Source organism: Citrobacter sp. B72, assembly GCF_016894305.1.
Classification (GTDB): Bacteria; Pseudomonadota; Gammaproteobacteria; order Enterobacterales; family Enterobacteriaceae; genus Citrobacter; species Citrobacter portucalensis.
The window spans coordinates 3,334,511-3,449,853 of sequence record NZ_CP069801.1; the positions used below are offsets into that span (position 1 = coordinate 3,334,511).

Consider the following 115,343-nt stretch of genomic DNA (forward strand, 5'->3'; position numbering starts at 1 on the left):
CAGTTCATCGTCGTGGGATACCGAGCGCGGCATGTCGACACCGAGTGAAGGGAAAGCCTCGGTCAAAGAAGCGGTACTCACCGTCTCCCGGCGTCGGGTGCTGGTCTGCGACAGCAGTAAGTTTGGCAAATACGGCATGTTCCACATCTGTGGGCTGGAGCAGTTAACCGACATTATTTCTGATAACCGGTTACCGGAAAATGCGCAGCAGACTATTGCCAGCCAGGACGTTAAGCTGCATCTGGTTGATGGCCGGGAGGGTGCACGCCATGCTGAAGTTAGCGGCTAACCTCGACTGGTTATTTACTGATTTACCGATAGAGGGTCGATTTCAGGCGGCAAAAGCAGCCGGTTTTCGCGGCGTAGAAGGGCTGTTTCTCTGGCAGCACCCGCTGGAGCATTTGCGGGCCGCTCAGCGGGAAACTTCTCTGCCGGTGGTGCTAATGAACGCCCCGGCTGGCAACTGGGCACAGGGTGAACGGGGACTCACTGCATTGCCCGGTCGAGACCAGGAATTTCATCACAGCCTGAACGTGGCGCGAGATTACGCCACGGCGCTGGGCTGTCGCCGGGTTCACGTTATGTCCGGCTTGCGCTGCAATGACCTGACGCTGCACGCCCAGCGCGACCTCCTGACGAATCGACTGCGCATCGCCTGCGATGTGATGGCAGACGCGGAAATCGATGTACTGATTGAACCATTAAATTCGCAGGATATGCCCGGTTATTTTATTGACAGTTTCCCGCTGGCTGAATCTATCATTCACGAGGTTGGTAAGAAGAATATCGGCTTACAGTTTGATATTTACCACTGTCAGAAAACTCATGGCAACGTGGCGAAAAATATCGAACGCTATTTTACCCTTATTAAACATTTTCAAATCGCTTCTGTTCCTTATCGCCATGAACCGGGAACCGGGGAGTTAAATGAAGCATGGCTATTTAATTTTATAAGAAAAATGAATTACCAGGACTGGATTGGCTGTGAATATCAACCGTCAACATCAGGGCCGGAATCATTACGCTGGATAACGCCTTACCTATAATTTTAATATCTCTATCTCTGTACCGGAGGAAAAAATGTCGGATACTGTTATTATTTCGCTGGCACCCGTTGCCGCGGATTGCCCCAGAGTTATACCCGAAGAACTGGCGCAGGAAATACTCGCCAGCGTAGAACATGGCGCGTCCATCGTCCATTTACACGTTCGCGATAAACAGGGACGCCTGACGCCAGATACTACCGACTTTCAGGCAACAATTGACCGCGTTATGCGCCATTCAAACCTGATTATTCAGGCTTCTACCGGCGGCGTCTCTTCGATGTCCATCGCCGAGCGCTGCGCGCCACTAGCCTGCCCCGGCGTGGAGATGGCCTCGCTGAACGTCGGTTCCGTTAACCTCGGTGATGCGGTGTATTTTAATCCCGGTCCGGACGTGGAATATTGTTCACGGCAAATAACTGAACGCAATATTATTCCAGAGTTTGAAGTTTTTGAAATCGGCATGATTAATAACATCCTGAACCTTGAAGATAAAATAAAATTTCAAAAACCTATGCTCTTTAATATTGTTCTCGGTCACCGTGGCAGTACGCCTGCAACCGTTGATGCATTAATTGCTCTGCGTAGCATGATCCCACGCGACGCCTTATGGGGAATTACTCATTTTGGCAGAAGGAATTTCGATATTATCGCTGCCGCGGTCGCTATGGGTGCCAGTGAAGTGCGAATCGGCTATGAAGATAGTTATTATTTAAGCGCCGAAGAAAAAGCGCAGCATAATTATCAGCAGGTAGCCAAACTCGCTACGCTCATTCGCAGTATGGATAAAAAAGTTGCTACGCCGGAAATTGCGCGGCGCATGTTATCTATTCCACCCCGGCAGCAATAACAACAGCAAGGACATTTCAACATGACTATGACCACTGTTATTCACAAAACCGGACTCGGCGTCAGCGTTGCGGGCGTGGTGCTGGCGATTATCGGCGCGCTCATCCAGTCCACGGCGCTGTGGCAGCCGGGGCTGGTGATGTTCACCGTCGGATTCGCCGCCGGTGCAGGCTACTGGCCTGGTTTACGCAGCTATCAGTTTACGCTGTGGATCATCGCTGGTTTTGTTGCCGCCATGACCTGGTCTACGGATCTGATCGTCTGGGGCGGTTTCAATATCACCCATAAATGGATCGTGTTCCTTGTGATTCAGGCCACCATGTTCAGCATGGGCACCAAGCTAACGATCCAGGATTTTATTGATGTCGCCAAAATGCCGTGGGCAGTTTTTATCGGTACCTTCTGCCATTTCGTGATCATGCCCCTGCTCGGCCTGAGCATTACCCTGATCTTTGATTTTCCGCCTGAAGTGGCGGTGGGTATTTTGTTGATTGGCGCTTGCCCCAGCGGTCTCTCGTCGACGGTGATGGTTTACATCGCCAACGCCAACCTCGCGCTGGCAGTGTCAATCGCCGCAGTCTCAACGCTGGCGGCAACGGTAATGACGCCACTGTGGGTTAATCTGCTGGCGGGTTCGATGATCGATATCCAGCTCACCGCGATGGTGATGGACGTGGTGAAAATCGTATTAATTCCCATCGGCGCAGCAATTCTGCATGACTATCTGAAAACCTATGCAGGCGTGCGCGGACGCCGTGTTGTCCAGATGCTGGCCGGGATCGGCGCAATTTGGCTGCTGTATATGATTGCCGGCGGCTGGGACGCGCTGTTTGGTCATGCCAGCGCCGAAGCGCAGATGTACGCGGTGGTCCTCAACTTCGTAGCAGGCGGCCTCGTTTGGGCATTGTTCTACAACTGGCTGTATGGCCGCGTGGCGGGCGTGAAGAAGGTCATGCCAACCATCTCAATGATGGGGATCATTTTCTTTACCACCACCGCCGCCGCCGCCGGGCGCGACAACCTGGTGCAGGTCGGTTTCCTGCTCTGCTTCGCCATGTTGATGCATAACCTCGGTGGCTTCCTGATTGGTTATCTGATGAGCCGCTGGATCTTCCGCATGGACGTGCAGTCTGCCCGTACCGTGGCCTTTGAAGTCGGCCTGCAAAACGGCGGTATGGCGTCAGGGCTTGCCGCCGCGATGGGCAAACTGGCAACGGTTGGACTCGCATCAGCGGTGATGACACCGCTGGGTAACGTTAGCGGCTCGCTGCTCGCTAACTACTGGCGCAAAAAAGACGCCAGACAGGCGCAGGTAGCAGCAGCCAAAGATCCCGTTCAACCTGCTTGCGAAAATCTGTCGAAAGGATAATCACGATGACAACTCTCACTCTGGGACACGCCCTGCGCGCCGTAACCTGTGCGCTCGAACTCGCCGAAACACGTTATGCAAATCGCCCGTTAAGCGTGGCCGTATGCGATGCCAATGGAGAACTGCTCAGCTTTGCGCGGATGGATAACGCCAAACTGTTAACCATCGAGTTAACCCAGCGCAAAGCGCGCACCAGCAGCCGCCTGGGCTGCACCACGCAGGCATTTTTACAGCGTCTGCAAAAAGAGCAGCTGGATATTAGCTATTTTGCCGATCCGCGTTTTACGGCGCTGCCGGGCGGGATCCCAATTCTGCACCAGGGGAAATGCCTTGGAGCCGTCGCGGTGGGCGGTTTATCCGCGCAGGAAGATCATGATGCGGCGCTGTCCGTCGCAGAAATATTACTTAAGGAGATTGCCCAATGAAAAAGGTCGCCATGCTGCATACCAGTGCAGCCACCCTTGCAATGATGCAACAGCTGATCGCCGACATTATGCCGGAAGTGGAAGTGATGCATCTGGTCGAGGAGTCGATGATTAAACAGGTGATGAAAGCCGGAGGCGTATCACCAAATATTGCCGCCCGCATCGCCGACTATGTGCATATTGCTGAAAAGGCGGAATGCGATATCTTTATTACCGCCTGCTCTTCAATTGGTACTGCGGTGGAGCAATGCCAGTTTATGACTCCACTCCAGCTCGCGCGCATTGACTGCGCGATGGTGGAAGAGGCGATTGGAAAAGGCGAGCGGATCGCCGTGTTGGCAACGGTGGCAACCACGCTGAAGCCAACGCTGGATTACGTCCAGCGTAAAGTTCAGCAAAGCGGTAAATCACGAACCATTACGCCTGTATTAATGGAGGATGCATTCCACGCGCTGCTGGCGGGAGATATGGATACCCATGACCGTATCGTCAGTGAAGGGTTACAGAGCGCCTTTACCCACGCGGATGTCGTGATGCTGGCGCAGGCTTCGATGGCGCGCGTTTTACAACAGCTCCCTTCCCCGCCGGTGCCGGTAATGACCTCACCGGAAAGCGGAATTCGCTGGTTGAAAACGCTGGCTGAACGCTAAATTCCCGGCAAAAAAAAGGCCATCATCAGATGGCCAACCATGTCGAAATGGGACCAGCCCTTGACTATGCAGAGAGTCAGGGCTGTTTTTTTATTTCTTACTTAATAACGGTTTTCAGCGCTTCGCCGATATCGGCCAGGCTACGAACAGTTTTCACGCCTGCAGCTTCCAGCGCAGCGAATTTCTCATCCGCTGTACCTTTACCACCTGCGATGATCGCACCCGCGTGACCCATACGCTTACCTTTCGGCGCAGTCACGCCCGCGATGTAACCCACAACCGGCTTGGTTACATGATCTTTGATGTAAGCAGCCGCTTCTTCTTCCGCGCTACCGCCGATCTCACCGATCATGACGATCGCTTCAGTCTGCGGATCTTCCTGGAACAGCTTCAGGATGTCGATGAAGTTAGAGCCTGGGATCGGGTCGCCACCGATGCCCACACAGGTAGACTGGCCGAAACCATAGTCGGTGGTCTGCTTAACCGCTTCATAGGTCAGGGTACCTGAACGGGAAACGATACCCACTTTACCCGGTTTGTGAATGTGGCCCGGCATGATACCGATTTTACATTCACCCGGAGTGATAACGCCTGGGCAGTTCGGGCCGATCATGCGTACGCCTGCTTCATCCAGCTTCACTTTCACGGTCAGCATATCCAGCGTTGGGATACCTTCGGTGATGGTGATGATAAGCTTGATGCCTGCATCGATTGCTTCCAGAATGGAATCTTTGCAGAACGGGGCCGGAACATAGATAACGGTGGCGGTTGCGCCGGTCGCTTCTACCGCTTCACGTACGGTGTTGAACACTGGCAGACCCAGATGCGTGGTGCCGCCTTTGCCCGGCGTAACGCCACCGACCATTTGCGTACCGTAAGCGATCGCTTGTTCGGAGTGGAATGTCCCCTGGCTACCGGTGAAGCCCTGGCAGATAACCTTGGTATCTTTATTAATTAAAACTGACATTATTTCCCCTCCACTGCGGCAACAACCTGCTGAGCTGCATCCGTCAGACTTTTCGCTGCAATAATATTCAGGCCGCTATCAGCCAGTTTTTTCGCGCCGAGTTCAGCGTTGTTACCTTCCAGACGTACCACGACCGGAACGTTTACACCTACTTCTGCTACCGCGCCGATGATACCGTCAGCGATCAGATCGCAACGTACGATACCGCCGAAGATGTTAACCAGTACGGCTTTAACATTGTCATCAGAGAGGATAATTTTGAACGCTTCGGTTACACGCTCTTTGGTCGCACCGCCGCCAACGTCGAGGAAGTTAGCCGGTTCGCCGCCGTGCAGCTTAACGATGTCCATGGTGCCCATTGCCAGGCCCGCACCGTTAACCATACAACCGATGTTACCGTCCAGTGCGACGTAGTTCAGTTCCCACTGTGCAGCCTGCGCTTCACGCGGATCTTCCTGAGACTGGTCGCGCATTTCGCGCAGGTCAGCCTGGCGGAACAGTGCGTTGCCGTCAGCGCCCAGTTTGCCGTCGAGGCAGATCAGGTCACCCTGCTTGGTCACCACCAGCGGGTTGATTTCGATCAGCGCCAGATCGCGCTCCAGGAAGATAGTCGCCAGACCCATGAAGATCTTGGTGAACTGCTGAACCTGTTTACCTTCCAGACCCAGTTTGAACGCCAGCTCACGGCCCTGGTAAGGCATCGGACCTGCCAGCGGATCGAGCGCCACTTTGTGGATCAGGTGCGGGGTTTCTTCCGCTACTTTTTCGATTTCCACGCCGCCTTCGGTAGAGGCCATGAAGACCACGCGACGGGAGCTACGGTCAACAACTGCGCCGAGGTAAAGTTCTTTACCAATGTCGGTCGCGGCTTCAACCAGAATCTGATTTACCGGTTGGCCATGAGCATCTGTCTGGTAAGTGACCAGACGTTTACCCAGCCAGTGTTCAGCAAAAGCGCGAATGTCTTCTTTGCTGTTTACCACCTTCACACCGCCCGCTTTACCACGGCCACCAGCGTGAACCTGACATTTCACTACCCACGGGCCAGCGCCGATTTTAGATGCAGCTTCTTCGGCTTCACGCGGAGTAGTACAGGCATAACCCACCGGTGCCGGTAAGCCATAGCGGGCAAAAAGTTGTTTTGCCTGATATTCATGTAAGTTCATGTGTTCTGTCCATCCTTCAGGTAATCGTTATCTTTTACCCGTAGGTCTGATAAGCGTCCAGACCTACGGGGCAGGTGATACTCTTATTAACTACACGTCCAGCAGCAGACGCGTTGGATCTTCCAGCAACTCTTTAATAGTTACCAGGAAGCCTACTGACTCACGACCATCGATCAGACGGTGGTCATAAGACAGCGCCAGATACATCATCGGCAGGATTTCAACCTTGCCGTCTACCGCCATCGGACGATCTTTGATGGCATGCATACCCAGGATGGCGCTCTGCGGTGGGTTGATGATCGGCGTGGACATCAGGGAACCGAACACACCACCGTTAGTGATAGTGAAGTTACCACCCGTCAGATCTTCAACCGTCAACTTGCCGTCGCGACCTTTAACTGCCAGTTCTTTAATATTCTTCTCAATGTCAGCCATACCCAGCAGATCCACATCACGCAGGACCGGCGTGACCAGGCCACGCGGCGTGGAGACCGCCATGCTGACATCAAAGTAGTTGTGGTAAACCACGTCATCGCCGTCGATGGACGCGTTCACTTCCGGATAGCGTTTCAGCGCTTCAACAACCGCTTTCACGTAGAAAGACATAAAGCCCAGACGGATACCGTGGCGTTTCTCGAACGCATCACCGTATTGCTTACGCAGGTCCATGATTGGCTTCATGTTGACTTCGTTGAACGTGGTCAGCATGGCGGTGGAATTTTTCGCTTCCAGCAGACGCTCGGCTACGCGTTTGCGCAGACGGGTCATCGGAACACGTTTTTCGCCACGCGCGCCCAGTTGAGCCTGCGGTGCAGGTGCTGCAGCCGGCGCTTTTGCTTCGGCTTTCGCAGCCGGAGCTTTCGCCAGATGTTTTTCAACATCTTCACGGGTGATACGACCGCCGACACCGGTGCCGTTGATAGCGCTGGCTTCGAGGTTATGCTCACCCAGCAGACGACGGATCGCCGGGCTCAGGGCATCGTTGTTCTGCTCAGCAAGAGACGCCTGCTGGCGCTGTGCCGGAGTAGAATCTTTCTCTTCAGACTTAGCACTGGTTTCTTTACCGGTGCTGTTGCCTTCACGCAGGCGACCGAGGATCTGGCGAGAAGTGACGGTTGTCCCTTCATCTTCCAGAACCGCATCAAGAATACCGTCCGCTGATGCCGGTACTTCCAGTACCACTTTGTCAGTTTCGATTTCTACCAGTACTTCATCACGACGTACTGCATCGCCCGGTTTTTTGTGCCAGGTTGCAACCGTTGCATCCGCTACGGATTCAGGCAGGTCGGGAACAAGAATATCTACGCTACTCATTATTTATCCTTTATTTAATCGACGTTCAGCGCGTCATTTACCAGATCTTGTTGCTGCTTCTGGTGAACGGACATATACCCTACTGCCGGAGAGGCAGAGGCCGGGCGACCTGCATAACGCAGAGCTGACCCAAATGGAATTACTTCACGGAAATGATGCTGGCTGCAGTACCATGCGCCCTGGTTGAGCGGCTCTTCCTGGCACCAGACAAAATCATGTACGTGAGCAAATGGTTTCAGCGCTTCCTGCACCGCTTTATGCGGGAACGGATAGAGCTGTTCGATGCGCACAATGGCGACATCTTTTTGGTCGTTCTTGCGGCGTTGCTCCAGCAGGTCGTAATAAACCTTACCAGAACACATCACGACACGCTTCACGCCTTTAGGATCAAGTTCATCTACTTCGCCAATGGCTGGCAGGAAAGTACCATTTGCCAGTTCGTCCAGCGTAGACACCGCCAGCGGATGACGCAGCAGCGACTTCGGTGACATCACCACCAGCGGACGACGCATACCGCGCAGCGCCTGACGACGCAGCATGTGGTAAACCTGCGCCGGGGTAGACGGGACGCAAACCTGCATGTTTTGCTCAGCGCAAAGTTGCAGATAACGTTCCAGACGCGCGGAGGAGTGCTCTGGACCCTGACCTTCATAGCCGTGCGGCAGCAGCATAACCAGACCGCACATACGGCCCCATTTCTGCTCGCCGGAAGAGATGAACTGGTCGATAACGACCTGTGCACCGTTAGCGAAGTCACCGAACTGTGCTTCCCAGATGGTTAGCGTGCGCGGTTCTGCTGTGGCATAACCGTACTCGAACGCCAGCACGGCTTCTTCAGACAGCACGGAGTCCCATACGCGGAAGGTGCCCTGTCCGTTATGCACATGCTGCAGCGGCGTGTAGGTTGAACCGTTCGCCTGGTTATGAATCACCGCGTGACGGTGGAAGAAGGTTCCGCGACCGGAGTCTTCACCCGACAGACGGACCGGAATGCCTTCGTCAACCAGCGTGGCGTAAGCCAGATTCTCTGCACCACCCCAGTCAAACAGCTTCTCGCCTGCGGCCATGGCCTGACGGTCGCCGTAAATCTTGGCAACACGCGACTGCATTTCAACCGCTTCAGGTACAGTGCTGATGCGTTTTGCCAGCTCCTGCAGACGCTTCATCTCAACTTTGTTCGGGTAGTTTTCATCCCACTCGTGGTTGAGGTACGGCGACCAGGTGAAGGAGTGCATGTTCATTGGACGCCACTCTTTCACTACGCATTCGCCAGCATCCAGCGCGTCACGGTACAGATTGACCATCTCGGTCGCATCTTCCAGCGTGGCGACCTTGTCCGCTTCCAGCTTATCAGCGTAGATTTTGCGCGGGGTCGGATGCTTTTTGATTTTCTGATACATCAGCGGCTGGGTTGCGCTCGGCTCGTCGGCTTCGTTGTGGCCGTGACGGCGGTAGCACACCAGATCGATGAAGACATCGCGTTTAAAGGTATTACGGAAATCCAGCGCCAGACGCGTCACGAAAGCGACCGCTTCCGGGTCATCCGCGTTCACGTGGAAAATCGGCGCCTGAACCATCTTACCGATGTCGGTACAGTACGGTGTAGAACGCGCATCCAGCGGGTTAGACGTAGTGAAGCCCACCTGGTTGTTGATAACGATGCGAACGGTACCGCCCACTTCGTAACCACGCGCTTTCGACATGTTCAGGGTTTCCTGAACCACGCCCTGCCCGGTAACTGCCGCATCACCGTGAATGGTGATTGGCAGGACTTTATTGCTGCTCGGTTCGTCCAGACGATCCAAACGTGCACGTACGGAACCGATAACCACCGGGCTAACGATTTCCAGGTGCGACGGGTTAAACGCCAGCGCCAGGTGTACCAGACCGCCTTCGGTTTCGATATCTGATGAGAAGCCCATGTGGTACTTCACGTCACCGGTGCCGAGGTGTTCTTTATGTTTGCCCGCAAATTCGTCGAACAGTTCCTGCGGGCGTTTGCCCAATACGTTAACCAGAACGTTCAGACGACCACGGTGCGCCATGCCCAGTACCACTTCACGGGTACCGCTGTTACCGGCGTGGCGGATCATCTCTTTGAGCATTGGGATTAACGCATCGCCGCCTTCAAGCGAGAAGCGTTTCGCGCCCGGGAACTTAGCGCCCAGGTAGCGTTCCAGACCTTCTGCTGCGGTCAGTTCACTGAGGAAGCGTTTTTTCTCTTCGCTACTGAATGCGGCACGGCCAGACTCGATACGCTGCTGAAGCCAACGTTTTTCTTCGGTGCTGGTGATGTGCATATACTCGGCGCCAATTGGGCCGCAGTAGGTTTGTTTCAGCGCAACAACCAGGTCACTCAGCTTCATCGTGTCTTTGCCGCCGGCAAAAGAACCTACGTTAAAGCTTTCCTGGAAATCCGCATCGGTCAGATCGTGGAAAGATGGGTCCAGATCGGCCACATTTTCTTGCTGCCACAGTCCCAGCGGATCAAGATTCGCATGCTGATGACCGCGGAAACGGTAGGCGTTAATGAGCTGCAGGACTTTAACCTGCTTCACATTGGCATCAGGGTCGGAAATAGAAGAAGAGTAACGTGGGGTAATCAACGCCTGTCGACGGAAATAATCACGTGTTTTTGAGTGAAGTTGATCCGGTTTGACTCCGGTACCAGGTAACTGCTGGAACGTCGAACGCCAGTTAGCATCTACCGAGTCAGGGTCGGTTAAGAAGTCTTCATAGAGCTGTTCTATCCAGCTCTGGTTAGAACCAGAGAGGTAAGAAGAGTCCAACCAGGCTTTCAAAGCGCTGTTCTGCATCGTGATCCCTTAAGCATTTGTATGCTTACTTCGCCGTGGATACTACCACGCACACCGATGTGCGTGCCGGGGTTCACTTGTTGCGGACTGTCGTGTCATCTGCGTCCGCTAAGGAACCTTTAAAAACTGTCTAATAATGTGGCAGTTTTTAGAGGTTTCCTGCACTTATATTGCCTGATGGCGCTTCGCTAATCAGGCCTACAAGGTACGTAACCCGTAGGCCGGATAAGACGCTACGTCGCATCCGGCAACCATTGCCTGATGGCGCTTCGCCTATCAGACCTACAAGGTACATAACCCGTAGGCCGGATAAGACGCTACGTCGCCATCCGGCAACCACTACAACAACTTACGCACTACGTTTGAGCAGCATCGACTTAATATGGCCGATGGCGCGCGTCGGGTTCAGTCCTTTCGGACATACGCTGACGCAGTTCATGATGCTATGGCAGCGGAATACGCTGAAAGCGTCACTTAAACCTTCCAGGCGGCTGTCGGTCTCGGTATCGCGGCTATCAATTAAGAAGCGATACGCTGCCAGCAGGCCTGCCGGGCCAATAAACTTGTCCGGGTTCCACCAGAATGATGGGCAGGACGTTGAGCAGCATGCACACAAAATACATTCATACAGCCCATCGAGCTTCTCACGCTGCTCTGGCATTTGTAAATGCTCACGAGCTGGCGGATTTTTCCCATTATTCAACAAGTAAGGCTTAATCTTCTCATACTGTGCGTAGAATTGCCCCATGTCTACCACCAAATCGCGCACAACCGGTAAACCCGGCAGCGGGCGAATGACAATTTTTTTGCCCGGCTGATTCAGCGCAGAAATAGGAGTGATACAGGCCAGTCCATTTTTGCCGTTCATGTTCAGACCGTCGGAGCCACAAACCCCTTCACGGCAGGAGCGACGAAACGACAGCGACGGATCTTTTTCTTTCAGCTGCATCAAGGCATCCAGCAGCATCATGTCGCGCCCTTCTTCCGCCTCCAGGGTGTAATCCTGCATGCGCGGAGCGTCGTCAACATCCGGGTTATAGCGATAAACTGAAAACTCGAGTTTCATTGTCCTGTCTCCGCATTAATAAGTACGAATCTTCGGCGGGAATGCCGGGCGCAGCTTCGGTTCCATATTGACTTGACGTCGCGTCATGGATTCCGACTCTGGCAGGTACAGGGAATGGCACAGCCAGTTTTCATCATCACGTTCCGGGAAGTCGAAGCGGCTATGCGCACCACGGCTTTCGGTACGGAAGTTTGCAGATACTGCAGTGGCGTACGCGGTCTCCATCAGGTTATCCAACTCCAGACACTCAACGCGCTGGGTGTTGAACTCGCTGGAGGTATCGTCCAGACGGGCATTTTTCAGGCGTTCGCGGATCGCTTTCAGCTCTTCCAGACCTTTCGCCATCGCATCGCCTTCGCGGAATACCGAGAAGTTATGCTGCATACATTCTTGCAGCGCTTTGCGAATCGCCACCGGGTCTTCACCGTTACGGTTACCGTTCCAGCGGTTCAGACGCGCCAGAGAAGCGTCGATTTCATCTTCGGTCGCATCCAGCAGGTCACCCTGCTCGGCGATTGATTCCTGCAGATGCAGACCAACCGCACGACCAAATACGACCAGGTCCAGCAGCGAGTTGCCGCCCAGACGGTTGGCGCCGTGAACCGATACGCAGGCGATTTCGCCGACGGCAAACAGCCCAGGGATCACCACATCTTCGCCCTGCTCATTCACGGTCAGCGCCTGACCGGTTACTTTGGTCGGAATACCGCCCATCATATAGTGGCAGGTTGGGATAACCGGAATCGGCTCTTTGACCGGGTCAACGTGAGCAAAGGTACGGGACAGTTCGAGAATACCCGGCAGACGGGATTCCAGCACTTCTTTACCCAGGTGGTCGAGTTTCAGTTTGGCGTGCGGACCCCACGGGCCGTCACAGCCGCGACCTTCGCGGATTTCGATCATGATGGAACGCGCCACCACGTCACGACCCGCCAGGTCTTTCGCATTCGGGGCATAACGCTCCATGAAGCGCTCGCCGTGTTTGTTCAGCAGGTAGCCACCTTCACCACGGCAGCCTTCTGTTACCAGAACGCCTGCACCGGCGATACCGGTTGGGTGGAACTGCCACATCTCCATATCCTGCACCGGCACGCCAGCGCGGATAGCCATACCAACACCGTCACCGGTATTGATGTGGGCATTAGTTGTGGACTGATAAATACGGCCAGCACCACCGGTCGCCAGCACGGTCGCACGGGCTTTGAAGTAAACCACTTCACCGGTTTCGATACACAGCGCGGTGCAACCGACAACTGCGCCATCGGCGTTTTTCACCAGGTCCAGCGCATACCACTCGGAGAAGATGGTGGTATGGTTTTTCAGGTTCTGCTGATACAGCGTGTGCAATAGTGCATGACCGGTACGGTCGGCCGCTGCCGCAGTACGTGCCGCCTGCTCGCCGCCGAAGTTCTTCGACTGGCCGCCAAACGGACGTTGATAAATTGTGCCATTGTCGAGGCGAGAGAACGGCAGCCCCATGTGGTCCAGCTCCAGAATCGCTTCCGGACCGGTTTTACACATATATTCAATAGCGTCCTGGTCACCAATGTAGTCCGACCCTTTAACGGTGTCGTACATGTGCCATTCCCAGTTATCTTCATGGGTATTACCGAGCGCAACGGTGATGCCACCCTGCGCGGATACGGTATGGGAACGGGTTGGGAACACTTTGGAGAGCAGCGCACAGGTCTGACCGCTCTGGGAAATTTGCAGCGCCGCGCGCATACCTGCGCCGCCGGCACCAATCACAACAGCATCAAATTCTCTGACTGGCAGTTTCATTACACACCCCACACCACAACAAATCCATAAATGACGTAAACCACCAGCGCAACAACGATAGCCAGTTGCAGAATCAGGCGCACAGCCAGAGGTTTAACGTAGTCGGTCAACACCTGCCACATGCCGATCCAGGCATGAATCAAGATGGAGAAAAGTGCCAGCAGGGTGAAGACTTTGGTGAATGCCGATGAGAAGAAACCGGTCCAGACTTCATACGTCAGCTCGCCGCTGGTGGCGAAGAAACCGACCATATAGATGATGTATAACGTCAGAACGATAGCGGTAGCACGGACCAGAATGAAGTCATGTACGCCGTTGCGTCCTAATGCGGAGGCGTTGCTTACCATACGAGGACTCCTGCGAGAAGTGAAAGCACGACAATGATAACGAAACAAATTTTGGCGGAGCGTGTCCCTGCTTCGAGGGTTTCTTCGATATAGCCAAAATCCATCAACAGATGGCGAATGCCCATTACGGCGTGATATGCCAGCGCAATCAGGATCCCCCACAGAATTAACTCCACAAAGAAGTTATTCATAATGGATGACGCGGTGAGGAAACCTTCAGGGGAGGAAAGGCTGGTACCCAATAACCACAACAGAATCCCGACCGCCACAAAGGTGATCACTCCGGATACGCGATGGAGAATGGACGCTATCGCCGTGATTGGGAACCGGATCGTTTGCAGATCCAGATTGACAGGTCTTTGTTTTTTCACATTTCTTATCATGAATAACGCCCACATGCTGTTCTTATTATTCCCTTTAGACTTCGGGTACAGAAGATGAAGACACCTGTAGCCTGAAAGACGACGGGATTTCCTTCCTCCGGTCTGCGTGCGGGTCAGACAGCGTCCTTACTATAACTACGCGTCATATAAAACACTGCTTCCAGATGCTAAAACGACACGTTACAACGCTGGTTGGCTCGGGATTGCAGGGTATTCCGGAGACCTGGCGGCAGTATAGGACGTTCACAAAATCATTACAATTAACCTACATATAGTTTGTCGGGTTTTATCCCGAACAGTGACATAGGTCACGATAACAACATTATTTTAATTTTTAATCATCTGATTTGACAATCATTAAACAAAGTTGTTACAAACGACACCAGAAAAAGCATATAATGCGTAAAAGTTATGGGGTCACTCTTTCACCGGAGATTTAGTTATGTAACAGTGTGGAAGTATTGACCAATACCTTCAGGACAGTTATTAGTGATAGACAGGTTAAATAATTCGGATTGCTAAGTTCTTGATTTGCAGTTTATTCGCCATGAAAAGACCGTTTTACCTGCAAGCGCCCATAGCTCTGTACCCAGGTCATCCCCTCTTTCGCAGAGCGGCGAGCCAAATAACAAACTGGTAACGGTTTATTGATGCACGAAGGCAAATTTAAGTTCCGGCAGTCTTAAGCAATAAGGCGCTAAGGAGACCGTAAATGGCTGATACTAAAGCAAAACTCACTCTAAATGGTGACGCTGCTATTGAACTGGATGTGCTGAAAGGTACGCTCGGTCAAGATGTTATTGATATTCGTAGCCTTGGCTCAAAAGGGATGTTTACTTTTGACCCAGGTTTCACCTCTACCGCATCCTGCGAATCCAAAATTACTTTCATCGACGGTGACGAAGGTGTTTTGCTGCATCGCGGCTTCCCGATTGACCAACTGGCGACCGAGTCCAACTATCTGGAAGTGTGTTATATCCTGCTGTACGGCGAAAAACCGACGCAGGAAGAGTACGACGAGTTCAAAACCACAGTCACTCGCCATACCATGATCCACGAGCAGATCACCCGTCTGTTCCACGGTTTCCGCCGCGACTCTCACCCGATGGCCGTTATGTGCGGTGTTACCGGAGCGCTGGCAGCGTTCTATCATGACTCGCTGGATGTAAACAACGCACGTCACCGTGAAATCGCCGCCTTCCGCCTGCTGTCCAAAATGCCAACCATGGCAGCGATGTGCTACAAATATTCCATCGGGCAGCCGTTCGTGTACCCACGTAACGATCTCTCCTACGCCGGTAACTTCCTGAACATGATGTTCTCTACGCCGTGCGAAAAATACGAAGTGAATCCGATTCTGGAACGCGCAATGGACCGTATCTTAATCCTGCACGCTGACCACGAACAGAACGCCTCAACCTCTACCGTACGTACCGCGGGCTCTTCTGGCGCTAACCCGTTTGCCTGCATCGCGGCTGGTATCGCTTCCCTGTGGGGACCGGCACACGGCGGCGCAAACGAAGCTGCGCTGAAAATGCTGGAAGAAATCAGCTCTGTTAAACACATTCCGGAATTTGTTCGCCGCGCGAAAGATAAGAATGATTCCTTCCGCCTGATGGGCTTTGGTCACCGTGTTTATAAAAACTATGACCCGCGCGCTACCGTCATGCGTGAAACCTGCCACGAAGTGCTGAAAGAACTGGGTACCAAAGATGATCTGTTGGAAGTGGCGATGGAACTTGAGCACATTGCGCTCAACGACCCGTACTTCATCGAGAAGAAACTTTACCCGAACGTAGACTTCTACTCCGGCATCATCCTGAAAGCGATGGGCATTCCGTCCTCCATGTTCACCGTTATCTTCGCCATGGCACGTACCGTTGGCTGGATTGCACACTGGAACGAAATGCACACCGACGGCATGAAAATCGCCCGTCCTCGTCAGCTGTACACCGGCTACGACAAGCGCGATTTTAAGTCTGATATTAAGCGTTAATTGTCTGCCGGATGGCGCTAGCGCTTGTCCGGCTTAAAGTTATAAACGCTCCCAGGCCGGATAAAGCAGTGATGCCTATGTCCGGCCTGTTTTTATTTGATCCACATTATTTTATTCTTATCGTGCTTTCTCTATGATTTACTGAGATTTCTCACATTTTACTCAGGAGCATGGGATGCCTGTTTTGCAGTGGAGCCTGTTGTTTGTGCTATCGCTCCTTCTTTCCCTGCTCTTTCTGTTTATCCATCTTCCAGGCCCCTTGCTGCTCGGTTCGATGATCGTCGGCATCATCTTCAGTATGCGCGGCATCTCGCTGCATCCTCCTCGCTGCACATTTCTTGGCGCACAGGCGATTCTCGGCTGTATGATTGCCCAAAATCTGACTGGTTCAATCTTTACAACCCTTGCAGCCCACTGGCCGATGGTGATTGTTATCCTGCTGGCAACCCTTATCAGCAGCGCGATAATCGGCTGGCTGCTGGTTCGCTATAGTAATCTACCGGGGAATACCGGTGCGTGGGGCTCGTCACCAGGCGGTGCAGCTGCAATGGTCGCAATGGCCCAGGATTATGGCGCCGACATCCGGCTGGTGGCGTTTATGCAGTATCTGCGCGTACTGTTGGTGGTCGGCGCGGCAGCGCTGGTCACCCGGCTGGTGATGGGCGACCAGGCCCAAACAATCAGTGAACAAATCATCTGGTTTCCGCCGCTAAGCGGCAATCTTTTCAGCACTCTGATGCTGGCCGCCGTTGCCGGCACGGCTGGACGCCTACTGCGTATTCCCTCTGGCGTTATGCTATTGCCAATGCTGGTGGGTGCCATGCTGAATGCAAGCGGAGTAATGGTGATTGAACTACCGGAATGGCTACTGGCTATAGCCTACATGTCAATTGGCTGGCAAATCGGTCTTGGCTTTGACAAGCAGATCTTTTTGATGGCATTACGACCACTGCCACAGATCCTGTTGTCCATTTTTTCACTGATGGCGATCTGCGCAGCCATGGCCTGGGGACTGGCGCATTACATGCAGATCGACTTTCTCACTGCCTATCTGGCAACCAGTCCTGGAGGCGTGGATTCTGTTGCGGTGATCGCCGCAGGAAGCCACGCTGATATGGCGCTCATCATGGCGATGCAAACCCTGCGACTGTTCAGCATTTTGTTAACTGGCCCCGCAGTCGCGCGGTTTATTTCGGTGCACGCACCAAAACAACCCGCTTAGTGCTGACAACCCGGGCACCAGTAAAAGGGGCGCGAAGAGAGCATCGTTTTCTCGATTATTCCACCACAACGCTCACAGGTTTCGCCATCCCGATGAAAGACCTTAAAGCGAAACAACGCACCGTGATGTTTATTCTCATCGACCAGGCCGCGGGTAGTATAAGACAGCCGCGGAATATCAAGCAGCGCATGTGCCAGTTTATCCAGTTGCTCATCACTAAGCTGCGACGCTTTATGCTGCCCGGTCAACCCAACCTGCCAAAGGATCTCTACCCGCAGGTAGTTACCTAATCCAGCCAGAAACGCCTGGTCCAGTAGCAGACCAGAAAACTGGCGATTGCGAAAACGCGGAGATAACAGACGCGCTTTAACCTCATCGGGCGTTAAACGTAAATCCAGTACATCTGGCCCTACCCGTTGCAGGAACGGATGGGTGGAGAGCTGTTCTGGCGTCAGCATTTCGATATCAGACGCGCTATAGAGCAGGATAGTTTTGTCGTGTGTCTGCAGCCTGACACGCAGTACCCGCGAAGTTTGCGGAATTTTGCCGGTATCCACCACTCGCCACACGCCATAGAGCTGATTGTGACTGTACAGCGTCAGGCCATTAGAAAAATGGGTCAGTAATGCTTTCCCCCGCGTTTCAAGCTGGGTAACACGTTGCCCAATCAGTTGAGATTGATACGGTTTTAACTGCTCAAAGGCAAACCAGACATCCGTCAGGGGTTTGCCTTTGACTGCCGCCTCCAGGTTATCCGCCGCGCGGCGGATCTCCGGGCCTTCAGGCATAATACTGTCCTTTGTTAATGTGTTGCGCCGCCCGTCACTGCGATATCGCTTTCCACCTGCAAGGCGGTGGCAATCGCAATCTCCAGCGCACGGCGCACCGTTTCTGTCGCCATACTTGGCGCCCCGGGATGCTGCGCAGCCTGTTGCGGCAAATAAGGGATATGAATAAAACCGCCCTTCACCGCCGGTACGTCGCGTAGTTTATGCAGCAGGCCATACATCACATGGTTACACACGAAAGTACCCGCAGTCTGGGAAACCGAGGCCGGAATTCCCGCGTTGCGCATGGCGACAACCATCGCTTTAATCGGCAACGTACTAAACCATGCCGCCGGGCCATCGACCACAATCGGCACATCGACCGGCTGTTGCCCCTGATTATCCGCAATACGCGCATCGTCAACGTTAATCGCCACGCGTTCCACGGTGATATCCGTGCGACCACCCGCCTGCCCCACCGCCAGCACCAGTGATGGCGACAACGCGTCAATCGCGGCATTGAGTACAGCGAGAGACTCGCCAAAGACACACGGTAGTTGGCGGGCTATTACGCGGCATCCACCGATAATAGCATTGTCGAGGCTCGAGACCACTTCCCAGGAAGGGTTAACTGACTCGCCGCCAAAGGGTTCAAATCCCGTGATGAGTACTGTTTTCATCCTTCCTCCTTACAGGAACATCAGGAAATACATCAGGAACACGTTGACCAGTAGCAGCAGTACGCCGGTTGGCACCTGCGCTTTAATCACCGCATTTTTGTCCGGTAGTTCCAGCAACGCTGCAGGAACAATATTAAAGTTCGCCGCCATCGGCGTCATCAGCGTCCCACAATAGCCGGAGAACATACCTATCGCCGCCATTACCGCTGGGTTGCCGCCGTGTTGCAGTACGAGGATCGGAATGCCAATCCCAGCGGTCACGATCGGGAAAGCAGCAAACGCATTACCCATAACCATGGTCAACAATGCCATGCCGATGGTGTACACCGCCACCGCGATAAAGCGACTATCCACCGCCAGATATTCCTGCGTCAGGTATGAAATGCCGCTACCGACACCCGCCGCTGTAAACAGCAGCCCAAGCGTAGCCAGAATCTGCGGCAAAATGAACGCCCAGCCAATGGAGTCCAGCAGACGGCGTGCCTCCTGAATCGGTTGATGCACCCGCTCATGGGTCATTTTTATCGCCATCGCCAGACCAATCAACGAACCCGCTGTCATTGAAAAGAGCGTCACCAGCGTGGCGTGATTACCCGGCCCGAACAGCGCATCCTGTAAGCCCGGAATATGGTTGAACATCAGTACGCCAATGACCGTTACCACCGGGATCGCCAACGCTGGGAAAAACAGGCGGTTGCCCAGGCGGCTGGCGCTTTCTTCGCGCTGTTGCTGCGTGCGTTGATGGTAGCTTCCCAGCTTCACACCGCCAAAACCCGCGATCAGGGCCAGCACGACCACCGCAACGCCGACGGCAATATGCACTGCGCGTTTATCGCCAAACAGCGAGTATGTCCAGTCACCAAGCAGAAACAGTATGCCATATATGCCCCAAAACAGGCCTGTGGTGAAACGGCGCGGGTTTGCTTTGTCCTGCCAGGACATCAGCGCCACAATCAGTAATACCGCACCTGCCAGCCAGTAGAGATAGCTTTGTTGAAAATTCATTTCGCTTCCCCTTTCGCTGCGGCATTTGCTTTCGCCACCTCACGTTGCAAATAGCTATCCAGACGCCACAAACGCGTGCCGTGGATCAGGAAAGCACAAATTGCCGTTGGGATCCCCCACAAGGCGATATGCAGAGGTTCGGTCTGGATCCCTCCAGACTCCAGCATAAAGTTGTGCATGAATATGATCGCGCCGAAGGCAACAAAGATATCTTCACCGAAAAACAGCCCGACGTTATCGGTCGCCGCTGACATTGCGCGCAGGCGATAGCGAACCGCGCCGGGTATCTCTCCGTGATTTTTCTCGGCGGCCCCTTCCGCCATTGGCGCCAGCAGCGGGCGCACCATCTGCGGATGCCCCCCCAGACTGGTCAACCCTAACGCAGCGGTCGCTTCGCGAATGAACAGATAGACAATAAGCAGACGGCCACTGGTGGCACTGCGGATTTTCGCAATCCACGCCTGAGCACGCTCTTTGAGTCCGTGACGTTCCAGCAGGCCAATAACCGCCAGCGGGATCAGCAGGATAAACGGCAGGTTGCGGGTGTTAAGAAAACCTTCACCCAGCTTCTCGAGGATGGTGGCGATCGGCATATGCGCCGCCAGTCCCGTGACGATCCCGGCAATAATAACCACCAATACCGGATTAAAACGTAAAAGAAATCCGACCACGATGACGGCGATCCCCGTCAATGGCCAGAGAGAAATTACCTCTCCCATAATTCATTCCCGTATATGTTGTTGTGTAATATATTGTTGTTTTGTATGGTAAATCTTATGCACCAATTTCAATATTGCATGCATTAAAGGCGCTACGCAAGCGACGGGCAAAAGCGAGTGCGTGCTCGCCATCCCCATGAATGCATACCGTCTGGGCGGTCACGCTTGCCCATGTTCCACTTTGGCTTTTTACTCTGCCGGATTGCACCATTTCTAACGTTTGCGCCAGCGCCTGCTCTTCATCCTCAATCAGTGCGCCCGGCTGGTTACGTGGCACCAGACTGCCATCGGCCTGATAACCCCGATCGGCAAAAACCTCTTGACGCGTTATCAAGCCATAGTGTTCTCCAGCGCGAATCAGTTCGCTTCCCGCCAGCCCGACCAGAACCAGCGACGGATCACAGGCATGAACCGCTTTCGCAATCGCATCAGCCAATTGAGGATCTTTCGCCGCCTGGTTATAGAGCATGCCATGCGGTTTGACATGGCGCATCACACCGCCTTCTGCCCGCGTGATGGCAGCCAGCGCGCCAATTTGATACAGCGTCTGCGCATACACCGTTTGTGCAGGCAGGGTCATGGCGCTACGACCAAAATTTTCCCGATCCGGAAAGCTGGGGTGTGCGCCTACCGCCACACCATTTTTTAACGCATCACGCACGCTTGAGAGCATAGTTTGCGCATCGCCGGCGTGAAACCCACAGGCGATGTTGGCCGATGACACCAATTGCAGCAACGCTGCATCGTTCGCACATCCCTCACCGAGGTCTGCATTGAGATCAATTTTCATTGTTAAGTCGCCATGCTAACTGTTCCAGATAACGCTGCTGGTCGTACCGCGCCTTCAGCGCTTCCTCCAGCGAACACTGCACAAAATGAATCGGCTGACCGAGCGGGATCTGCGCCAGATGATACATATCTGCCTCGATAATACAGGCGATACGCGGATAGCCACCCGTCGTCTGAGCATCGTTCATCAGCACGATTGGCTGGCCATTATGCGGAACCTGCACCACGCCGGGGAGCAAACCATGCGACAGCAGCTCGCGATCGGTCGTGCGCGTCAGCGGCTGCCCCTGAAGACGATACCCCATACGGTTACTTTGTGGGCTAAGCTGCCACGGCGAGCGCCAGAAAGAGGCCTGAGATACCTCATCAAACTCCTGATATTCAGGGCCGGGCAGTGCACGAATGAGATTACCCCACATCAGTTGTTTTACACCTTGTGGCCCGCTGAATTGCCGGGTCGATACGCCAATCGCCAGTCGATCGCCATCACGCAGCAGACGCCCTTCAAACCCACCAATGCCCACTTTCAGATCGGTACTACGCGAACCCATCACTTCGGGAACATCAATACCGCCCGCTACAGCCAGATAACTGCGCATACCATGAAGAGGTCGTTTTAGCGTCAGGCGCTGCCCGGCTTTTACTGGTAACCGCCATCCGCTCCATACGGGAGTTCGATCCAGATGCGCTTCGCATCCGGCACCGGTCAGGGCAAACCAGCCATCGGCTTCAAACTCCACCACCAGTTGCCCCAGCGTGATTTCCAGCGCTGCGGCATTCGCATCATTACCCACCAGCAGGTTAGCCACGTTCAGCGCCGGTTTATCCAGCGCGCCACAGTGACTAATTCCGGATTGACGAAAACTATGGCGTCCCCCGTCCTGTACTGAGGTGTACATGCCAGCGCGGATGATGTTTAACATATCCCCTCCTTCTGCGGGACAAAACGCACGGTATCGCCAGCCCGTAACAGAATCGGCTCCTCCCGTTTTGGATCAAATAACGAAACGGAGGTACGCCCAATCAATTGCCATCCACCGGGTGTGGCAAGCGGGTAGATCCCCGTTTGAGATCCACCGATACCGACAGAACCTGCCGGAACAAGCAAACGCGGTTCCGCACGTCTGGGGGTATGCAGCTGTTCAGGTAAGCTCCCGAGATAGGGAAATCCCGGCTGAAAACCGATAAACCACACCACATAGTCAACTGACGCATGAAGTTCGACGACCTGCTTGTCGCTTAATCCACTGTGTCGGGCGACCTCTGCCAGATCAGGGCCAAACTCACCACCATAGGTCACAGGTATTTCAATAAAACGTGAATCCGGCTCCAGTGCTTCGCTCTCTTCCCACCAGCGCTGCAGGCGTTCAATCGCATCCAGCGCCAGTGTTTGCGGGTCGCGTAGAGTAACCGTGATATTGTTCATTCCCGGAATAGCTTCAAGCACATTCGGGGCGTCAACTAAACGCTGAGCCAGACGCCAGATGCGTTTCTGAGTCGCCAGCGTGATGGGGGGCTCCAGTTCGAGAACCACCGCCGTTTCACCTAACAGATAACAACGCGCTCGCTGCACTTTCATCCCTCATTATTACGCTGGATTAGGTATATCGATAAAGGTTACGTCCAGATCGGTATTTTCATTCAGCCATTCGCTTAATGCGCGAATGCCGCCGCGTTCGGTCGCATGGTGACCGGCAGCATAAAAATGCAGCCCCTGCTCGCGGGCTGAGTGAATGGTTTGCTCAGAGACTTCACCGGTAATAAAGGCGTCGACACCAAATTGGGCTGCGCTATCAATAAAACTTTGACCGCCCCCGGTACACCAGGCAACGCGCTGAACTTTCTCCGGTCCGGTATCACCGCACCATAACGGTTTACGACCTAAACGCGCTTCAATCCACGATGCCAACTCCAGCCCCGGAACCGGCATGGAGAGTTCTCCCCATGGCACCAGCGGTTCAATTTCCCCCATAACGGTGATTCCCAACAGCGCGGCCAACTGCGCGTTATTCCCCAATTCCGGGTGTGCATCCAGCGGCAAGTGCCAGCCATACAGGTTGATATCATTTTCTAACAGCGTTTTCAGACGATTGCGCTTCATGCCGCGAATAACCGGAGATTCGCCTTTCCAGAAATAGCCGTGGTGAACAATAACCGCATCCGCTTGCTGGCGTACCGCCTCGTCCAGCAATGCCTGGCTTGCAGTCACACCGGTCACGATTTTATGCACCGTCTCTTTGCCCTCAACCTGCAAACCATTCGGCGCATAATCGCTAATGGCGGCGCTGTTTAGTTTGTCGTTGATCAGTTGTTCCAGTTCGGTGTTTTTCATCATCGTCCTCGTAGTCATCATTTCTGCCTGCCCAATCAGCAACACAGCTTAGGTTAAAATAGCGTTCCCGCCTGCGTTCGTCGATAGCCATTTCACTGACACATAAAGAAACAATCACACCCGCTTTGAACGTGATTTGCTTACCACTACGCGATCTAATTCATGTATATTTATGCAATCAGACAGCATATTGCAAAAATAATCAGATCTGTATCAAAGTTACAACTTTAAGGAAACACACTCGCGCAGCACGTTCAGCCAGTCGCGAGGCATTTACTTCGAGAAAATAATGAATAAACAAGCATCTCAACCACGGGCGATATACTACGTTGTCGCGCTACAAATCTGGGAATACTTCAGTTTTTACGGCATGCGTGCGCTGCTGATCCTGTATCTCACTAACCAGCTTAAGTACGACGATAATCACGCATATGAACTGTTCAGCGCCTACTGCTCGCTGGTCTATGTCACCCCTATTCTCGGGGGATACCTGGCCGATAAAGTGCTCGGCAATCGAATGGCGGTGATGATCGGCGCATTTTTAATGGCGGTAGGACATCTGGTATTGGGTGCCAGCGAAATGGCCCCGGCGTTCCTCTATTTGTCGCTGGCGATAATTGTCTGCGGCTACGGTCTGTTTAAATCAAATATCAGTTGCCTGTTGGGCGAGTTGTATCAACCTGAAGACCCGCGTCGCGACGGTGGATTCTCTCTGCTTTACGCTGCTGGTAACATAGGTTCGATTATTGCCCCTATTGCCTGTGGCTACGTGCAGGAAGAATACAGCTGGGCGATGGGCTTTGCGCTGGCTGCCATCGGCATGCTGGCAGGGCTGGTGATATTCTTATGTGGTAATCGCCATTTCGCCCACACCACCGGCGTCAACAAGGCCGTTCTCTGTGCTAAAACCTTTATTCTGCCAAACTGGGCCTGGCTGTTAGTTTTGTTGGTTGCCGCACCGCTGCTGATTACCGTGCTGTTCTGGAAAGAGTGGTCCGTTTACGCACTGATAGTTGCCACCATTATTGGTCTGGCAGTTCTGGCGAAGATTTATCGCCAGGCACAGACGCAGAAACAACGCAAAGAGCTGGGGCTTATCGTCACGCTGACCTTCTTCAGCCTGTTGTTTTGGGCCTTTGCTCAACAGGGCGGCAGTTCGATCAGCCTGTATATCGACCGCTTCGTTAACCGCGATATTCTGGGGTATTCCGTCCCTACCGCGATGTTCCAGTCGGTTAACGCTTTTGCCGTTATGCTGTGCGGTATCGTACTGGCGTGGGTAGTCAAAGAAAGCGTGAGTGGCAATCGTACCGTACGTATCTGGGGTAAATTTGCCCTTGGCCTCGGCTTAATGAGCGCTGGGTTCTGTATTCTAACCTTGAGCGCTCGCTGGTCCGCTGCTTACGGCCACTCTTCCATGCCGCTGATGGTACTTGGGTTGGCGGTCATGGGCTTTGCCGAACTGTTTATCGATCCGGTAGCAATGTCACAAATTACGCGTATTGAGATCCCTGGTGTTACCGGCGTATTAACCGGCATTTATATGCTGCTTTCCGGTGCCATCGCCAATTACCTGGCAGGCGTTATCGCCGATCAGACCTCACAAGGCTCGTTTGATGCTGCCGGCGCTATCAACTACTCCATCAATGCCTATATTGATGTCTTTAGTGAAATTACCTGGGGTGCGCTGGCCTGTGTGGTGCTGGTGCTGATGATTTGGCTGTACCAGTCGCTTAAGTTCAGAAACCGTTCACTGGCGGTAGAATCCTGAGTGTAGGGGCCCGATGATGTAATCTGATTCGGGCTTTTTTTCAGGAATTACGCATGGCTGGCAGTCAACTCCTCTTCAGAAAGACCTGTAACCAGAAGCACCATGTTGCGATCTATTCCCTGCTCCAACATAGTTTGCGCTATACGTAATGCGGCTTCTCGTTTGCCTCGCTGCAACCCTTCCTGTAATCCATCTAAGCGTAACCGCTCGGCAATCGTCATCAGCTTCTCCTTATGTTGGGGGATCCGTTGCACCATCTCTTGTATAAATTCATTAAAGCGAGATTCATCGCCGGATTGCAGGATGTAATTAAACATCGCCTGTAGTTGCGTGTCATTAGCGCACCCTGTAAGTAACAGCGTGGCCAGTTGATCTACCAGCCCCATCAAATCCCGCTGACGGATATGTTTTTGCATTAGTTCCAGCAGTGCCATTCGCCTGTGAGCCATGATTTCGTCATCGGGCACCACTGTGATATCCACCAATGGAAATGCGCTGGCATAAAGTTGCCGTGCCGTTACAGGATCGGTAAACGCATCAAGCCAGCACAGTGAGTACGGATACGGACTTCGACAGCCATGATAAAACAGCATGGGTATCACAATCGGCAGTTCTTTGTGCCCGGCATCCAAATGACGCTGCATCGCCGCTATTGCGTAACGCAGCAGACGAAAAGCCATATGCGGATCGGCTGAACTCTGGTGTTCTATAACCACGTATACATAACCTTCACCATCGTGCGTATGCACAGACCAGAGCACGTCGGAGTAGCGGGTACGTAAATCCGCTTCAATAAAGCTTTCTGACTCCAGCTTCAGCGTATTTAAATCGCAAAGCGTTTGCAGATCTGCGGGTAGATGAATTTCGAGGAAGTCCCGAGCTGTTTCTGGATGATGTAAAAACGTTTTAAATACCGCATCGTGCGGTGTAGATGTCGTTGGTGTTGTCATCAAATTCCGTCACCTGAATGAAGATGACGGCACTTTACTGCTGGCGGAAAACATCTTCATCAAGGCATTAGCAGCCTTGCGTACACGCTTCAGCGCTAAATGCCCCCCCACTGCAACATATTCATTCTGCTGGAAGGTATTACGCAGAAATCCGCTGCGTGCTTATCCCTTACGTGCCGCCTCATATGCCGCCAGCGTCGCCAGCCTTGCCTGTTTATGATCCACAATCGGGCGAGGATAACTCAGTGTTACCTGCGCTTTTTCAGCCCACGACCACGGTTCATGAATAGCTTTACCCGGCACGTCGCGCAGTTCCGGCAGCCACTGGCGGATAAACTCACCGTCACGATCAAATTTTTCGCCCTGAGTCGTGGGGTTAAAGATTCGGAAATACGGTGCGGCGTCGGTTCCGGTTGAGGCAGCCCACTGCCAGCCGCCGTTATTGGCCGCCAGGTCGCCATCGATCAGTTGCGACATGAAATATTGTTCGCCTTTACGCCAGTCGATCAGCAGGTCTTTCACTAAAAAACTGGCGGTAATCATGCGTAAACGATTATGCATCCAGCCCGTGGCGTTGAGCTGACGCATGGCCGCATCCACAATGGGGTAGCCCGTATTCCCTGTTTTCCAGGCCTGCAAATGCGTCGGATTATTCTGCCATTGCACGCGATCGGTCCAGCGAATAAAAGGTTGATACCGACACAGTGCCGGATGGTAAGTCATCAGATGACGATAAAATTCGCGCCAGATAAGCTCATTCAACCAAACGCTGCCTGCCCCATCCTCAAGCGCCTGCGGCTGCTCCACGAGCAGTCGATTCAGGCACTGGCGCGGTGATAGTCCACCTGTCGCCAGGCTCGCGGATAATCGACTGGTTCCATCAATCGCCGGAAAGTCACGCAGTTGTTCATATTCTCCGGCGGCCTGCTGGCAAAAATGGCGTAACTGCGCGATGGCCAATTTTTCTTCTGCCGGAAATTGCTGCGAATCAAAATCCTGCTGCGGGTAGCTCAGCGTGATGGATGTTAATGGAGAGTCAAGAGCACCGCTTTCTCTCACCTTCGGCGCACTGACACATTCTGGGATCCCGTCTTTTATCCGCTTCAGCCAGGCATTTTTAAACGGCGTAAAGACTTTATACATCTCGTGATTACCGGTCATGACCGCCCCCGGAGGCAGGATCACGCTGTCGTCAAACCCTTCGCACACCACTTGAGGTAATGACTTTTCGACGGCAGCATCACGCTGGCGTTCGTTTATTTCATATTGATAGTTATAAAATATTCGACTGACGCCATGCTGTACGCAGACGTTTTTGACGGTTTCCACACTGGTCGCAAAATCAGCAACTTCATGAAACAGAAGCGGGATGCCCTTTTCTGCCAGCGCCGTTTGCAACGCGTTCAGCTGCGCATTAACCAATGCCGCCTGACATGGGGCCATATCATGCGCCTTCCACTGTTCAGGCGTGGAGATATAGAGCGCGAGTACATGTGCAGAACGATCCCGACAAGCCGCCGCCAGCGCGAGATTGTCATGCAGACGTAAATCACGCCGAAACCAGACCAGATGCGTGGTCATAAAACTCCCTGATAAAAATTAATCATTGCCCTGTAAACGCCAAATCGCAGGCCAGAGTTCAAAATAACGTTGCCCGGACAACCAGGTGTTCGGGTGCTCAGCCATATAGTGTTTGAGGAGCATTAAGGGTGCAAGTAGCGGCTGCGCCTCGCGTCGATAGTTATCGATTATCGAGGTCAATTCCTGACGTTGACGCAGATCGAGCTGATTACGGAAATAGCCCTGTACGTGCATCAATACATTGGTATGGTTACGCCGGGTAGCAGGATTTAATAACAGATGGATCAATCGTAGGCGATACTCGGTAAAAAAAGCATCGAGATCTTGCCATTCATGGATTGCGGCAACGAAGGGGCCAAGCTCCCGATACTCTGGCTGGGAATGCGCCAGTAGTACCAGTTTGTAGCGGGTATGATAGTCAATTAATGCGCCCCGCGTTAATTTTCGCTGACGCAGGCGGTGCAATTCATGCAAAGCGTAAACACGTATTAATGTATTTTCGTCGAACTGAGGTGCCTCACTCGCTTCTGTGGTCAGACAGGTGCGGATACCAACAGGAATTCTCGTGCTCATCGCCACTCCTTATCCGTTACTCAGATAAGTGTAGACGTCGGCGTATAAAAAAACCGCCACATTGCTGTTGGCGGTTTTCTTGAACAATAACCACAACTTAATAGAAGTCGCAGGTGGCTTTTTCAGCCTGCTCCATCCACACCGGTTTATCACTGGTTTTGGACCAGACGCGGTGCAGATAGCTGTAAAAACGGGCGCGGTCTTTCCAGAACAACATGACCGGCAGCGCCAGCACGCCCGCCACAACGGCAAAGGTACGGCGCAAGAAAACAATGTGTGCTGGATATTCTTTATAAAAGTCCATAATCCTCTCCCATATATCTGTTCGGTGAATCGCACCGGAAAAATAAACTTGGTTAACTGATGAAAATAATACCGCCTTGTGTGTAATTTTGCTACTCATCCGACCACTTATTTTTATCTATTGATGCTCCGTTTAGCTAAAAACCGTAATTAAGTTACATAAAAGTTAAATTAATACTAATCATTAGTTAAATAATGGTCTTTGCCATTTTTATACTTTTTTTACACCCCTCCCACTGATTTTTGCGAAATCTTTGCAAGCAAAAATCTACGCTCTGGTTATCACATTTATGCCACTGGAGGTGCACCGTGAGTGCAGGCGTGATAACCGGCATTGTGCTGGTCTTTTTATTATTAGGTTATCTGGTGTATGCCCTGATTAATGCGGAGGCGTTCTGATGGCGGCCCAAGGATTTTTACTCATTGCCAGTTTCTTGCTGGTACTGTTTATCATCGCCAGACCGCTGGGTTTTGGCTTGGCTCGGCTGATCAATAATACGTCCCTGCCGGGTCTGGCTGGCGTGGAACATCTGCTCTGGCGCGGTCTGGGCATCTCGCAGCAGGAGATGAACTGGCGGCAGTATCTGTTGGCGATCCTCGTGCTCAATGTGCTGGGTTTGCTGGTCCTGTTTTCAATGCTGATGGCGCAAAACCTGCTGCCGCTAAATCCGCAACAGCTACCTGGGCTTTCGTGGGATTTGGCGCTCAACACAGCGGTGAGTTTTGTCACTAATACCAACTGGCAATCCTATGCTGGCGAAACCACCTTAAGCTACTTCAGCCAAATGGTCGGGCTGACCGTGCAGAACTTCCTGTCAGCGGCAACCGGGATTGCGGTGATTTTTGCCCTGGCCCGTGCCTTTACTCGCCAGAGCATGAACACGCTGGGCGATGCCTGGGTCGATCTGGTTCGCATTACATTGTGGATCCTGCTCCCCATTGCATTGCTCATTGCGTTGTTCTTCATTCAGCAAGGTGTGCTGCAAAACGTGTTGCCCTATCAGCCCATTACTACCCTTGAAGGGGTGAAACAGCTGCTGCCGATGGGGCCCGTCGCCTCACAGGAAGCGATTAAGATGCTTGGCACTAACGGGGGCGGTTTCTTTAACGCTAACTCATCACATCCGTTTGAAAACCCTACCGCGTTGACCAATCTGGTACAGATGCTGGCCATTTTCTTAATTCCTACCGCGCTGTGTTTTGCCTTTGGTGATGTGGTTGGCGATCGTCGCCAGGGGCGGACCCCGCTGTGGGCCATGTCGCTGATATTTGTAGTCTGCGTAGCCGTGGTGATGTGGGCCGAAGTTCAAGGCAACCCGCACCTGATGGCATTCGGTGCAGACAGTAATATCAACATGGAAGGCAAAGAAAGCCGCTTTGGCGTGCTGGCTACGAGTCTTTTTTCCGTCGTGACGACAGCGGCATCTTGCGGCGCTGTCGATGCGATGCATGACTCCTTCACCGCGCTGGGCGGGATGGTGCCGATGTGGCTAATGCAGATTGGCGAAGTGGTCTTCGGTGGTGTCGGTTCGGGCCTGTACGGCATGCTGCTGTTCGTGTTGTTGGCGGTGTTTATCGCGGGCCTGATGATTGGTCGCACGCCGGAATATCTGGGTAAGAAAATAGACGTGCGTGAAATGAAAATGACCGCGCTGGCGATTCTGGTCACCCCTGCGCTGGTCCTGCTCGGTACGGCGATAGCGATGATGAGCGACGCCGGACGCAGCGCCATGCTCAATCCTGGTCCACATGGCTTTAGTGAGGTGTTGTACGCCGTATCGTCTGCCGCGAACAACAACGGCAGCGCCTTCGCCGGATTAAGCGCCAACAGCCCGTTCTGGAACTGTCTGCTGGCCCTGTGCATGTTCTTCGGCCGTTTCGGCGTGATCATCCCCGTGATGGCAATTGCCGGATCGCTGGTCAGTAAAAAGATCCAGCCAGCAAGTCCAGGCACGCTGCCTACCCACGGTGCACTGTTTGTCGGGTTGTTAATCGGTACGGTGTTACTGGTTGGTGCCCTCACCTTTGTTCCTGCCCTGGCGCTTGGCCCGGTCGCAGAATACCTGTCATTACACTGAGTGATGCGGAGCACATGACTATGAGTCGTAAGCAACTGGCGCTGTTCGAACCCTCTCTGGTCGCACAGGCGCTGATGGACGCCGTGAAAAAATTAAGCCCACATACCCAGTGGCGCAATCCGGTGATGTTTATCGTCTGGCTGGGCAGTCTGCTGACAACCCTGTTAACGCTGGCAATGGCCACAGGCCATATGCAAGGCAATCCGTGGTTTACCGGCGCGATAAGTCTGTGGCTGTGGGTCACCGTACTGTTCGCCAACTTTGCCGAAGCGCTGGCGGAAGGACGCAGTAAGGCTCAGGCTAACAGTCTGAAAGGAGTGAAAAAAACCGCTTTTGCTCGCAAACTCCGCGAGCCGAAATACGGTGCCGCCATGGATCACGTTCCGGCGGAGGATTTGCGCAAAGGAGATATCGTGTTAGTAGAAGCGGGCGATATTATCCCGTGTGACGGCGAGGTCATCGAAGGTGGCGCATCGGTAGATGAAAGCGCCATTACCGGTGAATCCGCGCCGGTCATTCGTGAATCCGGTGGTGATTTCGCCTCCGTCACCGGCGGGACCCGCATCCTCTCCGACTGGCTGGTGATCGAATGTAGCGTGAACCCTGGTGAAACGTTCCTCGACCGGATGATCGCCATGGTTGAAGGCGCGCAGCGGCGTAAAACGCCGAATGAAATCGCCCTGACGATCCTGTTGATAGCCCTGACCATCGTTTTTCTGCTGGCGACCGCCACGCTGTGGCCATTTTCCGCCTGGGGTGGTAGTGCGGTTAGCGTCACGGTACTGGTTGCCCTGCTGGTGTGTCTGATCCCCACCACCATCGGTGGGTTGCTCTCTGCAATTGGCGTCGCCGGGATGAGCCGCATGCTGGGCGCGAACGTCATCGCCACCAGCGGACGTGCAGTAGAAGCTGCGGGTGACGTGGACGTACTGCTGCTGGACAAAACCGGCACCATTACGCTGGGTAACCGCCAGGCTTCAGATTTCCTGCCCGCCCAGGGCGTAGACGAAAAAACGCTGGCCGACGCCGCGCAGCTTTCATCTCTGGCCGATGAAACCCCTGAAGGCCGCAGTATCGTGATTCTGGCAAAACAGCGCTTTAATCTGCGTATTCGCGACGTGCAATCGCTACACGCCACCTTTGTACCGTTTACCGCCCAAAGTCGGATGAGCGGGATCAACATCGACAACCGCATGATCCGCAAAGGGTCGGTCGATGCTATTCGTCGTCACGTCGAAGCCAACGGCGGCCACTTCCCTGCCGACGTGGAGCAGAAGGTCGAAAACGTCGCACGCCTAGGCGCTACACCGCTGGTGGTTGCCGAAGGCTCCCACGTACTGGGCGTGATTGCCCTGAAAGATATCGTAAAAGGCGGAATCAAAGAACGTTTTGCCCAACTACGCAAAATGGGCATCAAAACGGTGATGATCACCGGCGATAACCGTTTAACCGCCGCCGCGATTGCGGCAGAAGCCGGGGTAGATGACTTCTTAGCTGAAGCCACGCCGGAAGCCAAGCTGGCGCTGATTCGTCAGTATCAGGCGGAAGGTCGTCTGGTGGCGATGACCGGCGACGGAACCAATGACGCCCCGGCGCTGGCGCAAGCCGACGTGGCGGTCGCCATGAACTCCGGGACCCAGGCAGCGAAGGAAGCGGGCAACATGGTGGATCTCGACTCTAACCCCACCAAGCTGATTGAAGTGGTGCACATTGGTAAACAGATGCTGATGACGCGTGGTTCGCTGACCACCTTCAGTATCGCCAACGATGTGGCGAAGTATTTCGCCATTATCCCGGCCGCGTTTGCCGCCACCTACCCGCAGCTCAATGCGCTTAACGTGATGGGGCTGCATTCGCCGGACTCGGCGATCCTCAGCGCGGTTATCTTTAATGCGCTGGTTATCGTCTTTCTGATCCCGCTGGCGCTTAAAGGCGTGAGCTACAAACCGTTATCCGCATCCGCAATGCTGCGCCGTAATTTGTGGATCTATGGTCTGGGTGGTCTGGTTGTGCCGTTTATCGGTATCAAAGCAATTGATTTACTGCTGACCCTGCTGGGTCTGGTGTGAGGTTTCAGATGAGTGGATTACGTCCTGCATTATCAACATTGATTTTCCTGATGCTTATCACCGGCGGGGCTTACCCGTTGTTGACCACCGCGTTGGGGCAGTGGTGGTTTCCCCACCAGGCTAACGGCTCGCTTCTGCGTGAAGGTCAGGTCGTTCGCGGCTCTGCGCTCATTGGGCAACATTTTACCGCGGCCGGTTATTTTCAGGGACGCCCGTCTGCTACAGCAGAAATGCCCTATAATCCAATGGCTTCAGGCGGCAGCAATCTGGCAGCCAGCAACCCGGAACTGGATAAACAGCTGCATAGCCGGATAGCCGCGCTGCGTGCCGCCAACCCGCAGGCAAATCCTGCCGTTCCGGTAGAGCTGGTAACGGCTTCTGCCAGCGGACTGGACAACAACCTGACACCCGCCGCGGTGGCCTGGCAAATCCCCCGCGTGGCGCAGGCTCGCAACCTCAGCGTTGAAGAAGTCACGCGCCTGGTTGCACAATACACGCAAAAGCCGTTGGTCAGTTTTATCGGCCAGCCGGTGGTGAACCTGGTAGAACTTAATTTAGCGCTGGATAAGCACTGAGAAAAAGGACATGCATAACGAACCCTTACGCCCCGACCCCGATCGCCTGCTGGAGCAGACCGCTGCCCCGCACCGCGGAAAACTGAAAATTTTCTTCGGCGCGTGTGCAGGCGTCGGTAAAACCTGGGCCATGCTGGCAGAGGCCCAGCGGCTGCGGGCGCAGGGGTTAGATGTGCTGATTGGCGTGGTGGAAACCCACGGACGCAAAGAGACCGCCGCGCTGCTGGACGGTCTCAGCATCCTGCCGCTAAAGCGACAGGCGCGCCATGGTCGTCATATCAGCGAGTTCGATCTCGACGCGGCGCTGGCCCGCCGTCCGGCGCTCATTTTGATGGATGAACTGGCGCACAGTAATGCGCCTGGCTCACGCCACCCTAAGCGTTGGCAAGATATTGAAGAACTGCTCGAAGCCGGTATTGACGTTTTTACTACCGTCAACGTGCAGCATCTGGAAAGCCTCAATGATGTGGTCAGCGGCGTCACAGGCATTCAGGTTCGCGAAACCGTCCCCGATCCTTTTTTCGATGCCGCCGACGATGTGGTGCTGGTCGATCTTCCCCCCGACGATTTGCGCCAACGCCTGAACGAAGGCAAGGTCTATATCGCCGGTCAGGCGGAAAGAGCCATCGAGCATTTCTTTCGCAAAGGGAACTTGATCGCGCTACGTGAGCTGGCCCTGCGCCGCACGGCCGATCGGGTTGACGATCAGATGCGTGCCTGGCGAGGGCGTCCGGGGGAAGAAAAAGTCTGGCATACCCGTGACGCCATTTTACTGTGCATTGGACACAATACCGGCAGCGAAAAGCTGGTGCGTGCTGCCGCGCGTCTGGCAGCGCGCCTCGGCAGCGTCTGGCATGCAGTGTATGTCGAAACGCCAGCGCTGCACCGACTGCCCGAAAAACAGCGCCGGGCAATCCTAAGCGCTCTGCGGTTAGCCCAGGAGCTGGGTGCAGAAACCGCCACCCTTTCCGATCCCGCTGAAGACAAGGCTGTAATCCGCTACGCCCGTGAGCATAATCTGGGAAAAATTGTCCTAGGACGTCCGACTACGCGACGCTGGTGGCGCAGTGATTCTTTTGCTGACAAACTGGCCCATCGCGCACCGGATCTCGACCTGATGATTGTTGCGCTCGATGAGCCACCTTCGCGCCCTGTGCTACCAACTGCAGATAACCGCACCTTTAAGGATAAATGGCGGGTACAAATTCAGGGTTGTGTGGTTGCCGTCGCGCTGTGCGCCATCATTACGTTGATTGCCATGCAGTGGTTGATGGCCTTTGACGCCGCCAACCTGGTGATGATCTATTTATTGGGCGTGGTGGTTATCGCCCTCTTTTATGGACGCTGGCCGTCGGTGCTGGCAACTTTTATTAACGTCGCCAGCTTCGATCTCTTCTTTATTGCTCCGCGTGGCACGCTGGCCGTTTCCGATGTCCAGTACCTGCTCACCTTCACCGTGATGCTAACGGTAGGACTGGTAATCGGTAATCTTACCGCCGGAGTGCGTTATCAGGCGCGGGTAGCCCGTTATCGTGAACAACGTACGCGCCATTTGTATGAGATGTCGAAAGCGCTGGCCGTCGGACGGAGTCAGAAAGATATCGCCGCCACCAGCGAACAGTTTATTGCCTCAACGTTCCAGGCCCGCAGCCAGGTTTTACTGCCCGGTGAGAACGGTAAGCTGGCCCCTCTCACCCATCAACAGGGCATGACGCCGTGGGATGATGCCATTGCCCAATGGAGCTTTGATAAAGGGCAACCGGCTGGCGCAGGTACTGACACGTTGCCAGGTGTGCCGTATCAAATATTACCGTTAAAAAGTGCCGACAAAACGCATGGGCTGCTGGTTGTGGAACCGGGAAATTTACGCCAGCTGATGATCCCCGAACAGCAACGCCTGCTGGAAACTTTCACTTTACTGGTCGCCAGTGCGCTGGAGCGTCTGACGCTAACCGCCAGCGAAGAGCAGGCCCGGTTTGCCAGCGAGCGTGAAAGCATTCGCAACGCGCTGCTCGCCGCCCTTTCCCACGATTTACGTACACCGCTAACGGTGCTGTTCGGTCAGGCAGAGATTTTAACGCTGGATCTGGCCAGCGAAGGATCGCCGCATGCGCGCCAGGCCAGCGAGATTCGCCAGCACGTCCTGAATACGACCCGACTGGTTAATAACCTGCTGGATATGGCGCGAATTCAGTCTGGCGGCTTTAATCTTAAGAAGGAGTGGTTAACACTGGAAGAGGTGGTCGGCAGCGCCCTGCAGATGCTGGAGCCAGGACTCTCTGCTCCTATTAATTTGTCGCTACCAGCACCGTTAACGCTGATCCACGTCGATGGCCCACTCTTTGAACGGGTGCTGATTAATCTGCTGGAAAACGCCGTTAAATACGCAGGTCCAGCGGCGCAAATCGGTATTGATGCCAGCGTCGATGGCGAACACCTGCAACTAGACGTCTGGGATAATGGCCCCGGCATTCCATCGGGTATGGAGCAGCGAGTTTTTGACAAGTTTTCCCGGGGAAACAAAGAGTCATCGGTACCAGGCGTTGGGCTGGGGCTGGCAATCTGTCAGGCCATTGTGGACGTGCACGGCGGTACGATTTCCGTCCACAATCGCGCACAGGGAGGAGCATGTTTCCGTGTTACACTGCCCCAGGAAATCCCCCCTGAACTTGAAGATTTTCATGAGGATATGTGACGAACGTACTGATTGTTGAAGATGAACAGGCTATCCGTCGCTTTCTGCGCACCGCGCTGGAAGCCGATGGTCTGCGTGTATATGAAGCGGAAACGCTGCAACGTGGTCTGCTGGAAGCCGCCACGCGAAAACCCGATCTCATCATTCTCGATCTCGGTCTGCCGGACGGTGACGGCATTGATTTTATTCGTGACCTGCGACAATGGAGCGCGATACCGGTAATTGTGCTCTCAGCCCGCAGCGAAGAAAGCGATAAAATCGCTGCCCTGGATGCCGGTGCCGATGACTATCTCAGTAAACCCTTTGGTATTGGCGAGCTACAGGCGCGATTACGCGTGGCATTGCGCCGCCACGCCAGCGGCGCGTCTCCCGAGCCGGTGGTGCATTTTTCCAACGTAAAAGTAGATATCGCCGCCCGGCTCGTACATCGTGGTGATGAAGAGATTCATCTGACGCCGATTGAATTTCGCCTGTTAGCGGTACTGCTGAATAATGCCGGAAAGGTACTAACGCAACGCCAGCTGTTAAATCAGGTTTGGGGACCGAATGCCGTCGAACACAGTCACTATCTGCGAATTTACATGGGACACCTGCGCCAGAAGCTGGAACAGGACCCGGCGCGTCCGCGTCATTTTCTGACCGAAACCGGGATTGGTTATCGGTTTATGCCGTGAATCTAAGCCGAATAAAAAAAGCCGGATCAGCGCAAAGCTATCCGGCTTATTAATTCATGCCAGATAGCGACGCTAGCGTCTTATCCGGCCTACGGTTTACGCGTTCTTCAGCACTTCGCTGACGATCTCAACCGCTTCTTTTTCGATCTGCTTGCGGTGTTCTTCACCGAGGAAGCTCTCGCAGTAGATTTTATAAGCGTCTTCGGTGCCGGACGGACGAGCGGCAAACCAGCCGTTGTCAGTCATCACTTTCAGACCGCCGATAGAAGCACCGTTGCCCGGTGCCGCCGTCAGACGAGCGGTGATCGGGTCGCCCGCCAGCGTGCTGGCACTCACCATTTCCGGAGACAGCTTAGACAGCGCCGCTTTCTGTGCGGAGGTCGCACTTGCCTGCAGGCGGTTGTAGCTCGGCGCACCAAAGCGGGCAGCCAGTTCGTTGTAGTGCTCCTGCGGATTCTTACCGGTCACTGCGGTAATTTCTGCCGCCAACAGGCACATGATGATGCCGTCTTTGTCGGTCGACCACGGTGTACCGTCGAAACGCAGGAAAGATGCCCCCGCACTCTCTTCACCACCAAAGCCAAAGCTGCCGTCGAACAGACCGTCAACAAACCATTTAAAGCCAACCGGCACTTCGACCAGTTTACGCCCTAAATCATTCACCACGCGGTCAATCATTGCCGAGGACACCAGCGTCTTACCAACGGCAACATCTTTGCCCCACTGCGGACGATGCTGGAACAGGTAGTTGATCGCCACCGCCAGATAGTGGTTCGGATTCATCAGCCCTGCCGGGGTGACGATACCGTGACGGTCGTAGTCTGGGTCGTTGGCAAAGGCCAGATCGAACTTGTCGCGCAGCGCCAGCAGGCCCGCCATCGCGCACTCGGAGGAGCAGTCCATGCGGATTGCGCCATCTTTGTCGAGATGCATGAAACGGAAAGTCTGATCAACGTGATCGTTAACGATAGTCAGGTTCAGGTTGTAGTGCTTAGCAATACGCTTCCAGTATTCGATACCGGAACCGCCCAGCGGATCGACACCCAGTGTCAGACCCGCTTTTTGGATCGCTGCCATGTCGACGATGTCAGCCAGTCCTTCAACAAACGGCTGAACCAGATCCTGCTCTGTTACATGACCAGATGCCAGCGCAGCATCCAGCGACATGCGCTTCACGCCTTGCAGACCGTCAGCCAGCAGCGCGTTGGCTCTGTCTTCCACCACTTTGGTGACGTTGGTATCTGCCGGACCACCGTTTGGCGGGTTATATTTAATGCCGCCATCTTCCGGCGGGTTGTGGGACGGCGTGATCACAATGCCGTCAGCCAGCGGGCCGCCTTTTTTGTTGTGGACCAGGATAGCATTCGACACAGCAGGGGTTGGCGTAAAGCCGTTATTTTCCTGCACGATGACGTCAACGCCGTTCGCCGCCAGCACTTCCAGTACAGAGATAAAAGCCGGTTCAGACAGCGCGTGGGTATCCTTGCCCACATAGCACGGGCCAGTAATCCCGTTTTTCGCACGTTCTTCAGCAATCGCCTGAGCGATAGCCAGAATATGCGGCTCGTTAAAACTATGACGACCTGCACTGCCACGATGTCCGGACGTACCGAACTTAACGGCGTGCTCAGCGTTCCCTGCTGTTGGTTTCAGTACATAGTACTGTGCCGTCAGTTGGGCGACGTTAATCAAATCACTCTGTTGCGCAGGTTGACCTGCACGGTTGTGGATTGCCATTGCCTGGTCCTTCTAATGCAAGGATTAAATTGTTCCGCAAACCTTTTCAATCAATTCCGCAGGGAATTGCATTGACTGCATGATGTGTTCAACCATGCTGCATTTACGGCCGGTATTGGTGTTGGTGATCACCCAGTACGGCGTGCCTGGCACGTGTTTCGGTTTGGTTTGATTACCATTTTTCAGCAGCGTCTGTTCATCCGCTGCAAAATAAACGCGCGTACGGCCATGCAACGATTCCGTTGCTTCGGCGAACGCGTTTTGATCCAGTGAATAGAGTGTAGACAGCACCAGCATAAAGCGATTTACTGCTTTCTTCTGTTCCGCGTATTCGTCGGACAGCAGCAGTTCACGCATCGCGCGCACTTTATCTTTTACGGGGTTAACCGGCTTAGCTTCCACGACAGGTTGCACAGCGCGGACTTCTTTGACTACCGGAGTGACAGGCTGTGATGCGGCGGAAAATTTCAACATACGCCGTAAAATGTCGGATGCGCTCTCGCCAATATGCTTGGTGTGGCTGGCAATATAGCTATAGAGTTCATCATCAACTTCAATCGTTTTCATCTTAATCCAGTGCAGTGTTTAGCTGAATACAAGTTGTCGGGGTAAACACACGTAGTGTAAAGGCAAATCCCAACAGCGGATAGCGTCAAGCCTGGTGGCCAGCAAAACTCAGAGTAACCGTAGTTGTTGCAGCCATGTGGCAGAATGGTCAACATGATACCCTAACCCGTGAGTGTGAAAAAAAGAACTTTGCCATGAAATTGAATATCCGAGCGCAATCTGCGCAAAACCTGCACAATAATTCTCCCATCGTCCTGGTTCACGGCCTGTTTGGCAGTCTTGATAACCTGGGGATCCTGGCGCGCGATCTGGTGGTCGATCACGATATCATCCAGGTTGATATGCGAAATCATGGCCTCTCCCCTCGCTCCCCTGAGATGAATTATCCGGCCATGGCGCAAGATTTGCTGGATACGCTGGACGCTCAGCAAATAGAAAAGGCGACCTTTATTGGTCACTCGATGGGGGGGAAAGCCGTCATGGCGTTAACCGCACTGGCTCCTGATCGTATCGATCGACTGGTGGCCATTGATATTGCTCCGGTCGACTATCATGTTCGCCGTCACGATGCGATCTTTACCGCTATTAATGCCGTAACCGATGCCCAGGCCACTTCGCGTCAGCAGGCGGCCAGCGTCATGCGTCAACATCTGCATGAGGAAGGCGTAATCCAGTTTCTGCTGAAATCGTTCGTCGACGGCGAATGGCGTTTTAACGTTCCCGTGCTGTGGGATCAGTATCCTCATATCGTCGGTTGGGAAACCATTCCTGCGTGGGAGCACCCGGCGCTGTTTATCCCTGGCGGCAACTCACCGTATGTTACCGAAGCGTATCGCGAACAACTGCTGGCGCAATTCCCACAGGCTCGGGCGCATGTTATTGCAGGAGCCGGTCATTGGGTGCATGCGGAAAAACCGGAGGCGGTGCTGCGCGCCATCCGTCGTTATCTGAACGAACAGGCTAACTGATTAAAAACTCAGCGTCTGCGCGCGATTACGCGCGTGGGCGTTGGCGTGTCACCCCTGCTGATGTATTATGGCGCGCTATCCATCCGGGCAGACGCCTGGCTGATTGTTTCCCCGAAGTCACCAAGATCATGGCCAAAGAACAAACGGACCGTACGACATTAGATCTGTTCGCGCAGGAGCGTCGCCCGGGACGACCCAAAACTAATCCGCTCTCGCGTGATGAACAGTTACGTATTAATAAACGTAATCAGCTTAAGCGTGACAAAGTTCGCGGGCTTAAGCGTGTCGAACTGAAACTGAACGCTGATGCCGTTGACGCTCTGAACGAGCTGGCCGAGGCGCGCAACATGAGTCGCAGTGAACTCATCGAAGAGATGCTGATGACCCAACTCAGCACATTGCGCGGTCAGGCATAGTCTGAATTTCTGCTCTAAATCATAAATCGTGTAGCACAGAGTGCAGTCCTGCGTGTTTGCTGTTTCCGCATGCCTGACTGTTCTGCTATGATTGCCCTTATCCGTGGGCAATGCGCCACCACCATTTCAATAAGTTTCAAGAGGTTATTTAACTCATGGCAATCACTGGCATCTTTTTCGGCAGCGACACCGGTAATACCGAAAACATCGCAAAAATGATTCAAAAACAGCTTGGTAAAGACGTTGCCGATGTTCATGACATTGCAAAAAGCAGCAAAGAAGACCTCGAAGGTTATGACATTCTGCTGCTAGGCATCCCAACCTGGTACTACGGTGAAGCGCAGTGTGACTGGGACGACTTCTTCCCTACCCTCGAAGACATTGATTTTAATGGCAAACTGGTTGCATTGTTCGGCTGCGGCGACCAGGAAGATTACGCAGAATATTTCTGCGATGCGTTAGGGACCATTCGCGACATCATCGAACCGCGCGGCGCAACCATCGTTGGTCACTGGCCGACGGCGGGTTATCACTTTGAAGCGTCTAAAGGCCTGGCTGACGACGACCACTTTGTCGGTCTGGCTATCGATGAAGATCGCCAGCCAGAACTGACAGCAGAACGCGTAGAAAAATGGGTTAAGCAGATCTCTGAAGAGCTGCACCTCGACGAAATCATTAATGCCTGATTTCGTGCGGCGTAGATTTCCATCTGCGCCGCATCAATAGATAAAACCAATCAAAATAATTGCTACAAATTTGTAACTTTTTCGTCTGACCCTGTACAATGGCTGGATGCCAATCGGGTGTTGCACAGTGTGTTTGTCGGCGATACCACGTTTTGATTAACAATATATGCCAGAGACTTGCAGTTTTCATTTAGCCATGGCAGTTCTATAATGATACGCATTATCTCAAGTGCAATTTCTGTCACTTCTGTTAATGAAGTGAATCGTTTAGCTACAGGACAGATTCCGCATGACTGACAACAATACCGCATTAAAGAAGGCTGGCCTGAAAGTAACGCTTCCTCGTTTAAAAATTCTGGAAGTTCTTCAGGAACCGGATAACCATCACGTCAGTGCGGAAGATTTATACAAACGCCTGATCGATATGGGTGAAGAAATTGGTCTGGCGACCGTGTATCGTGTGCTGAACCAGTTTGATGATGCCGGTATCGTGACCCGCCATAATTTTGAAGGTGGTAAATCCGTCTTCGAGCTGACTCAACAGCATCATCACGATCACCTCATCTGTCTCGACTGCGGTAAAGTAGTCGAGTTCAGCGATGATTCCATCGAAGCGCGCCAGCGTGAGATCGCGGCTAAACATGGTATTCGTTTAACCAACCATAGTCTCTATCTCTACGGCCACTGCGCTGAAGGCGATTGCCGCGAAGATGAGCATGCCCACGACGGCAAATAATGTAATGCTTTTTGAAAAGCCAACCTTCCGGTTGGCTTTTTTTATGGGCATTACCTGCCCTTTTCCCCTTCCCTCCGCTCCTGTGTTGCTTTAATGTAAAAATCAATTGCCCCTTCCGGAGAGTCGAAATGGAACTTCGCCAGCTACGCTATTTTGTGCGCATTGTAGAAACCGGCAGCATGGGTAGCGCGGCACTCGATCTCAATATCGGGGTTTCGGCACTCAGCCAGCAAATGTCGCGTCTGGAAAGCGAACTCGCTATTCGCCTGCTGCAGCGCACCTCGCGCGGTGTGACGCCCACCAGCGCCGGGCTGGCTTTTTACTCCCAGGCGCAGCTGGCGCTTCGTCACGCAGACGACGCGATCCTCGCCGCACGCGAGTCCCGGCTTTCCGGGCACGTCAGCGTCGGCATGGCTCCCAGTACCGCTTCCGTTCTCGGAATGCCGTTTATCAACGCCATGCGGGAAAGCTACAGTGATGTCCGTCTGCATGTGGTGGAAAGCCTCTCTGGCAATCTGGAGCGGATGATTAATACCCGCCAGATTGATCTGGCTGTCGTGTTTCAGAAAGAAAAGATCCTGCGCTGGAGCGCCATACCGATTCTCGAAGAGCGGCTGTTTTTGATTGGGACTCATGCCTTACTGGCTGATATTGCCGATGACAATATTGCTCCAGCCCAGCTGGCAAGTATCCCATTGATAATGCCAAGCCCGGGCCACGGTCTGCGCGGCAGGCTGGAAGCGATTTGTCAGGAACACGCTCTGAACATTGAGATCGCCACGGAAATTGATGGTCTGGCGCTACTCATGCGCGCCGTGCGCAGTGGCATTGGTGCCACTCTCCAGCCCGGCGCGGCAATTTCCCATCTCGATAAAGAGACGCTAAGAGTGATCGGCGTCCACAATCCAATACTTAGCCGCCCCAACTTTCTGGTGAGTCTCTCAGACGATGAACTCACCCCGGCAGGCCTCGCGGCCCGCGTGGTGCTGACGAAAGTGATGCATCAACTGGTGGAAGCAGGAAGCTGGCCTGGCGCCATCCTTTACAATAACTAAAGTACCGTTTAGCACCACGTCATAGCGCCCGCACAAGCCGTGCGTATACATTTCAATTACAAATTTAACAAATGGTTAAATGGTAATGGAGTATACGATGGTTGATGTTCTGGTGATTGGTGGTGGCAATGCCGCGTTATGCGCTGCCTTGTCTGCCCGCGAGCAAGGAGCTTCGGTACTCCTGCTCGAAGCGGCTCCCCGTGAATGGCGCGGAGGAAACTCCCAACACACACGTAATTTACGTTGTATGCATGACGCGCCGCAGGATGTGCTGGTGGAAAGCTATCCGGAAGAGGAGTTCTGGCAGGATCTGTGGCGCGTCACGGAAGGGAATACCAACGAAGCGCTGGCGCGTCTGGTGATCCGTACCTCTTCACAATGCCGTGACTGGATGCGTCAGCACGGCGTTAACTTTCAACCTCCTCTCTCCGGCGCTTTGCACGTGGCGCGAACCAACGCCTTTTTTATGGGCGGTGGAAAGGCCCTGGTGAATGCCTATTATCGCAGCGCAGAAAAGCTGGGCGTTCAAATTCGCTATAACACCCCCGTTCAGGCGCTTGAACTGCGTAATGGCGAGTTCGTGGCGGCGTTGGCAGGCGAAGAGCGCATCACCGCTAAGTCCTGCGTGCTTGCCGCTGGCGGATTCGAATCTAACCGGGAGTGGTTGCGCGAAGCCTGGGGGGAAAATGCCCGCGGCGAGTGGCCTGCGGATAACTTTCTGATTCGCGGCACGCGTTTTAATCAGGGCGTACTGCTCAAATTTATGATGGATGCTGGCGCAGACATTATCGGCGATCCCTCCCAGTCACACTGTGTGGCTATTGATGCCAGAGCACCATTATATGATGGCGGAATTTGCACCCGCGTGGACTGCGTCTCGCTGGGCATAATGGTAAACCGTGACGCAGATCGTTTTTATGATGAAGGCGAAGATTTCTGGCCCAAACGCTACGCCATCTGGGGACGTCTGGTCGCTCAACAGCCAGGACAGATTGGCTACTCCATCATCGACAGTAAAGCTATCGGACACTTCATGCCTCCGGTCTTTCCTGGCGCGCAGGCCAATACGTTGGCAGAACTGGCCTTTCAGTTAGGACTGGATGCCGAACGCTTTACCCACACCGTGACAGAGTACAACAACGCCTGCCAGCCAGGTCAGTTCGACCATACCGTTCTGGATAACTGCGCCACTAAAGATTTGCTACCCGCGAAAACGCATTGGGCGCGACCGCTGGATCAACCGCCTTACTACGGCTATGCCCTGCGGCCAGGGATCACCTTCACTTATCTTGGGTTAAAAGTGAACGAACGCGCCGCTGTGCAATTTGCCGGGCTTCCAAGCCGCAACCTGTTCGTCGCCGGAGAGATGATGGCGGGCAACGTGCTGGGCAAGGGTTACACCGCAGGCGTGGGGATGTCGATCGGCACCACCTTTGGCCGCATTGCCGGAAAAGAAGCCGCGCTGGCCGCACGTAAGGAGACACGTCATGAAGCAGCTTGAGAAACTGATCATCGAAGCACAAATTATCACCGAACCGGAAGCGGAAGTTGAACGTGTAATGCAGGTGTGCAATGCCTGTCGCTATTGTGAAGGCTTTTGCGCCGTGTTCCCGGCCATGACGCAGCGTCTGGAATTCGGTAAAGCGGATATCAATTATCTGGCAAACTTGTGCCATAACTGCGGCGCTTGCCTGCACGCGTGTCAGTATGCCCCGCCTCATGAATTTGCCATCAACGTGCCGAAAGCGATGGCGGAAGTCCGGCTCGAAACCTATCAGCATTACGCGCAACCCGCCGCCTTTGGCACGCTTTATCGTCGCGCAGGCGTAACCGTGACGCTGGCGCTGGTTTTCGGTCTGATCCTGTTTTTACTCCTCGCTATAGGTTTGAAAGGTTCATTATTCCATCCTCCACTGGCCGGGGATTTCTATCAAATTTTCCCGCATAACCTGCTGGCCTGGATGTTTGGTTCGGTGTTTATTCTGGCGATCGGTTTGCTGATGGCGGGCGTGATCCGCTTCTGGCGCGAGATCTCTCCGGGTATGCCGCGTTCCGCCGAGATTGCTGAAGCCTCACACGATGCGCTGACGCTGAAATATCTCGATGGTGGCCACGGCAAAGGTTGTAACGAAGCGGATGATGCCTTCACCCTGATGCGCCGCCGTTTCCACCACTTTACCTTCTACGGTTTTATGCTCTGCTTTGCCGCCACCGTGGTGGCAACAGGCTATCACTACTTTGCAGGCATAGAAGCGCCCTACCCGTTCTTCAGCGTTCCGGTCATGCTGGGTACATTGGGCGGCATTGGTCTGGTTATCGGCCCGGCTGGCCTGCTATGGCTGAATCTTAAGCGCTCACCGCTACATGGCGACGCACGGCAAAAACCGATGGATCGCGGTTTTATTTTGCTGCTGCTGCTGACCAGTCTGACTGGTCTGGCGCTGCTGGCGGGAAGGGACACTTCATGGATGGCTATTTTACTGGCCATTCATCTCGGTGTGGTCATGGCGCTTTTTCTGACCATTCCTTACGGAAAATTTGCCCACGGATTTTACCGCTGCGCAGCCTTACTCAAGTGGGCGATTGAGAAACGGCGCGGCAAACAGGCGGGAGTCTCAGGCGACTAACCCGCAAACTCTTACCTCTATAAATATTATGATAAGACAGTGGAGCAAACCCAATGACACAACAACCATCGCGCACCGGAACTTTCGGCGCAATACTGCGGGTAACCAGCGGTAATTTTCTCGAACAGTTCGACTTTTTTCTGTTCGGGTTTTACGCCACCTATATTGCAAAGACGTTCTTCCCCGCTGAGAGTGAGTTTGCCGGGCTCATGTTGACCTTTGCGGTTTTCGGTTCGGGTTTTTTAATGCGGCCCGTTGGCGCAATCGTGCTGGGTGCTTATATCGACAGAATTGGTCGCCGCAAAGGACTGATGGTGACGCTGGCGATCATGGGCTGCGGGACCCTGCTGATTGCCCTGGTTCCCGGTTATCAAAGTATTGGCCTGCTGGCTCCTGTGCTGGTATTAGTCGGTCGATTATTGCAGGGATTCTCTGCGGGCGTGGAACTGGGAGGCGTTTCGGTTTATCTTTCTGAAATCGCCACGCCTGGCAATAAAGGTTTCTACACCAGCTGGCAGTCCGCCAGCCAACAGGTTGCCATTGTGGTGGCAGCGCTGATTGGCTACGGCCTGAATGCCACGCTGGGGCACGATGAAATCTCTGAATGGGGCTGGCGCATTCCGTTCTTTATTGGTTGTATGATTATTCCGTTGATCTTCGTCCTGCGCCGCTCGCTTCAGGAAACGGACGCATTTTTACAACGTACGCACCGTCCCGACACCAGGGAGATTTTCACCACTATCCTCAAAAACTGGCGTCTTATCTCAGCAGGTACGCTGCTGGTAGCGATGACCACAACGACGTTTTACTTCATAACCGTCTATACCCCGACCTACGGCAGGGCTGTACTCCACCTGAGCGCGCGCGATAGCCTGATAGTCACCATGCTGGTCGGTATTTCTAACTTTATCTGGCTGCCGATTGGCGGGGCGATTTCTGACCGAATTGGTCGTCGTCCGGTATTGATGGGGATTACCGTACTCGCACTACTCACCACCTGGCCGGTAATGCACTGGCTCACCGCCGCACCAGATTTTACGCGTATGACGCTGGTCCTGCTTTGGTTCTCGTTCTTTTTTGGCATGTACAACGGGGCAATGGTCGCCGCACTCACCGAGGTGATGCCTGTCTATGTCCGTACGGTGGGTTTTTCACTGGCCTTCAGTCTGGCTACGGCGATTTTTGGCGGTCTGACACCCGTCATATCCACGGCGCTGGTCCAGCTAACCGGAGATAAAAGCTCGCCGGGATGGTGGCTGATGTGCGCGGCACTTTGCGGACTCGCCGCCACGGCAATGCTGTTTGTCCGCCTGAGTCGTCATTATCAACCGGCCGAACAGAAACTCTGACATGCAAACGGGCGGAGAATTCTCCGCCCGTTGTATTTTCATTTTTCGATTTACTGTGCAGTATTCTTACTGCGTATTTCCTGCCAGACCTTGTCACAATCAGCATTAACGGACTGACCGTTACCCGTGTGCGTGGCCTGGATACACTGCTGATAATCCAGCACGCGTACGCTTTCTTCATTGGCAAACTGTTGGTGCTGTTTTTCTTTCTTCAGCACATTCAACACGCTTTGGCAGGCTTCAATTTTCTCCGGCGATCCCTGCGCGGTATTAATACACGCGCTGTAGGCTTCTTTCAGACGGCTGTCCTCTTTCGGCGCAGGAGATTGCGCACACGCCACCAGCCCTGATGCCATAACGGCGATGAGTATCAGTTTTTTCATAGCACTTTCCTCAACGATGCGGCAGGCACCCGGCCTGCCGCTGTTGGCATTAGAAGATGGTGAACGGAGCAATAACGATGAACTTCACGTCGCGCTCATCCTGGAACATGTTGCCGTAGCCACCGCCCCAGCTCGGAATGTCTGAATGGTTGTCGTATTGAGTGAAGTGCAGCTTAAACATGGTGCCCTTCGCACGACCTTCCTGCAGGGTGTAGACCGCATCCAGGCTGTAAGAAGATTCTTCGATAGTCCGGTTTTTGTCGTAGTACGCATCCGGGTTGAGCTGCCAGGTTGATGGCTTAGCATCCCATGCGTAAACGTAGGACGCGCCTACCGCCCAGCCCGGCAGATTCCAGTTCTTCAGGTCATACATTGCGCCGAAGAAGACTGCCTTTTCACCGTTGGCGTTGAAGTCAGAACGGTTATCCCACCAGACATCCAGACGACCGTTTGAAGAGGCGTAGGTTGGGGTCATACGCTGCAGGAAGTAACCCTGCTGGCCGTCCGCTTTAACCCAGGTCCCTTCCAGACGAAGGTCAACGACTTCTGCCACTTTGTAGCCAAAGGTCAACGCCTGCAACCAGGCAGTGCCATCATAAATATCGTTCACGGTACGATCATCAACCTTGTCGCGTGCACCGTAGAACTGGTAGCTGGTGGTAAATGGGTTACCGCCTAAATCGAATTTGTAGCTGGCTTTTGCGAAGTACTGATCGACATAACCTTCAGACTGACCAAATGCCGCTTCCAGCAACAGGTTATTTTTGAAGTCATATTTCGCGCCAATTGAGTGCAGGTAATCAACGCTGGTCTTTTTATCAGCCTGATAGAATTTATCGACTTCGGTGTGCCACGGTGCTTTATATTCGTTAGCCCACATATAGGAGACACTCAGTGCGCCAGCATCACCGTAATCGAAGTTGGCACCGGCTTCAGCACCCTGATAGGTACCTGGCATAAAACTCCAGTGCGGTGCCAGCAGAGTCTGCCCGGTTGGTTGAATGTAACCGGCGCGCGCCCAGGTTGGGCCGTATTTAAATTTGGCTGCTGCTTTATAAAGGCTAATCCCGCTCTTATCGCCGGAGTAATCCTCGTCATAGCCTTTATTTTTGGAAGAAAATGCGATTTCGTTTGGATGGCCGCTTTCGCTACTTTCATTCATTTCAATAGCGGTAAATGCTGCGATATCAATACCAAACATATCGGCCGCATAACCGGACTGGAAGTCGAGGTTAGCGTTCCAGGTGGAGTGAGAAAGGTTGGTTTTATATTTGTCATGATCGGTCACATCTTTACGGTCACGCTCACGCTGCCAGTAATAGATGCCACCTGTTAAGGTTGAGTCATCAATAAATCCTTCGGCGTGTACCTGCGGAGCGACAACAAAACCCGACATTGCTGTGATACCGGCGATAGCCAGCGCCAGCGTACTACGTTTGCCACTAAACGTACGCATATGTTAATCCTCTTTGACATATAAAATGCTGCCGACAAAAGCGGACAGCGAAAAAACAAAAAATAAAAAAGTAGCGCTAAGAAAACCTCAGTGACTACAATGAATAGACTATTTTTCGCGACGCGAATTATCAATCTCTTTCTGTAACGAGTATGTAATAGTATGAGCAACCGCACATATTTGATTGCTTTCTGTTACATTTTCATCGGAAGATAAAAAAGCGTTGAAAAAATTAAAAAATCGCTTGTTTTCCATGGAGATGAAATCGGTTTCAGCCCATTTCATATTGAGGTAAGTTATTTAAACGTAAAAACATTCGCCCAGCCCATTATTACGGACATGTAATTAATTCGCTCCGCAAACGGAGCCTGGAACACGTTTTTTTTGCGAAAAAAAACGCCGCATGAAGCGGCGTTTAGAGAGGATGTGTTGCGGCTTATTCGCCCGCTTTAGCCCACGTGTCACGTAGACCAACGGTACGGTTAAACACCAGCTTGTCAGCCGTTGCATAACGACTGTCCAGGCAGAAGTAACCTTCACGCTCAAACTGGAACGCTTTACCTGCAACCGCTGCCTTCAGCGACGGCTCACCGTAACCCTGCTTAATGACCAGCGATTCCGGGTTAATAACGGACAGGAAGTCTTCCGCCGCGCCTGGATTTGGCACGCTAAACAGACGATCGTACAAGCGGATTTCAATCGGCAGCGCATGGGACGCGCTCACCCAGTGAATAACGCCTTTGACTTTACGACCATCGGCCGGGTCTTTGCTCAGGGTGTCGGCATCGTAGGTGCAGAAAATGGTGGTGATATTCCCTTCCGCATCTTTCTCAACACGTTCGGCCTTGATCACATAAGCATTACGCAGACGTACTTCTTTGCCCATCACCAGACGCTTGTACTGCTTGTTCGCTTCTTCACGGAAGTCTGCGCGATCGATCCAAATTTCACCGCTAAATGGCACTTCGCGGCTGCCCATTTCCGGTTTGTTCGGATGGTTAGGCATGGTGACCAATTCGCTTTCGCCCTGCGGATAGTTTTCGATAACCAGTTTAACCGGATCGATAACCGCCATCGCGCGAGGGGCGTTTTCGTTCAGATCTTCGCGGATACAGGATTCCAGAGAAGCGATCTCAATGGTGTTGTCTTGCTTGGTCACGCCAATGCGTTTACAGAACTCACGGATCGCGGCAGCAGTGTAACCGCGACGACGCAGGCCAGAAATCGTCGGCATACGCGGATCGTCCCAGCCTTCAACGTGCTTGTCGGTCACCAGCAGATTCAGCTTACGCTTGGACATCACGGTATATTCCAGATTCAGGCGCGAGAATTCGTACTGACGCGGATGAACCGGAATGGTGATGTTGTCCAGCACCCAGTCGTACAGACGACGGTTATCCTGGAACTCCAGCGTACACAGGGAATGCGTAATGCCTTCCAGCGCATCGCTGATGCAGTGGGTAAAGTCGTACATCGGGTAGATGCACCACTTGTTGCCGGTCTGGTGGTGTTCGGCGAACTTAATACGGTACAGCACCGGATCGCGCATCACGATAAACGGCGACGCCATGTCGATTTTCGCACGCAGGCAGGCTTTACCTTCTTCAAAACCACCGGCACGCATTTTTTCGAACAGCGCCAGGTTCTCTTCGACGCTACGATCGCGGTACGGGCTATTTTTGCCAGGCTGAGTCAGCGTGCCGCGGTATTCACGGATTTCATCCGCTGACAGTTCGTCAACGTACGCCAGGCCTTTATTAATAAGCTCTACCGCATAGGCGTGAAGCTGATCGAAGTAATCCGAAGAGTAGCGAATGTCGCCAGTCCAGTGGAAACCTAACCATTCAACGTCGTTTTTAATCGACTCAACGTACTCGATATCTTCTTTAACCGGGTTCGTATCATCAAAACGCAGGTTGCACTGGCCCTGGTAATCTTGCGCAATGCCAAAGTTCAGACAAATGGATTTCGCGTGGCCAATGTGCAGATAGCCATTTGGCTCCGGCGGAAAACGGGTATGGATAGTGGTGTGCTTACCACTGGCCAGATCTTCATCGATGATCTGACGAATAAAGTTACTCGGGCGGGCTTCAGCCTCACTCATCGTGGATTCCTCAAAGCGTAAACAACGTATAACGGAGTATGATCTTATAAGCGACGTCAGGAGACAACTATTAGTTGCACAAAAAAGGTGTTTCAACAGGATATATGAGGGCATTTGCTGCAAAAAAAAGCGGCGGAGGAATATCCCCCGCCGCTTAAGGCACTTAACTCACTTTACTCAGGAGCAGTTATTTACCTTTAATTTCATACAGTGGTGTTTGACCGGCAACCACATGACCTTCGGCTTTAATAACCAGAGCGCCGAAATCATCGCTGTTGCTGCACACAACCGGGCTTATCATGGAACGTGCGTTAGCGTTCAGGAACTCCAGATCCATTTCCAGAATCGGTTGGCCTGCAGTAACTTCCGCACCTTCTTCAACCAGACGCTTAAAGCCTTTGCCTTCCAGCGCTACGGTATCGATGCCCATATGGACCACGATTTCCGCGCCTTTAACAGTTTCCAGGCAGAACGCATGGTTAGTGTTGAAGATTTTCACGATGGTGCCCGCAGCCGGAGCAACCACGATTTTATCCGTTGGTTTCACTGCCACGCCGTCGCCTACTGCTTTGCTGGCGAAGGCTTCATCAGGAACCTGCTCCAGAGCAACTACGTCACCAGTAATCGGAGAAACCAGCGCTTCAACGGTGACTGCATTCGCTACAGCCTGCGGTTTTGCTACTGGGGCCGCTGCTGCTGGCGCACTTTCACCAGATGCTGCTGCCACCGGGCCACGCGCGACAACTTTCTTCATTTCGTCGCCGATGGATTCGGCTTTCGCCCCCACGATGACCTGGATAGTTTGCTTGTTCAGCTTAACTACCCCAGATGCGCCTAAACGCTTACACATCGCATCGTTAACGCGACCGGAGTCGGCAACGGTCAGACGCAGACGAGTGATACAGGCATCAATCGCTTTCAGGTTATCAGTACCACCAACCGCTGCAATGTAGTTGGTTGCAAGTTGAGCCAAACCTTCTTCAGTGTTGCTGTTGGCTTCTTCAGTAACGATATCGTCTTCTTTATCTTCGCGGCCCGGCGTTTTCAGGTTAAACATACGAATAACCGCGCTGAACAGCACAAAGTAGATAACGAAGAACACCAGCCCCATCACTACCAGCATCCAGACGTTCTGGCTTGCTGCCGGCAGGTTGTACATCAACACGTAGTCGATAGCACCTGCGGAGAAGGAGAAGCCTGCGTGGATCCCCAGCAGTGTTGCAACGAACAGGCTGATACCCGTTAACAGTGCGTGCAGGAGATACAGCAGTGGAGCCAGGAACATGAACAGGAATTCCAGCGGCTCGGTAACACCGGTCAGGAACGCGGTGATCGCAACGGACAGCAGCATACCGCCAACCATCGGACGACGTGCTTTCGGAGCCGCGAAGTACATTGCCAGCGCCGCACCCGGCAGACCAAACATCATGATTGGGAAGAAGCCAGACATGAACATACCCGCAGTGCCGTCACCCGCGTAGAAGCGGTTGATGTCACCGTGGAATACGGTACCTGCAGCGTTAGTAAATTCGCCAATCTGGAACCAGGCGATGGTGTTCAGCACCTGATGCAGACCGGTTGGGATCAGCAGACGGTTGATGAAACCAAAGATACCGGAACCCAGCGCACCAGCGCCCACGATCCACTCACCACCCGCATGGATGGCGTTCTGTACCGGCGGCCATACGTAACCGAAGATAGCAGCCAGCACCAGACAGAAGAAGCCAGTGGCGATCGGCACAAAGCGTTTGCCGCCAAAGAAGCTCAGGAAGTCAGGCAGTTTGATACCAGACCAGCGGTTATACACGGCACCGCCGACCAGACCGGTGATGATACCCGCCAGCACGCCCATATTGATTGCAGGGTTAATGGTAACCATTGCTTTGGTCAATATGAAATAACCGACCGCACCTGCCAGCGCTGCTGCACCTGCGCTGTCTTTTGACCAGCTGGAAGCAACACCGATCGCAAAAATTAACGCGAGGTTATCAAAGATGGCCCCACCCGCTTGCGCGATGAAGGGTACGTTAAGTAAATCTGGTTGGCCGAATCGCAGCAGCAGTGCCGCGACTGGCAGCACAGCGATGGGGAGCTGTAACGCCCTACCCAGCCGCTGGAAAAAACCTAAAATATTCATTTTATTCCCCCTACGAGACCCCGATTAGGCTTCTTTGAAGCCATATTTTTATTGTGCGACCATTCCTGACAGCAAGATTCTGGAACAACGATATTAACCATTCATCTACATTCAGAGTGTGTGAAAAATTAATTCGTATCGCAAATTAAACGCGTGTTTTTTGTGATTCCAGTCACCAAATATCGTTATTAACCCTCCCTTTCACTGGCTAACTACGAAAACTTATTTTATCATTCAAAAAATCGAAACGGATTGATCCTTACCGATGCAAAACCAGGTTACGCTTAATACTGCACAGAGACTCAATCCGCCAACTGCTTACTTTTACTTTTGAGGTGAAGAATGAGACTGATCCCCCTGAATACCGCTGAACAAGTCGGCAAATGGGCTGCTCGCCATATCGTTAACCGTATTAACGCGTTCAAACCAACGGCAGATCGTCCGTTCGTTCTGGGCCTGCCGACTGGCGGTACTCCGCTGACAGCTTATAAAGCATTGGTTGAAATGCACAAAGCGGGCCAGGTGAGCTTCAAGCATGTTGTTACGTTCAACATGGACGAATATGTTGGCCTGCCGAAAGAGCATCCGGAAAGCTACCACAGCTTTATGCACCGCAATTTCTTTGATCACGTTGATATTCCAGCAGAAAACATCAACCTCCTCAATGGTAACGCGCCGGATATTGATGCAGAATGCCGTCAGTATGAAGAAAAAATCCGTTCTTACGGTAAAATCCACCTGTTTATGGGCGGTGTAGGCAACGATGGTCACATCGCGTTCAACGAGCCAGCTTCCTCTTTGGCTTCCCGTACCCGCATCAAAACGCTGACTCACGACACACGTGTTGCTAACTCACGCTTCTTTGACGGCGACGTAAGCCAGGTACCTAAATATGCGCTGACCGTTGGCGTGGGCACCCTGCTGGATGCTGAAGAAGTGATGATCCTGGTTCTGGGCCACCAGAAAGCACAGGCGCTGCAAGCTGCCGTTGAAGGCAACGTTAACCACATGTGGACCATCAGCTGCCTGCAGTTGCATCCAAAAGCCGTTGTGGTCTGCGATGAGCCTTCCACCATGGAACTGAAAGTGAAGACGCTGAAATACTTCAACGAGTTAGAAGCGGAAAATATTAAAGGTCTGTAATTGATGTCTCCGCCCTGTCGATAAGTTGCAGGGCGGCATTTTTTGAAATCGGGGGTCGGAATGTATGCTTTAACCCAGGGCCGGATCTTTACCGGTCACGAAATTCTTGATGACCATGCGATTGTTGTCGCCAATGGCCTGATCGACAGCGTTTGCCCACTGGCTGAATTACCGTCAGGGATTGAACAGCGCTCACTGAATGGGGCCATTGTTTCCCCCGGTTTTATTGATGTACAGCTGAACGGCTGCGGCGGTGTGCAGTTTAACGATACGGCAGAAGCCGTAACCGTTGAAACGCTGGAAATCATGCAGAAAGCCAATGAAAAATCTGGCTGCACCAACTATTTGCCAACGCTTATCACCACCAGCGATGACCTGATGAAACAAGGTGTTCGCGTGATGCGTGAATACCTGGCGAAACACCCCAATCAGGCATTAGGACTTCATCTTGAAGGCCCGTGGCTGAACCTGGTGAAAAAAGGTACACATAATCCGGGATTTGTCCGTCAGCCGGACGCTGCGTTGGTTGATTTCCTGTGCGATAATGCGGATGTGATCACCAAAGTCACACTGGCACCAGAAATGGTCCCGGTAGAGGTCATCACCAAACTGGTGAATGCGGGTATCGTGGTTTCTGCGGGTCACTCCAATGCAACGGTAAAAGAAGCAAAAATCGGATTCCGTGCAGGTATTACCTTTGCAACGCATCTGTTCAACGCGATGCCGTACATTACCGGCCGCGAACCCGGTCTGGCGGGCGCTATTTTGGATGAAGCCGATATCTACTGCGGTATCATCGCCGATGGCCTGCACGTTGACTACGTTAACATTCGTAATGCTAAGCGCCTGAAAGGCGACAAGCTGTGCCTGGTCACTGACGCGACAGCGCCAGCAGGTGCAAACATTGAACAGTTCATTTTCGCTGGTAAAACAATATACTACCGCAATGGACTGTGTGTTGATGAGAACGGCACGTTGAGCGGTTCATCATTAACCATGATTGAAGGCGTACGCAATCTGGTCGAGCATGCAAATATCGCCCTCGACGAAGTCTTACGCATGGCAACGCTCTACCCTGCTCGCGCCATCGGCGTCGACAAACAACTCGGCAGCATCGCGCCAGGCAAAGTAGCCAACCTGACTGCGTTCACGCACGACTTTAAAATTATCAAGACCATCGTTAATGGCAACGAGGTCGTTACTGAGTAAGAGAAAGAATGACACCAGGCGGACAAGCTCAAATAGGTAATGTTGATCTCGTAAAACAGCTTAACAGCGCGGCGGTTTATCGCCTGATTGACCAGCATGGGCCAATCTCGCGAATTCAAATTGCCGAGCAAAGCCAGCTTGCCCCCGCCAGCGTAACCAAAATTACGCGTCAGTTGATCGAACGCGGGCTGATCAAAGAAGTCGATCAGCAGGCCTCCACCGGGGGCCGCCGCGCTATCTCTATCGTCACAGAAACTCGCAATTTCCACGCCATTGGCGTACGACTGGGTCGCCACGACACAACGCTCACGCTCTATGATATGAGCAGTAAAGTTGTCGCCGAAGAGCATTACCCCCTCCCGGAGCGCACCCAGGAAACGCTGGAATATGCGCTGCTCAACACCATTGCCATCTTTATTGAGAGCTGCCAGCGGAAAATCCGTGAGCTGATCGCAATTTCTGTCATCCTGCCAGGCCTTGTCGATCCTGAAAGCGGCGTCATCCGCTATATGCCACACATTCAGGTCGAAAACTGGGGACTGGTCGAAGCGCTCGAAAAACGCTTCAAAGTCACCTGCTTTGTTGGTCATGATATTCGCAGCCTGGCGCTGGCTGAGCACTATTTCGGGGCAAGCCAGGATTGCGAAGACTCCATTTTGGTGCGAGTGCACCGTGGAACCGGCGCGGGTATCATCTCCAATGGCCGAATTTTCATCGGTCGCAATGGCAACGTCGGCGAGATTGGTCATATTCAGGTAGAGCCGCTGGGTGAGCGCTGTCACTGCGGTAATTTCGGCTGCCTGGAAACCATTGCCGCCAATGCTTCTATTGAACATCGCGTGCAGAACTTACTGAAGCAGGGTTATCCAAGTCGACTCACGCTGGATGATTGCAGCATCAAAGCCATCTGTAAGGCCGCGAATAAAGGCGATAATCTGGCAGCAGAAGTTATTGAGCACGTTGGTCGCCATCTGGGTAAAACTATCGCCATTGCCATCAACCTGTTTAACCCGCAAAAAATCGTCATTGCGGGCGAAATTACCGAGGCGGATAAGGTGCTGCTGCCTGCAATAGAAAGCTGTATCAACACGCAGGCGTTGAAAGCGTTTCGCCATAATTTACCGGTGGTTCGGTCCACGCTGGATCACCGCTCCGCCATTGGCGCCTTTGCGCTGGTGAAGCGCGCAATGCTCAACGGGACATTGCTGCAACGTTTGCTGGAAAGCTAATGCTCTCATATAGTAGTCGATTACTATCAGACTCATAACGAATTCCCTGGGTAGTCCATGGCCATTAAGAATGTAATTTGTGATATCGACGGCGTGCTGATGCACGACAATGTTGCTGTACCGGGTGCGGCAGAATTTTTGACTGGGATCCTGGAAAAAGGTTTGCCGTTAGTCCTGCTGACTAACTACCCTTCGCAAACCGGGCAAGATCTGGCAAACCGCTTCGCCACCGCGGGTGTGAATGTCCCTGATAGCGTCTTTTATACTTCCGCGATGGCTACCGCTGATTTTCTTCGTCGCCAGGAAGGGAAAAAGGCCTACGTGGTGGGTGAAGGCGCGTTAATTCACGAACTGTATAAAGCTGGATTTACCATTACCGACGTGAACCCCGATTTTGTGATTGTTGGCGAGACACGTTCCTATAACTGGGACATGATGCATAAAGCAGCCTATTTTGTCGCCAACGGCGCGCGTTTTATCGCCACTAACCCGGATACCCACGGTCGCGGCTTTTATCCCGCCTGTGGAGCACTCTGTGCCGGTATTGAGAAGATCTCAGGTCGTAAACCGTTTTATGTCGGCAAACCCAGCCCGTGGATTATTCGCGCGGCTCTCAACAAAATGCAGGCGCACTCGGAAGAAACCGTTATCGTTGGTGACAACCTGCGTACCGATATTCTGGCAGGTTTTCAGGCGGGTCTGGAAACTATCCTGGTACTGTCTGGCGTATCCAAGCTTGATGATATTGACAACATGCCGTTCAGACCAAGCTGGATTTACCCGTCCGTTGCTGAAATAGACGTCATTTAATCTCTTTAGCCGGATAACAACATCTGCAAGTTATCCGGCCTGAAAAATACATCCATTCAATAAAATCACCACTTCACTGTTGATTCATCAATAATAGCGTTCATTACATAATCTTTTTTCATCAATCAGCAATGACCATTGCGTTTTTTATTTTCTGACCCGTAATTCGCTTGCGCCCTCTCCAGCTTTGCGGCATTTTCTTTATCAAGCAAACATAAAAAGCATCACGCAACAGGTTAACGGAGAAGGTTATGTGTTCTATTTTTGGCGTATTCGATATTAAAACTGACGCAGTTGAACTGCGTAAAAAAGCCCTGGAACTGTCTCGTCTGATGCGCCACCGCGGCCCGGACTGGTCAGGTATTTACGCCTGTGATAACGCCATTCTGGCGCACGAACGTCTGTCCATCGTCGACGTCAATGCCGGTGCTCAGCCGCTGTACAACGTGAAGAAGACACATATCCTGGCGGTTAACGGTGAAATTTATAACCACCAGACACTGCGTGCTGAATACGGCGATCGCTACCAGTTCCAGACCGGTTCCGACTGCGAAGTTATCCTCGCCCTGTATCAGGAAAAAGGACCCGCGTTCCTCGATGACCTGCAAGGGATGTTCGCTTTTGCCCTGTACGACAGCGAGCAGGACGCCTACCTGATCGGTCGTGATCATATCGGGATCATCCCGCTGTATATGGGTTACGACGAGCACGGTAACTTCTACGTTGCGTCTGAAATGAAAGCGCTGGTTCCCGTCTGCCGCACAATCAAAGAATTCCCGGCCGGTAGCTATTTGTGGAGTAAAGACGGTGAAATTCGTCAGTACTACCAGCGCGACTGGTTTGAATACGATGCAGTCAAAGACAACGTTACTGATAAAAACGAGCTGCGCCAGGCGCTGGAAGATGCGGTGAAAAGCCACCTGATGTCAGATGTTCCTTATGGCGTACTGCTGTCCGGCGGTCTGGATTCTTCCGTAATTTCCGCGATAACTAAAAAATACGCGGCACGCCGTGTTGAAGATCAGGAACGTAGCGAAGCCTGGTGGCCACAGCTACACTCCTTCGCCGTCGGCCTGGAAGGCGCTCCGGATCTGAAAGCTGCGCAAGAGGTGGCGAACCATCTGGGGACCGTGCACCATGAGATCCACTTCACCGTGCAGGAAGGTCTGGATGCGATCCGTGACGTGATTTACCACATCGAAACTTACGATGTCACGACGATTCGCGCCTCGACGCCAATGTACTTAATGTCGCGTAAAATTAAAGCGATGGGCATTAAAATGGTGTTGTCGGGTGAAGGTTCGGACGAAGTGTTTGGCGGCTATCTCTATTTCCACAAAGCGCCAGATGCAAAAGAACTGCACGAAGAAACCGTGCGCAAGCTGCAAGCGCTGCATATGTTCGACTGCGCCCGTGCCAACAAAGCCATGTCGGCCTGGGGTGTAGAAGCCCGCGTGCCCTTCCTGGATAAGAAATTCCTTGATGTGGCGATGCGCATCAACCCACAGGACAAAATGTGCGGCAACGGCAAAATGGAAAAACACGTTCTGCGCGAATGTTTTGAGTCCTACCTGCCGGCAAGCGTCGCATGGCGTCAGAAAGAGCAGTTCTCTGACGGTGTCGGTTACAGCTGGATTGACACTCTGAAAGAGGTGGCTGCAGAACAAGTTTCTGACCAACAACTGGAAACTGCCAGCTTCCGTTTCCCGTACAACACGCCATCGTCTAAAGAAGCGTATTTGTACCGTGAGATTTTCGAAGAGTTGTTCCCGGTAGCAAGCGCTGCCGAATGTGTGCCGGGCGGGCCGTCGGTTGCCTGTTCTTCTGCTAAGGCGATTGAATGGGATGAGGCGTTTAAAACCATGAACGATCCGTCTGGCCGTGCCGTTGGCGTACATCAGTCCGCTTATAAATAAGTTAATCCTTAGATAAGAGCCCTGCGGGGCTCTTTTTTTATGTTTGTTTTCTGTGCAAAAAAACAATTAATAACTAATAATTGCCGAATATTGCGTCATGCTGTTCGCAACCTAACCAAACAGTCACATTCCAGCTATTTTCAATGAAAAAGGGGTTGACGCTTCAAGGCTCAATACGCATAATGCGCCCCGCAACGCCGATAAGGTTACGCGAAAAAAAGATGGCTACGTAGCTCAGCTGGTTAGAGCACATCACTCATAATGATGGGGTCACAGGTTCGAATCCCGTCGTAGCCACCATCTTTTTTGCGGGAGTGGCGAAATTGGTAGACGCACCAGATTTAGGTTCTGGCGCCGCAAGGTGTGCGAGTTCAAGTCTCGCCTCCCGCACCATTCACCCGTAAGCGTTGCACGGATGGGGTATCGCCAAGCGGTAAGGCACCGGTTTTTGATACCGGCATTCCCTGGTTCGAATCCAGGTACCCCAGCCATTTTTTCTTCGATATAGCGGTTCACCGCAACGGTCATTGGGGTATCGCCAAGCGGTAAGGCACCGGTTTTTGATACCGGCATTCCCTGGTTCGAATCCAGGTACCCCAGCCATCGAAGAAAATGTTAGTATTTGGCTACGTAGCTCAGCTGGTTAGAGCACATCACTCATAATGATGGGGTCACAGGTTCGAATCCCGTCGTAGCCACCATATTAAGGACATATCGACTCGTTCGGTAAATCCAAAAAATTGTTGGGGTATCGCCAAGCGGTAAGGCTCTGGTTTCTGATACCAGCATTCCGAGGTTCGAATCCTCGTACCCCAGCCAATTTCAAAAAGTCGTCCACTCTGTGGGTGCACCCGTTGGGGTATCGCCAAGCGGTAAGGCTCTGGTTTCTGATACCAGCATTCCGAGGTTCGAATCCTCGTACCCCAGCCATATTAAAAAAGCTCGCCTCGGCGAGCTTTTTGCTTTTCTGCATTTATCGCCTGATGGCGCTCCGCTTATCAGGCCTACGTATTTTCCCCGTAGGCCTGCCTGAATTACAACCCTAACGCATACTTCAGTGCCTGACGTTTCAGTACGCCAGCGCGCTCTGCGGCCATGAGCCCGAGATTACGCATGATGCGCAGCGGCTGCAGGTTATTGCTGAATCCGGCATAGAACAGATCCATACCGCTTTGCATGATGAAATTGTCAGTCATACGGCGATTCTGATAGCGCTTGAGCACCGGCTGACTGGCCCAGGATTCACCGTAGCTGCGCGCGTTCACCAGCACATCAATCAACGCATCGACATCACGAAAGCCCAGATTAACGCCCTGCCCCGCCAGCGGATGAATGGTATGCGCGGCATCACCTACCAGCGCCAGCCCCGGTTGCACATATTGCAGCGCATGACGACGCGTAAGCGGGAACGCCCCCGCAGCCACTGGCATCACCTTACCGAGTCGCGATGGAAAATGTTTAGCAATCTCCGTCTGCAATTGCGGCATATTCAGCGCTTGCAATTGGCGGATGCGAGCCGGTGAGTCGTACCACACCAACGAGGCCCAGTTATCAAACAGCGGTAAAAACGCGCGCGGGCCGTCAGGCGTAAATTGCTGCCAGGTGCTGTCTCCCGGTGAATTTTCGCATTGCACGGTTATCAACATACAGGACTGCGCGTACTGCCAGGCATGGATACCAATCCCGGCCATTTTTCGCACCTGAGAGTTGGCACCATCGGCGCCGATGACCAGCTTCGCGCTAATAGTTTCGCCACCTGCCAGCTCAAGCTCATGTCGATCGTTATGTTGATGCAAAGAAATCAGGGACGCCGGTACGCGCAGCGTGACTTTAGGGTGAGCTTGCAGCGCCTGCCAGAGCGCCTGTTGCAGGACCGTGTTTTCCACCATATAGCCCAACAGAGGCAGCTTAAGCTCGGCGGCATCAAACATCACATGGGCATTTTCCCACTCCCACGTTTCCAGTCGACGATAAGGATGGCTGCGCATCCCCTGCACCGTATCCCAGACGCCCAGCCCTTTTAGCAACGACACCGACGCGGAACTAATGGCAGAAATTCTGACATCAGGCTGTCCGTCAGCCACAAACGGCGCGGGAACGGCATGCTCGATGACCGTTACCGTAAATCCATGCTGCGCCAGTCCAAGCGCCAGCGCGCCGCCGACCATCCCCCCGCCGACAATGGCAATTTCCGTTGGTTGATTTGTCATGGTCAATTATCCAGTTACATGTATTGTGTAAGTTTACAGGATTTTTTACCCCTTGAGGCTGACATCCGTCATACTGGTCACAACCGCGCCAAAGCAGTACACTATGCGCCCTGCATTTCAGCCACAATTTCGCAAGAGCAAGTCGATGACCAAAAAACTCCATATTAAAACCTGGGGCTGTCAGATGAACGAATACGATTCATCGAAGATGGCCGATCTGCTGGATGCCACTCATGGGTATCAACTGACTGACGTGGCGGAAGAAGCGGATGTGCTGCTGCTGAATACCTGCTCAATCCGTGAGAAGGCTCAGGAAAAAGTGTTCCATCAACTGGGCCGCTGGAAACTGTTAAAAGAGAAAAACCCCAAGCTCATCATTGGGGTCGGTGGCTGTGTTGCGTCTCAGGAAGGCGATCATATTCGCCAGCGCGCGCATTACGTCGATATTATTTTTGGGCCGCAAACGCTGCACCGCCTGCCGGAAATGATCAACAAAGTGCGTGGAAGCACGACCCGTAGCCCGGTGGTTGATATCAGTTTCCCGGAGATCGAAAAGTTCGACCGCCTGCCGGAACCGCGTGCTGAAGGTCCAAGCGCGTTTGTGTCCATCATGGAAGGTTGTAATAAATATTGTACTTACTGCGTGGTGCCCTACACCCGCGGTGAGGAAGTCAGCCGTCCGGCGGATGATATTCTGTTTGAAATCGCCCAGCTTGCAGCCCAAGGCGTGCGTGAAGTGAACCTGCTGGGGCAAAACGTGAACGCATGGCGTGGTGAGAACTACGACGGCACGATCGGATCTTTTGCCGATCTGTTACGTCTGGTCGCTGCGATCGACGGTATTGATCGTATCCGCTTCACCACCAGCCATCCGATCGAATTCACCGATGATATCGTTGAAGTTTATCGCGATACGCCAGAGTTGGTGAGCTTCCTGCATCTGCCGGTACAGAGCGGTTCAGACCGCGTACTGAACCTGATGGGGCGCACCCATACCGCGCTGGAATACAAAGCAATCATCCGCAAACTGCGCGCTGCGCGTCCGGATATCCAGATTAGCTCCGACTTCATCGTTGGCTTCCCGGGTGAAACCACGCAGGATTTCGAGCAGACCATGAAGCTGATTGCTGACGTCAATTTTGACATGAGCTACAGCTTTATTTTCTCTGCGCGTCCTGGCACCCCTGCCGCCGATATGGTTGACGACGTACCGGAAGAAGAGAAGAAACAGCGTCTGTACATTCTACAGGAGCGTATCAACCAGCAAGCTATGGCCTGGAGCCGCCGTATGGTCGGCACGACCCAGCGCATTCTGGTTGAAGGCACATCGCGTAAGAGCATCATGGAACTGTCAGGCCGTACCGAAAATAACCGTGTGGTGAACTTTGAAGGCAACCCGGATATGGTCGGTAAGTTCGTAGACGTAGAAATTACCGATGTCTGGACTAACTCCCTGCGCGGTAAAGTGGTGCGTACCGAGGACGAAATGGGTCTGCGTATCGCAGAATCCCCTGAATCGGTCATTGCGCGTACCCGCAAAGAAAACGATCTGGGCGTCGGTATTTATCAGCCTTAATCCTGCTGAAAAACGTAAAAAAGGCCCGATACCGCTACACTTATCGGGCCTACAATCCTGGGCTCGCTGTCCCGGCGGGTCTTGTAATCTGCCCTATCATCCCCATATTTGCTGCAATGCTTGCGCCTTTCCCCCATGGCGTGAATAATTTCCTTAGATGCCGGTAAATGTTCAGCGTCCGGCGAGACATGCATAAGAGGAACAGTTTGAACATAGACACTCGCGAAATCACCCTTGAACCCGCAGACAACGCCCGCCTGTTGAGCCTTTGCGGCCCATTTGATGACAACATCAAACAGCTGGAACGTCGCCTCGGCATCGAAATTAACCGCCGTGATAACCACTTTAAACTGACCGGTCGTCCAATTTGCGTCACCGCTGCGGCAGATATTTTACGTAGCCTGTACGTCGATACCGCCCCAATGCGCGGTCAGACGCAGGACATCGAGCCTGAACAAATTCATCTGGCGATCAAAGAAGCGCGTGTGCTTGAACAAAGCGCAGACAGCGTGCCTGAATTTGGCAAAGCGGTGAACATCAAAACCAAGCGTGGAGTAATTAAGCCGCGCACGCCGAACCAGGCACAGTACATTGCGAATATCCTCGACCACGACATCACATTTGGCGTTGGCCCTGCGGGTACGGGTAAAACGTATCTCGCGGTTGCCGCTGCGGTTGATGCGCTTGAGCGTCAGGAGATCCGTCGCATTCTGCTGACCCGTCCGGCAGTGGAAGCGGGCGAAAAACTGGGATTCCTGCCAGGAGATCTCAGCCAGAAAGTCGATCCGTATTTACGACCGCTGTATGACGCGCTTTTCGAAATGCTCGGCTTTGAAAAGGTTGAAAAGCTGATTGAGCGTAACGTCATTGAAGTTGCGCCCCTGGCCTACATGCGCGGTCGTACGTTGAACGATGCGTTCATCATTCTTGATGAAAGCCAGAACACCACCATCGAACAGATGAAAATGTTCCTGACCCGTATCGGCTTTAACTCCAAAGCGGTCATCACTGGCGATATCACCCAGATTGACCTGCCGCGTAGCACCAAATCCGGACTGCGTCATGCCATTGAAGTGCTGGCTGAAGTCGACGAAATTAGTTTTAATTTCTTCCATAGCGAAGACGTGGTGCGCCACCCGGTGGTTGCCCGTATCGTCACGGCGTATGAAGCCTGGGAAGAAGCAGAACAGAAACGCAAAGCCGAGCAGGCTGCAGAACGCAAGCGCGAAGCTCAGGAGCAGGAACAAAAATGAGTCAGGTTATCCTCGATTTACAGCTGGCATGTGAAGACGAATCCGGTTTGCCAACAGAAAGTCAGTTTCAGGGCTGGCTGGATGCGGTGATCCCGCAGTTTCAGGAAGAGTCTGAAGTGACGATTCGTCTGGTCGATGACGCGGAAAGCCACGACCTGAACCTGACCTATCGCGGGAAAGACAAATCCACCAACGTGCTCTCTTTCCCGTTTGAGGCTCCGCCGGGCATTGAGATGCCGCTGCTGGGCGATTTGATCATCTGCCGTCAGGTGGTTGAGAAAGAAGCGCAGGAGCAAGGCAAACCGCTTGAGGCCCACTGGGCGCACATGGTGGTGCACGGTAGCCTGCATTTACTCGGCTACGACCATATTGAAGACGATGAAGCGGAAGAGATGGAATCCCTCGAAACAGAGATTATGCTTGCTCTGGGCTATGAGGATCCGTACATTGCCGAGAAGATTGCAGAATAGTAGCTTGCCGGATGGCGGCGCTTGCGCCTAATCCGGCCTACATTCATGCCTTTCGTAGGCCTGATAAGCGTAGCGCCATCAGGCAAAACATGCCGTCAACAGCTGAGTAAACGCATGACGCGCTTTGTATTAACTAACATGAGAACCCATACGACGCCATGAGCGACGACAATTCACACAGTAGTGACACCTTAAACAGCAAAAAGGGATTTTTTTCCCTGTTACTGAGCCAACTTTTCCACGGTGAACCGAAAAACCGCGACGAACTGTTGGAGCTGATCCGTGATTCCGGGCAAAACGACCTTATCGATGAAGATACGCGCGATATGCTCGAAGGGGTAATGGATATTGCGGACCAACGCGTTCGCGACATCATGATCCCTCGCTCCCAGATGATTACCCTGAAACGCAACCAAACTCTGGACGAATGCCTCGATGTCATTATCGAGTCTGCCCACTCGCGTTTCCCGGTAATTAGCGAAGACAAGGATCACATTGAAGGGATTCTGATGGCCAAAGATCTGCTGCCATTTATGCGTAGCGATGCCGAAGCCTTCAGCATGGAGAAAGTGTTACGCCAGGCGGTTGTCGTCCCTGAAAGCAAGCGGGTTGACCGCATGCTGAAAGAGTTCCGCTCCCAGCGTTATCATATGGCTATCGTCATCGACGAGTTCGGCGGTGTCTCAGGTCTGGTGACCATTGAGGACATCCTTGAACTGATTGTCGGTGAAATTGAAGATGAGTACGACGAAGAAGACGATATTGATTTCCGTCAGCTCAGTCGCCACACCTGGACTATTCGCGCGCTGGCGCCAATTGAAGACTTCAACGAAGCTTTCGGCACGCATTTCAGCGATGAAGAAGTGGATACCATTGGCGGGTTGGTCATGCAGGCCTTCGGTCATCTGCCCGCGCGTGGAGAGACCATCGACATTGATGGTTACCAGTTCAAAGTGGCAATGGCCGACAGCCGTCGTATTATTCAGGTTCATGTCAGAATTCCGGACGACTCACCCCAGCCCAAACTGGACGAATAAACCCGAAACTGGATCTAAGACTACATGGCATTTGCCCCTTTAATTGAACGCCAGCGCATTCGCCTGCTGCTGGCGTTATTATTCGGTGCCTGCGGGACACTGGCTTTCTCACCGTATGACATCTGGCCCGCTGCGATTGTTTCGCTGATGGGTCTGCAGGCTCTCACCTTCAACCGCCGTCCGCTCCAGTCTGCCGCTATCGGCTACTTCTGGGGACTGGGACTGTTTGGCTCAGGCATCAACTGGGTTTACGTCAGTATCGCGCAGTTTGGCGGTATGCCGGGCCCCGTTAACGTCTTCCTCGTGGTTCTGCTTGCTGCTTACCTTTCCCTCTACACTGGCCTGTTTGCCGGCGTTTTGGCGCGTCTGTGGCCGAAAACTACCTGGATACGTGTAACGATTGCCGCGCCGGTAGTCTGGCAAATCACTGAATTTCTACGCGGCTGGGTACTGACCGGTTTTCCGTGGTTGCAATTCGGCTACAGCCAGATCGACGGTCCGTTAAAAGGGCTGGCGCCGGTAATGGGCGTTGAGGCGATTAACTTCCTGCTGATGATGGTTAGCGGCCTGTTGGCACTTGCGCTGGTAACGCGTAACTGGAAGCCGCTGGCTGCCGCCGTGGTGCTTTTCGCTCTGCCCTTCCCGCTACGTTATATTCAGTGGTACACGCTGGAGCCGGAAAAAACCACCCAGGTCTCGATGGTGCAGGGTGACATCCCGCAGTCGCTCAAATGGGATGAAGGCCAGTTACTCAACACCCTGAAGATTTATCTCGACGCCACCCAGCCTGAGATGGGCAAATCACAGCTCATCATCTGGCCAGAATCCGCTATTCCGGACCTGGAAATTAACCAGCAGCGTTTTCTGAGCATGATGGATGACCTGCTGAAATCGAAAAACAGCACGCTGATTACCGGTATTGTAGACGCGCGTCTGAACAAGCAGAATCGTTACGACACCTACAACACCATCATCACACTAGGTAAAGACAGCCCATACAGCTACGACTCCAGCAACCGCTACAACAAAAACCATCTGGTACCGTTTGGCGAATTTGTCCCGCTGGAATCTATCCTGCGCCCGCTAGCGCCATTCTTTGATCTGCCAATGTCTTCGTTCAGCCGCGGTCCTTATGTACAGCCACAGTTGCATGCACACGGCTTTAAGCTGACCGCTGCCATCTGCTACGAAATCATTCTTGGCGAACAGGTACGGGATAACTTCCGCCCGGATACGGACTACCTGCTGACTATCTCTAACGATGCATGGTTTGGTAAATCTATTGGCCCGTGGCAGCACTTCCAGATGGCGCGTATGCGTTCCCTGGAGCTGGCGCGACCTCTGCTGCGTAGCACAAACAACGGTATTACGGCGGTGATTGGTCCACAGGGCGAAGTTCAGGCGATGATCCCGCAGTTTACCCGTCAGGTGCTGACCACCAGCGTGACGCCAACGACGGGCTTAACCCCTTATGCCCGTACCGGAAACTGGCCGCTCTGGCTGCTAACCGCGCTGTTTGGCTTTGGCGCAGTGGTAATGAGTCTGCGCCAACGTCGTAAGTAACCCACCTCCCCAGGCCGGATAACGCCTCGTTTATCCGGCCCCCAAAATATGTATCCCTTCCCATTCTGGCACGTCTATTGCTTTGTTCTACAAGGCAAACGCTGTTTTGGCTGAATGTGCAACCTGGTCGCACCAAAGTTGAGCGCCGGTAGCACCTGAAAAGTGCAACAAGATATTTTTGCCCCCAAATGGTGCGGCGCACTTCGCAAAAATAAACAATAACACAGCAAATTCTTTACATTCATCCAAACTAAATGTTAACAAACACATACAAGACTGCACGTTTTAGTAGCAAACAATAACAACATCACAATGGGTATCAATGCGTCCCTGGCGCAGACGATAAAGGAGTTGGATATGCAATTACGTAAGCTCGCCACTGCCATGCTGGTCATGGGAATGTCCGCCGGTCTGGCGCACGCAGAAGACGCAGCACCAGCGGCAGGCAGCACGCTGGATAAGATCGCCAAAAATGGCGTGATCGTTGTCGGCCACCGTGAATCATCAGTACCGTTTTCTTACTACGATAATCAGCAAAAAGTGGTCGGTTATTCACAGGATTACTCCAACGCGATCGTTGAAGCCGTGAAGAAAAAGCTGAACAAGCCTGATCTGCAGGTAAAACTGATCCCGATTACTTCACAAAACCGTATCCCGCTGCTGCAAAACGGCACCTTCGATTTTGAATGTGGATCCACCACCAACAACGTCGAGCGCCAAAAACAAGCGGCTTTCTCTGACACCATTTTCGTTGTCGGCACCCGTCTGCTAGCGAAAAAAGGCGGCGACGTTAAAGATTTCGCCGATCTGAAAGGTAAAGCCGTAGTCGTGACTTCAGGTACCACCTCCGAAGTTCTGCTGCACAAGCTGAATGAAGAACAAAAAATGGATATGCGCATCATCAGCGCGAAAGACCACGGTGACTCTTTCCGTACTCTGGAAAGCGGTCGCGCCGTTGCCTTTATGATGGATGACGCCCTGCTGGCTGGCGAGCGCGCAAAAGCGAAGAAACCAGACAACTGGGAGATCGTCGGCAAGCCACAGTCTCAGGAAGCCTACGGCTGTATGTTGCGCAAAGATGATCCTGAGTTCAAAAAGCTGATGGACGACACTATCGCCAAGGCGCAAACCTCAGGCGAAGCTGAGAAATGGTTTGATAAGTGGTTTAAAAATCCAATTCCGCCGAAGAACCTGAACATGAATTTCGAACTGTCAGACGAGATGAAAGCCCTGTTCAAAGAACCGAATGATAAAGCGCTTAACTAACTAAAATAAATGGGAGGCTTCCCCTCCCTCTCGATTGTTACTCGGCACGGACAGACTATAAGCCTGATGGTCGTTCCCCATCAGGCCTGAAAACCGCAAAACGCCGAATAACAATCTTCGAGGGTAGCGCTGCTACCCTTTTTTTTCTGGAGTAGATTTATGTCTATAGACTGGAACTGGGGTATTTTTTTACAACAAGCCCCGTTCGGCAACACCACCTATCTCGGCTGGCTCTGGAGTGGTTTCCAGGTCACTGTCGCGTTATCCATCACCGCATGGATTATCGCTTTCCTCATAGGCTCTTTATTCGGCATCTTACGTACCGTTCCAAATCGTTTCCTTTCTGGGATCGGCACGCTGTACGTTGAGCTGTTTCGTAACGTTCCGCTCATCGTCCAGTTTTTTACCTGGTATCTGGTTATTCCTGAACTGCTGCCGGAAAACATTGGGATGTGGTTCAAGGCTGAGTTGGATCCCAACATCCAGTTCTTCCTTTCATCGATGCTTTGTCTGGGGCTGTTTACCGCCGCGCGCGTCTGCGAACAGGTTCGCGCCGCTATTCAGTCTCTGCCTCGTGGGCAGAAAAACGCAGCTCTGGCAATGGGGCTGACGTTGCCTCAGGCTTATCGTTATGTTCTGCTGCCAAACGCCTACCGCGTGATTGTTCCGCCAATGACCTCAGAGATGATGAACCTGGTGAAGAACTCCGCGATCGCCTCCACCATCGGCCTGGTCGATATGGCGGCACAGGCGGGCAAACTGCTGGATTACTCCGCCCACGCATGGGAATCGTTTACCGCTATCACTCTGGCTTACGTCCTGATTAACGCCGTCATCATGCTGGTGATGAATCTCGTTGAACGTAAAATCCGCCTGCCTGGCAATTTGGGAGGCAAATAATGTACGAATTTGACTGGAGTTCTATTGTCCCTTCCCTGCCGTATCTGCTGGATGGGCTGATGATCACGCTGAAAATTACCGTCACGGCGGTCGTCATTGGTATCGTATGGGGAACTATCCTGGCCGTCATGCGTCTGTCCAGCTTCGCGCCGATAGCCTGGTTTGCGAAAGGCTACGTCAACGTATTTCGTTCTATTCCGCTGGTCATGGTGCTGCTGTGGTTCTACCTGATTGTGCCCGGCTTCCTGCAAAACGTACTGGGTCTGTCGCCAAAAACCGATATTCGCCTGATCTCAGCAATGGTCGCGTTTTCGATGTTTGAAGCCGCGTACTATTCCGAGATTATCCGTGCCGGTATCCAGAGTATTTCTCGTGGGCAATCCAGCGCCGCGCTGGCGCTAGGGATGACCCACTGGCAGTCGATGAAGCTCATTATTCTGCCGCAGGCATTCCGCGCGATGGTACCGCTGCTGCTAACCCAGGGCATCGTACTCTTCCAGGATACCTCGCTGGTCTATGTATTAAGTCTGGCAGACTTCTTCCGTACCGCCTCCACCATTGGCGAGCGTGACGGCACACAGGTTGAAATGATCCTGTTTGCTGGCGCCGTTTATTTTGTATTCAGTCTGAGCGCATCGTTGTTGGTCAGCTATTTGAAGAAAAGGACAGTTTAATGATTACCCTGAAAAATGTTTCTAAATGGTATGGTCACTTTCAGGTGCTGACCGACTGCTCCACGGAAGTGAAAAAAGGGGAAGTGGTTGTGGTCTGCGGCCCGTCAGGTTCAGGTAAATCAACGCTTATCAAAACGGTGAACGGGCTGGAGCCGGTACAACAAGGCGTCATCACCGTTGATGGTACCGTGGTGAATGATAAAAAAACCGATCTGGCCAAACTGCGTTCTCGCGTTGGTATGGTGTTCCAGCACTTTGAACTGTTCCCCCACCTGTCGATCATTGAGAACCTGACTCTGGCGCAGGTAAAAGTGCTCAAGCGCGATAAAAAACCGGCCCGCGACAAAGCGCAAAAGTTACTGGAACGCGTTGGTCTATCAGCACATGCGGAGAAGTTTCCAGCTCAGCTCTCAGGGGGCCAGCAACAGCGTGTCGCTATCGCCCGGGCGCTGTGCATGGATCCTATCGCCATGCTGTTTGACGAACCGACGTCGGCGCTTGATCCTGAAATGATCAACGAAGTACTGGATGTTATGGTTGAACTGGCCAATGAAGGGATGACCATGATGGTGGTAACCCACGAAATGGGCTTTGCGCGTAAAGTGGCGAACCGGGTGATCTTCATGGATGAAGGGAAAATTGTTGAAGACTCACCGAAAGAAGAGTTTTTCGCTAATCCGAAATCGGACCGCGCCAAAGACTTCCTCGCGAAAATACTGCACTAATCTTGCTGGCGCGCATCTCCATGTGCGCGCCACCTCACGCTTTATCCCTTCGCCTCTCGAAACACATACAGCCCAGCGTTAACCTTGTCACAAAGTCCCACTTACAAGGAGCAACAATGGCACTTCCTATCCTGTTTGATTGCGATCCGGGTCATGACGACGCTATCGCAATTGTGCTCGCCCTCGCCTCACCAGAACTGGATGTGAAAGCGATAACCTCATCAGCCGGTAACCAGACACCTGACAAAACGCTGCGTAACGTGTTGCGCATGTTAACGTTGCTCAACCGTACGGATATCCCAGTGGCTGGTGGCGCAGTGAAACCACTGATGCGCGATCTGATTATCGCCGATAACGTTCACGGCGAGAGTGGGCTGGATGGCCCGGCGCTGCCGGAACCCGCTTTTGCGCCACAAGACTGTACCGCCGTGGAACTGATGGCGAAAACCCTGCGTGAAAGCCCGGAACCGATGACGATTGTCTCCACCGGGCCGCAAACTAACGTCGCATTGCTCCTGAATAGCCATCCTGAGCTGCACGCCAAAATCGCCCGTATCGTGATCATGGGTGGCGCGATGGGACTCGGAAACTGGACGCCCGCCGCCGAGTTCAATATTTTCGTGGATCCTGAAGCCGCTGAAATCGTATTCCAGTCTGGCATTCCAGTGGTGATGGCTGGTCTGGACGTCACGCATAAAGCGCAAATACATCGCGAAGATACCGAACGATTCCGCGCTATCGGCAACCCTGTTTCGACGATCGTGGCTGAACTACTCGACTTCTTCTTTGAGTATCATAAAGATGAAAAATGGGGATTCATCGGCGCGCCACTGCATGATCCATGCACCATTGCCTGGCTGCTGAAACCTGAACTGTTTACCACCGTTGAACGCTGGGTCGGCGTGGAAACTCAGGGTAAATATACCCAGGGAATGACCGTGGTGGATTACTACTTCCTGAGCGGCAATAAGCCAAACGCCACCGTAATGGTAGACGTGGATCGCGAAGGGTTTGTCGATTTGCTGGCAGAACGTTTAAGATATTACGCGTAAAACTGTAGGCCGGATAAGGCGCTTGCGCCACCATCCGGCATATTGCCTGATGGCGATGCTGGCGCATCTTATCAGGCCTACAAATAACTTCTGGCACGCCTAATCATCACGGCTCAAACGGTCGGCGCTGGAACTGATCGTGTCCGCATTTCGGACACAGCGGCAGCACATCCGGGGTGTAAACCGCTAAATGGAAGTGGCACTTCTCGCAGACCAGATTACCTAATCCGACCACCTCGCCGCTGTGATAAACCCCGTGATGACTGAGGTCCTGGAACACCTCGCGCCATTCGAGCTGGGTTTTATCTGTAATATCGGCCAGTTCCTGCCAGATACTCTCCTTGATAACCCGCATAAAGACGCTGTCTGTCTCCTCATCGAGACTTTCTTCATAGCTCAGAGCAAACTCTTCCAGGTCGCGTCTGACGGCCCGGGTGAGCTCTTCCACCTCGGTTCGCGTTAACTCCCCGGTCTGCATAACTCGTTGACGCGCCTGCTCCACCAACGCATCAATATCGCGTTCACCATTACGCAGACGTTCGCTCAGTGAAGCCACCAGTTCACGGTAATATTGAGCAACCTTGTTCATCGCTTCGCCTCCTGGGTCGTTAACTGTCTATAATAATAGACGTTATTTACGCTACGCTTTGCAAGACTGTCCACAGAGTGTGTAAATTCGTGCAAGAATTATCCTTGCGGGAATTCAACGCTGAATGCGCGAAAGGCTGTTTTGGCGCGGGCGTTTGGGCTATGCTATGCGGATCTGAAACACCACATCTAGAGCTACGTTTGTAGCTGTATTGAAAACAGGACCACTGGCTGCCATGCAAGAGCAATACCGCCCGGAAGAGATAGAATCCAAAGTACAGCTTCACTGGGATGAGAAGCGCACATTTGAAGTTACCGAAGACGAGAGCAAAGAGAAGTATTACTGCCTGTCTATGCTTCCCTATCCTTCTGGTCGACTACACATGGGCCACGTACGTAACTACACCATCGGTGACGTGATCGCCCGCTACCAGCGCATGCTGGGCAAAAACGTACTGCAGCCAATTGGCTGGGATGCGTTCGGTCTGCCTGCAGAAGGTGCTGCGGTTAAAAACAATACCGCGCCAGCACCGTGGACGTACGACAACATCGCATACATGAAAAACCAGCTCAAAATGCTGGGTTTCGGTTACGACTGGAGCCGTGAGCTGGCGACCTGCACCCCGGAATACTACCGTTGGGAACAGAAATTCTTCACCGAGCTGTACAAAAAAGGCCTGGTGTATAAGAAAACGTCTGCGGTCAACTGGTGCCCGAATGACCAGACCGTACTGGCGAACGAACAGGTTATCGACGGCTGCTGCTGGCGTTGCGATACCAAAGTCGAGCGTAAAGAGATCCCACAGTGGTTCATCAAAATCACCGCTTACGCTGACGAACTGCTGCGTGACCTGGATAACCTGGATCACTGGCCTGACACCGTGAAAACGATGCAGCGCAACTGGATTGGCCGTTCTGAAGGCGTGGAAATCACCTTCGATGTGAACGGTTACGACAACACGCTAACCGTTTACACCACCCGCCCGGACACATTTATGGGTGCGACCTATCTGGCCGTTGCCGCAGGTCACCCGCTGGCGCAGAAAGCTGCTGCAAATAACCCAGAACTGGCCGCCTTCATTGACGAATGCCGCAACACCAAGGTTGCTGAAGCCGAAATGGCAACCATGGAGAAGAAAGGCGTCGACACGGGCTTTAAAGCTGTTCACCCGCTGACTGGCGAAGAAATCCCCGTTTGGGCAGCAAACTTCGTCCTGATGGAATACGGTACGGGCGCTGTCATGGCCGTTCCGGGCCACGATCAGCGCGATTACGAGTTTGCGACAAAATATGGCCTGACCATCAAGCCAGTAATTCTGACCGCTGAAGGCGCAGAGCCGGATCTGTCCGAACAAGCTCTGACCGAAAAAGGCGTGCTGTTTAACTCCGGCGAGTTTGACGGCCTCGACTTTGAAGCTGCCTTCAACGCCATTGCTGACAAGCTGGTAGCGAAAGGCGTGGGTGAGCGTAAAGTGAACTACCGTCTGCGTGACTGGGGTGTTTCCCGTCAGCGTTACTGGGGTGCGCCAATTCCGATGGTGACGTTGGAAGACGGTACCGTGCTGCCGACGCCAGAAGATCAGTTGCCGGTTATTCTGCCGGAAGACGTGGTTATGGACGGCATCACCAGCCCAATCAAAGCCGATCCGGAGTGGGCAAAAACCACCGTTAACGGCATGCCTGCGCTGCGCGAAACCGACACTTTCGATACCTTTATGGAATCCTCCTGGTACTACGCGCGCTACACCTGCCCGCAGTACAACGAAGGGATGCTGGATCCAGAAGCCGCAAACTACTGGCTGCCAGTTGATATCTACATTGGTGGTATTGAACACGCCATCATGCACCTGCTCTACTTCCGCTTCTTCCACAAGCTGATGCGCGATGCGGGCATGGTCAACTCTGACGAACCGGCCAAACAGCTGCTGTGCCAGGGTATGGTGCTGGCTGATGCGTTCTATTACGTTGGTGCAAACGGCGAGCGTAACTGGGTTTCTCCGGTTGATGCCATCGTTGAACGCGACGAAAAAGGTCGTATCGTCAAAGCTCAGGACGCAGAAGGCCATGAACTGGTCTATACCGGCATGAGCAAAATGTCCAAGTCAAAAAATAACGGTATCGACCCGCAGGTGATGGTTGAGCGTTACGGCGCTGACACGGTACGTCTGTTCATGATGTTCGCTTCTCCGGCTGATATGACGCTGGAATGGCAGGAATCCGGCGTTGAAGGGGCGAACCGCTTCCTGAAACGTGTATGGAAGCTGGTTTACGAACATACTTCCAAAGGCGATGTTGCTGCCCTGAACGTTGATGCGTTGAGCGAAGACCAAAAAGCGCTGCGTCGCGACGTACATAAAACCATTGCTAAAGTTACCGATGATATCGGTCGTCGTCAGACCTTTAACACCGCAATTGCGGCGATTATGGAGCTGATGAACAAGCTGGCGAAAGCACCGCAGGAAGACGAACAAGACAGAGCCTTGATGCAGGAAGCCTTACTGGCCGTCGTTCGCATGCTGAACCCGTTCACCCCACACGTTTGCTTCACGATGTGGGAAGCACTGAAAGGCGAAGGCGATATCGACAACGCACCGTGGCCGGTGGCGGATGAAGCGGCAATGGTTGAAGACTCAACGCTGGTTGTGGTTCAGGTAAACGGTAAAGTACGTGGCAAAATCACCGTTCCGGTAAACGCCACTGAAGAGCAGGTTCGTGAGCGTGCTGGCCAGGAGCATCTGGTGGCAAAATATCTTGATGGCGTTACCGTACGTAAAGTGATTTATGTACCGGGTAAACTCCTCAATCTGGTCGTTGGCTAAGCGCGGGAGGAAGCGTGCGACTTCTGACAACATTGTTGTTATCTCTGGCGGTGCTTGTCACCGCCGGGTGTGGCTGGCATCTGCGTAATACAACGCAGGTCCCACCCTCAATGAAAACCATGATTCTGGACTCTGGGGATCCAAACGGCCCATTAAGCCGCGCGGTTCGTAATCAGCTGCGTCTGAACGGCGTTACGCTGCTAGAGGACGGCTCAATGCGTAAAGATGTGACGTCCTTGCGTCTTGGCGCGGTCAGCATATCGCAGGATACGGCGTCGGTATTCCAGAACGGTCAAACGGCTGAATACCAGATGGTGATGTCCGTGAGTGCATCCGTGCTGATCCCAGGTCATGATATTTATCCAATCAGCGCCAAAGTTTATCGTTCGTTCTTTGACAACCCACAGGCTGCACTGGCGAAGGATAACGAGCAGGACATGATCATCAAAGAGATGTATGACAAAGCGGCTGAACAGTTAATTCGTAAGCTGCCAAGCGTACATCTGGCCGATACTCTGTCATCCAATGCTGATGATGATGCTAAGCCAGCGGCGACAAAAGCCGCAGAGCCTGCGTCATCTCCGGCGAGTGTTTCCACCACGCTGGGTAACTGATGCTCAAGTTGTACCCTGAACAACTCCGCGCACAGCTCAATGAGGGGCTGCGCGCGGCGTATTTGCTCTTAGGTAACGATCCTCTCTTGTTGCAGGAAAGCCAGGACGCTATCCGTCAGGCTGCCGCCACACAAGGGTTCGAAGAACACCACGCTTTCACCCTGGACAATAGCACCGACTGGGGAGAGATTTTTTCACTCTGCCAGGCAATGAGCCTGTTTGCCAGCCGTCAAACCCTACTTTTGCAGTTGCCTGAAAATGGCCCCAATGCCGCCATTAACGAACAGCTCGCTTCACTCGTCACACTGCTACATGACGACCTGCTGCTGATCGTTCGCGGCAACAAACTGACTAAAGCGCAGGAAAACGCCGCATGGTATACCGGACTTGCCAATAATGCGGTGCAGGTAAGCTGCCAGACGCCGGAGCAAGCACAGCTTCCTCGTTGGGTCGCCGCCAGGGCGAAGCTTAACAATCTACAACTGGATGACGCAGCGAATCAGCTGTTGTGTTATTGCTATGAAGGTAATCTGTTAGCACTGGCGCAAGCGCTGGAACGGCTAGCATTGCTTTGGCCTGATGGCAAACTAACGCTGCCTCGCGTGGAGAAAGCCGTTAACGATGCCGCGCACTTTACCCCGTTCCATTGGGTGGATGCGCTGCTGATGGGCAAAAGCAAACGCGCGCTGCACATTCTGCAACAGTTACGCCTGGAAGGCAGTGAGCCGGTTATTTTGCTGCGCACGATACAGCGTGAATTACTGCTGTTGGTCAACTTAAAACGGCAGTCAGCCCATACGCCTTTGCGCACGTTGTTTGATAAACACCGGGTGTGGCAAAATCGCCGGGGTATGATGGGAGACGCGCTAAACCGGCTGAATCCTGCGCAGTTGCGTCAGGCTGTAACGCTGTTAACGCGTACGGAAATTACGCTTAAACAAGACTATGGTCAGTCAGTGTGGGCGGAACTTGAGGGGCTTTCCCTGTTGCTCTGCCATAAATCGCTGGCCGATGTTTTTATTGATGGTTGATATGAAATCATTGCAGGCTCTGTTCGGTGGCACCTTTGATCCGGTGCATTATGGTCATCTTAAACCGGTTGAAATTCTGGCGAATCTGATTGGCCTTTCCCGGGTCATTATCATGCCCAATAACGTGCCGCCGCATCGTGCGCAACCCGAAGCGTCCGGCGAACAACGTCAACGCATGGTTGAACTGGCCATTGCCGATAAGCCGCTGTTCTCCCTTGATGAACGCGAACTGAAACGCGATACCGCCTCCTACACTGCGCAAACGCTCAAAGAGTGGCGCGAGGAGCAAGGACCGGACGTGCCATTAGCGTTTATTATTGGCCAGGACTCACTGCTTACCTTTCCGTCCTGGCATGACTACGACACGATTCTGGGTAACACCCACCTCATTGTCTGCCGACGTCCGGGCTATCCGCTCGAAATGGCGCAGGAAAAGCACCAGCAGTGGCTGGAGGATCATCTGACCCATTCGCCAGATGACCTGCACAACTTGCCTTGCGGGAAAATTTATCTGGCTGAAACGCCGTGGTTTAACATCTCCGCCACGCTCATCCGTGAGCGTCTGGAAAAAGGCGAGCCGTGCGACGACCTGATGCCAGCTGCAGTGCTTGACTATATCAATCAGCAGGGGTTGTACCGCTAAGCACCTTGCGTAAAGCCGCCAACAGGCGGTTATTCTCTTCCTGGCTGCGAACGGCTACCCGATAATAGCGCGCATCCAGCCCCGGATAATTAGCACAACTGCGAATCAAGACATGTTGTTCCAGCATTGCGCGTTGCAGATCAAAATCCGCCCGCTCGCAGCGCAATAAGCGATAATTTGCCCTGCCAGGATACACCGTCAGGCCGGGCAGTTCTTTCAACTGCCGATCAAACCTCTCACCCTCTTGCTCCAGCCACTTCCACGTTGCCTGCTGATATGCGCTGTCGTGTAAAATAATCTCGCCTGCCAGTGCAGCAAATGCGTTAATTGACCACGGCATTTGTCGACGGCGCATCTGTGCAACAGCCTGTTCATTACTGTTGACCAGATACCCTAACCGCAGCCCCGGTATCGCATAGAACTTGGTTAGCGAGCGCAGCACCCAAATATGCGGGTTATCCCGAAGCAGCGGAATAAACCCCTGCTCCCCGGCAATAAAATCGATAAACGCTTCATCAAGGATCAGATTGATCCCAAGCAACTCACAACGCGCGGCTATTTCGCGCAGCAGGCGATTATCGGGCAGCAAGCCAGTGGGATTGTTGGGCGTACAGAGAAACAGGCAGTCCAGCTCTGAGGATAACGCATCGAGGATTGCATCGGTAAGCTGCCAGCCATCGTCTTCGCGCAGCGCAAACTCATGGATCGTACAGTCTCCCCATTGCAGCGCCCGACGATATTCAGCAAACCCAGGCGTCACGATCATCGCATGGCGTGGTTTAAGTCCTTGCACCAAAGTGAAAATCGACTCAGTCTCGCCGTTTCCGGCAAGTATCCATGAGGCAGGAATCTGATGATGCTCCGCCAGCGCCGCATGCAGTTTAGCGTAATCAACATCCGGGTAACGCTCCGCGCAGTCCAGGTTGTCGACGATCGCGCGTTTTAAACTTGCCGGCATACCCAGCGGATTAATATTCGCGCTAAAATCCAACAATTGTTCAGGCGAGATGCCCAACAGTTCGGCAGCTTCTCGGGTATTGCCACCATGCGCGCTCTTCAATAAAGACATCGTGCCGCTCCAGGCAAAAAAAGGTATTTTAGTGAAAAAACTCTGCGCAATCAGGGCAAACATCATGTTTTGTGCGAATAACCTCAAGAGGAAAAAATGAGACTCTGGTTAGTACGTCATGGAGAAACTGAAGCCAATGTCGCTGGTTTATACAGCGGCCACGCCCCCACTCCGCTAACGGAACGGGGTATCGCTCAGGCGCAAACACTGGGTACGCTGTTACGCCATGTGCCTGTCGACAACGTTCTGTGCAGCGAGTTGGAACGTGCCCGCCATACAACGCAGTTGATCTTAAGCGATCGTGAAGTCCCTGTGCGCAACATGCCTGAGCTCAATGAGATGTTTTTTGGTGACTGGGAAATGCGCCATCATCGCGATCTGGCGCGAGAAGACGCCGAAAACTACGCCGTGTGGTGTAACGACTGGCAGAATGCGACGCCAACCAATGGTGAAGGCTTTCAGGCGTTTTCCCAGCGCGTGGAACGCTTTATTGCTCAGCTCGCTGATTACAAAACGTGCCAAAACCTGCTGGTGGTGAGCCATCAGGGTGTTCTGAGCGTGTTGATCGCCCGTCTGCTGTCCATGCCGGCTGCAGCAATGTGGCATTTTCGCGTCGAACAAGGTTGCTGGAGCGCAATTGATTTTTGCGACAATTTTGCGGTTCTGAAAGTGCTCAACAGCCGGGCTGTATGGCACGACGGGGAGTGAACGCACTGTTTTTTCTGCCGAAGGGCTTCTCTCCCATTGACACCCCATGACAGGCTGTTATTCTCCGCAACCTGACTTTTCCCGCCCTTCAGAGCTTTGCAGAAATTGTTTTACAAAAATGGCGATGCATTCTGCGGCGTGGGGTGGGATGATAGCGCACTTCAAAAGCGCTTTCGGAGACATTTGTCCCGATATCGCCTCTGGTTCAGGTATACTAACAGACGTTTTTAACTCTTTTCACCCAGGGGGAACACTTGCAGGGTAAAGCACTTCAGGATTTTGTAATCGACAAAATTGATGACCTGAAAGGTCAAGACATCATCGCCTTAGACGTTCAGGGCAAATCCAGCATCACTGATTGCATGATTATCTGCACCGGCACGTCCAGCCGCCATGTAATGTCTATCGCAGACCACGTTGTTCAGGAGTCCCGCACTGCTGGTCTGCTGCCGCTCGGCGTAGAAGGCGAGAACGTTGCAGACTGGATCGTCGTTGACCTCGGTGATGTGATTGTCCACGTGATGCAGGAAGAAAGCCGTCGCCTGTATGAACTGGAAAAACTCTGGAGTTAATGCGTGAAGCTGCAACTTGTCGCTGTGGGTACGAAAATGCCTGACTGGGTGCAAACCGGGTTTACGGAGTATCTCCGTCGGTTTCCGAAAGATATGCCCTTTGAGCTGATCGAAATCCCGGCAGGAAAACGCGGCAAGAACGCGGATATTAAACGCATTCTCGACAAAGAGGGTGAGCAGATGCTGGCTGCCGCAGGCAAAAACCGCATCGTCACCCTTGATATCCCTGGTAAACCCTGGGACACGCCGCAGCTGGCGACTGAACTGGAACGCTGGAAACTGGACGGTCGTGACGTCAGTCTGTTGATTGGCGGGCCGGAAGGTCTCTCTCCTGCCTGTAAAGCGGCAGCGGAACAAAGCTGGTCACTCTCTGCGTTAACCCTTCCTCACCCTCTTGTTCGGGTTCTGGTCGCGGAGAGTCTGTACAGGGCGTGGAGCATCACCACCAACCATCCTTATCACCGTGAGTGATCATTGATTCTTGAGTAGATTAAGCAGCGGATGAAACTACAGAATTCTTTTCGCGACTATTCGGCTGAGTCCGCGCTGTTTGTGCGCCGGGCGCTGGTCGCTTTTTTGGGGATTTTGCTGCTCACCGGCGTGCTGATCGCCAACCTTTATAATCTGCAAATCGTTCGCTTTACTGATTATCAGACTCGCTCGAACGAAAACCGCATCAAACTGGTGCCTATCGCCCCCAGTCGCGGCATCATTTATGACCGTAACGGAATTCCGCTCGCCCTTAACCGCACCATATATCAGATAGAAATGATGCCGGAAAAGGTCGACAACGTTCAGGATACCCTCGACGCGCTGCGTAACGTCGTAGACCTGACGGACGACGACATTGCCGCCTTTAAAAAAGAGCGCGCCCGTTCACACCGCTTCACCTCCATTCCGGTAAAAACTAACCTGAGTGAAGTTCAGGTGGCACGGTTCGCCGTTAATCAATATCGCTTTCCCGGCGTCGAAGTTAAAGGCTATAAACGCCGCTATTACCCCTACGGCTCTGCGCTGACCCACGTCATTGGCTACGTATCGAAGATCAACGATAAAGACGTGGACCGCCTGGACAAAGACGGCAAGCTGGCCAACTACGCGGCGACGCACGACATCGGTAAGTTAGGTATTGAACGCTATTATGAAGACGTACTTCACGGCCAGACTGGTTATGAAGAAGTTGAAGTGAACAACCGTGGCCGCGTCATTCGCCAACTGAAAGAAGTGGCGCCGCAGGCCGGGCACGATATCTATCTCACCCTTGACCTGAAACTCCAGCAGTACATCGAAACGCTGCTGGCGGGCAGTCGTGCCGCGGTGGTAGTCACCGACCCGCGTACCGGTGGCGTTCTCGCACTGGTGTCCATGCCGAGCTACGACCCGAACCTGTTTGTCGATGGCATCTCGAGTAAAGATTACTCCGGGTTGCTCAATGACCCGAATACCCCGTTGGTTAACCGCGCAACTCAGGGTGTCTACCCTCCTGCTTCGACGGTTAAACCTTACGTCGCGGTTTCTGCATTAAGTGCAGGCGTCATCACCCGCAATACTGGTCTGTTCGATCCGGGCTGGTGGCAGTTACCCGGCTCTGAGAAACGCTACCGCGACTGGAAAAAGTGGGGACACGGTCATCTGAACATTACCCGTTCTCTGGAAGAGTCGGCGGATACGTTTTTCTATCAAATCGCCTATGATATGGGGATAGACCGCCTTTCAGAATGGATGAGCAAGTTTGGCTACGGCCAATATACGGGTATCGATCTTGCCGAAGAGCGCGCCGGAAACATGCCAACCCGCGAGTGGAAGCAAAAACGGTTTAAAAAGCCATGGTACCAGGGTGATACCATTCCGGTCGGCATCGGCCAGGGTTACTGGACGGCAACCCCTATCCAGATGAGTAAAGCGCTGATGATCCTTATCAACGACGGTTTGGTAAAAGTCCCGCATCTGCTGATGAGTACGGCAGAAAACGGCAAGCAAGTGCCGTGGATACAGCCACACGAACCACCCGTTGGTGACATTCATTCCGGTTATTGGGAAATCGCAAAAGACGGCATGTACGGTGTAGCCAACCGTCCTAACGGTACTGCACACAAATATTTCGCTGGCGCACCTTACAAAATTGCGGCGAAATCCGGTACTGCACAGGTCTTTGGCCTGAAAGCCAATGAAACCTATAACGCACATAAGATCGCCGAGCGCTTACGTGACCACAAGCTGATGACGGCCTTCGCACCCTATGATAAGCCCCAGGTTGCTGTCGCCATAATTCTTGAGAACGGTGGCGCGGGCCCGGCTGTGGGTACCATTATGCGCCAGATCCTTGACCACATTATGTTGGGCGACAATAACACCAATCTGCCTGCAGAAAACCCCGCGGTTGCAGCAGCGGAGGACCAATAATCGTGACGGATAATCCGAACAAAAAAACATTCTGGGACAAAATCCACATCGATCCCACGATGTTGCTTATTTTGCTGGCGCTGCTGGTTTACAGCTCGCTGGTCATCTGGAGCGCCAGCGGCCAGGATATTGGCATGATGGAGCGCAAGGTCGGTCAGATCGCGATGGGCCTGGTCATCATGGTGGTGATGGCGCAAATCCCGCCCAGGGTTTATGAGGGCTGGGCTCCCTATCTCTACATCTTTTGCATCATTTTGTTGGTGGCAGTAGATGCCTTCGGCGCTATTTCCAAAGGCGCGCAGCGCTGGCTGGATTTGGGGATTGTGCGTTTTCAGCCTTCCGAAATCGCCAAGATTGCCGTGCCGCTGATGGTCGCGCGCTTCATCAACCGTGATGTTTGCCCGCCATCGCTAAAAAATACCGCCATTGCGTTGGTGCTGATATTTATGCCCACCCTGCTGGTGGCCGCCCAGCCAGACCTCGGAACTTCAATTCTGGTCGCCCTTTCCGGTCTGTTTGTTCTGTTCCTTTCTGGTTTGAGCTGGCGTTTAATCGGTGTTGCGGTGGTCCTGGTTGCGGCGTTTATCCCGATACTGTGGTTCTTCCTGATGCATGATTATCAACGTCAGCGCGTCATGATGTTACTCGATCCGGAAACCGATCCGCTGGGTGCGGGTTATCACATCATTCAGTCTAAAATTGCTATTGGCTCCGGCGGTCTACGTGGTAAGGGCTGGCTACACGGTACGCAGTCGCAGCTTGAGTTTTTACCCGAACGCCATACAGATTTTATCTTCGCGGTATTAGCGGAAGAACTGGGTCTGGTAGGGATCTTAATTCTGCTGGCGCTGTACATTTTGCTGATTATGCGCGGATTATGGATCGCTGCCCACGCGCAAACCACCTTTGGTCGTGTCATGGCGGGTGGTTTAATGTTGATATTATTCGTTTATGTCTTCGTAAATATTGGTATGGTGAGCGGTATTCTGCCCGTGGTTGGCGTTCCTCTCCCACTGGTCAGTTACGGAGGCTCGGCACTTATCGTGCTGATGGCTGGGTTCGGGATTGTTATGTCGATCCATACCCATAGAAAAATGTTGTCGAAAAGCGTGTAAGGGGTACGCAATGCGTAAGCAGTGGCTTGGTATCTGCATCGCAGCAGGAATGCTCGCGGCGTGTTCGAGTGATGATGGTCAGCAACAGGGTGCTGTCGCGCCGCAGCCTGCGGTGTGTAATGGTCCGATTGTTGAAATCAGCGGGGCCGATCCGCGCTTTGAACCCCTGAACCCAACGGCGAATCAGGACTATCAGCGTGATGGTAAGAGCTACAAAATCGTCCAGGACCCTTCCCGCTTTAGCCAGGCAGGGCTTGCCGCTATCTATGATGCGGAACCCGGAAGCAACTTAACCGCGTCTGGTGAAGCGTTCGACCCGATGCAGTTAACCGCAGCGCATCCGACGCTGCCAGTCCCAAGCTATGCCAGAATAACTAACCTGGCTAATGGCAGGATGATTGTCGTGCGCATTAACGATCGCGGCCCTTATGGCAACGATCGCGTGATTTCACTTTCACGTGCAGCAGCCGACCGTCTGAATACCTCCAACAATACCAAAGTACGTATCGACCCGATCATCGTCGCCCAGGATGGTTCCTTGTCCGGGCCGGGAATGGCTTGTACCACGGTAGCGAAACAAACCTATGCCCTGCCCGCGCGTCCTGATTTAAGCGGCGGTGGCAATATGGGCAGCATGCCTGCGCCATCGGATGCGGGTCAGCCGCAAGGCGATATTCGTCCGATCAGCAATTCCACGTTGAAAAGCGATGATACAACCGGTGCGCCAGTGAACAGCAGTGGATTCCTCGGTGCGCCGACCACGCTCGCTGCAGGCGTGCTGGAAGGTAGCGAGCCGACTCCGGCTCCGCAACCGACCACCACCGCACCGGTAACGCCAACCGCACCAGCAGCAACACCAGCCGCCGTCGCAGCACCTGCGCCAGCGGCAGTAGCCAACGGACGCTACGTGGTTCAGGTTGGCGCAGTCAGCGAGCAGTCGCGTGCGCAGCAGTATCAAAAACGTTTAAGCCAGCAATTTGGCGTCCCAGGTCGGGTGGTACAAAACGGCGCAGTCTGGCGTATCCAGATGGGGCCGTTCGCCAGCAAAGCTGAAGCCTCCACATTGCAGCAGCGTCTTCAAGCCGAGGCGCAATTACAGTCCTTCATCACCGGCGTGTAATAACGTAAATCAGGTATCTGAACTGTCAGTTTCTGTAAATGACATTAACAAAGTCACGCGGAAAGTCAGATGCCTGCCCGTTTTGCATTTGCTATAGTAGGGCACTTTTTTTAATTTCATCACGGACGTCGTAGTTCAGACCATGAAGACCACTTTTTCCGCTCGTTTCGTGCAGCGTATGGCGCTCACCGCGGCTCTCTGCGCAGCTTCTCTCTCTGCTGCCCATGCCGATGACCTGAATATTAAAACCATGATCCCGGGTGTTCCGCAGATCGATGCGGAGTCATATATCCTGATTGATTACAATTCAGGCAAAGTTCTGGCAGAACAGAACGCTGACACTCGCCGCGACCCCGCCAGTCTGACCAAAATGATGACCAGCTACGTCATCGGCCAGGCGATGAAAGCCGGGAAATTCAAAGAAACCGATCTGGTCACCGTCGGCAATGACGCCTGGGCTACAGGTAACCCGGTCTTTAAAGGTTCATCGTTGATGTTCCTGAAGCCAGGAATGCAGGTTCCTGTTTCTCAGCTTATCCGTGGTATCAACCTGCAATCCGGGAATGACGCGTGCGTGGCAATGGCGGACTTCGCAGCCGGTAGCCAGGATGCTTTCGTCGGTCTGATGAACAGCTATGTGAACGCGCTGGGCCTGAAAAACACCCACTTCCAGACCGTTCATGGTCTCGATGCTGACGGTCAGTACAGCTCGGCTCGCGACATGGCGATGATTGGTCAGGCGCTGATTCGCGACGTGCCTAACGAATACTCTATCTATAAAGAAAAAGAGTTCACCTTTAACGGCATCCGTCAGTTAAACCGTAACGGCCTGCTGTGGGATAACAGCCTGAATGTCGACGGTATCAAAACCGGTCATACCGACAAGGCTGGCTATAACCTCGTTGCATCCGCAACCGAAGGCCAGATGCGTCTGATCTCCGCCGTCATGGGTGGCCGCACCTATAAAGGTCGCGAAACCGAAAGTAAAAAACTGCTGACCTGGGGCTTCCGTTTCTTTGAAACCGTGAACCCACTGAAAGTCGGTAAAGAGTTTGCTTCTGAGCCCGCCTGGTTTGGTAACACCGATCGTGCATCGTTAGGCGTAGATAAAGATGTCTACCTGACTATTCCGCGCGGCCGCATGAAAGATCTGAAAGCAAGCTATGTGCTGAACACCACGGAACTGCACGCACCGCTGCAGAAAAACCAGGTTGTCGGCACCATCAACTTCCAGCTGGATGGCAAAACCATTGAGCAGCGCCCGCTGGTAGTCCTGCAGGAAATCCCTGAAGGCAACTTCTTTGGGAAAATCATTGATTACATTAAATTAATGTTCCATCACTGGTTTGGCTAAAAATCGAACACTTGAAAGTGTGATTTACGTCCCCATATACTAGGTATCCAGATAACTCCCACGCGCCGTGGGAGTTATTATTTATTGATGTAACGCCGGAGCTGACATGAAAACCAAACTTAACGAACTGCTTGAATTCCCTACTCCATTTACTTACAAAGTAATGGGGCAGGCGTTGCCTGAGCTGGTTGATCAGGTGGTTGAAGTGGTACAGCGCCATGCGCCAGGTGATTACTCTCCGACGGTAAAACCGAGCAGCAAAGGCAACTACCACTCGGTCTCAATCACTATTACTGCTACACACATTGAGCAGGTTGAAACGCTGTACGAAGAATTAGGCAATATCGATATCGTACGCATGGTACTGTAAAAACCTGTTGGTTACCCGCTGCATCCCCGCTCGGGTAACCCCTCCCTCCTGTGATATACTTTTCCCCCTCTTTTATATTCTCTACTCTATGTGAGTATCTACGGAGATGCCGTTTTGTATCAGGATAAAATTCTTGTCCGCCAGCTCGGTCTTCAACCTTACGAGCCAGTTTCTCTGGCCATGCACGAATTCACCGATACCCGCGATGAAAACAGTTATGACGAAATCTGGCTGGTAGAGCATTATCCTGTTTTTACCCAGGGTCAGGCAGGTAAAGCAGAGCACGTACTAATGCCAGGAGATATTCCGGTGATCCAGAGCGATCGTGGCGGTCAGGTGACTTATCACGGGCCGGGCCAGCAGGTCATGTATGTGCTGTTGAACCTGAAGCGTCGTAAACTTGGCGTTCGCGAACTGGTTACGCTGCTGGAGCAAACCGTTGTGAATACCCTTGCGGAAATCGGTATTGACGCCCACCCGCGAGCCGATGCGCCTGGCGTATACGTTGGAGAGAAGAAAATCTGCTCTTTGGGGTTACGTATTCGTAAAGGTTGTTCATTTCACGGCTTAGCGCTCAATGTGGATATGGACTTGTCGCCTTTCCTGCGTATTAATCCTTGTGGTTATGCCGGAATGGAAATGGCGAAGGTATCGCAGTGGGATAGCACCGCCACGACCGAGAGCATTCGCCCAAGGCTGCTGGCCAACATTCTGGCGCTGTTGGGTAACCCACCGCACGAGTACATCGCGGACTGAAAATACGCGCATACTTTGCCACGGCATATGTTGTGGCAAATGGCACAAAACAACAACTATTTTACATTTTGCCAGCCTGTCAGGCTGCTTTCTGGCCCGTTTCAATGATATACTGCGTATCACTAATTCAAAAATAGTTGATAAATGCAACATTCCCTTGAATTGAAACGCTTTCCTTCGTAATTCGCAACTGGAACACGCAAGCTATGAGTAAACCCATTGTGATGGAACGCGGTGTTAAATACCGCGATGCCGATAAGATGGCTCTTATCCCGGTAAAAAATGTGGCAACAGAGCGTGAAGCCCTGCTGCGTAAACCGGAATGGATGAAAATAAAACTGCCAGCGGACTCCACTCGCATCCAGGGCATCAAAGCGGCAATGCGCAAAAATGGCCTGCACTCTGTCTGCGAAGAAGCTTCCTGCCCTAACCTGGCTGAATGTTTCAATCACGGAACTGCAACCTTTATGATCCTCGGCGCAATCTGTACCCGCCGTTGCCCATTCTGTGACGTTGCCCATGGCCGTCCGGTTGCTCCTGATGCTAACGAGCCGTTAAAACTTGCTCAGACGATTGCTGACATGGCGCTGCGCTATGTCGTCATTACCTCCGTTGACCGCGACGATCTGCGTGACGGCGGTGCTCAGCACTTTGCTGACTGCATCACCGCTATTCGTGAGAAAAGCCCGTCGATTAAAATCGAAACGCTGGTGCCTGACTTCCGTGGTCGTATGGATCGCGCGCTGGATATTCTCACCGCCACTCCGCCGGATGTGTTTAACCACAACCTCGAAAACGTACCACGTATTTATCGCAATGTACGCCCCGGGGCTGACTACAACTGGTCACTGAAGCTTCTGGAACGTTTCAAGGAAGCGCACCCGGAGATTCCGACTAAATCAGGTCTGATGGTCGGTCTGGGCGAAACCAATGCGGAAATCATTGAGGTCATGCGTGACCTGCGCAGTCATGGTGTAACCATGTTGACGCTGGGGCAGTATTTACAGCCAAGCCGCCATCACCTGCCGGTTCAACGCTATGTGAGCCCGGATGAGTTCGATGAGATGAAAGCCGAAGCTATGGCAATGGGCTTTACCCATGCAGCCTGCGGTCCATTCGTTCGCTCTTCTTACCATGCTGACATGCAGGCCAAAGGGCTGGAAGTGAAGTAATCGTGTAATACTCACTTACATATCAGCAATAAAAAAACCGGCAAATTGCCGGTTTTTTTTCATGCAGAGTATGCAGTATGAGCATCATGCTCCTGACATTACTCTTTATGAGAAAGCTTCTCAGCCTGAACGCTACCATCAGCATCTTTCTTAGCATCGGCATTATCGTCGTTCATTGCTTTCTTGAAGCCCTTGATTGCCGTTCCCAGGTCTCCACCCAGTGTACGTAACTTCTTGGTACCAAACAGCAGAACAACCAGTGCGGCAACCACCAGCAGTTTGGTAATACTAATCTCACCCATAGATACCTTCTTGACTTAAACCAGGCTGCATAAAGCGCCATATTAACCTGAGAATATTAACGGCCTTTCGACGCGCGCACACAATAGCAATCTGTAACAAGGTGAATCAAGCCTTGTTTAAAAAAACGTCATAATAATTGCGGTGGCGCAAAGCGTCGGTTACTTAACACCGGGAGTTGTGCCCTAACCTGCCTCACCCGCTCGGCGGAAACCTCGGCCATAATTAGCGCGGGCGTTTCTGCCGCAGCAGCAATGGTCACACCAAAGGGGTCGATGACCCTGCTTTGGCCGATATTCTTGTTACCGCACTCTCCCGCCGCAATCAGGTAACACGTCGCATCTAACGCTCTTGCCGCCAAAAGCGTAGCCCAGTGATGCTCTTTAAGCGATCCCCGAACCCAGGCTGCGGGTAAGACAAGAATTTCCGCTCCCTGCAATGCGTGCACCAGCGCCAGCTCAGGAAAGCGCAGATCATAACAGGTCATTAACCCTACTTTTAACCCGTCTACGTCCAGCAGCGGCGCTATGGCGTCCCCTGCATCAACATTACGTGACTCCTGAATCGAAAAGGCATCATAGAGATGTAATTTAGCGTAATGGGCCACGACCTGACCTGCCCGTAGCGCCACCAGCATGTTAAACGCCCGGCCTGGCACAGAAGGAACATGAATCGTCAGGATTGTCGTCATCTCGTTTTGCGCGCTTTCTCGCAGCAAGCGCGTCAAAAATCCGCCCTCCAGCAGTTGAGCTGATTTCACTGACAGGTCTGGGTCCAGATCGTCACGGGCCAGAAGCGCCTCCGGTAATACCAGCAGCGACGCCCCCTCTCCTGCAGTCTGTGACATCAATAAGACGCAGGTTTCTGCATTTTTTTCCCATGAAGGTCCCACGGCAAATTGCCCTGCTGCAACGAACATATTCCCTCCAGAAAACGTTGTTAGGCTCGCCAACCACGATTATTCAGCGTTACACTCATCCTATATACAATCAAATAGCAGGATTATGCAGTGTTACAACTCCTTTTAGCGGTTTTTATCGGTGGTGGTACAGGTAGTGTAGCAAGATGGATGTTGAGCATGAGGTTTAACCCGCTACATCAGGCCATCCCATTCGGCACGCTGGCTGCAAACTTACTTGGCGCATTTATCATTGGTATGGGTCTGGCATGGTTTAATCGCATGACAAACATTGATCCAATGTGGAAGGTACTGATTACCACTGGCTTTTGCGGGGGACTGACAACGTTTTCCACTTTCTCAGCTGAGGTGGTGTTTTTGCTACAGGAAGGACGCTTTGGTTGGGCTATGGTGAATGTACTGGTTAATCTGGTGGGATCATTTGCGATGACCGCCCTGGCATTCTGGCTGGTTTCGGCCTCTCCCGCGCACTGAAGCGAAAAAAAACCCGCAATTAAGCGGGTTTTGAATGCTTGCTGTCGTATGCTTACAGAGCGATTACGTTTGCAGCAGAAGGGCCTTTGGCACCGTTAGTGATTTCGAACTCTACACGCTGACCTTCAGCCAGAGTTTTAAAACCATTGGTCTGGATTGCAGAGAAGTGTACGAACACGTCTTTGCTGCCATCTTCCGGAGTAATGAAACCGAATCCTTTGGACTCATTAAACCACTTAACGTTACCTTTAATCTTAGACATCAAAATTACCTTTACATGAAAAATAGACACAAATGCTGTGTCGGGTATCAGTACAACAATTGTGGTGGACTTTGTCCAGTCGAACTTTATCAAAAAGTGATAAATGTCGCGTTATTTTTCAGTTAAAGTTAATATCGCACTGTTTTTAAAAGACTTTTTAATAATCCACCTGACAATACAGGTAGTCCATCAAAACTGGAAACGCATCCATGCAAAGTAGACGTTACCGTTGTTGTACGTTCCCGGAATGTAGGTCATCTGGAACGTTGCCGGACCATACCCTATCGATGCCAGCGGTAACAGCACGGGTACCGGAATGTAGTTCCAGTTATCGCGCGCGGTAAAACCAGCGGTAAAACCGAGACCTGTGTGGAAATTTTCATCTGCCAGCGGTCGCCAGGTTTTTTCCCAGCCATAACCACCAATGGGTTCCCATTTATTGTAGGAATCCTTAAAGGCCATTATATAAAGCCCGTGCCAGTTACCTTTATCATCCCAACGGGATTGACCAAAGCCCGCCCCCCATGGGCGTTCATTGTAGCGATCCGTTTTTTCTTTATCATAAGCAAAACGAGCATGCCAGGTAATAGCCGGCACGTACAGATCATAATGTTCTGGCTGCTGCCAGGTTTCACTGACATTGTCTTTAAAAGTAGCGAACCAACCTTTATCTTCAGCAGCGCCCCGGGGAATGAAAGCTAACTGAATAAAAAGAAATGAAAAAATGAGAAAATATCGTTTAGCGACAATCACAACTTAATTACCATCCTGGGATTTATTATTAATTGTAGCAAACCCAACCTTAATGTTAGCTTAACAAAAATGCGCAGCTAAAAAATCAGAATAATCCTCAGCCTATAATTTTTAAGATAATTATCCATGAGTTTATTGAGCCATCTAATAGGAACTATTTTCTCTTTATTGCCAATAAATTGTTCTTTCCTGCGAAAAAAGTTAAATAGCATCACAATAAATTAACAATTGATATTCATCATCGCCACAAAACACACACATCAGCGCTGCGCTTCACAGTTTCTTATTGTGAGATTCTTTTTTTAACCACGATGCTGAAAAAACGGCTTAACCATCGCTTGAATCCGTATTTTTATTGATTTTAATCAGCAAGAGTTATCGGTTTATTAGGCACATTCTGTCACCACTTTTTACTTTTTTTAGTTTTTTTACTTTCTGGGCAGCAATGCGACAGGGGAAATGATGTTGACATTTATTGAACTCCTTATTGGGGTTGTGGTTATTGTGGGTGTAGCGCGCTACATCATTAAAGGTTATTCCGCGACAGGCGTACTGTTTGTTGGCGGTCTGGTTTTGCTGATTATCAGTGCGCTGATGGGGCATAAAGTTTTGCCGTCCAGCGCGGCATCGACGGGCTATACGGCAACAGACATTGTTGAATATATTAAAATTTTGCTGATGAGCCGTGGTGGCGATCTCGGCATGATGATCATGATGCTGTGTGGTTTTGCCGCTTATATGACCCATATTGGCGCGAACGATATGGTCGTTAAGCTGGCCTCCAAGCCTCTGCAATACATCAACTCTCCTTACCTGCTAATGATTGCCGCCTATTTTGTCGCCTGCCTGATGTCACTGGCGGTTTCTTCAGCAACCGGTCTGGGCGTATTGCTGATGGCAACACTATTCCCGGTCATGGTTAACGTTGGGATCAGCCGTGGCGCCGCAGCGGCCATTTGTGCCTCCCCTGCTGCAATTATTCTTTCACCAACATCCGGTGATGTGGTGCTGGCGGCAAAAGCTGCGGAAATGCCGCTGATCGATTTCGCCTTTAAAACCACGCTGCCAATTTCCATTGCCGCCATCATTGCTATGGCGATTGCCCACTTTTTCTGGCAGCGTTTTCTGGATAAAAAAGAGAACATTTCTCATGAAATGTTAGATGTGGCTGAAATCACCACGACTGCCCCGTCATTTTACGCCATTCTGCCGTTTACCCCGATTGTTGGCGTCCTGATTTTTGATGGTAAATGGGGTCCACAGCTGCATATCATTACGATTCTGGTACTGTGCATGCTCATCGCGGCTATTCTGGAGTTCGTACGTGGGTTCAATACCCAAAAGGTTTTCTCTGGTCTGGAAGTCGCTTACCGTGGCATGGCGGATGCCTTTGCTAACGTGGTGATGTTGTTAGTCGCTGCGGGTGTTTTTGCCCAGGGCCTGAGCACAATCGGCTTTATTCAGAGTCTGATTTCTATCGCTACCTCGTTTGGTTCGGCGAGCATTATTCTGATGATGGTGCTGGTGATCCTGACTATGCTGGCGGCAATGACTACGGGTTCCGGTAACGCCCCGTTCTATGCCTTCGTTGAGATGATCCCTAAGCTGGCGCATTCCTCCGGCATTAACCCAGCTTACCTTGTTATCCCGATGCTGCAGGCGTCAAACCTTGGACGCACAATCTCCCCGGTCTCCGGCGTGGTGGTTGCTGTTGCTGGTATGGCGAAGATTTCTCCGTTCGAAGTGGTGAAACGTACCTCGGTTCCGGTTCTGGTTGGGCTGTTGGTTGTGATTATCGCAACTGAAGTGATGGTACCAGGCTCTTCTTCAGCCGTCGTTGGCGGCTGATACTCAGAGAAATGTAGGCCGGATAAGGCATTCACGCCGCATCCGGCATTTCGATTGCAACGTTGCCGGATGTCGATGCTAAAGCATCTTATCCGGCCTACGTCAGAAATCAGCATTTAGCCGCCGTGATAGATACGCTGCGGCCTACCCACCTTACCGTGAATAATCTCCGCAATAATCAAATGACGGCTGGCACAGTACTCCAGGTAGCGTCTGGAAGTCGTTCGGCTGATGGTGAGCGCCTGGGCGATCGTTTCTGCTGTATGGTGTACCGTCGGATCGGCGAATAATTTCAGCACTGCATTCAGTGTTAACGCATCAATCCCAGTCGGTAAATCCCCTTTCGGCTCGCCCCGCGCGTAGGCATTAAACATCTCATCAATCTGCTTTTGACTGGCGCTATCATTACCGGCCAACATGCGTCGACGCTGTTGATAACGCGTCAGGGTCTGCCCCAGCCGCTCGTAGGCAATGGGTTTGACCAGGTAATCAAACGCGCCGCTGCGCACAGCTTCGGAGACTGTTTCCATGTCGCTGGCCGCCGTGGTAAACACCACACCGCCCGGATAACGTGCCTGGGTTAGCTCATGCAATAACGTAATTCCCTTGCCGTCCGGCAAGTAGTTATCGAGCAGAATCAAACCGGGCTTAAAACGCTCAATCATCATCCTCGCCTGCGCAAGATTACCCGCCAGCCATATCTGGCTGAAGCCGGGTATATGGCGGATATATTCAGCATGCATTTCCGCCAGTAGCGTTTCATCCTCAACGATCAATAGCGTTAATGGTTCCGTCATTGTTTTTTTTCACTTTCGGAAGAAATAAAGAAAATAAGGTGCCGCAGGGGGAGTTATCTTCAAGCGTAATCACCCCGTCACAGCGCCTCACATAACTTGCAATAAGATACAAACCGATGCCATGTTCACCTGGTTCATCGGTACGGGTGCTCACACCCTGTTCAAAGATTTTTTCACGCAATGCTTCCGGCACACCGCATCCCTGATCGGCAACTTCGATGATCACGTCATCCCCTTCATCGCTCAAATAGAGTTCGACGACCTTGTTGCCTTGCTGGGTGCGCAAGCTCGCTTCAAATGCATTATCAAGCAGATTGCCAACAATTGCTGCAAACTCTGTGCTATCCAGCCCCTCGGGGAGTTGATGCAGTTGGCTGCCCGGAACAATAGTCATGGTGAGACCCAGTTCCCGCGCGCGCTGCACCTTGCCAAACAACAGACCGGCTACCTGACGATCGGCAAACGCGCCGCGCAGGCTGTCAATCAGTTGCTGTTGCGCCTGGGATTCCCCCTGCACCATGGCCAGAACCTTGTCATACTCTTTCATTTGCAGCAGACCATTGATAGTCGACATCCAGTTCAGATGCTCATGACGCAGCGTTCTCAGGCTCTCTACATACTGTTTGATCTGCGTTAACTGCGCATTAAGAGTAGCAATTTCATCTTTACTACGAAAACTGATGATTGCCCCAAGCAGTTCGTCACCGGAGCGAATCGCCTCACGGTTGGCGATAACGCTCAGTCCATTAAAGTTGACCATCGCGTCCTGTCGTTTTTCCGCAATCTGTTGGGTGAAAAAGTCCGCTGGCTGAACTACCTCACTCACCGGTTTTCCAAGCCACTTTCTCCCAGGTGAAGACAGCCCCAGCATTTTCCTCGCACTGCGATTTATTGCGGTGATATATCCATCAGGATCCACGGCAATCAACCCTTCATATACCGAGCTGAACAACGCTTCCTGCTGACGTACCACCCGCGCAATTTGTTTCGGTTCCATACCCAACATCTGCCGACGAATATGGGCAGCGAAAAACCAGGAGAGCAGCATAAGTACCAGCAACAGCAGGATAAACACACCGGCCATTGGCAGTAAGAAATCCGATCGCCAGCTATCGATTTTGCTGATCAGATAACCAATTGAGACCACGCCAATGATTTTGCCATCGTCATCAAAGATGGGCGTTTTAGCGCGCATTGCCATCCCAATGGAGCCTTTACCGGTAATAAAGTAGCTCTCCCCTTTTTCCAGCGCACCGGGTTTGGTGAACTGCATCGGATAGCCAATCTTTTCCGGGTTCGGATGATATAGACGAATGGAGTTGGTATCCCCGATAACCACGTAGTCGAAGTCAGTTCCGCTCTGCAGTTTGTCGGCAATCGTCGCCAATCGCTTGTAATCACGATGCTTAACCGCCGTGATGATACTGTCGTTAGAGGCGATGATTTTGGCCTGATTCATTGCCATATCGCGGACATGCGTTGCCAGATAATCTTCAAAGCTGGCGGTGAAGTATTGTGCCAGGGCGGCAATGATAAAAACAGAAACGACCAGAATGAGCAGAAAGATACGTAAAGGAAACGCCAGACTGCGGAAAAAAGGAAACCGTGTTTTATTTTTCTGTTCTGCCATCACATTTTTCCTCACCGACGTTAACTAAAACTAATTTCTCATTGTAGTTGTAATTAAAATGTTCTATTTACACGTTATGGTATAAAACAAGATCGTTGCAGATTCCCCACCTTAAATCAATTAAACAAATTAAAACCACACCTTATTTTAGGGTTAAATTAATTAAAAAACTTAAAACCATAAAACACATTAAAACCTTCTAACTTATTGTGAAATAAATCAAAAATTACCTCCAAAATACCCCTTACGATGTATGCATCAGGGAAAAAAAGAAATACTCCGTAATAAAAAACCATTCCCTTCAATTGCAAACAAAACGTTATCAGGTTGCTAAACAGAGCAACAAAAACAGAAACCCAGTAACAAATATAGCATCGGGGCTCTATTCACTATGTTCGGTAATAATATATTCACGCAAGTTAAACGCTCAGAAAATAAAAAGATGGCGGCTATCGCGCAATTTCTGAAAGAGAATGATTTGAGCGTAGATACGACCGTCGAAGTATTTATCACCGTCACCCGTGACGACCGTCTGATTGCCTGCGGTGGTATCGCTGGGAATATTATTAAGTGTGTCGCAATCTGTGAATCTGTCCGCGGCGAGGGTTTAGCGCTAACGCTGGCGACCGAGTTAATCAACCTTGCCTATGAACGCCATTGTACGCACCTCTTCATCTATACCAAAACCGAGTACGAATCGCTGTTTAAACAGTGCGGTTTTTCTACGCTCACCAGCGTTCCCGGCATTATGGTATTGATGGAAAACAGCACCACACGTCTGAAACGCTACGCCGAATCACTGGCAAAACAGCGTCATGATGGGAAAAAAATTGGCTGTATCGTCATGAACGCCAACCCCTTCACCAACGGACACCGTTTTCTGATCCAACAGGCGGCCGCGCAATGTGACTGGCTGCATCTGTTTTTGGTGAAAGAAGATACCTCACGTTTTCCGTATGAAGACCGCCTGGATCTGGTGCTTAAAGGAACAAAAGATATTCCACGTTTAACCGTGCATCGCGGTTCGGAGTACATCATTTCCCGCGCCACGTTCCCGTGTTACTTCATCAAAGAGCAGAGCGTTATTAACCACTGCTACACCGAAATAGACCTGAAAATCTTCCGCCAGTATCTGGCTCCGGCTCTCGGCGTCACGCACCGCTTCGTCGGTACTGAGCCGTATTGCACCGTCACCTCCCAGTACAACAACGATATGCGTTACTGGCTGGAGACCCCAATGCTTCCCGCCCCACCGATTGAACTGGTGGAAATTGAGCGGCTGTGCTTCCAGGAGATGCCGATTTCCGCCTCCTGGGTGCGCAAGCTGCTGGTTAAAAAAGATCTCACGGCTATCGCATCCCTGGTCCCTGACGCCACGCTGCAGTATCTGCAAAGCATGGTTGAGCGAGCCTCATCAGGTGCGACAGTCCGCCAAAATACCCCCGCATTAGCAACAGGTGAAAAATGAAAATAAACCAGGCAGCCGTCGCAGGCACACTCGAGTCCGGTGATGTGATGATTCGCATCGCCCCACTCGATTCGCAGGATATTGACCTGCAGGTTAACAGTAGCGTCGAAAAGCAGTTCGGTGATGCCATCCAGGCCACCATTCTGGACGTTCTGTCCCGCTACAACGTACGCGGCGTGCAATTGAATGTTGATGATAAAGGCGCACTGGACTGCATTTTACGTGCGCGACTGGAAGCACTACTGGCCCGCGCTGGCGGTATTCCGGCACTGCCATGGGAGGATTGCCAGTGATTTCCGAATCTTTGCAACAACGTAAACCCCGTACTCGCCGCAGCATGTTGTTCGTACCGGGCGCCAATGCCGCCATGGTCAGCAACTCGTTCATCTACCCGGCAGATGCGCTGATGTTCGACCTGGAAGACTCCGTCGCGTTGCGTGAAAAAGATACCGCTCGCCGCATGGTGTACCACGCGCTGCAGCATCCGCTGTATCACGACGTTGAAACCATCGTGCGTGTAAACGCCCTCGACTCCGAATGGGGCATCAACGACCTTGAAGCCGTGGTACGTGGCGGTGCTGACATCGTACGTTTACCGAAGACCGATACCGCGCAGGATGTCATCGACATCGAAAGCGAAATTCTGCGCATCGAAAACGCCTGTGGCCGTGAACCCGGCAGCACCGGTCTGTTAGCCGCCATCGAATCGCCGTTAGGCATTACTCGCGCGGTAGAAATTGCCCATGCTTCCGAACGTCTGATCGGTATTGCCCTGGGTGCGGAAGACTATGTACGTAACCTGCGCACTGAGCGCTCCCCGGAAGGTACTGAACTGCTGTTTGCCCGCTGCTCTATTTTGCAGGCTGCACGTTCTGCCGGTATTCAGGCGTTCGACACCGTGTATTCCGATGCCAACAACGAAGCGGGTTTCCTGCACGAAGCCGCACACATCAAGCAGTTGGGTTTTGACGGCAAATCGCTCATCAACCCGCGCCAGATCGAACTCCTGCATAACCTGTACGCCCCAACGCGCAAAGAGCTGGCTCACGCCCGTCTGGTTGTGGAAGCCGCTGAAGCCGCTGCTCGCGAAGGTCGTGGCGTAGTTTCCCTGAACGGCAAAATGGTCGACAGCCCGGTTATCGAGCGCGCCCTTCTGGTTATCTCCCGTGCAGAACTTTCCGGCATTCGCGAAGAATAAGGCAAAAAAATGACGCAGAAAATCGAACAGTCTCAACGCCAGGATCGCGTGGCGACCTGGAGCCGTCATGCAGAAAGTGAGCTTTCCGCTTATCAGAGCACCGCAAAATTAGAATTGCAGGCGCAAAAACCGCGCGACAAAAAGCTGTGCGCTAACCTGGAGGACGCTATTCGTCGTTCAGGTTTACAGGATGGTATGACCATCTCTTTCCACCACGCTTTTCGTGGTGGCGATCTGACGATTAACCTGGTGATGGACGCCATCGCCAATATGGGCTTTAAAAATCTGACGCTGGCCTCCAGCTCTCTGAGCGACTGCCATGCTCCACTGGTTGAGCACATCCGTCAGGGTGTGGTTAGCCGCATTTATACCTCCGGTCTGCGTGGTCCGCTGGCGGAAGAAATCTCACGTGGCCTGTTGGCCGAGCCGGTACAAATTCACTCCCACGGTGGCCGTGTGCACCTGGTGCAAAGTGGCGAGTTCAGCATTGATGTGGCGTTCCTCGGCGTGCCGTCCTGCGACCAGTTTGGCAACGCCAACGGTTATACCGGTAAAGCGTGCTGCGGCTCACTGGGCTATGCCCGCGTAGACGCCGAAAACGCGAAACAGGTTGTCCTGCTGACTGAACAGCTGCTGACCTATCCGCATAACCCGGCCAGCATTACGCAGGATCAGGTAGATCTGATCGTGCAGATCGATCAGGTTGGCGATGCTGACAAAATTGGTGCCGATGCGACCCGCATGACCACCAACCCGCGTGAACTGTTAATCGCCCGTAGCGCGGCTGAGGTCATTGCAAATTCCGGCTACTTCAACGAAGGCTTCTCACTGCAGACAGGAACCGGCGGCGCTTCTCTGGCCGTTACGCGTTTCCTGGAAGACAAAATGCGCAGCCGCGATATCCGTGCCGACTTCGCGCTGGGCGGCATTACCGCTACCATCGTTGACCTGCACGAAAAAGGTCTGATTCGCAAACTGCTGGACGTTCAGAGCTTTGACCGTAACGCCGCAGAATCGCTGGCCCGCAATCCAAACCACATTGAGATCAGTGCCAACCAGTATGCCAACTGGGGCTCAAAAGGCGCATCCGTCGATCGTCTGGACGTCGTGGTGCTCAGCGCGCTGGAAGTTGATACCAGCTTCAACGTTAACGTACTGACCGGTTCTGACGGCGTACTGCGCGGCGCATCCGGCGGTCACTGCGATACCGCGGTTGCCGCTGCGCTGTCTATCATCGTCGCGCCGCTGGTTCGCGGACGCATCCCGACCCTGGTTGATAACGTGCTGACCTGCGTAACCCCAGGCTCCAGCGTTGACATTCTGGTCACTGACCACGGTATCGCCGTCAACCCTGCACGTCCGGAACTGGCAGAACGTCTGAAAGAAGCCGGTATGAAAGTGGTGTCCATTGAATGGCTGCGCGAACGTGCACAGCAGCTCACCGGTCAGCCACGCGCTATCGAATTCACTGACCGCGTGATTGCTGTTGTGCGTTACCGCGATGGTTCAGTGATTGACGTTGTGCATCAGGTGAAGGAATAAACCATGCACCTGCTCCCTGAAGACGCCACCCAACACGCGGTTTCCATTCCCGAGCTGCTCGCCAGCCGCGATGAGAGACAGGCAAGGCAACAGGAGTGGCTGACACGCCACTCTGCGCCGCTGGTCTCGTTTACCGTCGTCGCACCGGGACCGATTAAAGACAGCGAATTAACCCGTCGTATCTTTAATCACGGCGTAACCGCCTTGCTCGCGTTGGCGAAACAATCCACCTGGATTGTCAGGGAGCAAACAGCGCTGGTTTCTGCCAGCGGTCCAGAAGGTCTTTTGTCTATTGAGGCTCCGGCCCACGACCTCAAGCTCGCCACAATTGAACTTGAGCATTCACACCCGCTGGGACGGCTATGGGATATCGATGTCCTGACCCCTGAAGGGGAAATTCTGTCCCGGCGTCATTTCGCACTCCCTGCCCGCCGCTGTCTGCTGTGCGAGCAAAGTGCTGCCGACTGTGCGCGGGGTAAAACCCACGCGCTTTCCGACTTACTCACTCAGATGGAGGCACTGCTGCATGATGCCGATTCCCGCAACATCAACCAATAACGCAGTCCTTCCTCTGGATCTGCCTGATGCTTACGCAACGCTTGCGTGGCGCGCCATGTTGACTGAAGTCAACCTGTCGCCCAAACCCGGTCTGGTAGATCGTATTAACAACGGCGCGCATAAAGATATGGCGCTGGAAGATTTTCATCGCAGCGCTGAAGCGATTCAGTCATGGCTGCCACGTTTTATTGAATATGGGGCGTTTAGCGCACAGCTGTCGCCTGAAGATGTATTGAAAGGACTGCGCCCGCTGGGCATGGCCTGCGAAGCCGATATGTTCCGCGCCACCGCCGGGGTGAACACCCATAAAGGGAGCATCTTTTCACTGGGACTGCTGTGCGCCGCCATTGGCCGCCTGCACCAGCTCCAACTCACTGTTACCGCTGAAACCATTTGCTCTACGGCAGCAACATTTTGCCGTGGCCTGACCGAGCGCGAACTGCGCCAGAACAATCAACAACTCACGGCTGGCCAACGTCTTTATCAGCAATTGGGATTAACCGGCGCACGGGGCGAAGCCGAAGCGGGATATCCGCTAGTCATCCAGCATGCCCTGCCGCACTACCGCGCACTGCTGACTCAGGGCCGCGACCCTGAACTGGCGTTACTCGACACATTATTGCTGCTGATGTCTATCAACGGCGACACCAACGTGGCTTCACGTGGCGGCGCAGAAGGTCTGCGTTGGCTACAGCAGCAGGCCACCGCCCTGATGCAGCAAGGGGGGATTCGTACTCCTGCCGATCTCGAATATCTACACCAGTTCGACCAACAGTGCATTGAACGCAACCTCAGTCCCGGAGGCTGCGCCGATCTGCTGATCGTCACCTGGTTCTTAGCTCAGATTTCACAAGTTCATCATTATCACAATTAAAGATCCTTTCCGGAGAATCACACACATGTCTTTAGCAAAAGATAAAATATGGAAGTTATTGGCCCCCCTGGTCGTCATGGGTGTCATGTTTCTAATCCCCGTCCCTGATGGAATGCCTCCACAGGCCTGGCACTACTTTGCCGTGTTTGTGGCGATGATCGTCGGCATGATCCTGGAGCCAATTCCGGCAACAGCGATCAGCTTTATCGCCGTAACGATCTGCGTTATCGGCAGCAACTATCTGCTGTTTGATGCTTCAGAACTGGCCGACCCGGCGTTTAAAGCGGGTAAGCAAGCGCTGAAATGGGGTCTGGCTGGCTTCTCCAGCACCACCGTGTGGTTGGTGTTTGGTGCGTTTATCTTCGCACTGGGTTATGAAGTCACCGGTCTGGGTCGTCGTATCGCGCTGTTCCTGGTGAAATTCATGGGTAAACGTACCCTGACGCTGGGTTATGCGATTGTTATCATCGACATTCTGCTGGCACCGTTTACTCCATCTAACACCGCGCGTACCGGTGGCACCGTATTCCCGGTTATCAAAAACCTGCCGCCGCTGTTTAAATCATTCCCGAACGATCCTTCCGCGCGCCGTATCGGTGGATATTTGATGTGGATGATGGTCATCAGTACCAGCCTGAGTTCCTCGATGTTCGTGACCGGCGCTGCGCCTAACGTGCTGGGTCTGGAATTCGTCAACAAAATTGCCGGTATTCAAATCAGCTGGTTGCAGTGGTTCCTCAGCTTCCTGCCGGTCGGTATTATTTTGCTGATCGTTGCCCCGTGGCTGTCATACGTTCTGTACAAACCAGAAGTTACTCACAGTGCTGAAGTTGCCGCTTGGGCCGGTGATGAACTGAAAGGCATGGGTAAACTTACCCGTAAAGAGATAACGCTGATCGGTCTGGTACTGCTCAGCCTGGGCCTGTGGGTCTTCGGTGGTAAACTGATTGATGCAACCGCAGTGGGCCTGCTGGCTGTCTCCCTGATGCTGGCGCTGCACGTTGTACCGTGGAAAGACATTACCCGTTATAACAGCGCATGGAACACTCTGGTTAACCTCGCCACGCTGGTCGTTATGGCGAATGGATTAACCCGTTCAGGCTTCATCGACTGGTTCGCCAACACTATGAGCACGCACCTGGAAGGCTTCTCGCCTAACGCGACCGTGATCGTTCTGGTGCTGGTGTTCTACTTTGCTCACTACCTGTTTGCCAGCCTTTCCGCTCACACCGCCACCATGCTGCCGGTTATTCTGGCCGTCGGTAAAGGTATCCCGGGCGTGCCAATGGAACACCTGTGTATCCTGCTGGTACTGTCCATCGGTATCATGGGCTGTCTGACTCCATATGCAACAGGCCCTGGCGTTATCATCTACGGCTGTGGTTATGTGAAGTCCAAAGACTACTGGCGTCTGGGTGCTATCTTCGGCGTTATCTACATCGCTATGCTTCTGCTGGTCGGTTGGCCGATTCTGGCAATGTGGAGCTAATCATTCCCGTTCATGCCTGATGAAAATGATGCCAGTCAGCTAAACCTGACTGGCATTTTTTATGATTAAATAGATGATATTCAGAATTTATATAAGTGTCCGAAATCATCATGACATCAACATGGCGTTATTCTTCGTTGCTGGCAGCACTCCTGCTACCAGTTTCTGCAGCTCAGGCCGATGAACTTCAGGCAAAACAGTACACTGATTTTGACAGCTACGTGTTGGCTCTCTCCTGGCAAACCGGATTTTGTCAGAGCCAACATGAGCGTAATCGTCAGGAGCCTGACGAATGTCGTCTGCAAAAAGAGAGCGCAGACAAAGCGGATTTTCTGACCGTTCACGGTTTATGGCCCAGCCTGCCTAAATCCATTGCTGCCCGTGGAGTAGACAATCGCCGTTGGATGCGTTTTGGCTGCGCGACTCGCCCTATTCCCAACCTGCCTGAAGCGCGCGCCAGCCGTAAATGCGCGGCCCCCGAAACCGGGCTGTCGCTGGAAAGCGCGGCAAAACTCAGCACCGTAATGCCTGGTGCTGGTGGAAGATCCTGTCTGGAACGTTACGAGTATGCCAAACATGGCGCGTGTTTCGGCTTTGATCCCGACGCGTACTTCGGCACGATGGTGCGGCTGAATAATGAGGTTAAGGACAGCGAGGTGGGCAAATTCCTGGCGGAAAACTACGGCAAAACCGTCAGCCGTAACGCATTTGACGCCGCCGTTGCCAAAAGCTGGGGCAAAGAAAACGTCAAAGCTGTGAAGCTAAGCTGCCACGGCAATCCAGCGTATCTCACTGAGATCCAGTTATCCCTGAAAGCCGACAACATCAACCAGACGTTATCTGCCCAGTCATTCTTACCGCAACCGCATCCGGGTAGCTGCGGTAAACAGTTTATTATCGACAAAGTGGGATACTGAAACTTGCGACCGACGCTGCGAGCTGGCGTCGGTCCGTAAACTTAGCGTTTTGCACGGGCGTCCGGGCGAACTAAATCAAAACGATGTGTTTCACTGATCGAATAATACGCCGTTGGCCCACCTGCACGCAGTACCGGCTTCGCTTTCGCCGTCTGATAGATGCCGTCTTCCAGGAGCGTTTCATCTATGTGAATGCCTACCACTTCCCCCAACACCAGCCAGGTTTCAACCGGTGAGCCATCAGCAGTAGTCAGTTGCAGGCTTTGCGATAAGCGGCACTCAAAATTGACCGGGCTTTGCGCCACGCGCGGCACGTTGACTATCCGGCTATCTGCCTTGCTAAGCCCGGCGGCAAAAAACTCGTCCTCACCGTGCGGCAAGCTGGCTGACGTTTCGTTCATCGCAGTGGCCAACTCAAGAGTCGTCAGGTTCCAGACAAATTCACCAGTTTCGATAATATTCTGCACGCTGTCTTTCCAGCCGCTGCTGGCGAAACCGATAATCGGCGGATGATAGTTAAAACAGTTAAAGAAACTGTATGGTGCCAGATTGTGCCGACCGTTGCCGTCACGCGACGCAATCCAGCCAATCGGGCGCGGTCCAATGATGGCATTTAGCGGATCATGCGGTAAGCCGTGTCCCTGTGACGGTTGATAGAAATACATAGCGTTCCCTGTTGAAGTTAACGTCAGCGCAGCACAAATTATGCTTCGCTCATCCCCCTGGAAAAAGAAGATCAGCGTAGAACAATCTGCCAACGATTACGACTGAATAAAGTTGAGCAGGTCACCGTTGATCTGTTGCTTATGGGTGGTGCAGATGCCATGCGAGCCGCCGACATATACCTTCAACTGCGAGTCCGGCAGTATTTCCGCCGCGACCTTTCCGCAGGTTTCAAACGGGACAATCTGATCGTCATCACCGTGGATCACCAGCGTCGGGATGGTCATCTTTTTGAGGTCTTCACGCAGATCCGTTTCCGAAAACGCGAGTATACAGTCGTACAACGCTTTGATGGAACCTTGTAAACCTTGTTCAACAAAACTTTCCCTGACGGCTTTCGACTCTTTTGCGCCTGGACGATTGTAGCCATAGAATGCAGCGGTCAGTTCATAGAAAAAGGCGGCGCGATCGTTCACAACCCCCTCACGGATGCCATCGAATACCTCTTTCGGCACGCCATTTGGGTTAAAGTCAGTCTTGATCATGATGGGCGTCACCGCGCCAATTAACACCGCTTTTGCCACCCGCTGCGTCCCATGCCGGCCAATATAACGAGCCACTTCCCCACCGCCGGTAGAGTGTCCGACATGTACGGCATCTTTAAGATTGAGATGCGCGGTAAGTTCAGCCAGGTCGTCAGCATACTGATCCATATGATGTCCATCCCAGGGTTGGGCCGAACGCCCATGTCCGCGCCTGTCATGGGCGATCACACGAAATCCTTTCGATCCAAGGAACAGCATCTGATCTTCAAACGCGTCTGCCGTCAGCGGCCAACCGTGACTAAACACAATAGGTTGTCCACTTCCCCAGTCTTTAAAATGCAAATAGCTGCCGTCTTTCAAGGTAAGTTTGTCGTACTGGCTCATGAGATCTCCTGTCGCGGAACACTGAGTTGTTTGACGCGCCCGCTGCGAGCGCTTAAAAAGCATAATGCAAATTGGAGAACGATCACGTTTTTCGGCTAAAATCACACCATATGCGACAATATTGATGATTTACCTGAATGTGAACTAAATCACTTCAAACATGGGGTAAGTCTCAGTATCATCATAAAAGCTAAACCCTTGCCGCCTGACGGTGAGGGTTTTCTTTTGGGATTATTTACCTGCGCACCCGCAGTATCGACGACATGGAGTAATAAATGTCCAGACCAACTATCATCATTAACGACCTCGATGCGGAACGCATTGACCGCCTGTTGGAGCAACCTGCGTTTGCTGGTTTACCGATTGCCGACGCCCTGAACGCCGAGCTGGATCGTGCCCAAATGTGTTCTCCAGAAACCATGCCGCACGACGTCGTGACCATGAACAGCCGCGTGAAATTCCGCAATCTGAGTGATGGCGAAGTCCGTGTGCGTACCCTGGTGTATCCGGCCACTATGACTGACAGCAACACACAGCTTTCGGTAATGGCACCTGTCGGCGCTGCACTTCTGGGGCTACGCGTGGGTGATACCATTCATTGGGAACTGCCAGGCGGGACCTCAACGCACCTCGAAGTTATCGAGCTTGAGTATCAGCCTGAAGCTGCAGGCGACTACCTGCGCTAACTCTGTCTTATCAAAGCCACTCGCTTTATCTTACAGGGGATGCATCCGCATCCTCTTTCCGGTTAGATCTCCCTGCTCCTCGCTTTCTTTCCTGTTCGCAAAACATAAATCTGTGTCGTGACTGACAGAATCATTTTTAATACTATGCTGTTATGTGTTCATGTAATGACAAGGAGAATGTTTATGTACAACACAATCATAATGCCTGTTGATGTATTCGAAATGGAACTGAGCGACAAGGCTATTCGCCATGCAGAATTTCTGGCCCAGGATAAAGGGGTTATCCATCTACTGCATGTGCTGCCAGGCTCAGCGAGCTTAAGCCTGCACCGCTTTGCAGCCGATGTCCGTCGTTTTGAAGAGCATCTGCAACACGAAGCGGAAACCCGTCTGCAAACGATGGTCGGTCACTTCAGCATCGATCCTTCCCGTATTAAACAACATGTCCGCTTTGGCAGCGTCCGTGACGTGGTCAACGAGTTGGGTGAAGAGTTGAATGCGGATGTCGTTGTCATTGGGTCGCGTAACCCATCAATCAGCACCCATCTGCTCGGCTCAAACGCTTCCAGCGTTGTTCGACACGCGACTTTGCCAGTGCTGGTTGTTCGTTAACAGCCACTGATTTGCTAAAGAAAACCCCTGCCAGGTTAACGCCTGACAGGGGTTTTTATAGTGCAGGTGAGTCTTACTTTTTTTATGCTACTGTCGTGCGAATCAGATAATCAAACGAACTTAACGATGCCTTCGCACCTTCACCGGTCGCGATGATAATCTGCTTATACGGTACGGTGGTGCAGTCACCGGCAGCGAAAACGCCTTTCACGCTGGTTTCGCACTTGGCATCGATGATGATTTCACCCATACGGTTACGTTCAACGGCGCCTTCGAGCCAGTTGGTGTTCGGCAGCAGACCAATCTGAACAAAGATACCGGCCAGTTCCACATTGTGAACATCGCCGCTCACACGGTCACGATACTCCAGGCCAGTAACTTTGCTGCCATCGCCTTTCACTTCTGTCGTTTGCGCATTCAGAATGATGTCGACGTTTTTCAGACTGCGAAGCTTATTTTGCAGCACCTGGTCGGCCTTCATTTCAGGGGCAAACTCCAGCAACGTCACATGTTCAACAATACCTGCCAGGTCGATAGCCGCTTCAACGCCGGAGTTACCGCCGCCAATCACCGCAACACGCTTGCCTTTAAACAGCGGGCCATCACAGTGCGGGCAGTAGGTTACGCCTTTGGTGCGATACTGATCTTCACCCGGAACGTTCATGTTGCGCCATTTCGCGCCGGTGGCGATGATAATGCTACGTGCTTTCAGCACCGCGCCGGAGGCCGTTTCAATCTGATGCAAACCGCCTTCCTGCGCTGCTGGAATGAGTTTGCTCGCGCTCTGGCTGTCAATCACATCGACATCATAATCATCAACGTGTGCTTTCAGCGCGCCTGCCAGTTTCTGACCTTCAGTTTTCGGTACTGAGATATAGTTTTCAATATCAACAGTATCAAGGACCTGACCGCCAAAACGTTCGCCCATCAGACCGGTGCGAATGCCTTTACGTGCAGAGTACACCGCTGCCGCCGCACCAGCAGGACCAGAACCGACAATCAATACGTCATAAGCATCGCGCTTATTCAGCTCTTCAGCCGCACGTTTTTCTGCGCCAGTATCCACTTTCGCCACGATCTCAGTCAGCGTCATACGCCCCTGACCGAACTCTTTGCCGTTCATAAATACCGCCGGAACGCCCATCACGTTACGATCGGTGATTTCGTTCTGGAAAGTACCGCCGTCAATCGCCGTATGTTTGATACGTGGGTTCAGCACCGCCATCAGGTTCAGCGCCTGCACCACGTCCGGGCAGTTATGGCAGGAAAGTGAATAATAGGTTTCAAACTCAAAATCACCGTCGAGATCGCGGATCTGCTCCAGCAACGTCTGCGCCTCTTTTGACGGATGGCCACCGGTCCACAACAGCGCCAGCACCAGAGAGGTAAACTCATGGCCCAGCGGAGAACCCGCAAAGCGCGGCCCCTGATGAGAGCCAGGATTGGTAATCAGGAACGATGGCTTACGCACCGCCAGAGTATTGTCTTCTTTGAAGGTGACTTTTTCTGACAGTTCAGCAATTTCAGTCAGCAGTTCCTTGATTTCTGCCGATTTAGCGCTGTCGTCCAGCGTCGCAATCAGCTCAACAGGTTTGGTCAGTTTCTCAAGGTAAGCCCTGAGCTGGGTTTTCATATTTGTGTCGAGCATTCTTCTTCCCTCTCTGAAAACATCATCATGCAAGCCGATTTTGCGGGACTGCATTAATGCAACTTGCGTCATGGTGCTGGAATGAAACAGGCGCAAATTTGCGCCTGTGGAATGCCGGATGCACTACGTTTATCCGGCCTACAAACTACGCGACTTAGATTTTACCAACCAGGTCCAGAGATGGCGCTAAGGTTGCTTCACCTTCTTTCCATTTCGCCGGGCAAACTTCACCTGGGTGGGAAGCGACGTACTGTGCGGCTTTGATTTTACGCAGCAGGTCAGACGCATCACGGCCGATACCTTCAGCAGTAACTTCGATTGCCTGGATGATACCCTGCGGGTCAACAACGAAGGTTGCGCGGTCAGCCAGACCTTCATCTTCACGCATGTTGTCGAAGTTACGGGTCAGGGCGCCAGTCGGGTCGCCGATCATCGCGTATTTGATTTTTGCGATGGTTTCAGAGCTGCTGTGCCATGCTTTGTGGGTGAAGTGGGTGTCGGTAGAAACGGAATACACATCTACGCCCAGTTTCTGCAGTTCTTCGTAATGGTCTGCAACGTCACCCAGCTCGGTCGGGCATACGAAAGTAAAGTCAGCCGGGTAGAAGAAGAAGACGCTCCAGCGACCTTCGGTATCTTTCTCGGTTACTTCGATGAACTCACCGTTTTTGAACGCCTGGTTTTTGAAAGGTTTAATTTTGGTATTAATCAAAGACATCTGTACTTCCTCCGTGTTTTCGTTGAGAGATAAGTTAACGAAAATCTCTTCGCAGGGCTAATGCGTTTCCTTTATCAAATCAATAAGCGTTAACTAACAACTCACTCAAACTCATGTTGTGAACCTAAAGATAAAAGTAAAAAAGGCCCCCTTTGCAGGGAGCCTCATTACCCGAGCTACCCGCAGGTAACGTCAGTGCCAGCAGAGCTGGCTATGTGTTGCGCTCTACATTACCTTAACAAAGGTCGTAACAGCGATGGGGATTACATCACCCAACTAAAGAAAGGGCAATCGACAGACCGTCGATCTTACCTATGGCTGTGATAGGTTTTGCAATTAAGCCCACTTTCCTGCTGATTTTATAAGGAAAATCAATGTTTAAACGCATCTTACTCTTAACTCTTCTCCCCGCTATCGTGCACGCAGAGGAGCTCCCTGCCCCTGTTAAAGCCATTGAGAAACAGGGAATTACCATCCTGAAGCCCTTCGACGCACCGGGTGGAATGAAAGGCTATCTGGGAAAATACCAGGACATGGGGGTCACTATCTATGTCACGCCTGACGGTAAACATGCCATCTCCGGCTACATGTATAATGAAAAAGGCGAAAACCTCAGTAATGCGCTCATAGAAAAAGAGATCTATGCCCCTGCCGGACGTGAGATGTGGCAGCGAATGGAAAAAGCGTCGTGGATTCTGGACGGGAAAAAAGAGGCCCCGGTCATCGTTTACGTGTTTGCCGATCCCTTCTGTCCTTATTGCAAACAGTTCTGGCAGCAGGCGCGCCCATGGGTAGATTCCGGTAAAGTTCAGTTGCGTACGCTGCTGGTTGGCGTGATCAAGCCTGAAAGCCCGGCAACTGCTGCTGCGATCCTGGCATCCGAAGATCCGGCCAAGACCTGGCATGACTATGAAGCATCCGGCGGGAAAATGAAGCTGGAAATCCCGGCTTCAGTCCATCCAGAACAGATGAAGGTACTGAATATCAACCAAAAAATCATGGATGATTTAGGTGCTAATGTGACGCCCGCGATCTACTACATGAGCAAAGACGATACGTTACAACAGGAAGTGGGATTACCCGATAAGGAAAAATTAAATATTATTATGGGGAATAAATAAAGGTAACAAAATGAGTGATTGTTATGGTTCTCATTTCAATCACTCTTTTAAATATATTTTTATCTTAACTATCAAGCAATCTGTGTTATTTTAGTTTAAGTTAATCATTCATTAAGCTATAAACATAAATTCTAAGAATGATTAGAATTTAAATTATTCAATAATTGAATTACCCAATACATTACCATCACAGGAAGGTATGCATGGCTAACCTCTATGACCTCAAAAAATTCGATCTTAACCTGTTGGTAATTTTTGAATGTATTTATCAACATTTGAGCATCAGTAAAGCTGCGGCAACACTGTATATCACCCCTTCAGCCGTCAGCCAGTCATTACAGCGACTGCGTACACAGTTTAACGATCCCCTGTTTATTCGCTCAGGCAAAGGCATTACGCCTACGGTCACAGGGGTAAATCTTCATCTTCACCTTGAAAAAAATCTCAACAATCTGGAACAAACCATCAATATCATGCACGGTTCCAGCCTGAAAAATAAATTCGTCATCTACAGCCCACAAATTACAACCAATCTGAATGTGACATCTTTAATTAATAACCTCAGAGAAAACTCAGATATTGAAATTGAACATCATGATATATTGATGTCAGCAGAATCGGCTGAAAATATCCTTGCATATCGTAAAGCCGATCTGGTTATTTCAATAACACCGGTCCACAATCGGTCTATTGTATGCACTCATTTTAAGACCATTGAGTGTGTTTTAGTATGCAGCGGCAACCACCCCAGAATAAATGAAACGAGTACACTCGAACAAATCCAACAAGAACAGTTTACATATTTTTCCTCTGAAGAACAGGGTATTAAAGATTATCGTTCCCGTGTCAGTGAATCGATGGTATTCCATAACGTCGGTTTTAGTAGCGATTCCTTACTCTCGATTGCTAACGTTATCGCCACTACGGATATTATTGGCTTTCTCCCCAAACAAATTTATGAACTTTATCAACCAGCATTGAACTTTAAAGAAATAAAAACCGATTTTGAATTGCCAAAAATTAAACTATTCATCATGTATAACCGCGCATCACTTAATAACAAAGCCTTTGCAGATTACATAAACAAACTATCTTTAGATAGTTAATGATAACGCATTTAAATTCATACAAAACATATAACGGTGACATTACATGCAAATAATGAATATATTTAAATATTGCATGTCGCAAGAAAAAGCCTATCTTATTACGGACATTTATTATGGCTGCAAATAATAAAAATTCGATATGGATTTGATATGTCTGTTTATAAAATACCGTTGGATAAAAATGTTCTGCAAGCAGCAAAGGAACGCATTACCTGGACGCTTGAGACTCTACCGCGTGTCTGCGTTTCTTTCTCTGGAGGTAAAGATTCGGGGTTAATGTTACATCTGACCGCCGCCATTGCCCGCCAGTTACAGAAAAAAATAAACGTCTTATTTATCGACTGGGAGGCTCAGTTTTCCTGCACTATCGACTATGTCCAGGCGCTACGCGAGAGTTATTCCGATATCATCGAAGAATTTTATTGGGTTGCATTGCCACTGACGACGCAAAATTCACTGTCACAATTTCAGCCTGAATGGCAATGCTGGGAACCGGGTACTCAATGGGTGCGCCAACCGCCCGCAGATGCCATTACCGATCCCGAGTTTTTCTCTTTCTATCAACCCGGTATGACTTTCGAGCAATTTGTTCGTGAGTTCGCTGAATGGTTTTCGCAGAAACGACCGGCCGCCATGATGGTCGGGATCCGCGCCGATGAGTCATATAATCGTTTTGTCGCCATTGCGAACTCGAAAAAACAGCGTTTTGCCGATGACAAACCCTGGACCACCAGCGCCCCCGGTGGGCATACCTGGTATATTTATCCTATTTATGACTGGAAAACTGCTGACATCTGGACGTGGTTTGCGAAGTCAATGCTCCCGTGTAATCCCCTGTACAACCTGATGTATCAGGCAGGGGTTCCCACGCGATACATGCGTATCTGCGAACCCTTTGGACCAGAACAACGCCAGGGGCTGTGGCTTTACCATGTTATTGAGCCTGAACGCTGGGCAATGATGTGCTCCCGCGTCAGCGGGGTAAAAAGTGGCGGGATATATGCTGGTCAGGACAACCATTTTTACGGTCACCGCAAAATATTAAAACCCGAACATTTAAGCTGGCAGGAATACGCCATGCTGTTATTGAAGAGTATGCCGGAAACGACCGCCGAACATTATCGCAACAAAATCGCCGTCTATTTACAGTGGTATAAGAAAAAAGGCATGGAGAATATCCCACAAACCCAGGAAAGAGATATTGGTTCAGTGGATATTCCGTCGTGGCGGCGTATCTGTAAGGTCCTGCTGAATAACGACTATTGGTGCCGGGCTCTCTCATTTAGTCCAACGAAACCCAAAAACTATCAACGCTACAATGAGCGTATGAAAACAAAACGCCAGGAATGGGGACTCTTATGCAACAGCGATTAACTCAGGAACTCCTCGGCTTTCTTTCTGGTTTATCAGAACCAGAGAGAATTGAAGCCATAAATGAATTCAGAAAGGCAATACACAGCGTCAGTCCCTTTCGCGAGGAGCCCGTAGATTGCGTACTTTGGGTTAAAAATGATCATATTTCACCCAATGACTACAACCCCAATAACGTTGCGCCACCGGAGAAAAAGCTGCTGCTGAAGTCCCTCGAAGCTGACGGGTTTACGCAGCCCATTGTAGTGGTTCACTCAACGGCTGAAGAATACGAAATTGTCGACGGTTTCCACCGCCACGAGTTAGGTAAAGCCAAAGCCTCACTGAGGCCCAGGCTGAAAGGATATCTGCCGGTTGCCTGTTTAGAACGCGAACGCCATGAGCGTATGGCGGCAACCATTCGCCACAACCGCGCCCGCGGGCGTCATCAAATCCACGCCATGTCCGAGATTGTCCGCGAGCTATCGCAACTGGGATGGAGTGAAGAAAGAATTGGCAAGGATCTTGGTATGGACAGCGACGAGGTGTTACGCCTGAAGCAAATCAACGGCCTGCAAGCGTTGTTTGCCGACCGTCGATTCTCCAAAGCCTGGACCGTGAAATAGCTATAACGAAACCAGACGCTCTGCTGCCGCTAACAGCGTCGATTCTTGCTTGGCAAAACAGAGGCGAATCAGTTTATGCGGGAAAGGATCGGCGCAGAACACCGACAGCGGAATTGCCGCCACGCCCACTTCAGTGGTCAGCCACTGGCAAAACTCCACGTCGTTAAGCGAGGAAACGGCGCTGTAATCGACCAGTAAAAAGTATGTGCCTTCACAGGGCAGAATTTCCAGCCGACTATCACGCAGTGCGTTCACCAACACGTCGCGTTTTTTCTGATAAAACGCGGGCAGCTCGCGATAGTGTGCAGGATCTTCTCGTAGCATATCCGCCAGTGCGAGTTGAGCCGGCGTGTTGACGGAAAACGTCAGATACTGATGCACCTTTCGTAGCTCAGCGCTAATGGCGGCTGGCGCAACGCAGTATCCGACCTTCCAGCCGGTCATATGGTAGGTCTTACCAAACGATGAAACAGCAACAGCGCGTTCCCGCAGCTCTGAATGTGCCAGCACGCTGGCATGCCCCTGTTTGGCGAAACAGATATGCTCATAAACTTCGTCGCTGATGACAAAGATCTCGCGTTCTTTAATCGCCTGCCACAGCGCGTCAAAATCGGCGTGATGCCACACAGTGGCAGAAGGGTTATGTGGCGTGTTCAGGATAACCAAGCGGGTACGGTCGCTGAGTAAGGCACCAAACGCCTGCCAGTCGACGCGAAAAGCCGGTGGTTGCAGGGCGATACGTTTAACCACACCGCCGGATAATTCAACCGCAGGCGCATAGCTGTCGTAGCTCGGGTCGAAACAAATCACCTCATCACCAGGGCGCACCAGCGCAGTGATCGCGGCATACAATGCTTCCGTTGCCCCCGCCGTGATAGTCACTTCACTATTCGCGTCAGGTTTATAGCCGTACAGATCTGCCGTTTTATCCGCGATGGCTTCGCGCAGCGGCTGCACGCCCGTCATCGGCGCATACTGGTTTGCGCCATGCGCGACGTGATACGCCAGACGCTCTTGCAAAAAGAGTGGACCGTCAAAATCAGGAAATCCCTGCGAGAGGTTAATGGCCTGATGCTGCTGCGCCAGCGCACTCATTTGCGTGAAGATAGTGGTGCCCAGATTAGGCAGTTTGCTTTGCGGAATCAGCGGGTTATTACTCATTATTGTTATCCCAGCGTGTGATGTTGTGGTTGAAGCCACTATAGCACGATGCTAGTATTTGGCAATCAAGACGTTCAGACGTCTATATAAAAATAACCTGCCTGGACAGGACAGCCAAAAGGACAACACAACATGAGTAATACCGAGATTCGCGTCGTCGCCGGCCCAGCCAACTATTTTTCCCATCCTGGCAGCCTGTCGAGACTGAACGATTTTTTCTCTGCCGACCAACTTTCACGCGCCGTGTGGGTTTATGGTGAACGCGCCATCGATGCGGCCCGCCCTTACCTGCCAGAGGCTTTTCATCTTGCCGAGGCTAAACGCCTGCTGTTTACAGGACATTGCAGCGAAACCGATGTTGCTCAACTGGCAAAAGAGTCGGGAGAGGATCGCAGTGTGGTGATTGGCGTGGGTGGCGGTACATTGCTCGACACCGCTAAAGCGTTGGCCCGTCGTCTGGATCTGCCGTTTGTCGGTATTCCTACTATCGCGGCGACCTGCGCTGCCTGGACGCCGCTCTCCGTCTGGTATAACGATGCGGGCCAGGCACTACATTTCGAAATTTTCGCTGACGCGAACTTCCTCGTGCTGGTCGAACCCGGGATCGTTCTCAATGCGCCAGAAGAATACTTACTGGCGGGGATCGGCGACACGCTGGCAAAGTGGTATGAAGCCGTCGTGCTCGCACCTCAGCCGGAAACACTGCCATTGACAGTACGTCTGGGTATTCAAGCTGCGCAGACCATCCGCGACGTCCTGCTGGAAAGCAGCGAGCAGGCGCTGGCAGACAAACAACAAGGCACGCTAAGCCGCACGTTTTGCGATGTGGTAGATGCGATTATTGCCGGAGGCGGCATGGTTGGTGGTCTGGGCGAGCGCTACACACGCGTGGCGGCGGCGCATTCTGTTCACAATGGCCTGACCGTCCTCCCACAAACCGAGAAGTTTTTACACGGCACCAAAGTGGCGTACGGCATCCTGGTGCAGAGCGCGCTGCTGGGACAAGATGATGTGCTGGCGCAGTTAATTACTGCTTATCAGCGATTCAACCTGCCAACCCGATTAGCTCAACTGCAAGTGGACATAAATAACCGCGCCGAAATCGACAAAGTGATTGCGCACACTCTGCGCCCGGTGGAGTCCATTC

At 52.4% G+C, this 115,343-nt stretch carries 110 protein-coding genes, 7 tRNA genes and 1 pseudogene (2 of these 118 running past the window's edge); 78 read left to right on the forward strand and 40 right to left on the reverse strand.

The genetic code is table 11. From position 1 onward, the window contains the following. The 6 genes in view from JQN59_RS15970 to JQN59_RS15995 are tightly spaced (at most 34 nt apart) and all read left to right on the forward strand, a layout consistent with a single transcriptional unit that may run on beyond the window. Positions 1-289, forward strand: partial view of a DeoR/GlpR family DNA-binding transcription regulator gene (locus JQN59_RS15970; RefSeq protein ID WP_188110117.1) — the final stretch only. It extends 521 nt beyond the left edge of the window; only the last 289 of its 810 coding nucleotides appear in the window; the start codon falls outside the window, past its left edge; the stop codon is at positions 287-289. Continuing rightward, the gene (locus tag JQN59_RS15975) at positions 270-1,046 is read left to right on the forward strand and encodes a hydroxypyruvate isomerase family protein (protein WP_149608210.1); all 777 of its coding nucleotides are present in this window, start codon (positions 270-272) and stop codon (positions 1,044-1,046) included. Before JQN59_RS15970 ends, JQN59_RS15975 begins: the two co-directional genes overlap by 20 nt. 34 nt (positions 1,047-1,080) lie before the next feature. After that, complete coding sequence (locus tag JQN59_RS15980; RefSeq protein WP_008784143.1) at positions 1,081-1,893, forward strand: 3-keto-5-aminohexanoate cleavage protein; 813 nt, start codon at positions 1,081-1,083, stop codon at positions 1,891-1,893. Positions 1,894-1,914: 21 nt separating this feature from the next. Further along, positions 1,915-3,261, forward strand: coding sequence for a bile acid:sodium symporter family protein (locus JQN59_RS15985; RefSeq protein ID WP_020996543.1), 1,347 nt, complete (start codon positions 1,915-1,917; stop codon positions 3,259-3,261). Positions 3,262-3,266: 5 nt separating this feature from the next. Further along, a complete protein-coding gene (locus JQN59_RS15990) occupies positions 3,267-3,686 on the forward strand; it encodes a GlcG/HbpS family heme-binding protein (RefSeq protein WP_048235851.1) in 420 nt (139 codons plus the stop codon). Continuing rightward, positions 3,683-4,336 (forward strand): aspartate/glutamate racemase family protein, encoded by a 654-nt coding sequence (locus JQN59_RS15995; protein WP_149608211.1) that lies wholly within the window; start codon positions 3,683-3,685, stop codon positions 4,334-4,336. Before JQN59_RS15990 ends, JQN59_RS15995 begins: the two co-directional genes overlap by 4 nt. A 97-nt stretch (positions 4,337-4,433) precedes the next feature. Here JQN59_RS15995 and sucD read toward each other — a convergent pair whose 3' ends face one another. From sucD to sdhC, 8 genes are all read right to left on the reverse strand, one after another. After that, positions 4,434-5,303 carry a succinate--CoA ligase subunit alpha gene (gene sucD / locus JQN59_RS16000; protein ID WP_003022929.1) on the reverse strand — a complete coding sequence of 290 codons (870 nt, stop codon included), beginning with the start codon at positions 5,301-5,303 and terminating at the stop codon, positions 4,434-4,436. After that, the gene (gene sucC / locus JQN59_RS16005; protein ID WP_003022927.1) at positions 5,303-6,469 is read right to left on the reverse strand and encodes an ADP-forming succinate--CoA ligase subunit beta; all 1,167 of its coding nucleotides are present in this window, start codon (positions 6,467-6,469) and stop codon (positions 5,303-5,305) included. The genes sucD and sucC overlap by 1 nt, the downstream gene beginning before the upstream one ends. 90 nt (positions 6,470-6,559) lie before the next feature. Next, positions 6,560-7,783: a 2-oxoglutarate dehydrogenase complex dihydrolipoyllysine-residue succinyltransferase gene (gene odhB, locus JQN59_RS16010; RefSeq protein WP_003022925.1), complete on the reverse strand. Its 1,224-nt coding sequence runs from the start codon at positions 7,781-7,783 to the stop codon at positions 6,560-6,562. 14 nt (positions 7,784-7,797) lie between these two features. Beyond that, entirely contained in the window at positions 7,798-10,599 is a 2,802-nt protein-coding gene (sucA, locus tag JQN59_RS16015; RefSeq protein WP_003831411.1) for a 2-oxoglutarate dehydrogenase E1 component, read from the reverse strand. A 349-nt stretch (positions 10,600-10,948) separates the two neighbouring features. Further along, on the reverse strand, positions 10,949-11,665 hold the full coding sequence (sdhB, locus tag JQN59_RS16020) for a succinate dehydrogenase iron-sulfur subunit SdhB (RefSeq protein ID WP_003022921.1): 717 nt from the start codon (positions 11,663-11,665) through the stop codon (positions 10,949-10,951). A gap of 15 nt (positions 11,666-11,680) precedes the next feature. Continuing rightward, positions 11,681-13,447, reverse strand: a complete 1,767-nt coding sequence (gene sdhA / locus JQN59_RS16025) for a succinate dehydrogenase flavoprotein subunit (protein ID WP_003831409.1) — start codon at positions 13,445-13,447, stop codon at positions 11,681-11,683. Beyond that, entirely contained in the window at positions 13,447-13,794 is a 348-nt protein-coding gene (gene sdhD, locus JQN59_RS16030; protein WP_003831408.1) for a succinate dehydrogenase membrane anchor subunit, read from the reverse strand. Before sdhD ends, sdhA begins: the two co-directional genes overlap by 1 nt. Next, a complete protein-coding gene (sdhC, locus tag JQN59_RS16035) occupies positions 13,788-14,192 on the reverse strand; it encodes a succinate dehydrogenase cytochrome b556 subunit (protein ID WP_003831406.1) in 405 nt (134 codons plus the stop codon). The genes sdhD and sdhC overlap by 7 nt, the downstream gene beginning before the upstream one ends. A 383-nt stretch (positions 14,193-14,575) precedes the next feature. On the opposite strand from sdhC, the pseudogene JQN59_RS16040 reads away from it, so the two are divergent. The 3 genes and pseudogenes from JQN59_RS16040 (at position 14,576) to JQN59_RS16050 (ending at position 17,395) form a co-directional block, all read left to right on the forward strand. Then, positions 14,576-14,686 (forward strand): annotated as a pseudogene (locus JQN59_RS16040) (hypothetical protein). A gap of 203 nt (positions 14,687-14,889) precedes the next feature. Further along, complete coding sequence (locus tag JQN59_RS16045) at positions 14,890-16,173, forward strand: citrate synthase (RefSeq protein ID WP_003831404.1); 1,284 nt, start codon at positions 14,890-14,892, stop codon at positions 16,171-16,173. A 175-nt stretch (positions 16,174-16,348) separates the two neighbouring features. Then, complete coding sequence (locus tag JQN59_RS16050) at positions 16,349-17,395, forward strand: AbrB family transcriptional regulator (protein WP_057067727.1); 1,047 nt, start codon at positions 16,349-16,351, stop codon at positions 17,393-17,395. Here JQN59_RS16050 and nei read toward each other — a convergent pair. The 8 genes from nei to ybgI are packed head-to-tail and all read right to left on the reverse strand — an operon-like array spanning position 17,392 to position 23,687. Beyond that, positions 17,392-18,183 carry an endonuclease VIII gene (gene nei, locus JQN59_RS16055; RefSeq protein ID WP_048214670.1) on the reverse strand — a complete coding sequence of 264 codons (792 nt, stop codon included), beginning with the start codon at positions 18,181-18,183 and terminating at the stop codon, positions 17,392-17,394. The genes JQN59_RS16050 and nei overlap by 4 nt on opposite strands. Before the next feature lie 14 nt (positions 18,184-18,197). After that, on the reverse strand, positions 18,198-18,842 hold the full coding sequence (gene pcp / locus JQN59_RS16060; protein WP_003831398.1) for a pyroglutamyl-peptidase I: 645 nt from the start codon (positions 18,840-18,842) through the stop codon (positions 18,198-18,200). A 9-nt stretch (positions 18,843-18,851) separates the two neighbouring features. After that, a complete protein-coding gene (locus JQN59_RS16065; protein ID WP_149608212.1) occupies positions 18,852-19,847 on the reverse strand; it encodes a DUF979 domain-containing protein in 996 nt (331 codons plus the stop codon). Beyond that, positions 19,844-20,566 (reverse strand): DUF969 domain-containing protein, encoded by a 723-nt coding sequence (locus JQN59_RS16070; RefSeq protein WP_003831395.1) that lies wholly within the window; start codon positions 20,564-20,566, stop codon positions 19,844-19,846. Before JQN59_RS16070 ends, JQN59_RS16065 begins: the two co-directional genes overlap by 4 nt. Before the next feature lie 55 nt (positions 20,567-20,621). Further along, entirely contained in the window at positions 20,622-21,356 is a 735-nt protein-coding gene (pxpA, locus tag JQN59_RS16075; RefSeq protein ID WP_008784130.1) for a 5-oxoprolinase subunit PxpA, read from the reverse strand. Then, positions 21,346-22,278, reverse strand: coding sequence for a 5-oxoprolinase subunit PxpC (gene pxpC, locus JQN59_RS16080; protein ID WP_048214672.1), 933 nt, complete (start codon positions 22,276-22,278; stop codon positions 21,346-21,348). The genes pxpA and pxpC overlap by 11 nt, the downstream gene beginning before the upstream one ends. Next, positions 22,272-22,928: a 5-oxoprolinase subunit PxpB gene (pxpB, locus tag JQN59_RS16085; RefSeq protein ID WP_003831391.1), complete on the reverse strand. Its 657-nt coding sequence runs from the start codon at positions 22,926-22,928 to the stop codon at positions 22,272-22,274. Before pxpB ends, pxpC begins: the two co-directional genes overlap by 7 nt. Before the next feature lie 15 nt (positions 22,929-22,943). Next, positions 22,944-23,687, reverse strand: coding sequence for a radiation resistance protein YbgI (gene ybgI, locus JQN59_RS16090; RefSeq protein WP_149608220.1), 744 nt, complete (start codon positions 23,685-23,687; stop codon positions 22,944-22,946). Between the two features lie 289 nt (positions 23,688-23,976). Here ybgI and dtpD point away from each other — a divergent pair, with 289 nt between their 5' ends. Beyond that, positions 23,977-25,458 carry a dipeptide permease DtpD gene (gene dtpD / locus JQN59_RS16095; RefSeq protein WP_003831389.1) on the forward strand — a complete coding sequence of 494 codons (1,482 nt, stop codon included), beginning with the start codon at positions 23,977-23,979 and terminating at the stop codon, positions 25,456-25,458. A 47-nt stretch (positions 25,459-25,505) separates the two neighbouring features. Here dtpD and JQN59_RS16100 read toward each other — a convergent pair whose 3' ends face one another. The 4 genes from JQN59_RS16100 to JQN59_RS16115 all read right to left on the reverse strand — a co-directional run bounded on the left by JQN59_RS16100 (position 25,506) and on the right by JQN59_RS16115 (position 28,866). After that, entirely contained in the window at positions 25,506-26,408 is a 903-nt protein-coding gene (locus JQN59_RS16100; protein WP_149608213.1) for an Rpn family recombination-promoting nuclease/putative transposase, read from the reverse strand. A 162-nt stretch (positions 26,409-26,570) separates the two neighbouring features. Further along, a complete protein-coding gene (phrB, locus tag JQN59_RS16105; RefSeq protein WP_149608214.1) occupies positions 26,571-27,989 on the reverse strand; it encodes a deoxyribodipyrimidine photo-lyase in 1,419 nt (472 codons plus the stop codon). An 18-nt stretch (positions 27,990-28,007) separates the two neighbouring features. Then, a complete protein-coding gene (locus JQN59_RS16110; protein WP_100247216.1) occupies positions 28,008-28,562 on the reverse strand; it encodes a DUF1722 domain-containing protein in 555 nt (184 codons plus the stop codon). Between the two features lie 97 nt (positions 28,563-28,659). Beyond that, complete coding sequence (locus tag JQN59_RS16115) at positions 28,660-28,866, reverse strand: YbfA family protein (RefSeq protein WP_003022870.1); 207 nt, start codon at positions 28,864-28,866, stop codon at positions 28,660-28,662. Positions 28,867-29,174: 308 nt separating this feature from the next. Here JQN59_RS16115 and kdpF point away from each other — a divergent pair, with 308 nt between their 5' ends. The 6 genes from kdpF to kdpE are packed head-to-tail and all read left to right on the forward strand — an operon-like array spanning position 29,175 to position 36,956. Beyond that, complete coding sequence (gene kdpF / locus JQN59_RS16120) at positions 29,175-29,264, forward strand: K(+)-transporting ATPase subunit F (protein WP_001670793.1); 90 nt, start codon at positions 29,175-29,177, stop codon at positions 29,262-29,264. Then, positions 29,264-30,943, forward strand: coding sequence for a potassium-transporting ATPase subunit KdpA (gene kdpA, locus JQN59_RS16125; protein ID WP_149608215.1), 1,680 nt, complete (start codon positions 29,264-29,266; stop codon positions 30,941-30,943). The genes kdpF and kdpA overlap by 1 nt, the downstream gene beginning before the upstream one ends. A 20-nt stretch (positions 30,944-30,963) precedes the next feature. Continuing rightward, entirely contained in the window at positions 30,964-33,012 is a 2,049-nt protein-coding gene (kdpB, locus tag JQN59_RS16130; protein WP_048214675.1) for a potassium-transporting ATPase subunit KdpB, read from the forward strand. An 8-nt stretch (positions 33,013-33,020) separates the two neighbouring features. Further along, positions 33,021-33,587, forward strand: a complete 567-nt coding sequence (gene kdpC / locus JQN59_RS16135; protein ID WP_204528090.1) for a potassium-transporting ATPase subunit KdpC — start codon at positions 33,021-33,023, stop codon at positions 33,585-33,587. 10 nt (positions 33,588-33,597) lie between these two features. Beyond that, positions 33,598-36,282: a two-component system sensor histidine kinase KdpD gene (gene kdpD / locus JQN59_RS16140; RefSeq protein ID WP_149608216.1), complete on the forward strand. Its 2,685-nt coding sequence runs from the start codon at positions 33,598-33,600 to the stop codon at positions 36,280-36,282. Beyond that, on the forward strand, positions 36,279-36,956 hold the full coding sequence (gene kdpE, locus JQN59_RS16145; protein WP_048226088.1) for a two-component system response regulator KdpE: 678 nt from the start codon (positions 36,279-36,281) through the stop codon (positions 36,954-36,956). Before kdpD ends, kdpE begins: the two co-directional genes overlap by 4 nt. A 96-nt stretch (positions 36,957-37,052) precedes the next feature. Here the strand turns inward: kdpE and pgm are convergent, their stop codons facing one another. Next, complete coding sequence (gene pgm / locus JQN59_RS16150; protein WP_008784117.1) at positions 37,053-38,693, reverse strand: phosphoglucomutase (alpha-D-glucose-1,6-bisphosphate-dependent); 1,641 nt, start codon at positions 38,691-38,693, stop codon at positions 37,053-37,055. A 24-nt stretch (positions 38,694-38,717) separates the two neighbouring features. Further along, positions 38,718-39,260 (reverse strand): replication initiation negative regulator SeqA, encoded by a 543-nt coding sequence (seqA, locus tag JQN59_RS16155; RefSeq protein ID WP_048214679.1) that lies wholly within the window; start codon positions 39,258-39,260, stop codon positions 38,718-38,720. Positions 39,261-39,454: 194 nt separating this feature from the next. Here seqA and ybfF point away from each other — a divergent pair, with 194 nt between their 5' ends. The 9 genes from ybfF to JQN59_RS16200 all read left to right on the forward strand — a co-directional run bounded on the left by ybfF (position 39,455) and on the right by JQN59_RS16200 (position 47,097). Continuing rightward, positions 39,455-40,228: an esterase gene (gene ybfF, locus JQN59_RS16160; protein WP_048236466.1), complete on the forward strand. Its 774-nt coding sequence runs from the start codon at positions 39,455-39,457 to the stop codon at positions 40,226-40,228. Between the two features lie 128 nt (positions 40,229-40,356). Beyond that, positions 40,357-40,644 (forward strand): LexA regulated protein, encoded by a 288-nt coding sequence (ybfE, locus tag JQN59_RS16165; RefSeq protein ID WP_003831362.1) that lies wholly within the window; start codon positions 40,357-40,359, stop codon positions 40,642-40,644. Positions 40,645-40,799: 155 nt separating this feature from the next. Next, the gene (gene fldA, locus JQN59_RS16170; RefSeq protein ID WP_003022839.1) at positions 40,800-41,330 is read left to right on the forward strand and encodes a flavodoxin FldA; all 531 of its coding nucleotides are present in this window, start codon (positions 40,800-40,802) and stop codon (positions 41,328-41,330) included. Between the two features lie 210 nt (positions 41,331-41,540). Further along, positions 41,541-41,627: a ryhB-regulated fur leader peptide gene (locus JQN59_RS16175; protein ID WP_100247215.1), complete on the forward strand. Its 87-nt coding sequence runs from the start codon at positions 41,541-41,543 to the stop codon at positions 41,625-41,627. Beyond that, positions 41,620-42,066, forward strand: coding sequence for a ferric iron uptake transcriptional regulator (gene fur / locus JQN59_RS16180; RefSeq protein ID WP_003022836.1), 447 nt, complete (start codon positions 41,620-41,622; stop codon positions 42,064-42,066). Before JQN59_RS16175 ends, fur begins: the two co-directional genes overlap by 8 nt. 128 nt (positions 42,067-42,194) lie before the next feature. Further along, the gene (gene tcuR, locus JQN59_RS16185) at positions 42,195-43,121 is read left to right on the forward strand and encodes a tricarballylate utilization LysR family transcriptional regulator TcuR (protein WP_048226092.1); all 927 of its coding nucleotides are present in this window, start codon (positions 42,195-42,197) and stop codon (positions 43,119-43,121) included. A 97-nt stretch (positions 43,122-43,218) separates the two neighbouring features. Then, entirely contained in the window at positions 43,219-44,622 is a 1,404-nt protein-coding gene (tcuA, locus tag JQN59_RS16190) for an FAD-dependent tricarballylate dehydrogenase TcuA (RefSeq protein WP_149608217.1), read from the forward strand. Beyond that, complete coding sequence (gene tcuB / locus JQN59_RS16195; protein ID WP_149608218.1) at positions 44,609-45,748, forward strand: tricarballylate utilization 4Fe-4S protein TcuB; 1,140 nt, start codon at positions 44,609-44,611, stop codon at positions 45,746-45,748. Before tcuA ends, tcuB begins: the two co-directional genes overlap by 14 nt. Before the next feature lie 53 nt (positions 45,749-45,801). Continuing rightward, positions 45,802-47,097, forward strand: coding sequence for an MFS transporter (locus JQN59_RS16200; RefSeq protein ID WP_149608219.1), 1,296 nt, complete (start codon positions 45,802-45,804; stop codon positions 47,095-47,097). Positions 47,098-47,147: 50 nt separating this feature from the next. Here the strand turns inward: JQN59_RS16200 and chiQ are convergent, their stop codons facing one another. The 4 genes from chiQ to nagE form a co-directional block, all read right to left on the reverse strand. Next, positions 47,148-47,480, reverse strand: coding sequence for a ChiQ/YbfN family lipoprotein (chiQ, locus tag JQN59_RS16205; RefSeq protein WP_032942698.1), 333 nt, complete (start codon positions 47,478-47,480; stop codon positions 47,148-47,150). 49 nt (positions 47,481-47,529) lie between these two features. Continuing rightward, positions 47,530-48,936, reverse strand: a complete 1,407-nt coding sequence (gene chiP / locus JQN59_RS16210; protein ID WP_103015089.1) for a chitoporin ChiP — start codon at positions 48,934-48,936, stop codon at positions 47,530-47,532. Between the two features lie 436 nt (positions 48,937-49,372). Beyond that, positions 49,373-51,040 (reverse strand): glutamine--tRNA ligase, encoded by a 1,668-nt coding sequence (glnS, locus tag JQN59_RS16215; protein WP_048226099.1) that lies wholly within the window; start codon positions 51,038-51,040, stop codon positions 49,373-49,375. A gap of 187 nt (positions 51,041-51,227) precedes the next feature. Continuing rightward, on the reverse strand, positions 51,228-53,177 hold the full coding sequence (gene nagE / locus JQN59_RS16220) for a PTS N-acetyl glucosamine transporter subunit IIABC (protein WP_003831342.1): 1,950 nt from the start codon (positions 53,175-53,177) through the stop codon (positions 51,228-51,230). Between the two features lie 342 nt (positions 53,178-53,519). Here nagE and nagB point away from each other — a divergent pair, with 342 nt between their 5' ends. The 12 genes from nagB to JQN59_RS16280 all read left to right on the forward strand — a co-directional run bounded on the left by nagB (position 53,520) and on the right by JQN59_RS16280 (position 60,414). Beyond that, positions 53,520-54,320: a glucosamine-6-phosphate deaminase gene (gene nagB, locus JQN59_RS16225; protein ID WP_003022803.1), complete on the forward strand. Its 801-nt coding sequence runs from the start codon at positions 53,520-53,522 to the stop codon at positions 54,318-54,320. A gap of 60 nt (positions 54,321-54,380) precedes the next feature. Next, complete coding sequence (gene nagA, locus JQN59_RS16230; RefSeq protein WP_003831339.1) at positions 54,381-55,529, forward strand: N-acetylglucosamine-6-phosphate deacetylase; 1,149 nt, start codon at positions 54,381-54,383, stop codon at positions 55,527-55,529. Between the two features lie 8 nt (positions 55,530-55,537). Beyond that, on the forward strand, positions 55,538-56,758 hold the full coding sequence (nagC, locus tag JQN59_RS16235) for a DNA-binding transcriptional regulator NagC (protein WP_003022796.1): 1,221 nt from the start codon (positions 55,538-55,540) through the stop codon (positions 56,756-56,758). Between the two features lie 57 nt (positions 56,759-56,815). Beyond that, entirely contained in the window at positions 56,816-57,568 is a 753-nt protein-coding gene (gene nagD / locus JQN59_RS16240; protein ID WP_003022792.1) for a ribonucleotide monophosphatase NagD, read from the forward strand. A gap of 251 nt (positions 57,569-57,819) precedes the next feature. Beyond that, a complete protein-coding gene (asnB, locus tag JQN59_RS16245; RefSeq protein ID WP_008784099.1) occupies positions 57,820-59,484 on the forward strand; it encodes an asparagine synthase B in 1,665 nt (554 codons plus the stop codon). A 223-nt stretch (positions 59,485-59,707) separates the two neighbouring features. After that, a tRNA-Met gene (locus tag JQN59_RS16250) sits at positions 59,708-59,784 on the forward strand. An 8-nt stretch (positions 59,785-59,792) separates the two neighbouring features. Then, positions 59,793-59,877, forward strand: a tRNA-Leu gene (locus JQN59_RS16255). A gap of 23 nt (positions 59,878-59,900) precedes the next feature. Next, positions 59,901-59,975: transfer RNA gene (locus JQN59_RS16260), tRNA-Gln, on the forward strand. 37 nt (positions 59,976-60,012) lie between these two features. Continuing rightward, positions 60,013-60,087 (forward strand) — tRNA-Gln (locus tag JQN59_RS16265). Positions 60,088-60,108: 21 nt separating this feature from the next. Next, positions 60,109-60,185: transfer RNA gene (locus JQN59_RS16270), tRNA-Met, on the forward strand. Positions 60,186-60,228: 43 nt separating this feature from the next. Further along, positions 60,229-60,303 (forward strand) — tRNA-Gln (locus JQN59_RS16275). Positions 60,304-60,339: 36 nt separating this feature from the next. Next, a tRNA-Gln gene (locus JQN59_RS16280) sits at positions 60,340-60,414 on the forward strand. Between the two features lie 104 nt (positions 60,415-60,518). Here JQN59_RS16280 and ubiF read toward each other — a convergent pair. Continuing rightward, on the reverse strand, positions 60,519-61,694 hold the full coding sequence (ubiF, locus tag JQN59_RS16285; protein ID WP_048214686.1) for a 3-demethoxyubiquinol 3-hydroxylase: 1,176 nt from the start codon (positions 61,692-61,694) through the stop codon (positions 60,519-60,521). Positions 61,695-61,839: 145 nt separating this feature from the next. Here ubiF and miaB point away from each other — a divergent pair, with 145 nt between their 5' ends. The 10 genes from miaB to rihA all read left to right on the forward strand — a co-directional run bounded on the left by miaB (position 61,840) and on the right by rihA (position 72,210). Then, positions 61,840-63,270, forward strand: coding sequence for a tRNA (N6-isopentenyl adenosine(37)-C2)-methylthiotransferase MiaB (gene miaB, locus JQN59_RS16290; protein ID WP_003831327.1), 1,431 nt, complete (start codon positions 61,840-61,842; stop codon positions 63,268-63,270). A 206-nt stretch (positions 63,271-63,476) separates the two neighbouring features. Then, positions 63,477-64,523, forward strand: coding sequence for a PhoH family protein (locus JQN59_RS16295; RefSeq protein WP_003022776.1), 1,047 nt, complete (start codon positions 63,477-63,479; stop codon positions 64,521-64,523). Next, complete coding sequence (gene ybeY, locus JQN59_RS16300) at positions 64,520-64,993, forward strand: rRNA maturation RNase YbeY (RefSeq protein WP_048214688.1); 474 nt, start codon at positions 64,520-64,522, stop codon at positions 64,991-64,993. The genes JQN59_RS16295 and ybeY overlap by 4 nt, the downstream gene beginning before the upstream one ends. A 158-nt stretch (positions 64,994-65,151) precedes the next feature. Next, positions 65,152-66,030 carry a CNNM family magnesium/cobalt transport protein CorC gene (gene corC, locus JQN59_RS16305; protein ID WP_003022770.1) on the forward strand — a complete coding sequence of 293 codons (879 nt, stop codon included), beginning with the start codon at positions 65,152-65,154 and terminating at the stop codon, positions 66,028-66,030. A 24-nt stretch (positions 66,031-66,054) separates the two neighbouring features. Continuing rightward, positions 66,055-67,593 carry an apolipoprotein N-acyltransferase gene (gene lnt / locus JQN59_RS16310; protein ID WP_149607449.1) on the forward strand — a complete coding sequence of 513 codons (1,539 nt, stop codon included), beginning with the start codon at positions 66,055-66,057 and terminating at the stop codon, positions 67,591-67,593. A gap of 357 nt (positions 67,594-67,950) precedes the next feature. Further along, positions 67,951-68,859: a glutamate/aspartate ABC transporter substrate-binding protein GltI gene (gltI, locus tag JQN59_RS16315; protein WP_003022762.1), complete on the forward strand. Its 909-nt coding sequence runs from the start codon at positions 67,951-67,953 to the stop codon at positions 68,857-68,859. 159 nt (positions 68,860-69,018) lie between these two features. Next, complete coding sequence (gene gltJ / locus JQN59_RS16320; RefSeq protein WP_003831316.1) at positions 69,019-69,759, forward strand: glutamate/aspartate ABC transporter permease GltJ; 741 nt, start codon at positions 69,019-69,021, stop codon at positions 69,757-69,759. Next, entirely contained in the window at positions 69,759-70,433 is a 675-nt protein-coding gene (gene gltK / locus JQN59_RS16325; RefSeq protein WP_038638772.1) for a glutamate/aspartate ABC transporter permease GltK, read from the forward strand. Before gltJ ends, gltK begins: the two co-directional genes overlap by 1 nt. Continuing rightward, on the forward strand, positions 70,433-71,158 hold the full coding sequence (gltL, locus tag JQN59_RS16330) for a glutamate/aspartate ABC transporter ATP-binding protein GltL (protein WP_003022754.1): 726 nt from the start codon (positions 70,433-70,435) through the stop codon (positions 71,156-71,158). Before gltK ends, gltL begins: the two co-directional genes overlap by 1 nt. A gap of 116 nt (positions 71,159-71,274) precedes the next feature. Next, on the forward strand, positions 71,275-72,210 hold the full coding sequence (gene rihA, locus JQN59_RS16335; RefSeq protein WP_048214692.1) for a pyrimidine-specific ribonucleoside hydrolase RihA: 936 nt from the start codon (positions 71,275-71,277) through the stop codon (positions 72,208-72,210). Between the two features lie 106 nt (positions 72,211-72,316). Here the strand turns inward: rihA and JQN59_RS16340 are convergent, their stop codons facing one another. Next, entirely contained in the window at positions 72,317-72,799 is a 483-nt protein-coding gene (locus JQN59_RS16340) for a zinc ribbon-containing protein (protein WP_003022748.1), read from the reverse strand. 235 nt (positions 72,800-73,034) lie between these two features. Between JQN59_RS16340 and leuS the strand changes: the two genes are divergently transcribed. From leuS to nadD, 4 genes are read left to right on the forward strand one after another with little or no spacing between them, the layout of a single operon-like run. After that, positions 73,035-75,617, forward strand: coding sequence for a leucine--tRNA ligase (gene leuS, locus JQN59_RS16345; protein ID WP_095533124.1), 2,583 nt, complete (start codon positions 73,035-73,037; stop codon positions 75,615-75,617). A gap of 14 nt (positions 75,618-75,631) precedes the next feature. Beyond that, on the forward strand, positions 75,632-76,231 hold the full coding sequence (gene lptE / locus JQN59_RS16350) for an LPS assembly lipoprotein LptE (protein WP_149607450.1): 600 nt from the start codon (positions 75,632-75,634) through the stop codon (positions 76,229-76,231). Beyond that, positions 76,231-77,262 (forward strand): DNA polymerase III subunit delta, encoded by a 1,032-nt coding sequence (gene holA / locus JQN59_RS16355; RefSeq protein ID WP_032942687.1) that lies wholly within the window; start codon positions 76,231-76,233, stop codon positions 77,260-77,262. Before lptE ends, holA begins: the two co-directional genes overlap by 1 nt. A 1-nt stretch (position 77,263) precedes the next feature. Beyond that, on the forward strand, positions 77,264-77,905 hold the full coding sequence (nadD, locus tag JQN59_RS16360; protein WP_100247219.1) for a nicotinate-nucleotide adenylyltransferase: 642 nt from the start codon (positions 77,264-77,266) through the stop codon (positions 77,903-77,905). Here the strand turns inward: nadD and cobD are convergent. After that, positions 77,880-78,974: a threonine-phosphate decarboxylase CobD gene (gene cobD, locus JQN59_RS16365; RefSeq protein WP_149607451.1), complete on the reverse strand. Its 1,095-nt coding sequence runs from the start codon at positions 78,972-78,974 to the stop codon at positions 77,880-77,882. The two genes, nadD and cobD, sit on opposite strands and share 26 nt — an antisense overlap. A gap of 96 nt (positions 78,975-79,070) precedes the next feature. Between cobD and JQN59_RS16370 the strand changes: the two genes are divergently transcribed. The 10 genes from JQN59_RS16370 (at position 79,071) to lipA (ending at position 88,544) form a co-directional block, all read left to right on the forward strand. Then, positions 79,071-79,682 (forward strand): adenosylcobalamin/alpha-ribazole phosphatase, encoded by a 612-nt coding sequence (locus JQN59_RS16370; protein WP_149607452.1) that lies wholly within the window; start codon positions 79,071-79,073, stop codon positions 79,680-79,682. 254 nt (positions 79,683-79,936) lie between these two features. Beyond that, entirely contained in the window at positions 79,937-80,254 is a 318-nt protein-coding gene (rsfS, locus tag JQN59_RS16375; RefSeq protein ID WP_003022728.1) for a ribosome silencing factor, read from the forward strand. Positions 80,255-80,257: 3 nt separating this feature from the next. Next, positions 80,258-80,725, forward strand: a complete 468-nt coding sequence (gene rlmH / locus JQN59_RS16380; RefSeq protein ID WP_003022725.1) for a 23S rRNA (pseudouridine(1915)-N(3))-methyltransferase RlmH — start codon at positions 80,258-80,260, stop codon at positions 80,723-80,725. 30 nt (positions 80,726-80,755) lie between these two features. Then, positions 80,756-82,657, forward strand: a complete 1,902-nt coding sequence (gene mrdA / locus JQN59_RS16385; RefSeq protein WP_003831292.1) for a peptidoglycan DD-transpeptidase MrdA — start codon at positions 80,756-80,758, stop codon at positions 82,655-82,657. 2 nt (positions 82,658-82,659) lie between these two features. Further along, positions 82,660-83,772 (forward strand): peptidoglycan glycosyltransferase MrdB, encoded by a 1,113-nt coding sequence (gene mrdB, locus JQN59_RS16390; protein ID WP_003022718.1) that lies wholly within the window; start codon positions 82,660-82,662, stop codon positions 83,770-83,772. A gap of 10 nt (positions 83,773-83,782) precedes the next feature. Beyond that, complete coding sequence (gene rlpA, locus JQN59_RS16395; protein ID WP_032942683.1) at positions 83,783-84,892, forward strand: endolytic peptidoglycan transglycosylase RlpA; 1,110 nt, start codon at positions 83,783-83,785, stop codon at positions 84,890-84,892. 142 nt (positions 84,893-85,034) lie between these two features. Beyond that, positions 85,035-86,246 carry a D-alanyl-D-alanine carboxypeptidase DacA gene (gene dacA, locus JQN59_RS16400; protein ID WP_003022711.1) on the forward strand — a complete coding sequence of 404 codons (1,212 nt, stop codon included), beginning with the start codon at positions 85,035-85,037 and terminating at the stop codon, positions 86,244-86,246. Between the two features lie 106 nt (positions 86,247-86,352). After that, positions 86,353-86,616 carry a DUF493 family protein YbeD gene (gene ybeD / locus JQN59_RS16405; protein WP_003022706.1) on the forward strand — a complete coding sequence of 88 codons (264 nt, stop codon included), beginning with the start codon at positions 86,353-86,355 and terminating at the stop codon, positions 86,614-86,616. 114 nt (positions 86,617-86,730) lie between these two features. Beyond that, positions 86,731-87,372 carry a lipoyl(octanoyl) transferase LipB gene (gene lipB / locus JQN59_RS16410; protein WP_003831286.1) on the forward strand — a complete coding sequence of 214 codons (642 nt, stop codon included), beginning with the start codon at positions 86,731-86,733 and terminating at the stop codon, positions 87,370-87,372. Positions 87,373-87,578: 206 nt separating this feature from the next. After that, on the forward strand, positions 87,579-88,544 hold the full coding sequence (gene lipA, locus JQN59_RS16415; protein WP_003022702.1) for a lipoyl synthase: 966 nt from the start codon (positions 87,579-87,581) through the stop codon (positions 88,542-88,544). 98 nt (positions 88,545-88,642) lie between these two features. Here lipA and tatE read toward each other — a convergent pair whose 3' ends face one another. Continuing rightward, a complete protein-coding gene (gene tatE / locus JQN59_RS16420; protein WP_003022699.1) occupies positions 88,643-88,846 on the reverse strand; it encodes a twin-arginine translocase subunit TatE in 204 nt (67 codons plus the stop codon). A 128-nt stretch (positions 88,847-88,974) separates the two neighbouring features. After that, positions 88,975-89,763: a deaminated glutathione amidase gene (locus JQN59_RS16425; RefSeq protein WP_204528091.1), complete on the reverse strand. Its 789-nt coding sequence runs from the start codon at positions 89,761-89,763 to the stop codon at positions 88,975-88,977. A gap of 90 nt (positions 89,764-89,853) precedes the next feature. Here JQN59_RS16425 and crcB point away from each other — a divergent pair, with 90 nt between their 5' ends. Next, positions 89,854-90,237, forward strand: coding sequence for a fluoride efflux transporter CrcB (gene crcB / locus JQN59_RS16430; protein ID WP_149607453.1), 384 nt, complete (start codon positions 89,854-89,856; stop codon positions 90,235-90,237). A 52-nt stretch (positions 90,238-90,289) separates the two neighbouring features. Here crcB and cspE read toward each other — a convergent pair whose 3' ends face one another. Beyond that, entirely contained in the window at positions 90,290-90,499 is a 210-nt protein-coding gene (gene cspE, locus JQN59_RS16435; RefSeq protein WP_000034825.1) for a transcription antiterminator/RNA stability regulator CspE, read from the reverse strand. Positions 90,500-90,688: 189 nt separating this feature from the next. Further along, positions 90,689-91,252, reverse strand: a complete 564-nt coding sequence (gene pagP / locus JQN59_RS16440) for a lipid IV(A) palmitoyltransferase PagP (protein ID WP_149607454.1) — start codon at positions 91,250-91,252, stop codon at positions 90,689-90,691. 462 nt (positions 91,253-91,714) lie between these two features. Here pagP and dcuC point away from each other — a divergent pair, with 462 nt between their 5' ends. After that, positions 91,715-93,100: an anaerobic C4-dicarboxylate transporter DcuC gene (dcuC, locus tag JQN59_RS16445; protein WP_003022136.1), complete on the forward strand. Its 1,386-nt coding sequence runs from the start codon at positions 91,715-91,717 to the stop codon at positions 93,098-93,100. A 116-nt stretch (positions 93,101-93,216) separates the two neighbouring features. Here the strand turns inward: dcuC and dpiA are convergent, their stop codons facing one another. Continuing rightward, a complete protein-coding gene (dpiA, locus tag JQN59_RS16450; protein WP_003831279.1) occupies positions 93,217-93,897 on the reverse strand; it encodes a two-component response regulator DpiA in 681 nt (226 codons plus the stop codon). Then, positions 93,866-95,527 (reverse strand): sensor histidine kinase DpiB, encoded by a 1,662-nt coding sequence (dpiB, locus tag JQN59_RS16455; protein WP_008784080.1) that lies wholly within the window; start codon positions 95,525-95,527, stop codon positions 93,866-93,868. Before dpiB ends, dpiA begins: the two co-directional genes overlap by 32 nt. Positions 95,528-95,918: 391 nt before the next feature. Here dpiB and citC point away from each other — a divergent pair, with 391 nt between their 5' ends. From citC to rna, 8 genes are all read left to right on the forward strand, one after another. Continuing rightward, positions 95,919-96,995, forward strand: a complete 1,077-nt coding sequence (gene citC / locus JQN59_RS16460) for a [citrate (pro-3S)-lyase] ligase (RefSeq protein ID WP_048226113.1) — start codon at positions 95,919-95,921, stop codon at positions 96,993-96,995. After that, the gene (gene citD / locus JQN59_RS16465) at positions 96,992-97,288 is read left to right on the forward strand and encodes a citrate lyase acyl carrier protein (protein ID WP_103015081.1); all 297 of its coding nucleotides are present in this window, start codon (positions 96,992-96,994) and stop codon (positions 97,286-97,288) included. Before citC ends, citD begins: the two co-directional genes overlap by 4 nt. After that, complete coding sequence (locus tag JQN59_RS16470) at positions 97,285-98,193, forward strand: aldolase/citrate lyase family protein (protein WP_149607455.1); 909 nt, start codon at positions 97,285-97,287, stop codon at positions 98,191-98,193. The genes citD and JQN59_RS16470 overlap by 4 nt, the downstream gene beginning before the upstream one ends. Positions 98,194-98,202: 9 nt before the next feature. Next, the gene (gene citF / locus JQN59_RS16475; RefSeq protein WP_149607456.1) at positions 98,203-99,735 is read left to right on the forward strand and encodes a citrate lyase subunit alpha; all 1,533 of its coding nucleotides are present in this window, start codon (positions 98,203-98,205) and stop codon (positions 99,733-99,735) included. Between the two features lie 3 nt (positions 99,736-99,738). Continuing rightward, complete coding sequence (gene citX / locus JQN59_RS16480; protein ID WP_149607457.1) at positions 99,739-100,293, forward strand: citrate lyase holo-[acyl-carrier protein] synthase; 555 nt, start codon at positions 99,739-99,741, stop codon at positions 100,291-100,293. Further along, positions 100,262-101,167: a triphosphoribosyl-dephospho-CoA synthase CitG gene (citG, locus tag JQN59_RS16485; RefSeq protein WP_003831272.1), complete on the forward strand. Its 906-nt coding sequence runs from the start codon at positions 100,262-100,264 to the stop codon at positions 101,165-101,167. Before citX ends, citG begins: the two co-directional genes overlap by 32 nt. A gap of 25 nt (positions 101,168-101,192) precedes the next feature. Further along, positions 101,193-102,656, forward strand: coding sequence for a citrate/succinate antiporter CitT (citT, locus tag JQN59_RS16490; RefSeq protein WP_003831271.1), 1,464 nt, complete (start codon positions 101,193-101,195; stop codon positions 102,654-102,656). A gap of 110 nt (positions 102,657-102,766) precedes the next feature. Then, positions 102,767-103,573 carry a ribonuclease I gene (gene rna / locus JQN59_RS16495; protein ID WP_149607458.1) on the forward strand — a complete coding sequence of 269 codons (807 nt, stop codon included), beginning with the start codon at positions 102,767-102,769 and terminating at the stop codon, positions 103,571-103,573. Positions 103,574-103,614: 41 nt separating this feature from the next. On the opposite strand, the gene JQN59_RS16500 is transcribed toward rna, so the two are convergent. Then, positions 103,615-104,238 carry a flavin reductase family protein gene (locus JQN59_RS16500; RefSeq protein WP_048214703.1) on the reverse strand — a complete coding sequence of 208 codons (624 nt, stop codon included), beginning with the start codon at positions 104,236-104,238 and terminating at the stop codon, positions 103,615-103,617. 96 nt (positions 104,239-104,334) lie between these two features. Continuing rightward, complete coding sequence (locus tag JQN59_RS16505; RefSeq protein WP_149607459.1) at positions 104,335-105,165, reverse strand: alpha/beta fold hydrolase; 831 nt, start codon at positions 105,163-105,165, stop codon at positions 104,335-104,337. Between the two features lie 275 nt (positions 105,166-105,440). Between JQN59_RS16505 and rnk the strand changes: the two genes are divergently transcribed. Further along, entirely contained in the window at positions 105,441-105,851 is a 411-nt protein-coding gene (rnk, locus tag JQN59_RS16510; protein WP_003831264.1) for a nucleoside diphosphate kinase regulator, read from the forward strand. Between the two features lie 183 nt (positions 105,852-106,034). Continuing rightward, positions 106,035-106,463, forward strand: coding sequence for a universal stress protein UspG (gene uspG, locus JQN59_RS16515; protein ID WP_003022101.1), 429 nt, complete (start codon positions 106,035-106,037; stop codon positions 106,461-106,463). An 82-nt stretch (positions 106,464-106,545) separates the two neighbouring features. On the opposite strand, the gene ahpF is transcribed toward uspG, so the two are convergent. Both ahpF and ahpC read right to left on the reverse strand, forming a co-directional pair. After that, a complete protein-coding gene (gene ahpF / locus JQN59_RS16520; protein ID WP_020996553.1) occupies positions 106,546-108,111 on the reverse strand; it encodes an alkyl hydroperoxide reductase subunit F in 1,566 nt (521 codons plus the stop codon). A 154-nt stretch (positions 108,112-108,265) separates the two neighbouring features. Further along, positions 108,266-108,829 carry an alkyl hydroperoxide reductase subunit C gene (gene ahpC / locus JQN59_RS16525; RefSeq protein WP_002894394.1) on the reverse strand — a complete coding sequence of 188 codons (564 nt, stop codon included), beginning with the start codon at positions 108,827-108,829 and terminating at the stop codon, positions 108,266-108,268. Between the two features lie 374 nt (positions 108,830-109,203). Here ahpC and dsbG point away from each other — a divergent pair, with 374 nt between their 5' ends. The 4 genes from dsbG to JQN59_RS16545 all read left to right on the forward strand — a co-directional run bounded on the left by dsbG (position 109,204) and on the right by JQN59_RS16545 (position 113,035). Continuing rightward, a complete protein-coding gene (gene dsbG, locus JQN59_RS16530) occupies positions 109,204-109,950 on the forward strand; it encodes a thiol:disulfide interchange protein DsbG (protein WP_048214706.1) in 747 nt (248 codons plus the stop codon). Between the two features lie 203 nt (positions 109,951-110,153). Then, positions 110,154-111,056, forward strand: coding sequence for a DNA-binding transcriptional repressor CitR (citR, locus tag JQN59_RS16535; RefSeq protein ID WP_048214707.1), 903 nt, complete (start codon positions 110,154-110,156; stop codon positions 111,054-111,056). 153 nt (positions 111,057-111,209) lie between these two features. Beyond that, on the forward strand, positions 111,210-112,433 hold the full coding sequence (locus JQN59_RS16540; RefSeq protein ID WP_149607460.1) for a phosphoadenosine phosphosulfate reductase: 1,224 nt from the start codon (positions 111,210-111,212) through the stop codon (positions 112,431-112,433). Continuing rightward, positions 112,418-113,035 (forward strand): IbrB-like domain-containing protein, encoded by a 618-nt coding sequence (locus JQN59_RS16545; protein WP_032942666.1) that lies wholly within the window; start codon positions 112,418-112,420, stop codon positions 113,033-113,035. Before JQN59_RS16540 ends, JQN59_RS16545 begins: the two co-directional genes overlap by 16 nt. On the opposite strand, the gene JQN59_RS16550 is transcribed toward JQN59_RS16545, so the two are convergent. Then, the gene (locus tag JQN59_RS16550; RefSeq protein ID WP_128611424.1) at positions 113,036-114,196 is read right to left on the reverse strand and encodes a pyridoxal phosphate-dependent aminotransferase; all 1,161 of its coding nucleotides are present in this window, start codon (positions 114,194-114,196) and stop codon (positions 113,036-113,038) included. Between the two features lie 132 nt (positions 114,197-114,328). Between JQN59_RS16550 and JQN59_RS16555 the strand changes: the two genes are divergently transcribed. Next, positions 114,329-115,343, forward strand: partial view of an oxidoreductase gene (locus JQN59_RS16555; RefSeq protein WP_149607461.1) — the 5' portion only. It continues 74 nt past the right edge of the window; the window shows 1,015 of its 1,089 coding nt (coding positions 1-1,015); its start codon is at positions 114,329-114,331; its stop codon lies beyond the right edge, outside the window.

Coding starts and splice junctions, on each gene's coding strand:
- JQN59_RS15975 (WP_149608210.1), top strand. CDS start 270: ATGCTGAAGTTAGCGGCTAACCTCGACTGGTTATTTACTGATTTACCG.
- JQN59_RS15980 (WP_008784143.1), top strand. CDS start 1,081: ATGTCGGATACTGTTATTATTTCGCTGGCACCCGTTGCCGCGGATTGC.
- JQN59_RS15985 (WP_020996543.1), top strand. CDS start 1,915: ATGACTATGACCACTGTTATTCACAAAACCGGACTCGGCGTCAGCGTT.
- JQN59_RS15990 (WP_048235851.1), top strand. CDS start 3,267: ATGACAACTCTCACTCTGGGACACGCCCTGCGCGCCGTAACCTGTGCG.
- JQN59_RS15995 (WP_149608211.1), top strand. CDS start 3,683: ATGAAAAAGGTCGCCATGCTGCATACCAGTGCAGCCACCCTTGCAATG.
- sucD (WP_003022929.1), bottom strand. CDS start 5,303: ATGTCAGTTTTAATTAATAAAGATACCAAGGTTATCTGCCAGGGCTTC.
- sucC (WP_003022927.1), bottom strand. CDS start 6,469: ATGAACTTACATGAATATCAGGCAAAACAACTTTTTGCCCGCTATGGC.
- odhB (WP_003022925.1), bottom strand. CDS start 7,783: ATGAGTAGCGTAGATATTCTTGTTCCCGACCTGCCTGAATCCGTAGCG.
- sucA (WP_003831411.1), bottom strand. CDS start 10,599: ATGCAGAACAGCGCTTTGAAAGCCTGGTTGGACTCTTCTTACCTCTCT.
- sdhB (WP_003022921.1), bottom strand. CDS start 11,665: ATGAAACTCGAGTTTTCAGTTTATCGCTATAACCCGGATGTTGACGAC.
- sdhA (WP_003831409.1), bottom strand. CDS start 13,447: ATGAAACTGCCAGTCAGAGAATTTGATGCTGTTGTGATTGGTGCCGGC.
- sdhD (WP_003831408.1), bottom strand. CDS start 13,794: ATGGTAAGCAACGCCTCCGCATTAGGACGCAACGGCGTACATGACTTC.
- sdhC (WP_003831406.1), bottom strand. CDS start 14,192: ATGTGGGCGTTATTCATGATAAGAAATGTGAAAAAACAAAGACCTGTC.
- JQN59_RS16045 (WP_003831404.1), top strand. CDS start 14,890: ATGGCTGATACTAAAGCAAAACTCACTCTAAATGGTGACGCTGCTATT.
- JQN59_RS16050 (WP_057067727.1), top strand. CDS start 16,349: ATGCCTGTTTTGCAGTGGAGCCTGTTGTTTGTGCTATCGCTCCTTCTT.
- nei (WP_048214670.1), bottom strand. CDS start 18,183: ATGCCTGAAGGCCCGGAGATCCGCCGCGCGGCGGATAACCTGGAGGCG.
- pcp (WP_003831398.1), bottom strand. CDS start 18,842: ATGAAAACAGTACTCATCACGGGATTTGAACCCTTTGGCGGCGAGTCA.
- JQN59_RS16065 (WP_149608212.1), bottom strand. CDS start 19,847: ATGAATTTTCAACAAAGCTATCTCTACTGGCTGGCAGGTGCGGTATTA.
- JQN59_RS16070 (WP_003831395.1), bottom strand. CDS start 20,566: ATGGGAGAGGTAATTTCTCTCTGGCCATTGACGGGGATCGCCGTCATC.
- pxpA (WP_008784130.1), bottom strand. CDS start 21,356: ATGAAAATTGATCTCAATGCAGACCTCGGTGAGGGATGTGCGAACGAT.
- pxpC (WP_048214672.1), bottom strand. CDS start 22,278: ATGTTAAACATCATCCGCGCTGGCATGTACACCTCAGTACAGGACGGG.
- ybgI (WP_149608220.1), bottom strand. CDS start 23,687: ATGAAAAACACCGAACTGGAACAACTGATCAACGACAAACTAAACAGC.
- dtpD (WP_003831389.1), top strand. CDS start 23,977: ATGAATAAACAAGCATCTCAACCACGGGCGATATACTACGTTGTCGCG.
- JQN59_RS16100 (WP_149608213.1), bottom strand. CDS start 26,408: ATGACAACACCAACGACATCTACACCGCACGATGCGGTATTTAAAACG.
- phrB (WP_149608214.1), bottom strand. CDS start 27,989: ATGACCACGCATCTGGTCTGGTTTCGGCGTGATTTACGTCTGCATGAC.
- JQN59_RS16110 (WP_100247216.1), bottom strand. CDS start 28,562: ATGAGCACGAGAATTCCTGTTGGTATCCGCACCTGTCTGACCACAGAA.
- JQN59_RS16115 (WP_003022870.1), bottom strand. CDS start 28,866: ATGGACTTTTATAAAGAATATCCAGCACACATTGTTTTCTTGCGCCGT.
- kdpA (WP_149608215.1), top strand. CDS start 29,264: ATGGCGGCCCAAGGATTTTTACTCATTGCCAGTTTCTTGCTGGTACTG.
- kdpB (WP_048214675.1), top strand. CDS start 30,964: ATGAGTCGTAAGCAACTGGCGCTGTTCGAACCCTCTCTGGTCGCACAG.
- kdpC (WP_204528090.1), top strand. CDS start 33,021: ATGAGTGGATTACGTCCTGCATTATCAACATTGATTTTCCTGATGCTT.
- kdpD (WP_149608216.1), top strand. CDS start 33,598: ATGCATAACGAACCCTTACGCCCCGACCCCGATCGCCTGCTGGAGCAG.
- pgm (WP_008784117.1), bottom strand. CDS start 38,693: ATGGCAATCCACAACCGTGCAGGTCAACCTGCGCAACAGAGTGATTTG.
- seqA (WP_048214679.1), bottom strand. CDS start 39,260: ATGAAAACGATTGAAGTTGATGATGAACTCTATAGCTATATTGCCAGC.
- ybfF (WP_048236466.1), top strand. CDS start 39,455: ATGAAATTGAATATCCGAGCGCAATCTGCGCAAAACCTGCACAATAAT.
- ybfE (WP_003831362.1), top strand. CDS start 40,357: ATGGCCAAAGAACAAACGGACCGTACGACATTAGATCTGTTCGCGCAG.
- fldA (WP_003022839.1), top strand. CDS start 40,800: ATGGCAATCACTGGCATCTTTTTCGGCAGCGACACCGGTAATACCGAA.
- JQN59_RS16175 (WP_100247215.1), top strand. CDS start 41,541: ATGATACGCATTATCTCAAGTGCAATTTCTGTCACTTCTGTTAATGAA.
- fur (WP_003022836.1), top strand. CDS start 41,620: ATGACTGACAACAATACCGCATTAAAGAAGGCTGGCCTGAAAGTAACG.
- tcuR (WP_048226092.1), top strand. CDS start 42,195: ATGGAACTTCGCCAGCTACGCTATTTTGTGCGCATTGTAGAAACCGGC.
- tcuA (WP_149608217.1), top strand. CDS start 43,219: ATGGTTGATGTTCTGGTGATTGGTGGTGGCAATGCCGCGTTATGCGCT.
- tcuB (WP_149608218.1), top strand. CDS start 44,609: ATGAAGCAGCTTGAGAAACTGATCATCGAAGCACAAATTATCACCGAA.
- JQN59_RS16200 (WP_149608219.1), top strand. CDS start 45,802: ATGACACAACAACCATCGCGCACCGGAACTTTCGGCGCAATACTGCGG.
- chiQ (WP_032942698.1), bottom strand. CDS start 47,480: ATGAAAAAACTGATACTCATCGCCGTTATGGCATCAGGGCTGGTGGCG.
- chiP (WP_103015089.1), bottom strand. CDS start 48,936: ATGCGTACGTTTAGTGGCAAACGTAGTACGCTGGCGCTGGCTATCGCC.
- glnS (WP_048226099.1), bottom strand. CDS start 51,040: ATGAGTGAGGCTGAAGCCCGCCCGAGTAACTTTATTCGTCAGATCATC.
- nagE (WP_003831342.1), bottom strand. CDS start 53,177: ATGAATATTTTAGGTTTTTTCCAGCGGCTGGGTAGGGCGTTACAGCTC.
- nagB (WP_003022803.1), top strand. CDS start 53,520: ATGAGACTGATCCCCCTGAATACCGCTGAACAAGTCGGCAAATGGGCT.
- nagA (WP_003831339.1), top strand. CDS start 54,381: ATGTATGCTTTAACCCAGGGCCGGATCTTTACCGGTCACGAAATTCTT.
- nagC (WP_003022796.1), top strand. CDS start 55,538: ATGACACCAGGCGGACAAGCTCAAATAGGTAATGTTGATCTCGTAAAA.
- nagD (WP_003022792.1), top strand. CDS start 56,816: ATGGCCATTAAGAATGTAATTTGTGATATCGACGGCGTGCTGATGCAC.
- asnB (WP_008784099.1), top strand. CDS start 57,820: ATGTGTTCTATTTTTGGCGTATTCGATATTAAAACTGACGCAGTTGAA.
- ubiF (WP_048214686.1), bottom strand. CDS start 61,694: ATGACAAATCAACCAACGGAAATTGCCATTGTCGGCGGGGGGATGGTC.
- miaB (WP_003831327.1), top strand. CDS start 61,840: ATGACCAAAAAACTCCATATTAAAACCTGGGGCTGTCAGATGAACGAA.
- ybeY (WP_048214688.1), top strand. CDS start 64,520: ATGAGTCAGGTTATCCTCGATTTACAGCTGGCATGTGAAGACGAATCC.
- corC (WP_003022770.1), top strand. CDS start 65,152: ATGAGCGACGACAATTCACACAGTAGTGACACCTTAAACAGCAAAAAG.
- lnt (WP_149607449.1), top strand. CDS start 66,055: ATGGCATTTGCCCCTTTAATTGAACGCCAGCGCATTCGCCTGCTGCTG.
- gltI (WP_003022762.1), top strand. CDS start 67,951: ATGCAATTACGTAAGCTCGCCACTGCCATGCTGGTCATGGGAATGTCC.
- gltJ (WP_003831316.1), top strand. CDS start 69,019: ATGTCTATAGACTGGAACTGGGGTATTTTTTTACAACAAGCCCCGTTC.
- gltK (WP_038638772.1), top strand. CDS start 69,759: ATGTACGAATTTGACTGGAGTTCTATTGTCCCTTCCCTGCCGTATCTG.
- gltL (WP_003022754.1), top strand. CDS start 70,433: ATGATTACCCTGAAAAATGTTTCTAAATGGTATGGTCACTTTCAGGTG.
- rihA (WP_048214692.1), top strand. CDS start 71,275: ATGGCACTTCCTATCCTGTTTGATTGCGATCCGGGTCATGACGACGCT.
- JQN59_RS16340 (WP_003022748.1), bottom strand. CDS start 72,799: ATGAACAAGGTTGCTCAATATTACCGTGAACTGGTGGCTTCACTGAGC.
- leuS (WP_095533124.1), top strand. CDS start 73,035: ATGCAAGAGCAATACCGCCCGGAAGAGATAGAATCCAAAGTACAGCTT.
- holA (WP_032942687.1), top strand. CDS start 76,231: ATGCTCAAGTTGTACCCTGAACAACTCCGCGCACAGCTCAATGAGGGG.
- nadD (WP_100247219.1), top strand. CDS start 77,264: ATGAAATCATTGCAGGCTCTGTTCGGTGGCACCTTTGATCCGGTGCAT.
- cobD (WP_149607451.1), bottom strand. CDS start 78,974: ATGTCTTTATTGAAGAGCGCGCATGGTGGCAATACCCGAGAAGCTGCC.
- JQN59_RS16370 (WP_149607452.1), top strand. CDS start 79,071: ATGAGACTCTGGTTAGTACGTCATGGAGAAACTGAAGCCAATGTCGCT.
- mrdA (WP_003831292.1), top strand. CDS start 80,756: ATGAAACTACAGAATTCTTTTCGCGACTATTCGGCTGAGTCCGCGCTG.
- rlpA (WP_032942683.1), top strand. CDS start 83,783: ATGCGTAAGCAGTGGCTTGGTATCTGCATCGCAGCAGGAATGCTCGCG.
- dacA (WP_003022711.1), top strand. CDS start 85,035: ATGAAGACCACTTTTTCCGCTCGTTTCGTGCAGCGTATGGCGCTCACC.
- ybeD (WP_003022706.1), top strand. CDS start 86,353: ATGAAAACCAAACTTAACGAACTGCTTGAATTCCCTACTCCATTTACT.
- lipA (WP_003022702.1), top strand. CDS start 87,579: ATGAGTAAACCCATTGTGATGGAACGCGGTGTTAAATACCGCGATGCC.
- tatE (WP_003022699.1), bottom strand. CDS start 88,846: ATGGGTGAGATTAGTATTACCAAACTGCTGGTGGTTGCCGCACTGGTT.
- JQN59_RS16425 (WP_204528091.1), bottom strand. CDS start 89,763: ATGTTCGTTGCAGCAGGGCAATTTGCCGTGGGACCTTCATGGGAAAAA.
- cspE (WP_000034825.1), bottom strand. CDS start 90,499: ATGTCTAAGATTAAAGGTAACGTTAAGTGGTTTAATGAGTCCAAAGGA.
- dcuC (WP_003022136.1), top strand. CDS start 91,715: ATGTTGACATTTATTGAACTCCTTATTGGGGTTGTGGTTATTGTGGGT.
- dpiA (WP_003831279.1), bottom strand. CDS start 93,897: ATGACGGAACCATTAACGCTATTGATCGTTGAGGATGAAACGCTACTG.
- dpiB (WP_008784080.1), bottom strand. CDS start 95,527: ATGGCAGAACAGAAAAATAAAACACGGTTTCCTTTTTTCCGCAGTCTG.
- citC (WP_048226113.1), top strand. CDS start 95,919: ATGTTCGGTAATAATATATTCACGCAAGTTAAACGCTCAGAAAATAAA.
- citD (WP_103015081.1), top strand. CDS start 96,992: ATGAAAATAAACCAGGCAGCCGTCGCAGGCACACTCGAGTCCGGTGAT.
- citF (WP_149607456.1), top strand. CDS start 98,203: ATGACGCAGAAAATCGAACAGTCTCAACGCCAGGATCGCGTGGCGACC.
- citX (WP_149607457.1), top strand. CDS start 99,739: ATGCACCTGCTCCCTGAAGACGCCACCCAACACGCGGTTTCCATTCCC.
- citG (WP_003831272.1), top strand. CDS start 100,262: ATGATGCCGATTCCCGCAACATCAACCAATAACGCAGTCCTTCCTCTG.
- citT (WP_003831271.1), top strand. CDS start 101,193: ATGTCTTTAGCAAAAGATAAAATATGGAAGTTATTGGCCCCCCTGGTC.
- rna (WP_149607458.1), top strand. CDS start 102,767: ATGACATCAACATGGCGTTATTCTTCGTTGCTGGCAGCACTCCTGCTA.
- JQN59_RS16500 (WP_048214703.1), bottom strand. CDS start 104,238: ATGTATTTCTATCAACCGTCACAGGGACACGGCTTACCGCATGATCCG.
- JQN59_RS16505 (WP_149607459.1), bottom strand. CDS start 105,165: ATGAGCCAGTACGACAAACTTACCTTGAAAGACGGCAGCTATTTGCAT.
- rnk (WP_003831264.1), top strand. CDS start 105,441: ATGTCCAGACCAACTATCATCATTAACGACCTCGATGCGGAACGCATT.
- uspG (WP_003022101.1), top strand. CDS start 106,035: ATGTACAACACAATCATAATGCCTGTTGATGTATTCGAAATGGAACTG.
- ahpF (WP_020996553.1), bottom strand. CDS start 108,111: ATGCTCGACACAAATATGAAAACCCAGCTCAGGGCTTACCTTGAGAAA.
- ahpC (WP_002894394.1), bottom strand. CDS start 108,829: ATGTCTTTGATTAATACCAAAATTAAACCTTTCAAAAACCAGGCGTTC.
- dsbG (WP_048214706.1), top strand. CDS start 109,204: ATGTTTAAACGCATCTTACTCTTAACTCTTCTCCCCGCTATCGTGCAC.
- citR (WP_048214707.1), top strand. CDS start 110,154: ATGGCTAACCTCTATGACCTCAAAAAATTCGATCTTAACCTGTTGGTA.
- JQN59_RS16540 (WP_149607460.1), top strand. CDS start 111,210: ATGTCTGTTTATAAAATACCGTTGGATAAAAATGTTCTGCAAGCAGCA.
- JQN59_RS16545 (WP_032942666.1), top strand. CDS start 112,418: ATGCAACAGCGATTAACTCAGGAACTCCTCGGCTTTCTTTCTGGTTTA.
- JQN59_RS16550 (WP_128611424.1), bottom strand. CDS start 114,196: ATGAGTAATAACCCGCTGATTCCGCAAAGCAAACTGCCTAATCTGGGC.